Source organism: Wenzhouxiangella psychrophila (assembly GCF_042310375.1).
Taxonomy (GTDB): Bacteria; Pseudomonadota; Gammaproteobacteria; order Xanthomonadales; family Wenzhouxiangellaceae; genus Wenzhouxiangella.
In genome coordinates this window covers 1-112,486 of sequence record NZ_JBHJMQ010000009.1, presented here as the reverse complement: position 1 = coordinate 112,486, position 112,486 = coordinate 1, and the positions used below count along the sequence as shown (strand labels likewise).

Here is a 112,486-nt window from a genome sequence, read left to right as displayed (position 1 = left end):
ATACCGGCTCAATGCGCAGATCGACCAGGACGGCAGAGGTCGGCGGCAAGTGCGGCGATGGCGGCTGGCCATGCTTCTCGCGGCGCTGCTCCCGGTGCTGGTCGGCACCGGATACGGCATCTGGTTGGCGCGGAGTGGTTCGGACGTGGAGCAACCGCTTGTGTTCAGTCTCGCGATCCTTCCATTCGACGACTATGAGAAACCGGATGCTCTTCCGGAGCATGTCGGATTGCTGATTGCCGATACCCTGTTGGCCGAGTTGCTGACTCGGCCCGCCGAGGGCCTCCAGATGCTCGGGCGCACCAGCTTACGGCCCTACCTGGATCGGAATGATGTCGTCTCGGCCGTGGCCGACGACCTGGGCGTCGATCTGCTGATCGAGGGATCGGTAACCGGCCGGGAAGAGGGCGAATGGCGTGCAGAGCTGCGCTTGCTGGAGGTGCCTCCGGGGCGAGTGGTCTGGTCGACGACAGCCGGGGGCAGGGCGGACGAGCCGCCGGAAGTCCGTGCGGTGGCAGCCGCCATGGCCGACGAGCTTATGAAAGCCTGGCCGGGGATTCGCCGGCAATTGACCAGCAGCGACCCAGGTGGCTGATTTCAAGATGTTTTTCGGTTTTCAGGAAAATTTCAGGTTAATTGCAGGGTGGGTCCATGGCAGGCGGGCCGTGGCAGGACCATTGTATGGGTTCATTCAATGCTACGGCTCAAACAGGAGGTCGTCATGAAAACACGCAGATTCATTCTCATACTCACAGGGTGGCTGGTCACACTGGCGGCACTTCCCGCGCTGGCGGACTCGCCTTTCGCACAACCCGGCCCCGAGTCCGCAATGCTTGCCGGTACGCCGGGACGGCCGGCACAGGATATCTATCCGGTACGATTCGTCGAGATCGACGGACAGAACATCGTTTCTCGCGAGACGATGTGGCTCAAGCCGGGCAAATATACGTTCACCGTTTCGGCCCAGATCCGTAACCCGCCCGGTCTCAACGCCATGCGCGGCCGCGTTCGCACGCAGGAAGGCATGAACGAGATTGAAGTCGTGGTCGAGGCTGGCAAGGCCTACTACATCGGTGCCCATTACGAAGGCAGGAAACGCGACAAGCCCTATAACCTGGTGGTCTACCGCGTCGAGGATCAGGAGTGAGCGAAGACAACACGCTAAACCCCGGATTCGCCTGGGGCGGGCCGCCCGCCACCGGGCGAATCCGGATCGAGCCAGAGGATTTCGTGGTCAGCGAGGAGCTCGGGCACGAACCGGACGGTGAGGGTGAGCATCTCTGGTTGTGGGTCTGCAAGCGCGAACGCAATACGGTGGACGTGGCCGCCGACCTGGCCCGTGCTGCCGGCGTGAATGTTCGCCAGGTCGGATTCGCCGGCCTGAAGGACCGAAACGCGGTGACTCGACAGTACTTTTCTATCCATCTTCCGGGAACCGAGTCGCCTGACTGGACAAAATGGACGATCGACGGCGTGACCATCGAGTCTGCGTCGCGAAGCTCGCGCAAGATCAAGCGCGGCCGGCTTCGCGGCAACCGGTTCGAACTGGTTGTGCGCGAACTCATGGGCGACCTGTCGGCGCTGGAAGAGCGGCTGGCCGCCGCTCGCGATCACGGCGTACCCAACGGGTTCGGGGAACAGCGATTCGGCGGCAACAACATCGCCCGCGCCCACACGTTGTTCCGCGGCGAAATGCGGCGCAAGCCATCGAAGACCAAGCGCGGGTTCTATCTTTCAGCCGCGCGCAGCCTGGTGTTCAATCACGTGCTGGCCGAGCGCTTGCGCCGCGGCGACTGGAATCGACTGATCGACGGCGACCTGGCGATGCTCGACGGCAGCCGATCCTTCTTTGCAGCCGAAGCGGATGATTCCGAGCAGCTGCGCCGCTGCGCCGAGCTCGATATCCATCCCTCCGGCCCGTTGCCCGGCCAGGGCGATAGTCCGGCCGGGGGCGAGGCGGCCGAGATCGAGAATCGAATGTTCGAGTCTCACCGGGAGCTGGTCGAGGGCCTGGCAAAGTTCGGCATGAAGCAGGAGCGGCGGCCCCTGCGCATGCGCGTGGGTGAGCTCGAGTGGGACTTCCCGGACGATCGAACCCTGAAGCTTGCTTTCTCGCTGGGCACCGGCAGCTACGCCACGTCGGTGCTGCGCGAGCTCGTCGACTACGACTAACTCTGGGGGCTGTTCCAGACAAAACCTTTTCGCCACGGAACACACGGAATGTACGGAATAAAAGAGACAAGTTTCCGTGTCTTCCGTGCTTTCCGTGGTTACACGGTTTTCTTTTTTACTGCATCGGCCAGTAGAAGTAGGCAGCCGCCGCGAGGCTGCCGGCGGCGATCACGCCAAGTGAAATCCACAGCCATGCCCGGCTCTTGCGGAGTTCGGCGTCCTTGAGCACGCTGGGCGGCCGCAGGCCCGGCGCCTGCAGCACGAAGCGGTATTCGCCCAGGCGGATCTCGTCGCCCGACTTCAACGGCCGGCGCTGTGCCGGCTCGCCGTTGACCCAGGCTTTTCCGGCCGGTTCCAGCATCAGGGTTTCGCCGTCGTAGACAATCCGGGCGTGGCGCTCCATCAGGCCGTCCAGACGGATATCGGCTTCATCGGCCGAGCCGATGGCGGTGTCTTCGACGAGCGGAAAGTTCTGCCCGGTGATCGACCCGGAAGCGGCTTTCAGGCGAAATTGCATCGGTGCCTCGGTATTCAGATCTGGTGATTATTCTAGCGCTCTGGGAAGGGGCTCACGCAGAGCCGCTGAGGAGCGGAGTGCGCAGAATTTCTCTGCGTACTCTGCTCCTCCGCGGCTCTGCGTGAAACCCGACGACGTACCAGGTCGGCGGCACTCGCCCGACTAGACGTGGTCGAGCGCTGTCGAGAGGTCCTCGATCAGGTCGTCGACGTCCTCGATGCCCACCGACAGGCGGATCAGGGTGTCGGTGATGCCGAGCTTGTCGCGGTTCTCCTTGGGTACCGAGCCGTGGGTCATGATGGCCGGGTGATTCACCAGGGACTCGACGCCGCCCAGCGACTCGGCCAGGGCGAACAGGTGCGTGTTCTCCAGGAATCGCCGGGCGCGGTCGAGATCGCCGCCGATGTCGAAGCTGACCATGCCGCCGAAACCGCTCATCTGTTTTTCGGCCAGGGTCTTCTGCGGATGGCTGTCGAGGCCGGGATAGATGACCTTTTCGACCTTGGGATGGTCGCTCAGCCACTCAGCGATGCGGGCTGCATTCTCGCAATGGGCCTTCATGCGAAGCGCCAGTGTCTTGACCCCCCGCATCACCAGAAATGAATCGAACGGTCCCTGCACGGCGCCCGCGGAGTTCTGGATGAAGGCGATGTCCTCGGCCAGCCCGCCATCCTTGACCACCAGCGCGCCGCCGACCATGTCGGAGTGGCCGTTGAGGTACTTGGTCACCGAGTGCAGCACGATGTCGGCCCCGAGTGCGATGGGCTGCTGCAGCATGGGGGTGGCGAAGGTGTTGTCGACCACCAGCAGCGCCCCGGTCTCGCGAGCCAGCTCGGCCATTGCGGCGATGTCGACCAACTGCAGCATTGGGTTGGTGGGTGTTTCGACCCAGATCATCTTCGTCTTTTCGGTAATCGCAGCGCGCGCGGCATCGGCGTCAGCCAGATCGGCAAAACTGAATTCGAGGCCGGCGGAACGGCGGCGAACGCGCTCGAACAACCGCCACGTCCCGCCGTAAAGATCGTGCATGGCCAGCACGTGGTCACCCGGCTCGAGCAGGTGCATGAGCGTGTCGACCGCGGCCATGCCCGAGGCGAAGGCGAAACCGTGACTGCCGCCTTCCAGGTCGGCGATGCAGGTTTCCCAGGCCTTTCGCGTGGGATTGTGCGTGCGTGAGTACTCGAAGCCCTGATGGTCGCCGGGGCTCTTCTGCACGTAGGTGGACGTCTGGTAAATCGGGGTCATGATGGCCCCGTTCGACGGATCCGGCGACTGGCCGGCATGAATGACGCGTGTGGCGAGTTTGCTCATTTTCGTTGGCTCATTGGTTCGTTGGTTTTGTCTGTGGTCTGTGGTCCGTAGTCCGTGGTCCGCAAATCTGTCTGCCGCTGCGCAGACTACCGACCACAAATCACTGATCCTACCGATCCGCGCGGCGGCGCAGGTAATTCAGCAGGTCCACGCGGGTAATCAGGCCCTGAAAGGCTTCTCCGTCGAGCACGATGGCGACGAGGTCGCGGTTGAAGATCGGCAACAGGTCATCGATGCTGCCGTCGATCTGGACCGACTCGAGTTTACTGACCATCGCCGTGCGAATGGGGTCCGTGAAGCGCTCCTCGTTGTCGAAGACGGCCAGAAGCAGGTCGGACTCGTCGATGATGCCGACGATGCGCTCGCCCTCGATGACCGGAAGCTGAGAGACGTCGTAGAGTTTCATGCGCTTGTAGGCGTTCGACAGGGGCTCGTCGGGACCTACCGTGATGGCGTCGCGCGTTGCGGCCGGACGCGCGATCAGGTCGCGCAGGTCGCCGTATTCGCCGGTGTCCAGAAAGCCCTGCTCGCGCATCCAGGTGTCGTTGTACATCTTCGACAAATACTTGTTGCCGGTGTCGCAGACAAACGTCAGCACCTTCTTCGGCTCGGTTTGTTCGCGGCAGTACTTGAGGGCCGCGGCCAGCAGGGTGCCGGTCGATGAGCCGCCGAAAAGCCCTTCCTTCTCGAGCAACAGACGTGCCGTGAGGAAGCTCTCCTTGTCGGAAATGGAGTAGGCCTTGTGGACGCGTGAGAAATCGCTGATCGAGGGCAGGAAATCCTCGCCGATGCCCTCCACCAACCAGCCGCCGGCGTCGTCGCGCACATTGCCGGTGGCGATGTAGTCGGCCAGGATCGAGCCTTCAGGGTCGGCCAGCACCAGCTCGAGTTCGGGCGCTGCCGTTGCGAAATGGCGCGACAGGCCCGTGATGGTGCCGCTGGAGCCGACGCCGATGATCATTGCGTCGAGTTCGCCGCCCGTCTGCCGGAGGATTTCCGGGCCGGTGTCTTCCTCGTGCGCTTTCGGGTTGTCGGGGTTGCCGAACTGGTTGATGAAATAGCTGTTTTCCGTCTCCCGGGCCAGCTTTTCGGCCAGGTCCTGGTAGTACTCGGGATGGCCCTTGCCCACGTCGGAGCGGGTGATGACTACTTCCGCGCCCATCGCCTTGAGATTGGAAATCTTCTCGCGGCTCATTTTGTCGGGCAGGACCAGTATCAGCCGGTAGCCTTTCTGGGCAGCGACCAGCGCCAGGCCCAGCCCGGTATTGCCGGCGGTACCCTCGATGATGGTCGCGCCCGGCACGAGGTCGCCGCGGCGCTCGGCCTCCTCGATCATTTTCAGGGCGATGCGGTCCTTGATCGATCCGGCAGGATTCTGGTTTTCGAGCTTGAGGTAGAGCTCGCAGGGGCCGGTGTCGAGGTTGTTGACGCGTACGATCGGGGTGTTGCCGATCAATTCGAGGGTATTGCTGTAGACGTTCATCCCGGGGCTCTGGTCAGGTGGGTTGCCAGCCGGCCACGATAGCCCAAATCGTCATCCAAGGGCAAGGTGCTGGAACGCAAACGCCCGGCGCGGCGGCCGGGCGTCTGGCGGGAATCAGTCTGGCCGGATTCAGGCGGCCTGCGATTGTTCCATCATTCGGGTGAGCTGGTCCTTGGTGCGCAGTTTCTCGCGTTTGAGTTCGTTGAGAGAAAGGTCTCCCATCGGCGCCGTGCCGTTCTCGGCGGCCAGTACCCGTTTTTCGAGCTGCTGGTGATGGTTGTAGAGTCGACGGAACTCATCGTTGCTCTTGAGCATGACTTCCACCTGATCCTTCTGATTCTCGAACATGGGCAGACTCCTTTTGGCTTGGGTCCATGAGTGTGCGCGAAACACTTTTTCCGCGCATAAAACAACGGGCCGCACTTGGGCGGCCCGTGTGAATTCGGGGGGTTAGAAGCCGGGCTGCAGGGCGCCCCGGTCCGGGGACGTTCCTGCGGCGGCTGGATGTTGCGAGCGAATCGCTCGGGGAATCAACCATCACACCTAGCTTTATAATGCCTTCTCCGGGTCAGTTCAAGGGTCGATCAGTCATTCAGGAGAATGACGTCGACGCGGCGGTTCTTTCGGCGACCCTCGCCCGATTCATTGCTGGCGATGGGAAAGTCCTCACCCATGCCCACGGCCTGGATGCGATCGGTGTCGATGCCCTGTTCGACCAGTGCGTCACGCACCGCCTCGGCGCGCAGGCGAGAGATACGCATGTTGGCGCTCGAGGAGCCGGTCGAGTCCGTGTGACCTTCGATACGGATCTGCTTGTCGGGTTCGCCTTCGACCAGCCTGACGACGTCGTCGAGCTGATCGCGCGCCTCCGGCTGGAGCGTGGTTTCGCCGCTGGCGAACAGGACGTCGCCGAGCGTGACCACAACACCGCGGTCGGTTTCGCGCAGCTCCAGGTACTCCAGGCGTCGGCGCATGGAATCCGCGGCTTCGGTGGCCAGTTCGGCTTCCCGGCGGGCAAGCTCGATTTCGCTTGCCTGGGCCTCTGCCAGGCGGCGGGCGGCCTGGGCTTCTTCACGTGCCTCGCGTTCACGTTGTGCCGCCTCTTCGCGCAGTTCCTCGGCGGTCATGGCTTCGAGGCGAGTTCGCTGGGTTTCCTCGCGCGCGGCCTCGCTTTGCAGGATGGCACGCTCGGCCTCGCGACGCGCCTGTTCGACTTCGAGTCGGCTGGCGCGCAGCAGGAGTCGCGTTCGCTCGGCCTCGATCGTATCGATCTGCTCTCGTGCCTGCGCGTGGAAGGCCTCGGCGCGGGCGATCTCGATTCGCTTGGCGGCCAGACTGATCCGGTGTGACAGCTCGGCTTCGGACAGGCCTTCCGAGCTGGCGCCACGCACGGCACGTTCAGCATCCGAAAGGGCCAGCGGAACGCGATCGGATAATTCGGCATTGGCCCGGAATTCTTCAAGGTCGCTCTGCAAATTGCGCAACGCGGCATTCTCCCTGGGCTGTTGCGTGGCGCAGGCGGCCAGCGCTGCGATCAGCAACGTTGCAAGGGTCGTGCGGAAGGTTCGATGCAAGGTGATCATTCTCTTATGACCTCCTCGCCGAATACCTCGACCAGATCGGCCCGGACCTGCTCGAGATCGTCCTGTTTGCGCTGGAGTTCTGCGCGCGCGAGCGCGGCACGGGTGCGGGCGAGTGCCAGCTGCGCTTCAATTTCGGCCTGTTCGCCCAGGCGCCGCGCGTCGTCGGGGCGATCGTTTTCGAGCGCCTGTGTCGCAGCCTGCAGCCGCTCGCGCGCGTAGCGCAGTTCGATCGGTGCGTATTCCTCCGCGTCCGCCGCTTGGGCCTGTGCAATGGCCCCTCGAGCGGTGTCGAGGAAGGAAGAATCCGGCGGCGTAGTGGCGCAGGCGGTGATCAGCGCCAGCAGTGCCGTGATGGCAAACAGGCGAATCGTGTTCTTCGTCGCGTCAGTCATTGGTTTCCTGGTGTCAGGTGTGGACGCGGGTCAGTCCGCGTCCGGCTGGTTTTCCGGCATGGCGTTCGCCACGGCCGGAATTGCCTTGAGCTCGTCGCAGATCCGTTGTACCCGTTCCAGCGATCGGATATTGCACTCGAACCTCTCGGCATTATAGACCTGTGGCAACAGACAACAATCGGCGATTGTCGGTTCATCGCCGTGGCAGAAACGGCCGCTCTGCGGGCTGTCGAGCATGCGTTCGATGGCGGCCAGCCCGGCTTCGGTCCAGTGCCGGTACCAGGCCAGCTTGGCGTCTTCGTCCAGGCCGGCCGTGCCGGTCAGGTACTTGAGTACGCGCAGATTGTTGAGCGGGTGGATTTCAGAGGCAATGGCCTGGCCAATGGCGCGCACCCTGGCACGTTCGGCGGAACTGGTTGGCAACAAGGCAGGTCGGGGATGAAGCTCTTCAAGGTATTCGAGCATGGCCATCGACTGGGTGATGACGCGCTCGCCGTCGACCAGGGTCGGCACCAGTTGCTGCGGATTGAGCGCTGTGTAGTCCTCGGCGTACTGCTCACCGCCGTCGCGCACCAGGTGGACGGGACGGAGTTCGTAATCCAGGCCCTTGAGGTTGAGCGCCATGCGCACACGGTAGCTGGTCGAGGATCGCCAGTACGAATAAAGAATCATCTTTCGTACTTCACCACTTTCTGCTCGATGGCCCCGAAGATGGACTCGCCGTCCCGGTCCTTCATCTCGATGCGCACGAAGTCGCCGAACTGCATGAACGGTGTTTTTGCCTCACCATCGGCGATGATCTCGAGCATGCGCTTTTCCGCCAGGCAGGACGCGCCGCGGCTGGTGTCCTGGTTGGCGATGGTGCCCGAGCCGACCAGGGAGCCGGCGGCCAGTGGGCGGGACTTGGCCGCATGCGCCACCAGTTCGGAAAAGCTGAACTGCATGTCTTCGCCCGCTTCAGGCTCGCCGAACAACTCGCCGTTGAGGTGGGTCAGCAGCGGCAGGTCGAGCTTGCTGCCCTGCCACCTGTCACCCAGCTCGTCGGGTGTGACGACCACCGGCGCCAGGGCCGAGCGCGGCTTGGACTGCAGGAAGCCGAAGCCCTTGGCCAGCTCGCCCGGGATCAGGTTTCTCAGGGAGACGTCGTTGAGAATGGTGACCAGCTGGATGTGCCGCGCGGCCTCGTCGGCATCGACACCCATTGGAACGTCGTCGGTGATGACGCCGATCTCGGATTCGAAATCGATCCCCCACTCGGTCGAGGCCATGGCGATTGGATCATAGGGCCCCATGAAGCCGTCGGAGACCGCCTGGTACATGAGCGGGTCGGTGAAGAAGCTCTCGGGCACCTCGGCGCCACGCGCCTTGCGCACACGCTCGACGTGCGGCAGGTAGGCCGAGCCGTCCACAAACTGGAAGCAGCGCGGCAACGGCGCGGCCAGTGCCTGCACATCCAGGTCGAAGCTGCCCTCGGCCGCACCGTTCATCAGGTCCTCGAACAAGCTGGCAAGCCGCGGTGCTGCGCTGTCCCAGTCATCCAGGGCTGCCTGTAGCGTTGGCGCGATGTCCGTGGCCCTGACCGCACGGGTCAGGTCGCGATTGACGACGACAAGCGTGCCGTCGCGTCCGCCTTCTTTCAGTGTTGCCAGTTTCATAATCTTTCCGCTTCTAATGAGTTTGTTTTGAAGTATCGCGATCGAGCTGAGATCGATGGGGTTCGGTGTTCGGGGTTCAGTGTTCGGGAAGAGCCTTCGGAGGCGATTTCGATTCGGGCGGTCTCTTCGGTTGGAAGAAGCCCGCCCTTAATCCTGAACCCTGAAACCCAAGGGCGTCAGCTCTTCGGCTTCCAGCTATCCACGTACCCCGTCCACTCTATCTTCGCGGCCTCGTCGGTCACGTCGAGCGCATCGCGGGTGTCGAGCATGACGGCGACTTCCTCGGTCTTGTCCGTTTTGGGCGTGAACGCGTTGTTCATCGCCTTGGGGTGCGGGCCGTGCGTGAAGCCGCAGGGATGGTGCGTCATCATGCCGGGATGGATGTTATCGCGCGAGAAGAAGTTGCCGGCGTGATAGAACAGCACCTCGTCGTAGTCGTCGTTGTTGTGGAAGAAGGGCACCTTGAGCGCGTCCTCGGAAGACTCGAACGGGCGTGGCGTGAAGGTGCAGATGACGAATCGATGTGCCACGAAGGTGGTGTGCGCCGACGGCGGCAGGTGGTAACGATGGCTCATCAGGGGCCGGATATCGCGCCAGTTGATGCGCACCGGCATAAGGTCGCCCTTCCAGCCGACCGCGTCCAGCGGGTTGAAAGGATAGGTGATGGTCGAGACCTGCTGGCGCCGTTTGACGTGGACTTTCCACTCGTCCTCGCCCTGCTGGGCGCGGAAGTCATCGTCGATCTCCGGGGTGTCGAGCATGGCCGGGTCGAAGATGGCATGCGGGCCGACCATGCCCTTCTCCGGAAGCATGTAGCTGGAGTTGGTCGCCTCGATCAGAAGCATCTCCACCGGAGCCTCGGACTCGATGCGCCACATGGTCCCGCGCGGCAGCATGATGTAGTCGCCGTCGCGGAAACTCAGGTGACCGAAGTCGCAGAACAGCTCGCCGGCGCCGTCGTGGATGAACAGCAGTTCATCGCCGTCGCCATTGCGAACCAGGTGGCCCATCTTGCCGTCGGAGTGCCAGCATCGGAACTTGCAATGTGCATTGCTGAGTAGTTCCGCCGCCTGCCAGGGGGATCCGATATTGTCCCCGAGTTTCGTCGTGTCGAAAGCGCGGGGCTGGAGCGGTCCTTCAAAGTCGGTCCAGCCGGTGGGCATATGACTATGGTAGAAGTGCGTCGCCGGGCCGAAGAATCCTTCCTTGCCCATTTCGCGCTCGTAAGTACCCTCGGGCAGGTTGGTATGCGCCTGCCGACTGGCGCGACCCTCGACTTTTGAATGGCTGATCCATTTCTTCATGACTGCCTCCGATTGGCTGTCTTGATGCTTCCTCGTCGAAGACTCCGGGTCGGGGCCAGGCCCCGGGAGCCGGCGAGGCCCGCCCCTGAAACCTGAACCCTGAAACCTGAAACCTTTTCTTAAAGAACTCCGCGCTTTTCCTGGTCGCGTTCGATCGCTTCGAACAGGGCCGTGAAGTTGCCTTCGCCGAAGCCTTCGTTGCCCTTGCGCTGGATGATCTCGAAGAAGATCGGGCCGATGTTGGTCTTCGTGAAGATCTGCAGCAACTGCTTGTCGGCATCATTGGGATCGGCGTCGATCAGGATCTTGTTCTTGCGCATGCGTTCGACGTCTTCGCCGTGGTTGGGAATGCGTTCGTCAATCGCGTCATAGTAAGTGTCGGGCGTGTCGAGGAAGTCGACGCCTTTCTCGCGCAGTGCCTCGACCGTTTCGTAAATGTTGTCCGTGTAGAGCGCGATGTGCTGGACGCCTTCGCCTTTGTACTCGTCGAGATACTCGTTGATCTGACTCTTGGGGTCTTCCGACTCGTTGATCGGGATGGCGATCTTGCCATTGGGCGCGGTCATGGCTTTTGACTTCAAGCCGGTGGCCTTGCCCTTGATGTCGAAGTACTTGACCTGGAAGAAGCCGAACAGGTCTTCATAAAAATCCGACCACTGCTTCATGTTGCCGTTGTAGACGTTGTGCGTGAGGTGATCGATGAAGTTCATGCCCATGCCTTCGGGATGGCGCTCGACGGCCCGGTCGAACTCGAAGTGCTTGTCGAGATCCTGCTCGCCTTCGGTCAGGTACAGCACGGAACCGCCGATGCCTTCAATGCAGGGGGCGTCGATGGCGAGGGTTTCGGGCTTGTTCTCGACATCCTTGGCGCCCTGGCCGCGGACGGCATCGTAAGCCGCCTTCGAATCGGACACGCGCATGGCGAAGCCGGTGCAGCAGGGGCCGTGTGCGGCGCTGAAGTCACTCGCGAACGAATCCGTGCTCTCGTTGACCAGGAAGTTCATGCCGCCCTGGCGGTACAGGGTGACCGGCTGCGATTTGTGGCGTGCAACGGCTGTGAATCCGAGGTTCTGGAAGAGCTCGTGCAGCATCGCCGGTTCGGGGGCGGCGAACTCGATGAATTCGAACTGCTCGACGCCGAGCGGGTTGGGGTGGGACTGCGTCATGATTCGGTCTCCTTGCAAACTGATGCGTTTCGACGAAAGGCAATTGCTGGGCGAGTTCGGAATGAACTTGCCGGACAGGTATGATATTAGTTACATTTGTAACCGTTTTCAAGCCGGACGGACACTTATTCGACCATGCTCGACCTCGAGGAATTCCTTCCCTACCGCCTGTCCGTGCTTTCCAACAGGATCAGCAACGGTATTGCCCGGACCTACCAGGAGCGCTTCGATCTGAGCGTGACGGAATGGCGGGTGATTGCCATCGTCGGTCGCTATCCCGGAGTTACCGCCACTGAAGTGGCCGAGCGTGCGGCGATGGACAAGGTTGCCGTCAGCCGTGCGGTCAGTCGCCTGCTCGAGTCAGGTCGGCTCGAGCGCCATGACAACCACCCGGACCGGCGCGCCAAGCGACTGTATTTGAGCGGGGAGGGCGAGGATATCCATGAGGCGATCGTGCCGGCAGCCCTGGCCTATGAGCGTGACCTGCTCGAGGCGCTCGAACCCGAAGAGCGGCGCCGTTTTCTCGACAGTCTCGAGCGCCTGGCCAGAGTCGCAGAGCGTCACGGCTGAGTGCGCGGAAATTCCCGGGAATGGCATTCGACATCATCTACCACGACGACTGCCTGTGTGCCGTCGACAAACCGCCGGGTATCCTGGTACACCGCAGTAATATCGCAGCGTCGGACCGGGAATTCGTGATGCAGAACCTGCGCGACCAGCTGGGGCAGCGCGTCTGGCCGGTGCACCGGCTCGATCGAGCCACTTCGGGCGTGTTGCTGTTCGCACTCGACCCGGATACCGCGAAGAAACTCGGTCTGGCCTTCGTGGACCGGCATGTCGACAAGCGCTATCTGGCCGTCGTGCGCGGCTGGACCGAAGAGGCCGGCACGATCGATCACCCCGTTGCGCGGCACGAGCGTGCCGAGGCACGCGAGGCCAGAACGCACTATCGAAGCCTGGCCAGCTGCGAGCTGCCGATTCCGATCGGTGGCTTCGAGACGGCGCGGTACTCGCTGGTTGAGGCCCGGCCCGAAACGGGCCGCCGCCACCAGATTCGCAGGCATTTCAAGCACATATCGCATCATCTGGTCGGTGACACCACATACGGCGACGGCCGGCACAATCGTCTGTTCCGGGAACACCTGCATTGTCACCGAATGCTGCTACACGCGAGTCGGCTCGAACTCGAACACCCATACGACGACTCCCGACTCGAACTGACGGCGCCGCTGAGCGGCGAGTTTGCCCGCGTGGCCGAAGGGGTCTTCGGCTGGACGGGCCAGGGAGCGAGTACCAGCGGTCAAGCATCACGGAGCAAACCCGATTGACGCCTGCGATAAACTGCCTTGGCCAGGCTGTGGCCTGAACCCTGAACCCTGAACCCTGAACCCTGAACCCTGAACCCTGAAACCTGGAAAAAACGCCATGCACATTCATTCCAACTTCGACAGCGGCAACATCGAGGTTCTCGAATCCGAAAGTCCGGACAATATTCGTCTGAAGATCCGCCCCGATGCCGGTGGCGAACACATGCAGTGGTTCCATTTCCAGCTTTCCGGTGCGCGCGACACGCACTGTCGGATGATCATCGAGAATGCCGGGGACGTGTCCTACGTGGATGGTTTCGAAAACTACGAAGCGGTGGCCAGTACTGATCGTATCAACTGGTTCCGGGTGCCCACCGAGTTCGACGGCGAAAAGCTGGTCATCAAGCATACGCCCGACAGTGACACCATTTACTACGCCTATTTCGCCCCGTACACGCAGCACGAACACGAGCAGTTGATTGCCTCTGCTCTGGCCGATTCACGGGTGAGCGCGGAGGTGCTCTGCACCACGCCCGACGGCCGCCCCCATACCATGTTGCGTATCGGCGAGCCGGGCCAGAATCGCAAGACGATCTGGGTCATCGCGCGGCAACATCCCGGCGAGACAATGGCCGAGTGGTGGGTCGAGGGCTTCCTCGAGCGCCTGCTCGATCCGGAAGAACCGGTTGCAAGGCAACTGCTCGATCATGCGGTGTTTTATCTCGTGCCCAATATGTGCCTGGACGGTGCCGCTCGCGGGCACCTGCGCTGCAATGCGAAGGGTCGCAACCTCAATCGCGAATGGGCCGAACCGTCCGAGGAGGCATCGCCCGAGGTGTTCTTCACGCGCCAGAAGATGCACGCCACCGGCGTGGACATGGCCTTCGACGTGCACGGCGACGAGGCGCTACCCTACAACTTCATCGCCGGTGCCGAGGGAACGCCGTCCTGGAACGAGCGCAAGCAGGATCAGCTCGATACCTTCGAAAATCTGCTGGCCGAAATCAGCCCCGATTTCCAGACGAAACACGGCTACGAGGTTGCCCCCCCCAACAGTTCGGACCTGAAGAAGAACACCGACTACATGGCCGAGACCTTCGATTGCCTGGCCATGACGCTGGAGATGCCGTTCAAGGACAATGCCGACCTCCCCTTGCCGGAACTCGGCTGGTCGCCGGATCGCTGCAAGCACCTGGGGGCGGCCTGCGTCGACGCCTTCTGGCGGATTCTCCCGAAGTTGTAATCGGGCGGGGCTCCTGCGGCCGGTCAGGCAGCCTGGAACCAGAAATTCGACGCTACCGTGATGCGTTCGCTCCGGCCGTGGTAGGGGGCGACCTCGTGCATCAGGTGGGACGGAAAGATGATCAGCTGCCCGGGCTCGAGCCGGTAGTTGATCGAGCCGTGCCCATAGGGTCGGCGCAGGCGCATGTTGCCCGGATCGAGGTACATGCTCGACGACGGACGGGCGTCAAGAAAGCGCAGGACGCCGTTGTCGGGGTTGTGCGCGCCTTCGTCGTCTCCGGGAGACACGCAGTACACACTCGACCAGGACGCCATGGGATGGTTGTGAACCGATGCATAGCCGCCGTCGCGCGTGATGTGAAACCAGGTGTGATTCGACACGCTCAGGCGCTTCATCTGTTCGTCGGTGTAGTCGTTTAGGTTTTGCACAACCCGTATGACGCTGCCCACCACGAACCGTTTCAGTGACTGCACGGCCTCGTCCGGCCAGGTGAACAGATTGAATGCCGATTCGAACACGTTGTGCTTGAGCGTGGGCGTTCTGGGGCTGGGTTCGATGTCCGGGCCTTCGCGTTCGAGGAATAACTTCTCGAGCGCGCGGTTGAGCGGTTCCGGTTCGGGATGCCGCGTTTCGACCAGGGGTGCGGCGAAGGCGGGGGTGACGTTGAGTGATGAATCCTGGGGCATGGTTTTCGAAGGCTGTCATGAAAAGGCCCGCGAGCGTGTCGCCCGCGGGCCCGGTTTGTCAACGATCGACCCGGATCAGAAGTCCAGGTTGACCCGGGCGTAGTAGAACTGCCCGGGAATTCGATGCTGGCCGGCATCGAAACTGTTGGCGAATGCCGACATCGAAATCGGCGGATCGCGATCGAAGACGTTGTCAACACCGACCGTGAACTTGCTGGAGGCGAAGTCAAGCTCGTCGAAGTAGTACGACAGCTGGAAGTCGTTGTACACCGTGGATCCAAGCTCGTTGGTTGGATTGTCAGGATCCGGGTTGGAGCACAGTCCCAGCTCAACGAAGCTGGGCGACAGACCGTCGCTGCACGGTTCGGTGTAGCTGTGGACGTAGTGGACGTTCCAGATGGCTTCCCAGTTCCCCATCGACCAGATCAGGTCCAGGTTGCTTCGCCACTCGGGGAAGCTGCGGTCCGGCTGACCGGGCAACATGGTGCCCAGCAGGTCGCGGGTCGTCCCGGGTGCTTCCGGGTCGGAGAAGTCGGGCACCGTTTCCTCGAATTTCGAGGTGTGGGTGCCGCGCCAGATGGTGCGCAGCGCGCCCCAGGAACTTTCGCCAAAGTTGTAGTCGACTGCCCAGTCCACGCCGGCGGTTTCCGTGCTCCCGATGTTGACCTGGGTGTCGAGCAGGCTCGTCACTTCGCCGGAGGGGCCGCGACCGATCAGGCCGCACAACTGGGACGAGAAAGCGCAGGCGTCGAGAACGCTCTGGGCGCCGATTGAGCTGATGGAGTTTTCCAGCTCGACTTCGTAGTAGTCGACCGTCACACCCAGGCCGGGAATGGCCTCGGGGCTCCACACGGCGCCGACCGTGAAGGAATCCGAGGTCTCGGGTTCCAGGTCGGGATTGCCGCCGGTGGTGATGCGGATCTGGGTGTTGATCTGTTCGTAGCTGCCGTCGTCCGGCACGCCCTGAGCGATGCAGTTGTCGATGACCTCCTGCGAGACTCCGCTATCGAGGAAGTTGGAGCAGGGATCGGCCAGTTCCGGGTCGGCAACGCCCTGGCCGCCGAACAGTTCCTGCACGCCGGGTGCCCGGAAGCCTTCGGCGAAGCTGGTTCGCAACAGCAGGTCCTCGTAGGGACGCCAGCGAAGGCCAATGCGGCTGGTCGTCTCCGAACCGAACTGCTCGAAGTCCGAGCCGCGAACCGAGGCACTCAGTTCCAGCAAGTCCGCGGCCGGTGCGTCGGCTACCAGCGGCACGTTGACCTCGGCGTACCAGGCCTCGAGATTGAGGCGGCCGGAGGTCGGTGCACGCTGGCCGCCACTGACGCTCGAGGCCCCGGAGCCGGCCTGAGCCAGCGGATCTGGCGTATCGGCGGCAAATTCACGACGCTTCTCGATACCGGCTGCGAAGCCCAGGGGGCCGGCCGGCAGGTCGACGAGGTCGCCGCTGATGTTGGCCAGCCAGTTGACCATCTCCTGCTCGTTCTGCTCAAGCGCGGTGTAGGTGACGTAGTCGACCATTTCCGGGGTGATCGAGCCGCCGCTGCCCGGGACGTTGCCGGTGCCCTGCTGGCCGCCGAAGAGATTGAACGGCACGCAGTTGCCGGTGCACTGGTCGGCCGGGCCGAGCGCGCGGGCGAGGCGGTCGTGATTGAGCAGGTTCTCGATCGACGCGTTGCGTTCGGAACGCGTGTAGGTGTAGGAGACGTCCCAGTCGAATGGACGACCGGCTACCTGGAAGGAGCCTTCCAGGCCGCCCGTCCAGCTCCAGGTGTCGACCTTGCCGTTGTAATTTCGGGTACCCGCCTCGACGAAACGCCGCCCGGCAAGCACGAGATTGTCCCTCGGGTCGAGATCGAAACCGAAGGGGTTGAACGGGTTGTCGGCCGAGATCCCCACGTCCAGGGGCAGGATGCCCGCGGAGCCGGCGAAGATCGGGATCGGCGCCTGCAGCTGCGTCGACTCACGCCGGTTGTAGAAGGCCTCGGTGAAGAACTGCAGCTGGGGCGAGAACTCGTGGGTCGCCTGCACGAAGGCCGAAGTCTGCTCGAGCGGAATCTGCAGGTAGTTGTCGGGCGCAAAGTTGAAACGGTCGGCCGTGCCGTCGAAGGTTCGGAAATCCCCTTCGGTCGGCGTTCCCGTGCCGGGATCGCGGGTGAGATCCCGGACCTCGCCGGTATTGGGGTCGACGAAGACAAAGCGCCCTTCCGGCGTGGCCGAGGAGCCTCGGCTGATTGCCCCGCCGAAGGTGTCCGCGCCGAACTGCGGCACGCGCGAAATCTTGCGGTCGGCCGCCATGATTTCTTTCTGCTTGGTGTAGCTGATGTTGAACAGCAGGTTGCTGGTGTCGTCACCGCGACCGATGGTGAAGCTGTAGGCTTCTTCCTCGCCGTCGCCTTCGCTCGTTTCGCCGTACTGGGCGCTGGCCGAAGTGTCGGTGAAATCGCTGCGCGTGATGATGTTGATGACGCCGGCGATTGCGTCGGAGCCGTAAACCGAAGAGGCGCCGCCGGTAAGCACTTCGATGCGATCGACCGCGGCGGCCGGAATGGTGCTCAGGTCGGCCGCATTGGCCACACCAGCCTGGGTGGTGGCCTTGACCCAGCGTCGGCCGTTGACCAGCACCAGAGTGCGTTCCGGCCCGAGATTGCGCAGCGACACGCGTTCACCGCCGTCGCCACCCTGGTCGGGTGCGTTAAACGCCGTGTTGATTGCCGAGCCTGAAGAGGTGATCTCCTGGAGCAGGTCGCCCACCCGGATGTGGCCCGATCGCTCGATGGCTTCGCGGTCGATAACCTGGACCGGAGCCGGACCTTCGAAGTCGGTGCGCTTGATGCGTGTGCCGGTGACCTCGAAACGGTCGAGATCAGCGGATTGCTCGGTTTCCTGGGCGCTGGCAGTGCCGGCGACCATGGCGGGCAGCGCGGTGGCAAAGGCCGCCGCAAACACGCTCAACCTGGGTTGAGACTTCTTCATTGGTGTTCCTCCCATTCTTGTTTGAAATTGATCGATCAAGTTCCCCCTTTCATAACGAAAATGTCACAAATGTCGATGCAATTGCAACTATGTAAAACTACGGAGGCGTTTGAAGGCCGCGTGATCACCGGTTCAGGGAACGGTGTGGTCGCGGCAGACCGGCAGCCGGCGGTTAAGCGCTTGTGGGAGGTCAGTCAGTGATCCGACGGGCGGGGTCGACCAGTTCGAGGCGCCTGAGGGCGATGCCGGCCTGGGTGCGGTTGCGCACTTCCAGTTTCTGGAGGATCTCGCTCATGTGCGCCTTGACGGTGCGTTCCTGGATGCCCAGGTCATCGGCGATCTGCTTGTTGAGCCAACCGTCGGCGACCAGCGCCAGCACGCGGAACTGTTGCGGGGTGAGGGCGGCAATGCGCTCGGCCAGTACCAGGTCTTCGTCATCGGAATCGAGATCGGCCACGGCCCGCTCCAGGTGGGGCGGCACCCACTCGCGGCAATCAAGAACCGTGTTGAGTGCGCTCGTCATGTCGTCCAGCCCGGAGCTCTTGGGGATGAAACCGGCCGCGCCGTGGTCGAGCACGCGCCGGATGACGCGTGGGTCCTCGTTGGCCGACACCACCACGACGGCGACAGCCGGGTGATTGCAGCGAATCGAGGCGAGGCCGGCCAGGCCGTGGCTGCCGGGCATGTGCAAATCGAGCAGTACCAGGTCGACGGCTTCGTGTTCGTCGAGCAGGGCGGTCGTCTCGGGCAGGTCGCGCGCCTCGAGGATGTCGACATCGTCCATGCACGCGCCCAGCGCCTGCACCAGAGCGCCGCGGAAGAGCGGATGGTCATCGGCAATGAGAACGCGAGTGGCCATGTCCGCCAGATTACTGCACCGTCCAGCCACCGTCGACAACGATGCACTGGCCGGTGATGTTGCGGGCCGCTGGCCCCACCAGGAAGGCGCAGATGCCGGCCAGCTCCTCGAAAGAAATGAACACCCCCTTGGGCATGGGCTTGAGCATGATTTCGTCGACCACGCGGTCTTCGGAAATGCCGTGCGTTCTTGCCTGGTCGGCGATCTGCTTTTCCACCAGCGGCGTCTTGACGTAGGTCGGGCAGACGGTGTTGATGGTGATATCGGTGTCGGCCGTCTCCAGCGCCAGTACCTTCGAGAAACCGGTCAGGCCGTGCTTGGCGGCGACGTAGGCGCTCTTGAAGGGGCTCGCGACCAGTGAGTGGATGGAGCCGATATTGACGATCCGCCCGAAACCCTGTTCTCGCATGCCCGGCAGCAGGGCGCGGGTGAGGCGTGCGGTGCCGGTGAGCATGACTTGAACGAGTTGGTCCCACTTGTCCATGGGAAAATCCTCCAGGCGTGCGACGTGCTGCAGCCCGGCATTGTTGACGAGCACATCGACCGGGCCGTCCAGTTCCGCGACCAGGCGTTCGACGTCCTCCTCACTGGTGACGTCCAGAGCGTAGCCGCGCGCGCTGCCGCCGGCCTGGGTGATCCGCTCGGCGGTGGCCCGGGCAGCCCGGGCGTCGAGATCGGTGGCGAGTATGCTGTGGCCGGCCTTTGCCAGGTGGTTCGCGATGCCGGCACCGATGCCGCTGCCGGCTCCGGTGATCAGAATGCGCAGGGTGCGGTCGCTCATGGTCGGTAGGGACTCCCGGGGCGGTTTGATCGAGACAAACCGAAGCCTAGCAAAGCCGCGGGCGCTCGACTGCTGTACCAAAGTCCATTGCGAGCGCGTGCGCGCGCCCTGCTAGAGTATTGGTCCCGAATGGAAGCCTCGTGAAGCCGAGAAATCATATGCAACCGAAACTGAGTGCCGCCATTCTGGCGGGTCTGCTCCTGACAGCCTGTGGTTCCGATCAAGACGCCGTCAGCGAAAGACAGGTGGTGGAACTCGATATCCGGACCACCGAACACCGTGACGGCGATGACCTGCTCACCGCCGGCCTGGACCTCGAGGGCATGACGGCTGCACCGCCCCAGCCGACCGATCCGTCAGCGCCGACGCCGGAAGAGCTTCGCCGCATGGCCATCCACAAATCCTGGACCGGTATCCAGTCGTTCACGCCGGCCGGCGGCCTCGGGGGGCTGCTCGATGAGTTGCCTTCCGTCCCGGGTCGCGAGTTCCAGGCCTTCGTGACCGTGGCCGACGCCGTGCATCCGGTTCGCGTGCTGTTGCAGTTGCCCGATGATTTCGACAGCGACTCTCCCTGCCTGGTCGTGGCCCCGGCGTCGGGTTCGCGCGGCATCTACGGGGCCATCGCCCTTGCGGGTCCCTGGGCCTTGCCGGCCGGCTGTGCGGTGGTCTACACGGACAAGGGCGCGGGCACGGATTTCTACGATTACTCCACTGAAACCGGCGTTGCGCTTGACGGCACGCGCACCGCGCCTGGCGGAACAGCCGACCTGGGGTTCCGGGCCGATGAGCGCCCGGAGGATACTGATGAAGCGGCCGTCGCGATCAAGCATGCCCATTCCGGCGACAACCCCGAAGCCGATTGGGGCCGGCACGTGCTGCGCGCCGCCGAGTTCGGCCTTCGCACGCTGGCCGACGAACTCGATGGGGATCTGTCCGCCGACAACACGCGCGTCATCGCCGCTGGTCTGTCCAACGGCGGCGGCGCCGTGCTGCGCGCGGCTGAACTCGACAAAGATGGACTGCTCGATGCAGTGGTTGCCGTCTCGCCGAACGTGACCGCGCCGGGTGCACCGCCACTGTACGACTACGCCACCGCCGCCGCGCTTTACCAGCCCTGCCTGTTGGCGGATATCGAAGCGGTCGGCGAAATGCCCCTGGGCAACCCGGTGCTGGCCGCCAGTGGCGAGTTGCGTTGCGCCTCCCTGGTTCGTGCCGGCCTGCTCGACGAGGCCGAAGCTGCGGCCGCACGCGCAAAGCTGGAGGAACTCGGATTCGAGGACGCTGCCCTGAGTCAGTCGGCGGTCAATGTTGCACTGGACCTGTGGCGCAGCGTCGGGGCCAGTTACGCCTCGGCCTATCTAGGGCGCGGACCATTTGAAATGCCTTGCGGCTATGCCTACAGCGCGCCGGACGCCACGCCGGCCCAGCGCCAGGCCTGGTGGGCAATGCACTCGGGCGTCGGTCCGGGCGAAGGCATTGAATTGACCGGCTCGCTCGGCGACGGCCAGGATGCACATTTTGCGGGATTGCGCTGCCTGCGCCAGCTCTGGAGCGGCCGGGGTAGCGAGGCGCGGCAGTTGCACGAGGCGGTCGAAGCCACGCGTGCTTCCGCCCGGCTGGCCGGCACCCTGCCGGTGATGGTCATTCACGGCGCTGATGACGGCTTGATCCCGGCGGCATTCAGCAGTCGTCCATGGGTCGAACAGGCTCGCGATAACGGCGGCAATGTCGCTTACTGGGAGGTCGAGGATGCCCAGCACTTCGACGTGCTACTGGGTGCGCCGGGTGTGGCCGGGCGCTACGTGCCGCTTTTGCCCTACGGCTGGCGGGCCATGGATCGTGTGAACGATGCGCTCGATGGAAGCGTCCAACTCGGTGATGACCGGGTCATCGATTCCGATCCGGCCCCGGTCGGTGAGCCGCTCAGGTGGGAGGATCTGGGGCTGTGAGGCGGCGCCTGAAAATTTTCAAATCTCAAGCGTCAAGCACCAAACAAATCCGAATGATCAAAATCCCAATGATCTAAACAACTGTACTCCAGAACGCCGGTGTTCAAGACGTCTTTAGGACGCCGCGTTGGAGCATGGCTCGGTTGTAGAGGATCAGGAAAATGCCGATGGCGACGATCACGCCCGAGAAGATGAGGCCGGCGGCACCCATGATCTCGGCGCCGTTGGAGAGCACGAAGTTCTGGAATGATGTCATCAACATGGCGATAAACGAGATGATGAATAGGTGGTAGGCCCAGCGAAGCCGCATCAGCATGGCCAGTGAGCCGAGCAGGGCGCCCCATGTAGCGATGCCCCAGGTAATCACCGCCCAGGCGGGAATGCCGTAGAAGAAGGCCAGCTGTTCCTCGCTGAACGCCGACATGTAGGATTCCATTCGGATCTGGGTGGCGATAAAGTCGAATGCGCCGACTGCATTCCACAGAACGGCAATCACGGCGACGATCCAGAAGTGCACAGGTGGTCGGGAGGCGGGTGTATCGGTCATGGTGGATCCCTCTTCGCGCTGTTTTGGGTATTTTGCGCCTGCCTGCGTAGCGCGGCAAGTCAGTTGCGGGCATGTCACGGGGCGATCACCCGGCACGAATTCTCGTCGTTCAGGGCCCGTCCGGTATCATCGGGTGATGACGTCGAATCGATTTGCAACGGCAGCTGGCTTCCTGCGTCGCTGGGCCAGCATTCTCAAGGCTTCGGGCAAGAATTGGCTCGATAGCCAGGCTTTCATCTACGCCGCGGCCCTGGCGTTCTTTACGGTTTTCTCGATCGCGCCGGTCATGATCGTGATTGTTGCCCTGGTGGGGGTGGTTCTGGGCGAGGACACCGCCCGCGCCGAACTGATGAGCCAGGTCGAGGCTGTGCTGGGTGCCCAGGCCACGGGCGTGGTCGAGACAGCGATCCAGAACTCACAGATCGAGGGTAGTGGACTGTGGCCGACCCTGGCGGGCATTGCGGCTACGGCGGTGGGTGCGACGACGGTCTTCGCCCAGATGCAGAAGTCGCTGAACCAGATCTGGGATGTGGCGCCACGGCCGTCGCGCAATAGCATCTGGTTGTTTATCAAGACACGCGTGCTGTCCCTGACCATCGTGCTGGCAATCGGTTTCGTCCTGCTGGTCTCGTTGTTGCTCAGCGTGCTGGTTCGTGCCGTCATGGAGCATGCCGAGCAATGGCTGCCGATTCCCGCCTGGTCCATGATCGGCATCGAGATCATGCTTTCCCTGGCCGTGGTCACGATGCTGTTCGCGGCGATTTTCAGAATTCTACCGGACGTGTTGCTGCGCTGGTCCGATGTGCTGGCCGCTGCATTCATCACGGCATTACTGTTCACGCTCGGGCGATCCCTGATCGCGTGGTATCTCGCCAACACCGCGGCGGCTTCAGCCTATGGCGCGGCGGGGTCGCTCGTATTGCTGCTGCTGTGGGTCAACTACTCTTCGCTGATCCTGTTGTTTGGTGCGTCCATCTGCCGTTCGCGCCTGGAAGCCGACGACCGGCCGATCCGGCCTCGCAATACGGCCGTGCGGGTGCATCGCGAGTTGATTGAAGACCCAAGCCCCTAGAAAGGAGCGCTGACCGGTATGGCAAGAAATATCGAGATCAAGGCCCGCGTGGCCGACTCGGAGGCGATGGCAGCGAGAGCTGCGCGGATCGCCGAAGAAGGCCCCTGGACCATCCATCAGGACGACACCTTCTTCGGCTGCCGGGACGGTCGTCTCAAACTGCGCGATTTCGGCAACGGCAACGGGGAACTGATCTTCTACCGGCGACCTGATCAGGCCGGCCCGGGACAGTCCGAATATCGCATCACGCCGACCGAAGACCCCGACGGTCTGCGCACGGTGCTGGCCGACGCGCTCGGTGTTACCGGACGGGTCCGCAAGCGGCGCATCCTCTACCTGGCCGGGCGCACGCGCCTTCATCTGGACCATGTCGAGGGCCTCGGGGATTTTCTCGAGCTTGAAGTCGTGCTCTCGGACAAGGAATCTTCCGCGACCGGCGAGTCCGAGGCGCGCTTCCTGATGGAGCGTCTGCGAATCGTTGAAGAGGACCTGGTCGACGTGGCTTACGTGGATCTCTTAGAGGAAGACTGAGCAGCCTTTCTGAAAAAACTGTGTCCACGTGCTGCAAGGTTTGATAGATAGTGGCATCAACCCCATCATCCTGGCCACCGACGGCGACTGCGAGCTCAGCACCGTCGATTTCGACGTGCTCGAAGGAGCTGATCGAGCGCAAGCGCGATTCGGCCGTAAGCGATGCGGAGCGAACTGCCCGTGAACAGTATGAGGCCATCGGCGCATCGCTCTCTCGTTCAACCTTTTCTGGAATGGAATCGCGCTTTTGGCTGTCAACAGGCTCCCGGCATTAATCCGTGAGAATCGCTAGGTGGTGTCTGTAGAAAAGAGCCGGGCATCTGTGCATCCGTTACGAGTGTATCAGTTTGTTATTTTAAGTTCGCCTATCGTTTATTTCTACGGTTGAAACGTACAAACAGACTCGAACATCTCTCGAAAGACCACATCATCACTCTGCCAACTGAACAAGACCGAATTGTTTGAAGATCCTGCCAAGAAGATATCTTCTTTGAAGATGGCCAAATCGGTAAAGCTGCCGCTTAGGCTTCCGAGATCGATGAGGGTCCATGAGTCTCCGTCCGGAGAAGAATAAACGCCATTGTCGCCAGCGACTACGAATCTATCGCCTAACCATTTCACCCCAAAGGTTTCGGTAAACGTCTCCTGAGGTGGCGTGAAATCTTCAGCCGCCCGCCAATTGATGCCCCCGTCGTCCGAAACGAACATATCACCGGTGAAACTCGCCCGGTCTCGACCGGATGCAACATACCTGCCTGCTCCAAAGGCGACATCTTGAAGTTCGATTTGCCGAGGTGGTCCTGGCTGACGTATCCAGGAGTCGCCTCCGTCAGTTGATTGAAGTACTGCGCCCAAATCCCCGACGATCGTAAACGTTCCATTCCGGAAATATATGCCATTAAGCCAAGTTTCTCCTTGACCATTCAGATCAAGCACCTCCCAAGTACTTCCTTTGTCGGAAGATCTCATAACCAGATTTCCATCGACGTTTCCCTCGAACCCTGCTCCAACCATGATGAAGGAGCCATCGCCGAAGGCAACGCTCTGCGGTCGGTTTGTCGAGCCTACAATGCCCGGGTCTTCTCGAGTCCAGTTTCTATTGTCCTGGGATCGCACAACCGTACCTTCCCATCCGACTGCAACCGTCCAGCCATCACCATGTGCGAGATCAAGTAAGCCGGATGTTTCCGTAGGCATCGAGTTGCTGTGCCAGTCAAGTGCGTTCTTGGAGTAGGCGCTCCTTGCCTCTGTGTTATTAGTGCCATCAACTGCAATTAGTTCGCCCTGAATGCATATTACGGCATTTGGCCTGTAGCCTATTTCAGTCGTTGTTAGGGCTCCTGCGGGGGGGACGGGCAAAATTGCGATAGCCGCTGCTAACGCGCCGGAGTGAATTTTTGATAGCTGCATTTCCTCTGCGCTCCTGTCGCTCAATTCAAAATTGATTGTGTTGATCCGTGAGTATGCCGGTTGATATTGGCTCTCCAGTTTCATTGTTGGAGTGGCCGGTGTTGCTGAACGTGCTAGGCCCCGTAACCATAGATGCATTGGATATTTTCTTGCTTGTTGTTTCGACGGCTCTTCCTTTGATCTGGATGATCAATCTATAGATTTATGGGCTTCCCATGCTCTCGTCTTCCTATGTTCAATGCTCTCCAGTCAAGTCACTGACACGCAGGTGTCGCTCACATTTGGGAGAGAAAGTTAGTCTTGAAAGCGGTCCTTGAAGATCTCAATATCAAGGGGGTTTATGAAAAATACGGACGAATTGTTCGACAAGAACGCATCGGGAGTCGTGGCTGTTGCTTCCGTCTCAAGCACCAGGAACGGCTCGACATCATCGATAGAGACAGCAACTTCAAGCTCGAGAGTGCAGGCTTTCCACTGTTTTGCTGCGAGTGTGAAAGTCTCTGACATGTAAACTCCCGAGCTGACCGTTCCATTACAAGTATCATCAATGAGTGACAGTTGGCTTGGAATGGTGACCTCGGCGGCCACGTCAGCTGAGGTCTCGGAGTCGTCAGTGTTATACGTCAAGGTTGTCACCTTGAAGGTTTGGCCCAGGAAGGTGTTTTCATCAGAAATGATTTTGTCGTACGGCTCCAGCGTTCCGGCACCGATTGAGTGGTAAAGATCGGCTGATCCAGCGGGGTCGTTTGCTGTGCTAAGAGCGTCGGATATGTTGTCGATTTCAACTGAATCACCAGCTTCCGAATTGCTTGCCCGAACTCCGAGGAAATCAACCGGGCTGGCGCCTGAGCCGTTCTTGTCCGACATATCTTTGCCGGCAAAAATCAAACGACCATCGTAGTAGATTGAAAGCTTGCCATCGATTGTTGTCGTAAACGAAACGTCTACGGTTTGGTTCTCTACCCAGTCGACCCCAGTGGGAACCAGGTTGATAAATTCATCGGTCTCGTCGAAGTCCTGAAAGACCCAGACATTCTGCGACGGATAGAATCCGATGGAGGCGTTCAAAAAATCACTTTCTGAGCCGACTATGAGAGAAACATTTGATGTGTTTAGGTTGGGTCGAACTTCTACAGTAAGCGTTCCGAATTGACCGGTGCTGACTCTCCTTCCCAGCACCTGGCCGAAGGATTCGGAGCCATCCGAAATATGGGCGCCGGATTGTCCATCGATCCCTGACGAAACTACCGTATCGCCAGTATCGACTACGTTGAACCAGTCGCTCTGATCGACCAGGCTTTGACCCGGAGTGTAGGATTCGAAATCATCAAACAGACCGGCTGGCGTTCCGCGCGCATCATCGGCAGAACTTTGAATGGATGGCCCGGTTGCTTTGGCGAGCTGAGGAGGTGGAATCTGAGCTTCAGAATTCGCTGCGATCAATGCAAGCGTCAGAGTTAGCAAGCAAGAATGGATGAGCGTTTTCATCATTTATCTCCCGGTAGTGAATCTTTGGGTGCCGTTTGTTGAGTACGGCTTGCTTCGAGGTCCCCGTAACCTTATTGCTCGAATCTGTCGGAAAAAATGCCGATTGCAATCGTCGCGGTGTTGGTGTTGCTGGTCTCATCGATATCGACAACCCCCGAAGGAATAGTGGCGGTCGCGGTGTTCGAGATCTCGTCGCTGGTGATTTCCGGGATTGTTCCTGTCAGCTCGACCGTCACGCTGTCGCCTTCCGGAATGTCGGCCGTGAGGCTCACGGCACCCGATCCGCTCGTCTCGCTGCAGCTGGCCGACCCGGCAGCCATGCAGCTCCAGCTCACACCGTTGAGCACGGCGGGCGGATTGTCTTCGACCGCGATGCCGGAGACGTCGCTAGGCCCGGAGTTGCTGACGATGACCGTGTAGGTCAGCAACGCACCGGTCTGGAGGGTAGAGACCTCCACCGTCTTGTCGACCTGGATATCGGCACCCGCATTGACCGCGATGTCGAAGGTGGCCGGCGCTGATTCGTCGCTGCCGCCGTTGGCCGTGCCGCCGTCGTCGCTCAGCACGACGGTGGCCGTCGCCGTGCCGGTGACATCCGGGGCGGGCGTGAACGTGAGCAGGCCATTTGCATCGATGGCGGGTTGCTGATCGAACAGCGAGGCATTGTCCGTCGTGACCTCGAAAGCCAGGGTCTGGCTCGATTCCTCCGGACCGGCCGAAACATCGGTCGCCCAGGTTTGCGAGAACGCAGTGTCTTCCAGTGTCTCCACATCGGACCCGGCAACGAACGTCGGCGCATCATTGATGCATGCCACGCTCACGGCCACCGTGGCGCTGGACCCGCCCGGGGCCAGCGTGTAGCTGAAGTCATTGGGTGGCGCGCCGTCGTTGCAGGCATCGGCCGTCGGCTCGTAGGTCAGGCCGCCGCCGGTGACAACGACCGTGCCGGCAGCCGGCTGGGTGACCGCGTCGATCGCGATCGGACCGCCGTCGACGTCGGTGTCGTTGGCCAGGACATCGATGGCCGTGGGCGCGGCGTCTTCGTCGAGGCTTGCCGCATCATCGACGGCGACCGGTGGATCATCAACGGGCTCGACCGTGATCGTCACCGTCGCGGAACTGGTCGCCCCGTTGTCGTCCTCGAGGGTGTAGTCGAAGGTGTCGCTGCCGCTGGCATCGGCCGGCGGGGTGTAGATGAAATCACCGTTGGCCTGCAGGTCGACGCTGCCGCCGAGGCCGGTGGCGGTCAGCGTGCCGGGATTCATCACCGACAGCGGGTCGTCGGGGTCGCTATCGGGCCCGCTGCCGTTGTCAGCAAACACGTTGCCGGCAAGCTGGACGTCCTCGTCGCTGGTGAAGGCGTCGGCGGCCGCGGCGGGCGGATCGTTGACGCCGTCGATCGTGATGTCGACCTCGGCGGTGGCCGTCGCGTTGCCGTCGGTGGCGCGATAGGAAAACGCATCGCTGCCCTGTTCGCCGACGTCGAGCCCGACGAACTGGCCGTTGGGGTCGTAAACGAAAGTGCCGTCGGCGGCCGCCGTGACCGTCGCGCCGGAAGGCAGAGACACGGCTGTGCCCAAATTGCCGGCCGAGCCTTCCACCTGGTCGACCGTCAGCACATCGCCGTCGATATCGGTGTCGTTGACGAGTACGCCGTCGTCGGACGAATCGCCATCCGTGCCGGTGCCGTCGGCGTCCGAGGCAACCAGCACTGAAGCCTCTCCCGTCGTCCGTGCGTCAACGTTTGCTACCGGTGCGTCATTTGCGCCGTTGATCGTGATCGTCACCGTCGCCGAATCCGATGCGATGCCGTCGGAGATCGTGTAGTCGAAAGTGTCGGTGGCCGTGTCGCCGACAGCAAGGCTCTCGAACTGGCCGTTGGGGTCGTAGATGAAGGCGCCGCTGGTGTCGACGGTCAACAGCGCGCCGGAAGCGAGCGTGATTTGTGCCCCGACATTGCCTGGCACCCCGTTGACCTCGGTCACGCTCAGCGGGTCGCCGTCAGGGTCCTCGTCGATGCCGTTGCCATTGTCGGAAAGAGTATTGCCGTCGAAAGTGGCGTCTTCGTCAGTCGCTACGCTGTCTGATTGGGCGACGGGGAGGTGATTTGGGTTGGTGTTGTAGTGTGCGAGATATGCATTAACGTTGCCACCAGCTTGCGTGAATATCCCGCCAACATAGAGTTCACCGCCAATGAAGTTCAAAGCGTATACAAAGAGCCCCGCCCCATTTCCAAGCGCCGACCAGCCGGCGTTGCTCGTTTGGGAAGTGTCGTATACGGCGATGTTGTTCGCCGCCATGCTTCCGGCCTGACCGAACCGTCCGCCAACGTAAAGATTATCTCCGCTGGGGGCTAGGGCATAAACGCTGCTGTCCATCCCGTCTCCAAGCCCTGACCATCCGGCGTTTCCGGTTTGGGAAGTATCAAAGGCCGCGATATGATCCGCGGGTGCACCGCCAGCATGTTCGAAAAAGCCGCCAACATACAGGTTGTTGTCGATCGCAGCCAGAGCGCGCACGGTGCTATCTACTCCATCCCCGAGTGCCGACCAGCCGGCATTGCCGGTTTGGGTGGTGTCGTAGATCCCGATGCGGTTTGTGGGTGTGCCACCGGCTTGGGTAAAAGCGCCGCCGACATAAAGGTTATCTTCCATTGCGGCGAGAGCAAACACGGTGTTGTCCACTCCGTCACCGAGCACCGACCATCCAGCATTGCCAGTCTGGGCGGTATCGTAGACTGCAATAAGGCTAGCGGGCGCGTTGCCCGCCTGGGTGAAAAGTCCGCCAACGTACAAATCATCGCTTATCGCAGCCAAGGCGTAAACGCTGCTGTTCGTCCCGTCCCCTAGTGTCGACCACCCTGCGTTTCCCGTCTGGGTGGTGTCGTAGACTGCGATGTTGTCCGCGGGCGCGCCACCAGCTTGGGTGAAATCTCCTCCGACATAAAGGTCATCGCCAATAGCGGCCAGGGCCCAAACGGTGTCGTCCAACCCGGTCCCTAGCGCTGACCAACCGCCGCTACCGGGCTGGCTGGTGTCGTAGACCGCGATATAGTCTGCCGGCACTGCGCCGGTCCGGGTGAAGTCTCCGCCGGCGTAAAGGTCGTCACCAATTGCAACCAGAGCCCGCATGGGGGCGCTCACTCCATCCTCGATCGCCGACCAGCCTGCGTTTCCAGTTAGCGTCGTATCATAGACTGCGACATGACTTAGGCCGATGCCGCCAGCCGTCACGAAGCCGCCGCCGACATACAGATCATCGCCGATCGTAGCCAATGTGCTCACGTTAGCGAATGTGCTCACGTTGTTGTTCACCCCTTGGCCAAGAGTGGACCAGCCGGCATTTCCGGTTTGCGCAGTATCGTAGACGGCGAGGTGCTTGGTGGATGACCCTCCGGCCTGAGTGAACGATCCTCCGACGTACAAGTCATCGCCGATCGCGGTCAGTGCAAGTACATTGCGCACACTACCGTTCACTCCGTCCCCCAGCGTCGACCAGCCTGCGTTGCTCGCCTGAGCGGTATCGTAGACCGCGATACTATTGGCGGGCGCGCTGCCGGCTTGGTTAAACTCCCCCCCAATGTATAGGTCATCACCGATCGCGACCAAGGCGTTCACCTGGCCGTTGTTCACCCCGTCTCCAAGGGCTGACCAGCCGGCGTTTCCGGTCTGCGTGGTGTCGTAGGCGGCAAGCCGGCTGATGGAGGTGCCGCCGGCCTCGCTGAAAGCTCCCCCGACGTACAAGTCATCGCCAATCGCGGCCAATGCCAGTACACCACCGTTTACTCCGTCGCCGAGCGCGGACCAGCCGGCGTTCCCGGTCTGCGTGGTGTCGTAGACGGCAAGGCGGCTGGTGGACGTGCCGCCGGCTTGGTTGAAGCTGCCTCCCACGTACAAATCGTCACCGATCGCAGCCATGGCATGCACCCAGTTGTTCACCCCGTCCCCGAGCGTCGACCATCCGGCGTTCCCGCTCTGCGTGGTGTCGTAGACGGCAATGTGGTTGGCAGAAGCGCCCCCAGCTTGGTCAAAGGTGCCTCCCACGTACAGGGCCTCGCCGATTGCGGCCAGAGTGTTTACGGCACCGTTCACACCGTCGCCAAGCGCAGCGAACTCGCCGGTGGTTGGATTGAAGCGGGCCACACTGGAGGTGGCTGCGAACCCGCAGGCCCTGAAAATATTGCCGCCCAGGAACAGCTCTCCATTGATGACCGTGGCCGCGACCACACTGCCACTGCAACCCGGAACGCCGAATTCTCCCTCGGACCATTGATCGTTGGTGCTACCTGATCGAACAAACCTCGGCGCCTGTCCTTCCTGACTCACCATCTGGAATCCGGTCGGATCGATCGAACCTGAAAAGTCATCGGGGAGCACGACGTGGCCGTTTTCGTCGACCAGTTCGCCAAGCGAGGCATCGAAGTCTTGCGCTGCGTTCGGGGACTGTTTGGCGAATGGCGCTTCATTTGAAGTGGCCATCGATGCCACTGGCATCAGGAGGATCAGTGCGATCAGGATCTCTGGAAAGACGGGCAAGCGGTCATTGCGCATGGCTGTCGGTCCTGTTGTTGATAATCGGATGATTGTTGAATTGGCGCTCAGGGCTCGACGCACTCCATCGAAAGGTCACGCTCGAAGACTCGGGAAGGTCGACGTTCGCGCTGGTCGGCCCCGAGCCGCTGGCGCTTCCGCAGGTCGCACCGCTTTGTGCGGTGCAGGTCCAGGTCGGGTTGTTGAGCCTCCGCAGCGGCGGGTTGTCGCCAAGCAAGCCGGAGAGATCGCTGCCCCCTCATTAGTAACGGCTCGTCTGGGATAAAACATCCTCCCCCTTTGATTGCTCGACTAGCACTCCCTATGTTCAAAATACTGAAGATCGGTCGACGATTCCTCCCCCATTTGGGTGAAATGGGTCCCGGTTTCTCATTGACCCGTGTTGTATGGGTTTGATAGAAAAAACGCAGGGAGCATTTAGGGAAGGCCGGGATGCCAACAAGTCGGGGTCGGGATCGGACCATCGCTGCACTCTATGGAGCGGCGACGGGGCGGGTTGCCTGGGACGAGTCGCTTTCTGTTCTCTCCGACTACCTCGAGGTCTACGGCATCACGCTCGACACTTACGATTTCGAGCAGTCCGCCGGCACGGCGCTGGCGACGAACCTGCCGCCGGATCCGGCCATCCTGGAGTACAACGAAGAGTTCGGCCGCGCCAATCCGCTGATCGAGCGTTCGCGGCGATATCTGGAGGGCAACTACGTCTTTCCGGCTTCGCACTTCGTGCGGCCCGAGGACTTTGCCCGTACGGATCTCTACAACGAGGTGTATCGGCGCCTCGGTATCGAGTACGTGGCGGGCATGGCGCTCGATTCCGGTCCCGAGTACACCACGCATCTGACCGTCATCAAGCCCTCGGGCGATCCGGATTTCTCCGAGCGCGAGCTGGCGCGGATGCGCTCGATTCATGCCCACGTCCGCGAGGCGTATGCGGGTTTCAGACATGTTCAGAGCACACGTCGGGACCTGGCGCGCCTGACCAGTCTCTGGGATGCCATCGAGCATGCCGTCATCGTCGTCGGCGCCGGCATGCGCGTTCGCTTCGCCAACCGGGCGGCCGAAGCCATTGCCGGCCGGCCGCGGACGTTCTTTGCCGCAAGCGATGAACTTCATTTCTGGCTAGGCAACGCCTCGCTGGTCGAGGCGACACGTTCCGTGCTAACGGGCAAGGACGACTTGCGCCATCTTTCGGGCCTGGCCATCGGCGAGTTTGACGGGCTGAATGCGTCCATCTTCCGGCTGGACAACGGCGAGGTCGTCCTGGTGATCTCCGATCCCGTTCGCGTTCGAAGGCTGTCAGTCGAGGCCTTGATACAGCGGTTTTCGCTCACGCCCGCCGAAGCGGAGATCGTTCGGGAAGTCATCGGCGGTGAATCACTTCGCTCGCTCGCCGAAGACAAGGGCTTGTCCTATGAAACCGTTCGCTCGCAATTGAAAAGCGCGATGACCAAGAACGGATGGCATCGGCAGACCGAGATGGTCGCCGATGTGTTCAGCCGGCTACTTCCCTTCGGCGACCTGGACGGTCGTGGACTGTAGAGTCGGTCAGCGCATCGAACCAGCGGTTCTTGAGTCTTTCTCCATACCACCCTTTCACGTCCGGCGGCCGGAGGTGTTCCGTCAAGAGACATTCTTCGATCTTTCGGGCAAGCGCTTTCATCTCACCGGGCGGATACCGAAACACCCGCGGATACTGCTCCGGATAACACAGCGCGTCCGGCACGACCGGAATCGCGCCGGCGCTGACGGCCTCGAGCATGGCCAGGCCCTGGAATTCGTGGGCGGCGGTGCTGACCACGATGCCGGCGCGCCCGAGCAGCGCACGATAGTCCTCGCGCGGCAGCAGGCCGTCGGCAACGATGCGATCGCCCAGTTGCCTCCGTATCCGTGTCAGGGCCGCAGGTGTATTGCGGGGGCGTTTGCCCAGCAGGGCGAGCCGAAAATCGATGCCTTCTTCGGCCAGGCGGCAGACGGCTTCGGCGAACAGCTCCGGCTGTTTGTCGTATTCCCAGCGGTGGTTCCAGACGATCAGCCGTCGGTCACGATGCTCGGCCGCTGGCACGGGCTCGACCGGAACCGGCAGGATGCGACTTTTCGGCGCCAGTCTTTCGGCGAGGTCGCGGGGTGCACGGTCGGGCATCTTGGCGGCGAATCGTGCCGCGCCTTCGAGGAAGGACTGCCTGTTGTAGTCGGAATTGAACAGCAGTTCGTCGGCCGCCAGGGCGCCGTAGATCTGCACGATAGCGTGCTCGATGGTCTTGACCTGGTTGCGGCTGACCGGGTAGGCCAGCTGGTTTTCGTGGAAATAGTAGCTCGTTGGCGCGTCGGCCAGCTGCGGATGAATGCCGCGCAGGGTGGCTAGGTCGACCATCGAGGTGGCCAGCACCCGGTCGGGCGGTTCGGGCGGAATTGCGTCGAGCCAGCTCAGCGGATTGCCGCGGATGCGCCAGGCGAAGTGGCGACCGGGTAATTCACGCACCGTCCATTCGATGTCCTCGATGTTGTTCACCAACCAGTCCGCCCAGGCGGCGTGGCTGTCGGAACGGTAGGCGGACAGGAGCAGAATGCGGGTCACTTGTTTGACACCACTTTGGGGGCGGCGTGAGCCTGCTCAGTCCTCGAACTCGACCCGGTTGTCCGCCCGGGCGACCACATCGGTGTACTTCGCCTCGATCACATCGCGCTTGATCTTGAGCGTGGGCGTGAGCAGGCCGTTGTCGACTTCCCAGGTTTCGCTGACCACGATCAGGCTGGCGAGGCGTTCGTGCGATTCCAGATCCTGGTTCAGCCGGTCGAGATCGGATTCAAGCTGCCGGGATACATGCTCCTGATCGTCGGGCGCATGTTCGGCCAGTTGCACCAGCGCGACCGGTTGGGTCATGCCGCTGCCCAGCACGCAGGCGATCTCGATCCAGGAATTGCGCGCCAGCAGGCTCTCGACCGGCACCGGCGCGACGTACTTGCCCTTGGCCGTCTTGAACAGTTCCTTGACGCGGCCGGTAATGGTCACCCAGCCGTTTTCGATGAAGGCGCGGTCTCCGGTGCGGAAAAAGCCGTCTTCGGTCATGCTCTCGGCGCTGAGTTCGTCGGCCCTGTAGTAGCCGTCCATCAGGCAGGGGCAGCGGATCAGCAATTCCTGTTCGTCGCTGAGCTTCAGTTCGGCCTCCGGAAGCGCACGGCTGATCGTGCCGAAGCGCGGCTCGACGTCCAGCCCGATCTGCGTGCCGTAGGCAAAAGTCTCGGTCATGCCCCAGCCCTCGCGAATGGTCACGCCCAGCCGGTCCCACCATTCGAGCAGCGACACGGCCATCGGCGCGCTGCCGCTGGCGAACCAGCGCGCCTGATCGAAGCCGAGCTGCTTCTTGATCTTTCGCTTGATCAGTGTCGAGACCAGCGGGATCCGCAGCAGACGATCGAGTTTCTCCGGCGGCAGCTTTTCGAGCACGCCGAGTTGGAAGCGCTTCCACAATCGGGGTACCGAGCCGAACAGTGTGGGCCTGGCGTGCCGCAGGTCTTCGGCAAAGGTATCGATGGATTCGGCAAAATAAAGCGACGTCTCGGCGTAGAAACTGGCCGCCTCGACATAGGCGCGTTCGGTGCAGTGCGACAACGGCAGGTAGGAAAACACGCGGTCGTTCGGTTCCACGCCCAAAGCGGTCGGCAGCGTGTGCCCGACAAAGGCGAAATTGGCGTAACTGTGCATCGCGCCCTTGGGTGTGCCGGTGCTTCCCGAGGTATAGAGCAGGGTGGCCAGGTCTTCCTCGCGGCGCTGGCGCAGCTGGAAATCCCCGGCGGCTTGTTCCACCAGTTCCTCCCAATCCAGATTGCCGCTGGTGCCGGGGTAGGGCATGGCGATGCGGCTCACTCCCTCGGGAACGCCCGCGAGGCGCTCGTTTGCTTCGTCGATCTTGCCGACAAAGCAGGCACGGCAGTCGCTGTGCTCGAGAATCTGGCGAATGGTCTCGGCCTTGGCCGTGGGGTAGACCGGTACGCTGACCAGCCCGGCGAGAATGATCGCCATGTCGGCCAGGACCCAGTGCGCACAATTGCGCGATATCAGGCCGACGCGGTCTCCGGGTTCGAGCCCGAGCCGCTCCAGGGCGGCGGCCATGCGGCGCGCTTCGTCGAAAGCCTCGGCCCAGGTCCAGGTATGCCACTCCCGCTCGATGGGCTGGGAGAGGTAAAGCTGGTCGGGTGTGCTTTTCGACCGATGCACCAGTTGATCCTGAATGCCGCGCATGCTGGCTCCTCCCCTCGTTGTCGTGTGGTGGTCACGAGTATAGCAACGGCTGCGTTCGGGAGCCTTGCCGGCCCTGCCCGGGCGTAAAATGGCGGATCATGAGCGATCTGTTTGCATCCGAGGAAAGCGATCAGTCACCCGGCGGCCCGCTGGCAGACCGGCTGCGCCCGAAGCAGTTCGATGAAGTGGTCGGGCAGGATCACCTGTTGGGTGAGCAGGGGCCGTTGCGGCGCATGATCGACTCCGGCCGCCTTGCCTCCCTCGTCTTCTGGGGCCCGCCGGGGACAGGCAAGACCACCATGGCCCGCCTGCTTGCCCAGGTCGGGGATCTGGCTTTCGTCCAGATATCGGCCATTTTCTCGGGCGTCGGCGACCTCAAGAAGATCTTCGAGGCGGCAAGCCTGCGCCGCCGCAACGGCCAGGGCACCTTGCTGTTCGTCGACGAGATTCACCGCTTCAATCGCGCCCAGCAGGACAGCTTTCTGCCGCACGTGGAAAACGGCACTATCATCCTGGTCGGCGCGACCACCGAAAACCCGTCGTTCGAACTCAACGGGGCGCTGCTCTCGCGCATGCAGGTGCTGGTGCTGCAACGCCTCGACCGAGAGGCGCTCGACGGGCTATTGAAGCGGGCCGAGCAGTACCTCGGGGGTCCGTTGCCGGTCGACGACGGAGCACGCGACATGTTGCTCGCCATGGCCGATGGCGACGGGCGCTACCTGCTCAATATGGCCGAGGCGGTCCATGAACTGGCCGGCGCGGACGAAATGATCGACAGCGAGCGCCTCCCGGGCCTGGTACAGCGTCGTTCGCCGGCTTACGACAAGGATCGGGAAGCCCATTACAACCTGATCTCGGCCCTCCACAAATCGCTGCGCGGTTCAGACGCCGACGCCGCCCTCTACTGGCTGGCGCGCATGCTCGTCGGCGGCGAGGATCCGCTCTATGTCGCACGCCGCCTGATCCGCTTCGCCTCCGAGGATATAGGACTGGCCGAACCGCAGGCCCTCACGCAGGCCTTGGCCGCGCGGGAAGCCTACGAGGTGCTGGGTTCGCCCGAGGGCGAGTTGGCCATCGTCCAGGCCACGCTCTACCTGGCTACGGCGCCCAAGTCCAATGCCATCTACAAGGCGGCCGGAACGGCCTGGCGGTCGGCGAAGGAAACCGGATCGCTGATGCCGCCGGCGCATATCCTCAATGCGCCGACCGGCCTGATGAAGGATCTGGGCTACGGCAAGGAATATGTCTACGACCACGACACCGACAAGGGATTTTCCGGACAGAACTATTTCCCCGAGGAAATGGAACGGCAGCGCTTCTATCGCCCGGTCGAGCGCGGCTTCGAGCGTGAGGTGCTCAGGCGGCTTAAATGGTGGGAGCAGCAGCGTAATCCCTCCTGAACGCCGGCCCTTGCCCGACGAGTGGATCACATTTGTGAGGGAGCGGTTTCGGGCGACCCGCAATCTGGGTTATATTGCAGTCGGATGCAGCAGTTGTGACAGCCGTCACTGATCTGCAGGAGGCCGGAGAATGCGCCGAGAAGACGACGACAACATTTACGAATTCGTCACCGACGACACAATCAAGCGTGCCGAGGAGATGTGTTCCTCGCTGTCGAGCAATATCGGGCTCGAGCGGCGGGGCCAGACGACCTACTACCAGGGCGCCATTTCCGACATGAGTTCCATGTCCGGTCGCTTCAGCAAGGTGACCGTGGCCGATTCCGGCAGCAGCGCCGATCAGTTGACACTGATTTCCGATCGGCCCCTGCCTTCATCCGGAAATGCGTTGCTCGTTTTCCGGGCCGGCCCGGGCGAGGACATGAAATACCTGGGCAAGCATGGCGACACCTCTCCCGGCCAGCGCCAGGAAGACGAGGACGAAGAGAAGCATATCGTCCGCTATACGATCCTGCGCGACGTCCGCAAGCGCTAGGATTGCTCCGGGCTTCTCCTGGAGCCCATGAAGACGACTGCGCGAGCGTCCGGCAAGGCAGGCAGAAGTCCCTCAAGAGACTCCCGGGTGCGGTTTCGCGGTCATTTTCCGGAATGTCACGATAACGATCCCCAGCAGCCACATGGCACAGATGAAATCGATCGAGGTCGCGCCGTAGTAGACGCCCGAGACACCGATCAGCGTCGGTAGCGTCAGCATCACCGGCACGTAGAACAGCAGTTGCCGCGAGACCGAGACCAGGGTGGCCTTGCCGGGCTGCTCGATGGCCGGCAGGAGCGCCAGAGCGGTGAACACGATGGGCAATACCGGCAGCACCAGCATCAGCACGCGGAAGCGGTGCAGGTCGATCGCTCCCAGGACGGCATCGGGCAACATCAGCGCAAGCGTGGCTTCCGGAAAGAGGTTCATGAAGATCCATATCGGCACGATCATGACCGCGCCGGCGGCGACGAAAGTCCAGTAACTGTCGCGTATCCGCCCCCACTGGCCGGCGCCGTAATTGATGCCGGCCACCGGCTGGAAGGCGCGCATCAGGCCGAACAGCGGCGTGAGCATGAACAAAAGCACGCGCCAGGCCGCACCGAAGAAGGCGATGTCGGCCTCCGTGCCGATACGACTGAGCATGTTGAATACCACCACGGCCTGGACCAGGCCGGTGGAGCTTTGCACCATGGCGGGCGTACCGAGTCTGACAATTCGTCCGGCCAGGGCCCGAGGCAGGCCCAGGAAGCGGGCATCCACCGGATAGCTGGCGCGGCCCCGCGCGAAGCGCTGCCAGACCAGCAGGCCGCCGACCGCACCACCGATATTCGTCGCCCAGGCCGCACCGGCGACGCCCCAGTCGAAGACCGTGATGAAGATCGGTGTGAGGAGGACGTTGACCAGCAGCCCCGTGGCCATGTAGGCCGCCGCCAGCTTCATCTTGCCCTCGCCCCGGATCAGCATGTTGAGCGTCATGCCGCCGATGGCGCCGAAGCCGCCCAGGGCCGACGCTCGCAGGTAAGCTGCCGCGAGTGGAACCAGGTCGTCGCGTGCGCCCATCGCATAGACCAGCTTCTCGGCCAGGCTGCCGCCGATAAGCGCATAGCCCAAGGATAGAAGCAATGCGATGGTGACGGCCGTCCCGGGCAGTTGTCTGACCGTCTCGCGGTCGGCCCGCCCGATGGCGATCGACAGCGCCACACCGCCGCCGATGCCGGCCAGGGAGCCCAGTCCCAGGGTCAGCTGGGTCAGCGGATAGGCGAGCACCGCGCCGGCGAGCGCCTGCTCGCCGATGAGGTGCCCGATGTAGACGGCGTCCATCACGGCGTTGAGGCCGAAGGCCATCATTACGGCAATCGCCGGCCAGGCCATGTGCCACAGCACCCTGAGCCGTGAGCCGTAAAGGATCAAGTGGGCATGCGGGTCGGCGTGCTCCTTCGGCAGGGCGGTTTCGGGCGTGGAGGCCAAGGGGCGTCTATCCGCCCGCGCGCAGGATGCGGATGGGCGAGGTTTTGAGCACCGAACGGTTGCCCAGCCAGCCGCTGCCGACGACCAGCACGAACGATACGACAAAGCCGCTCGCCAGCAGCAGAGCCGAGGGCCGGTAGGCGAATTCGAACAGCTCGCGCGCCAGCAGCCAGCCGGTCAGCGCCGCGCCGCCGGTTGCCAGCACGGCGGCGATCAGCGCCATGGCGCCGTATTCGATCAGCAGCCCGCGCCGCACCAGGGCGTCGTCGGCGCCCAGTGCGCGGATCAGGGCCGCTTCCTGCCGGCGCTCGTCGCGGGTGGCTTCCAGCGCCGCCAGCAGCACCACCAGCCCCGCGATCAGGGTAAAGAAGAAAACCACCTGGGCCGCACTCGAGACCCGGTCGATGATCTCTCCGATGCGATCGAGCAGGGCGCCGATATCGATGATCGATACATTGGGCCAACCCTGCTGGATATCGCGCAGGGGGCCGGCGTCATCGGGCAGGCGGAAGCTGGCGATGAACTGGTGCGGGAGCGACTCGCCCGCCGACGGGGTGAGCAGGATGAAGAAGTTGACGTTGAACGACTCCCACTCGACCTCGCGCATGCTCGTTACCGTCGCTTTCAGGCGCTGGCCGCCGGCTTCGAACAGCATGGTGTCGCCCATGCCGATGCCGGTTCGCTCGGCCCAGCGCTGGGCCAGGGAAATCTCGCCGTCGGCGTCCGGTGCGAAGAAACTGCCTTCGATGACGCGATTGGCCGGCGGTAGTGTATCGATCCAGGAGACATTGGTCTGCCCGGCCCAACGGTGATCCGGTGGCGCCTCGCCGTTGACCTCGATGAGGTTGACGGTGGCCATCGGGCGGACCTGCAGGTTGAGCGCGCCGGCCTCGGCCAGTGCTTCGCGCACGGCCTCGCGCTGGTCGGGCTGGATGTTGACCACGAAGTGATCGGCGGTGTCTTCCGGCAGGCTGCCGCGCCACTGATCGAGCAGTTCGGCGCGCACGATCATGAGCAGTAGCAGCGCCATCAGCCCCAGACCCAGCGCGGTGATCTGGATGATGCCCTGGCCGCGGCGGCGGTGCAGCCCGGCCAGGCCGAAACGCCAGTCAGCCCGCGTGCGCTTCGACAATTGCCGGCTCAGCGCCATCGCGCCCCAGGCCGCCAGGGCCAGGACGGCGGCCAGCAGGGCCGACCCGCCGAGCACGATCATCGCCAGGCGCAGGTTGCCGAGCTGCAGCACCGGAATCGCCAGCGCACCGATAATCGGCGCCAGCCACAAGCCGCCGGCCAGTCCGGGCCGGGTATCGAGCGAGCGGTTGAGAATGCGCATGGGCGCGACCGTTCGGAGTGCCACCAGCGGCGGCAGGGCGAAACCGGCCGCCAGAAGCAGGGTGAAACTGCCGCTGCCGACAAGCGGCATCAGTCGCGCCGGCGGGAGTTCGCCGGCGGGGCCGTCGGCCAGGATCGAGGCGATGACGGCCTGCGCGCCGAAGGCCAGGACCCCGCCGGTGGCGATTGCCGCCAGCGCCAGCCACAGCAGCATCAGGCTCAGTGCGCCGAGAATCTGGCGACCTTCGGCGCCGAAGGCCTTAAGGAGCGCGACCAGGTCGCGCTGAGAGCGCGAATACCTGAGTGCGGCCAGCAGCACGGCGGCGGCGGCCAGGATCACGGCGGTCAGCGCGGCCACGCCCAGGAAGCGTTGGGCCTGCTCGAGCGCCTGGCCGGTGTCGGCCTCGGCCTCGGCGACGGTTTCGATGTCCTGGCGGTCTTCGAGTCTTGGTTCGACCCAGCGGCGGAATTCGGCCACGCCCGATTCGCTGCCGGCGACCAGAAGGCGCCAGCGCACGCGCGAGCCCGGGCCGAGCAGTTCGCTGTCGAGCAGGTCGTCCATGTGGATGATCAACCGCGGGGCGAGCATGAAGCGGCTGCCGCCACGGTCCGGTTCCCAGGTCAGCACACGTTCGACCGTCACCGGCCGGCGGCCGATATCGACTTCCACGTTGGTATCGGTTTCAAACAGGCGCAGGCCCCGGGCGGCCATCCAGCCCGCGCCCGGACGGGGCGCGGCCGCCAGGGTTTCTTCCTCGTCGCTATCGAGTCGGTCGGCCAGCTTGAGCTGCCCGCGCAGGGGGTAGCCGTCGGTGACGGCCTTGAGATCGACCAGGTGGCTTTCCTCGCCGATGAACAGCACCGTGCTCAAAAGCGCGATCTCGGCCGTATCCAGGCCGAGCTCGCCGGCCTTTTCCCGGTATTCGTCCGGCAGCCGCTCGCGCCCGGTTACCACCAGGTCCGCGGCCAGCACCTCCCCGGCCTGCCGCTCCAGCGCCCGCCCGACCCGGTCGGTAAACAGACTCACCGCCGCCAGTGCAGCCGTGGCCACGACCAGGCCTGCAAACAGCATGACCAGGGCGCTGGAGCGGGCCTGGCGGGTGAGGAGCTTTAGCGAGAGGGTGGTGGCGTTCATTGGCTTACGGTTGCCCGGTCAAGCGATTAACCACGGAAAACACGGAATACACGGAAAATGGAAAAACGACATTCATTCTCCGTGCGCTTCCGTGTATTCCGTGGTTCCATTAATAGGGTCGCCCGCCTGGCGAGACACGACTTCGTTGCCTTGCATTAGCCGGCCATCCTCGATCTCTTCAACCCGCCCACACCGCCGAGCGAGCTTCATGTCGTGTGTGACGAGCACCAGCGCCGTGCCGTGGTGTCTGTTGAGTTCGAACAGCAGGTCGGCCACGGCTTCGCCCGTGCGCTGGTCGAGGTTGCCGGTCGGTTCGTCGGCAAACAGGATCTCGGGCTCGCCGGCGAAGGCCCTGGCAATCGCCACACGCTGCTGCTCGCCGCCGGAGAGCTGGCGCGGGTAGTGCTCAAGGCGGTGGCTCAGGCCCACCTGGTCGAGCGCCTGAAGGGCGCGCTTGCGCGGGTGCTCGAAGCCGGCGATCTCCAGCGCTAGCATCACGTTTTCCAGCGCGGTCAGGCTGGGCAGCAGGTGAAAGCTCTGGAAGACGAAGCCGACGTGGCGTTTGCGCAACCGCGCGCGGGCGTTTTCGTCAAGCGACTTGAGTTCGGCGCCGGTCAGCCGGATATCGCCACTGGTTGGGCGGTCGAGGCCGGCCAGCAGACCGAGCAGGGTGGTCTTGCCCGAGCCGGAGGCCCCGACGATCGCCAGCGTTTCGCCGGCGTTCAGGTCCAGGCTGATATCTTTGAGAATCTCGAGTCGCCCGCCGGGGGCGTCGACCGAAAATCCCACCTGTCGGGCCGACAGGATGCTTTGTGTGGATTGATCCATGTTCAAACTGTTCTCGAAAGGACTGTTCATTGCGTTGCTGAGCGCATCATTGTGCCTGCCGGTGAGTGCGGCGACGGTGATGGTCGTCGGCGACAGTCTTTCCGACGCCTATTCCATCCCCCGTGAATCGGGCTGGGTGCATCTGCTGTCCGAACGCCTCGACGGCGAGCACGAAGTAGTCAACGCCAGCATCTCGGGCGAAACCACCGCCGGGGCGGTCACCCGGATCGACGGGCTACTGGAAACACACCGGCCGGATGTCGTGCTGATCATTCTTGGCGGCAATGACGGCCTGCGTGGGCTATCGCCGACGCAGACCGAAGACAATCTGGCGGCCGTGATCGAAAAAGGCAAGTCGGCCGATGCCACCGTGGCCCTGATGCAGATCCGCCTGCCGCCGAACCTTGGTCCGGTCTACATCGAGCGCTTCGAGGCGATCTATCCGCGCCTGGCCGAGCGCCATGACGTCGAGCTGCTTCCGTTCTTCATCGACGATATTTTCGACAAGCCGGGGATGCTCCAGGATGACGGAATCCATCCCACCGTCGAGGCCCAGCCGCTGATGCTGGAGGCCGTCTGGCCGAAGCTGCAGTCGCTGCTCGCCGATTAGGCCCGGCAGAGTTTCTCAGAGGCTCCCTTGCCTGTATCCTTTCAGATCTGGCCCGAATTCCCAGCGAATCCCATGTCCGAACGCGAAATCATGGAATACGACGTCGTGATCGTCGGTGCCGGCCCGGCCGGGCTGGCTTGCGCGATCCGGCTCAAGCAACTCTCCGACGATCTCAACGTCTGCGTGATCGAGAAGGCCGCCGAGATTGGCGGACACATTCTTTCCGGTGCGGTCATCGAGCCCGAGCCGCTGGATGCACTCATCGACGGCTGGCGCGATGATCCGCCACCGATCTGCGTGCCCGCGGGCAAGGACCGGTTCCTGCACCTGAGCAAGACCGGCAGCCGCAAACTCCCCACGCCGCCGCAGCAGAAGAATCACGGCAACTTCATCGTCTCGCTGGGCGCGATGTGCGGCTGGCTGGCGCCCAAGGCGGAAGCGCTGGGCGTGGACCTGTTCCCCGGCTTCGCCGCCGCCGACCTGAGCTACAACGACAAGGACGAAGTGCAGGGCGTGATCATCGGCGACATGGGCGTCGACGCCGAAGGCAACGAGAAGGACACCTACGTCCAGGGCATCGAGATCCACGCCCCGGTCACCGTGCTGGGCGAGGGCTGCCGCGGCCACCTGTCCAAGCGCGCGATCAAGAAGTACAAGCTGGATGCCGACAGTGACCCCCAGACCTACGGCATCGGCATGAAGGAACTCTGGCGCCTGCCGGAAGGACGCGTCGAGCCGGGCTACATCCAGCACACTGTGGGCTGGCCACTGCCCAGCGAGATCTACGGCGGCAGTTTCATCTACCACCTCGACAAGGACCGCATCGCCGTCGGCTTCGTTTGCGGCCTGGACTATCAGGATCCGGCGTTCTCGCCCTTCGAGGCCTTCCAGCAGTTCAAGCACCACCCGATGATGCACGAGCTGCTCGAGGGCGGTGAAATCCTGTCGGCCGGCGCCCGCGCCCTGGTCGAGGGCGGCTACCAGTCCCTGCCGAAGGTCGAGATGCCGGGCGCGATGCTCATCGGCGATTCGGCCGGCCTGCTCAATGTGCCCAAGATCAAGGGCACGCACCAGGCGATGAAGTCGGGCATGCTCGCCGCCGAGCATCTCTCGGAGAAGCTCAGCAGTGAAGGCTTCGACGCTTGCCTGCGCGAGTCCGACATCTTCGCCGAACTCAAGAAGGTGCGAAACATTCGTCCGGGCTTCAACAAGGGCCTGTGGCGCGGCATGTCAATTGCCGCCGTGGAGACGGCCACCGCCGGCAAGCTGCCGCGCACATTGTCGAACCACGCCGACCACGAGCAGTACCGCAAGCTCGACGAAGCGGGTTTGAAGTTCGACTACGTCGAGCGCGACCTGCCGCCGCGTGACCGTCTTGCCTCGGTCTACTTCGCCCAGACCGCGCATGACGAAGACCAGCCGGTGCACCTGAAGATCATCGACCCGGATGTGTGTTTCACCCGATGCGAGGAAGAGTACGGCAACCCCTGCACGAAGTTCTGCCCGGCCAACGTCTACGAGGTGGTCGAGGACGAAGGCGGCAAGCGCCTGCAGATCAACGCCGCCAACTGCGTCCACTGCAAGACCTGCGACATTGCCGATCCCTACCAGGTCATCGACTGGGTCACGCCGGAGGGTGGCTCCGGTCCCAATTACACGAATCTTTGATTATGAAAAGAAGGGTTCAGGTTTCAGGGTTCAGGGTTCAGGGGCGCGTGGCGGGTCCGAAGGTGCGTTGCCGACAAGCGTTAAGCTGTGCTCGCCGAGCGTCGGACTTGATCTGGAGTGATTCAGCGGGTCGGGGCGCGAACCCCGAACCCCGAACCCCGAACCCCGAACCCTGATGTCTTCAAACTCCTTCGGCCATGTTCTAACGATCACGACCTTCGGTGAAAGCCACGGGCCGGCGATCGGGTGTGTGATCGACGGGTTTCCGCCCGGCATGGAGATCACGGCCGAGGAGATCCGCGACGAGTTGATGCGGCGGGCAACCGGGCAGAGCCGTTGGACCTCACAGCGCAAGGAGGCCGAGGACGTCCAGATTCTCTCGGGCACCTTCGAGGGCAGGACGACGGGTTCGCCGATCGCGCTGTTGATCTACAACACCGACGCGCGCTCGAAGGATTACTCGAAGATCGCCGAGCAGTTCCGCCCCGGCCACGCCGATTACACCTACCACCACAAGTACGGAATCAGGGACTACCGTGGCGGGGGACGGTCCTCGGCGCGGGAGACGGCCGTGCGAGTGGCTGCCGGGGCGCTGGCGAAGAAATGGCTGAGCGAAAAGCTGGGTGTCGAGATCGTCGGCTGGCTGGGCCAGATCGGCGACGAGGTCTGCGACGAGCATTTCGACGCCGCCGTGATCGGTACGAATCCGTTTTTCTGTCCGGACGCCTCCAGGATCGAGGCGCTCGAGGACTATATGAAGAAGCTCTGGAAGTCGGGCGACTCGGTGGGTGCGCTGGTCAAGGCGCGTGCGACCGGCGTGCCGGTGGGCCTGGGCGCGCCGGTTTATGCCAAGCTCGACGGCGACCTGGCCGCGGCGATGATGAGCATCAATGCCACCAAGGGCGTGGAGATCGGCGCCGGGTTCGGTTCGGTTGCGCAGAAGGGCACCGAGCACCGCGACGAGATCACGCCGGAGGGCTTCGAGTCCAACCACGCCGGCGGTGTGCTGGGCGGTATTTCGACGGGGCAGCCGGTCGAGTGCGCTGTCGCCTTCAAACCGACTTCATCCCTTCGCTTGCCGGGAAAAACCGTGAATATCCACGGCGATCCGGTTGAAATCGTGACCACCGGCCGCCATGACCCTTGTGTCGGGATTCGCGCCGTGCCCATCGTCGAGGCCATGCTGGCCCTGGTGATCATGGACCATTACCTGCTCAACCGTGCCCAGTGTGGTGACGTAGGCGAGCAGACGCCGCGTATTCCCGGGTGACGCAACTTCAAAATCAAATTCAAAATCTAATTGCCCACAGATGAACACAGATGAACACGGATAAAGAAACCACCGACTCCCCTTGTCTGTGGCACCAAGGCATTGCAGCTCAGGCGCCTCTCCTCGGGTAAGAAACTGCTGGCAAGACCAATCTGTGTTTATCTGTGTTCATCTGTGGACATTTTTTCATTCAAACAGACCAAAAAGACATCATGAGCGAAGCGAAGCAAGGTTATCGAGTAGCCGTCGTCGGTGCGACCGGGGCGGTGGGGCATGTCATGCTGCAGTTGCTGGCTGAGCGCGAATTTCCGATCAGCGAGCTGGCGGTGCTGGCGTCGAGCCGGTCGGCCGGCAGCCAGGTCGATTTCAATGGCAAGTCGGTTACGGTCCAGGACCTGTCCGAGTTCGATTTCAGCGGCTGGGACTATGCACTGTTCTCCGCCGGCGGCAGCGTCTCGGCCGAGCATGCCCCCCGGGCGGCCAAGGCCGGCTGCACGGTGATCGACAACACCTCGCATTTCCGCCTCGACCCGGACGTGCCGCTGGTGGTGCCCGAGGTGAACGCCAGCGTCCTGGATGATTTCGGTACCGACGGCGGCATCATCGCCAACCCCAACTGCTCGACCATCCAGATGCTGCTGGCCGTCGCGCCGATCCATCGCGCCGCCGGCGTTGCCCGCATCAACGTGGCGACCTACCAGTCGGTCTCCGGTGCCGGTGCCAAAGCGATGGAAGAGCTGGCCCAGCAGAGCAAGGACCGCTTCAACTTCCGCGACCCGGAGGTCAAGGCCCTGAACGCGCCGATCGCCTTCAACGTGATCCCGATGATCGACGTGTTGCAGGAAAACGGCTATACCAAGGAAGAGATGAAGATGCACAACGAGACGCGTCGCATCCTCGATTCCGACGAAATCGCCGTCAACGCCACGGCGGTGCGTGTGCCGGTGTTCTTCGGTCACGGCGAGGCCGTGCATCTCGAAACCGTCAAGCCGCTCGAAGTCGAGGAGGCACGCGAGCTCCTGGGCAAGGCGCCGGGTGTGAAGGTGGTCGGCGATGACGAGATCGTCACACCCCAGACGCATGCCAGTGGTCACGACGAGACCTTCGTCAGCCGTATCCGCCGCGACCTCAGTCATCCGCAGGGACTGGATTTCTGGGTCGTCGCCGACAATGTACGAAAGGGTGCGGCGTTGAATGCCATCCAGATCGCCGAGTACCTGATTAGTCGCCGATGAGCGACTGCGCGGCTGTGTGACGGCGTCTGGCGGACACCGTCAGTCAGCCGCGCGCTACGTTCCTCGACGATTGATTCCAATCAGCGATCCCTTGAAAGCGCCGCGATGCCGCGGCGCTTTCGCATTATGTGAACACATTGGTATACTCGCTTGAATTGAAATAAATTTGTCAAGCATTAGAGGGACTCGGCGCTCATGGCCAACAACGCTGTTCGATTGATCGCACCCGTTCTCCTGGGTGTACTCATGCTGCTGTTTCCTGCCGACGGTCTTCGGGCGCTCGGGCTCGGGGAGGCCCGCGTCGATTCCTGGCTGGGCCAGCCGCTGGATATCTCCATTCGCCTGCTCGACGTGCGGTCCGATGCGGTCGAGTCCGTCAGCGTGGCGCCGGCTTCGCTCGAAGACCACGAACGTCTCGGTGTGCCGAGTGACTCGCTGGGACTGGGCCTCGAGGTGACGGTTGATCGCAGTACCGATCCGGCGACCGTTCGCGTGCGCTCGCAGCGGCCCGTCGACGATCCCGTCGTTCAGATTCTCATCGATGCACGCTGGTCCAGCGGCCGCGTGTTGCGTGAATACACCCTTTTCCTGGACCCGCCGGTCAGGGACTCCGCGGCACCGGTACGCGATGTCAGTCAGCCGGCTTCCCGGCCCGCTTCCGAGCCGGAGCCCGCCGAACGCCAGGAGCGTGAGACGGCCGAGCGCGCTGAAGAGCCGGCGAGCCAGCCGTCCTCCCGGCCCTCGCAGCCGGAAGAAGAATCAGCAACCACGCCTTCGCGCGCCGGCGACACGGTAAGAGTTTCCCGCGGCGATACCTTGTGGCGTATTGCCCAGGACTGGCGCCCTGACAACACGCTGAGCATGGACCAAGTCATGCTGGCCATCTTCAATCGCAATCGCGGCGCCTTCCTCGGCGAGAACATCAATCGGCTTCGTAGCGACGCGCTGCTGGACATGCCGGATGTCGATGAAGTCGGAGCCGTGGACCGTGCCGAGGCCGAACGTCGCGTTCGCGAGCACATGCGGTCCTGGCAGCCGCAAATGGCCGGGGATGCTCCCGTCCTGTCGGACGCGGCTACGCCGGAAACGCCTGAACCATCTGCCGGGGCCGACCAGGACGAAGCCGCAGAGGAAAGCGCTGCGCAGGAAGAGACTGCTCCGGAAGAAGGGGCAGCCGAGACGGCCGAAAGCGGCGAAGACTACCGCCTCGACGTCGTCCCGCCCGAGGAGGACCAGTATTCGGAAACGTCCGCTGTTTCCGAAAGCGAGGTTCAACGTGTCAGCCAGCAGCTGGCCGAGGTCGAAGAGGAGATCGCCGCCAGCGATGTCGAAAGCGAGCGCTTTGACGAACACGTCGCCGAAGTTCGTGATGCGCTCGAGCAGCGAGACATGGCCGGAGTGGCCGTAGCAGAAGAATCGCTGGCGGAGCTCGAGGATCGACTGCGCGAAGCCCGCGAGGCGCGAGCAGAGCAGGACCGGCTTGCCCAGACGGCCGACGGGGAAGAGGCCGCCGGCGGTGAAGAGGGCGACGAGGTCACCGACTACATGCGGGAGCTCGAAGAAGAGTTCGGAACACAGGACGAAGAAGCATCCGACGCTGAAAGCGGCGAAATGGCTGCGGCTGATGAAGACGATGCTGGAGCATCCGGTGAAGCCGAAGACGCCGACACCGCGACCGATGGCGACGACGAGGCGATGGCGGCGGCCGATGAGTCGAGTACGGATTCACAGGCAACCGATGAAGCCGGGCAAGCCGAACAAGCCGAACAAGCCGAGTCCTCCATGCCCGTCACGCGCAGTTCCGGCGGCATGTCCGGCTGGTTGTGGCCCGCCGTGGGGCTGCTGGCTCTGGTCATCGTTGCCGTGCTTGCCGTGTTGTGGCTGCGCCGTCGACGCCAGGCCTCGCAGTCGGTCGGAGGGGCTCCGGCCGACGACGACGCTGTCGACTCGGCCCGGGCGTCCGTGGCTCGCAGGCCGAATGACCTTGCCGCGCACCTGGCGTTGCTGGAGTTGCTTGGCGATCGCGGTCGGGAGCAGGAGTTCACCGATGCTTTCGATCAGATGTACCAAGAGGTTGACGATGAGTCGGCGCCGGAGTGGCAGGAGGCGCTGTCGCTGGCGTCTGCGTATGTTCCCGACCACCCGCTACTGACGCCGCACGAGGCGCAGGATGAGGACGATGATTTCGATCGGCGTGCGGATGAAATGATCGGCATGCTCGACATCGGCGAGGCCGATTCGCAAAGCGATATGGACACCGATACCGACACCGGAGAGCGCGAGCCCGGTGATGCCGCCGACGAGGAATTCGATCTCGGCATGGAGGAAGAAACGCGTGAACCGGCGACTTCCGAAACCGACGACGGCACGGACGGAAGCGAAGACAGTTTCGACGAAGACATGGATCTCGCCGTGCTGTCCGAGCGCCTCGACGATCCGGCCAGCGAAACCGGGCCAGTTACTTCTGTTCCGGCCGATACCGAGGTAACCGACTTTGGTGAATTCGAGGAAGACGACGAGTCCGCTGAGGCGACTGAAGCGCCCACAGACGAGCATTCCGAGGCGCCGGTGGAAGTCGAGGATGAAGGTGCGGGCGGACTCGACCTGGACTTCACGCCAGCGCGTGAGCAGGAAGCTGATGAAGTGCTTGGAGAGGCCGGCACGCGGGAAGATGAGGATCTCGATCTCGAACTGAGCTCGGATGTCGAGGATTTGGATTCTACGGTTTCCGACGACGGACTCGATTTCAATCTGGACGAGACTGCTGAGACTGATAGCGAGAACGCCGAGACCGCCGAGACCGCCGAGACCGAAGCATTTGAGTGGGACGGCGCGTCCGAATCTGCCGAGCCGTCGGATGGTGAAGTTGCTGAAGATGTCGAAGCATCCGAATCGTCGGGCGGCTCGCTCGGCGACGAAGATGCCGACGTCAAGCTCGATCTCGCACGCGCCTACATCTCGGTCGACCTGGCGGACTCGGCACGGCCGGTCCTCGAGGAAGTGATCAGCGACGGCAGCGAAGAGAAGCAGGCCGAGGCGCAGAAGCTGCTCGACCAGCTTGAATAGTGGCGTAGTCCGGAAATTCCAATGCGACTGGCCGCCGGCATCGAGTACGACGGCAGCGGTTTCTACGGCTGGCAGCGACAGCGTCAGTCGCCGACCGTGCAAGCCTGCCTCGAATCATCCCTGAGCCGGGTGGCCGACCACCCGGTCACCGTGCATTGCGCCGGGCGCACGGATACGAGTGTCCACGCGTACTGCCAGGTCGTTCATTTCGATACCCGGGCCGAACGGCGCGAGCGTTCCTGGGTGCTCGGCGCCAATACCCAGCTCCATCCCGGTATTTCGGTGTTGTGGACGCGCCCCGTGGACGATCGATTTCACGCCCGCTTTTCGGCCACGCGCCGCCGCTACCGCTATCGCATCCTCAATCGCTGGGTTCGGCCGGCCATCGAGCGCGGTCGGGTCGCCTGGATTCGGCAGCCATTGGATGCCGATCGAATGCACGAAGCGGCCCAGGCCCTGCTGGGCGAGCACGATTTTTCCAGCTTCCGGGCGGTGGGATGCCAGGCGAAATCGCCGGTGAGGCGCATCCATCACCTGTCGGTGACACGCCATGGCAGCGAGGTGGTCGTTGACATCGAGGCCAATGCCTTCGTCTACCATATGGTTCGAAACGTGGCCGGAACGCTGATTCCGGTCGGCAAGGGTGACAAAACCCTGTCGTGGCCGGGCGACGTTCTGGCGGCAGCGGACCGGACTGTCGCCGGCCCGACAGCGCCTTCCGAAGGGCTTTATTTCATGGCGCCCACGTATCCCGACTATCCGGGTTTGCCAGTTGATCGGGTAATCGATTTCCCTGAACGAGACGACCAGTAACCCACCAGGTAGAAGCAAGATGATTCGCGTCAAAATCTGCGGTATCACGCGCATCGAGGACGCCCTGGCGGCCGCTCAGGGCGGGGCGGACGCGATCGGGCTGGTGTTTGCCGAGGGTAGTTCCCGCCTGATCGACCACGAGCGGGCACGGGCCATTTGTAGGGCCCTGCCGCCCTTCGTCACGCGGGTCGGTCTGTTCATGGACGCCTCGGCGGATGCGGTGGGAGAGACGCTCGAGCAAGTGCCGCTGGACTGGCTGCAGTTCCACGGACGCGAGGATCAGGACTTCTGCCGCCAGTTCGACCGGCCGTGGATGAAAGCCCTGGCCATGGGCGGTGAGCGCCCCGAAGATCCGGCTGACTATGAGCTGGCCGATGCCCTGTTGCTCGACGCGCACGCGCCGGGACAGGCCGGCGGCAGCGGTGAAATTTTCGACTGGGCCCGGGTTCCGCGTCTCGACCGTCCCTGGGTACTGGCCGGCGGCCTGAACCCCGCTAACGTGGCCGATGCATGCAGGCGTCTGAAGCCCGACGCGGTCGATGTTTCCAGCGGGGTGGAGGTTCGCCCCGGGGTGAAGAGTGATAAGCTGATTCGTGACTTTATCAAGGCGGTGAGAAATGGCTGAAGCAGCCGAAAAGACAAGGATTGAAACCCAGTTGCCCGATGCCGGCGGCCATTTTGGTGTGTTCGGCGGGCGCTTCGTCTCCGAGACCCTGATGGCGGCGCTGGAAGAACTCGAGACAGCTTGGCGCAACAACCTTGCCGACGATGCTTTCATGGCGCAGCTCGATTCCGACCTGAAGCATTTCGTCGGCCGGCCCTCGCCGCTGTACCTGGCCGAAAACCTGACCCGCAAGATGGGCGGGGCGAAGATCGTGCTCAAGCGCGAGGACCTCAATCACACCGGCGCCCACAAGATCAACAACACCGTCGGCCAGGCCCTGCTGGCCCGTGCCATGGGCAAGCATCGCGTCATCGCCGAGACCGGGGCCGGTCAGCACGGCGTGGCCACGGCCACGGTGGCGGCCCGGCTGGGCATGAAATGCGTGGTCTACATGGGCTCCGAAGACGTCAAGCGCCAGTCGGTCAACGTTTTCCGGATGAAGCTGCTCGGTGCTGAAGTCATCAGCGTCGAGGCCGGCTCGAAGACGCTGAAGGACGCGCTCAACGAAGCCATGCGCGACTGGGTTACGAACGTCGACGACACCTTCTATGTCCTCGGAACGGTGGCCGGTCCGCATCCCTATCCGGCCATGGTGCGCGACTTCAATGCCGTCGTGGGGCGCGAGGCACGTCGACAGGTGCAGGAAGAATACGGTCGGCTCCCGGATGCCCTGGTGGCCTGCGTCGGCGGCGGTTCGAATGCCATCGGCCTGTTCCATCCCTTCATCGGCGATGACGAGGTGGCCATGTACGGCGTCGAGGCCGCCGGCCGCGGCTTGTCGGGCCACGAGCATGCGGCCAGCCTGTGCGCCGGACGCATCGGTGTGCTGCACGGTTCGCGTACCTACCTGCTCGACGACGACGCTGGGCAGATTATCGACACGCACTCGGTCTCGGCCGGGCTCGATTATCCGGGCGTCGGTCCCGAGCACGCCTGGCTGAAGGATTCCGGCCGGGCGGAGTATGTCGGTATCGACGATGAAGAGGCGCTGGCCGCTTTCCATGAGCTGACCCGTTCGGAGGGCATCATGCCTGCGCTGGAGAGCGCGCACGCCATTGCCTATGGCATGAAGCTCGCGGCCGAACGCAGCAAGGACGAAATCGTGCTGGTCAATCTCTCCGGCCGGGGCGACAAGGACATCAACACCGTGGCAGAACTGAAAGGAATGACGCTTTGAACCGTATCGACGCGAGATTCGAGGATCTCAGGCGGCGCGGCCGCCGCGCGCTGATCCCTTACGTGACCGCCGGCTACCCGGGCCCGGATGCGACGGTGCCGGTCATGCACGCCGCCGTCGAGGCGGGTGCGGACCTGCTCGAGGTCGGTATGCCGTTCTCCGATGTCATGGCCGACGGCCCGGTCATCCAGGAAGCCTGCGCCAGGGCGCTCGAGCAGGGCACCGGCCTGCAGGAAGTGCTGGCGATGGTGGCCGAGTTTCGCCGCACCGACGCCGCCACACCGGTCGTGCTGATGGGCTATGCCAACCCGATCGAGCGCCGCGGCGTCGCTCGATTCTGCGGGGAAGCCGCTGCCGCCGGCGTTGATGGCTTGTTGATTGTCGATGTTCCGGCCGACGAAGCCGACGAGATGCGCGCCGAACTGGCCCGCCACGACCTGCATCAGATTTTCCTGGTCGCACCGACGACCACCGATGCACGTCTCAAGCGTGCAGCGGAGCTGGCCGGCGGTTTTCTCTACTACGTCTCGATCAAGGGCGTGACCGGAGCGTCCACCCTCGACACGGCCTCTCTCGCGCCTGCCGTCGAGCGAGTACGAAAGGCCGCCGGTGTCCCGATTGCCGTCGGCTTCGGCATCCGGACGCCGGAGCACGCGGCGACGGCGGCCGAGAGCGCCGATGCGGTGGTCATCGGCTCGGCCCTGGTCGAGCGCTTGGGCAAGACGGACTCAGCCGCGGCCGCCGTGGACGCGGCACGCGAATACCTTGCCCCCGTCCGCGAGGCCATGGACAATAACGCCTCTTCCAAACGCGATGCGGTGAGCGCCTGACATGACCTGGTTCCAGAAATTGATGCCCGGCAGGATTCGAACCGAAGGCTCCAAGAGCCGCAAGGTGCCCGACGGGCTCTGGACAAAATGCAAGGCCTGCGAAGCAGTGCTTTATCGGCCTGAACTGGAACGCAACATCAACGTCTGTCCCAAGTGCGACCACCACATGACCCTTTCAGGTCGGGCGCGCCTGGATGCTTTCCTCGACGAAGGCGATCACGTCGAGATCGGCGCGGAGTTGGCGCCGGTGGACGTGCTCAAGTTCAAGGACACCAAGAAGTATCGCGACCGCCTGGTATCGAGTCAGAAGGCAACCGGCGAGAAGGACGCCCTGGTGGCATTGCGGGGCAAGCTGCTGGAAATGGAGCTTGTCGCCTGCGCCTTCGATTTTCGCTTCATGGGCGGCTCGATGGGCTCGGTAGTGGGCGAGCGTTTCGCCCGGGCCGCGCAGGATTGCCTGGAACGCGAATTGCCGTTGGTGTGCTTCGCCGCCTCCGGCGGTGCCCGCATGCAGGAAGGCCTGTTCTCACTCATGCAGATGGCCAAGACCTCGGCGGCACTGGCGCGCATGGCCGAAGAGGGCCTGCCCTATATCGTGGTGTTGACCCATCCGACCACCGGCGGCGTGTCCGCCAGCCTGGGCATGCTTGGCGATGTCAATCTGGCCGAACCCAATGCATTGATCGGCTTTGCCGGACCGCGCGTGATCGAGCAGACCGTCCGCGAGAAGCTGCCCGAGGGCTTCCAGCGCTCGGAATTCCTGCTCGACAAGGGGGCCATCGACCAGATCGTCGACCGTCGCGAACTGCGCCAGCGCATTCACGGCCTGCTGACCATGCTGATGGCCCCGCGCCGCGCTGCCGAGGCCCGCGAGGGCGAACTGGTCGACGAAGACCAGTAGACCAGGTCGACCGTCAAAGCCGTCTTGAGCGACTCCCCCAACTCGAATTCGACCCCGCTGGCCGACTGGCTCGACCGGCTGGAGCGTCGGGCGCCGGCTTCGCGCATCGAGCTGGGGCTCGAACGGGTGCGCGAGGTCTGGCGGGCGATGGATGCCGAGTTGTCGATGCCGGTGATCACCGTGGCCGGCACCAATGGCAAGGGCTCGGTGGTGGCCATGATCGAATCCATGCTGATCGCCGGCGGATATCGCCCGCTCGCCTACACCTCGCCGCATATCCTGCGATTTTCCGAGCGCATGCGGATTGCCGGCCAGGAGGCGCCGGAAGCGGACATCGTCGATGCGCTGGAGCACGTCGAACAGGCCCGGGGCGATGTCCCGCTGACGTATTTCGAGCACACGACCCTGGCCGCATTCCGGCTGGCCGCGCGGGCCGGCGTCGATGCCGCGATCCTGGAAGTCGGCCTCGGTGGACGGCTCGACGCGGTCAATGTCATCGATGCCGACGTGGCCGTCATTACTTCCATTGGCATCGACCATGCCGAGTTTCTAGGCGATACGCGCGAGCAGATTGCCCTCGAAAAAGCGGGGGTGGCGCGGGCCGGTCGGCCCGTGATCGTCGGCGAACCCGATCCGCCCGACGGGCTCTTCGAGGCGCTCGAATCGATCGGGGCACGCGTGATTCGCGCCTGTGACTGCATCGCTCCGGTGAATGCCACCGATGACCTGCGAATAGCCCATGGTGGCCTCCAGCTGCAGTTGCCCCGTCCGGCGCTGGCCGGCGACTGGCAGCGAGTCAACGCGGCCTGCGCGGTGATCGCGCTGGATGAACTGGCCGATTGCCTGCCGCTCAGTCAAGCGCAGATGGCGGCGGGCCTGCGTGACGTTCGGCTTCCGGGACGCTTTCAGATCGTTCAGCACCATCCCGAGCTGATACTCGATGTTGCCCATAATCCGGCGGCGGCCGCCTCGCTGGCGTCTGCCCTGGGTCCAGCGCAGGCCAGGAGCACGGCGGTGTTCAGTACACTCGGCGGCAAGGATGTCGCCGGCATTGCCCGTGAACTGGACGCCTGTTTCACGCACTGGCTGGTCACGCCGTTGCATGGCGACCGGGCACGGCCGGCCGCCGACATTGCGGCTGAACTCGCAGATACGCCTGTTTCCGGCACCGTGGAGACGGTAGAATCCGTACCTGCCGCGCTGCAACAGGCAATGGCCGACAGCGGACCCGCCGATCGCGTGGTGGTGTTCGGCTCGTTCCTGACCGTGGCCGAGGCCTGGATCGAACTCTCACCGAAGGCGTACTGAAGGTATGGACAAGGTACTCAAGCAGCGGCTGGTCGGCGCCAGCATCCTGATTGCCCTGGCGGTGATCTTCCTGCCCATGCTGTTCGACAACGGCGAGCGCGATTCCGTCGAAGAACGCGAGCTGGCCCTGGACGTGCCCGATCGTGACAGCGGCGACCGGCGCGTGCGTCGTCTTGCGCTGGATCCCGACCAGGCACGGCGGCCGCCGGCTGATAGCCAGGCGGAACCGTCACCTTCCGAGCCTGAGGCCGAGGTGCCACGGCCGGTCAAGGAAGAGTCCGGGCCGGTGCGCGATCAGGATAACCAAGGCACAACAGGCAACGAACAGACGTCGGAGTCGGGCCTGTCGGACTTGAGTGGATCGGAGGAGACCGAGTCGCAGACGGAGTCCGACCAGCAATCGACCGAACGCGCTGATGAGGCGCAATCGGAACCCGAAACCGAAACTGAACCCGAAACTGAACCCGAAGCGGAGACCGAATCCGCCGGAACCGCAGACGAGTCCGACTCGGTGCCCTCGGCGGCGGTTGACGGGGGGTGGGCCGTTCAGGTGGCGGTTTTCAGCAGCCGAGAAACGGCGAACTCGATTCGCCAGCGACTCGAGGATCTGGGTCACGAAGCATCGATGGAAGTGCTGGTCCGTGATCAGACGGAGCTGTTCAGGTTGCAAACCGGTCCCTACTCCGACGAGACCACGGCCGAGCGCGCACGTGCCCAGATTGCTTCGACCGTGGCCGGTGTCGAGCCGGCGACGCGCGAACTCTCCGGGGGCGGTGGTGCGGACAATCGTGAGGGCCTGGCTGTTCAGGTCGGTTCCTTCGCCAGCAACGGCAATGCAGAACGCCTGGTCGAGCAACTGACCGAGGCGGGTTTCGATGCCTTCATGTTCAGCGAGGAAACCGGAGGCCGCACGATCTGGCGGGTTCGCGTGGGCGCCTACGAGGAGCGCGCCGATGCCGAACGCCTGCTCGAAACCTTGCGTGATGAACAGGGCCTGGAAGGCATCGTGGTCTCCCATCCATGAACTGGGCGGATTTCGCCATTATCGGCATCTGCCTGGTGTCGATGGTGGTCAGCCTGTTTCGCGGTTTCATCCGCGAAGTGTTCTCATTGCTGGTCTGGATCGCGGCGGTCTACGCCGGCCTGCAGGCAGCCGGACCGCTTGCGATTCAGCTCGAGGGCGTCATCGAGGTGCCCTCGGTGCGTGTCATCATCGCATTCGTCGGCGTGTTCCTGGTCGTGCTCGCCGTTGGTGGCCTGATCAACTACCTGCTCGGAAAGCTCGTCGACAGCACCGGCCTGAGCGGTACGGACCGCATGTTCGGGGCCTTGTTCGGCGCTTTGCGGGGGCTGGCCATCGTGCTGGTGGCCGTGATCATCGCCGGCTTTACGCCGTTTGTCGCCGATCCATGGTGGCAGCAGTCCATGCTGTTGCCCGAGTTGGAACGCATGGCAACCTGGCTGGTGGAGTTCTTCCCGGAGTCGATCCAGGAATACCTGCCCGAGAAAGTCGTTACGGAACAAGACACTACGGAGGCTGAAGCCTGACATGTGCGGAATCATCGGAATCGTGGGTCGCTCGCCTGTGGCGGCCCGGCTGTACGACGCCATGACCATCTTGCAGCACCGCGGGCAGGATGCGGCCGGCATGACCACCCTCGATGGTGGGCGGATGCGCTCGGCGCGCGGACTCGGCCTGGTGCGGGATGTTTTTTCTGAGGGCGCCGTCGCCGGCCTGACCGGCGAGGTCGGAATCGGCCACGTCCGTTACCCCACCGCCGGCTGTGATCAGCCCGACGAAGCCCAGCCGATGTACGTCAATTCGCCCTGCGGTATCGCACTGGGTCACAACGGCAACCTGATCAACAGTGACCGGCTCAGCCATGAGCTGTTCGCCGAGGATCGCCGGCACATCAATACCGAGTCGGATTCGGAAGTGCTGCTCAACGTCTTCGCTCATGAGCTGGCCGACTACGCGCGCAACGGGGTCGAGCCCGCCGATATCTTTGCCGCCGTCGACGGCGTCTACCGGCGCTGCAAGGGTGGTTACGCGGCGGTGGCGCTGATTGCCGGCGTCGGGCTGGTGGCTTTTCGCGATCCCAACGGTATTCGCCCGGCCGTGGTAGGGCGGCGCGAGGCACCGGAGGGGCCCGAATACATCGTGGCCTCGGAGTCGGTGGTGCTCGATATTCTCGGCTTCGAGCTGGTTTCGGACATCGCGCCGGGCGAGTGCGTTTTCGTCACGCTAGATGGCGAGCTGCACCGCAGGGTCAGCGATCACGCCGAGTCCTATACGCCCTGCATGTTCGAGTACGTCTACTTCGCCCGGCCGGATTCGATGATCGATGACCTGTCGGTCTACAAGGCGCGGCTGCGCATGGGTGAGGCGCTGGCGGAGAGAATTCTCAGCGAGTGGTCCGATCACGACATCGACGTCGTCATTCCGGTCCCCGACACCAGCCGGACGGCCTGCCTGCCCCTGGCCCACCAACTGGGTGTGAAGTACCGCGAGGGGCTGATGAAGAACCGATACATCGGGCGGACCTTCATCATGCCGGGACAGGAGGAGCGCGTGCGTTCGGTGCGGCGCAAGCTCAATACCATCTCCCTGGAGTTTCGCAACAAGAACGTGTTGCTGGTCGATGACTCGATCGTGCGCGGCACCACCTCCAAGCAGATCATCCAGATGGCCCGGGAAGCCGGCGCAAAAAAGGTCTACCTGGCTTCCGCATCGCCGCCGGTGCGCTATCCCAACGTATACGGTATCGACATGCCCGCGGCCAGCGATCTGGTGGCCTCCGGCCGTACCGAAAGCGAGATCTGCGAGGTTGTCGGCGCCGACCGCCTGATCTACCAGGATCTCGAAGCCCTGGAGAAGGCGGTTCGAGGCAAGAATCAGCGGCTGACCGGCTTCGACAGTTCCTGCTTCAGCGGCGAGTACGTGACCGGGCTGGACGACGGCTATCTCGAGGAACTGGAGGCGCGCCGTTCGGATGCCGCGCGCATGCAGCGACGCTCTTCGGGCTGACTAAGCTCTGATGATGCCGTATTGATCCGGCCGGTGCGACAATCCGGCCATGACTGATACGGCTATCGTCTGGTTTCGCCGGGATCTCCGCCTGGCCGACAATCCCGCACTCGACCATGCCCGCCGGGAACATGCGCGGGTCGTTCCCCTGTTCGTGTTCGACCCCGAAACCGAGTCCCCCTGGTCGCCCGGCGCTGCGAGCCGTTGGTGGCTGTACCACTCGTTGGCCGAACTCGAGGCGCGGCTGCGCGATTGCGGTAGCCGTCTGATTCTGGCCGCTGGCGATCCGATGGAGGCCATCGATCGGGTTCGCCGGGTGACGGGTGCCGAGTCGGTTTACTGGAACCGCTGTTACGAACCCGGCCTGGTCGAGCGCGATCGGGGCATCAAACGGCGCCTCGGCCGTGAGGGTGTGACCGCCCGCAGTTTCAACGGGTCGTTGCTGGTCGAGCCCTGGGCCGGGGTCAAGGCCGACGGCGAGCCGTATCTGGTGTTCACGCCTTTCTGGAAGCAGATGCAGAAGAGCTGGCTGCCGCCCGCCTGCCACGCTGAGCCGTGTGAACTCGCCGCCCCGCGACGCTGGCCGGCCAGCCTGGCGCCGGGTGAACTCGGCCTGTTGCCCGGCCACGAATGGCCGGACAAGCTCGCCGCCTGCTGGTCGCCTGGAGAACTCGGTGCGCGGCGTCGCCTGGAGGCCTTCACCGAGCGAGCCCCCGATTACCACGACCTGCGCGACCGCCCCGACCGCGTCGGAACATCGCGGTTATCGCCTCACCTGCATTTCGGCGAGGTTTCCCCTGCCCAGGTTGTCCGTGCGCTCGAGCCATCGGGTGAATTGCCGGCCGGAAAGGGGCGCATGGTGTTCGCCAGCGAGCTGGCTTGGCGCGAGTATTCCCATCACTTGCTGTGGCATTTTCCGCGCACGCCGGCGGAGTCCCTCAAGCCGGCGTTCGGGGCTTTTCCCTGGCGAGACCGGTCCGACTATGCCGACGATCTGGCTGCATGGCAACGAGGGCTCACCGGCATTCCGATGGTCGACGCCGGCATGCGCGAGTTGTGGGAGACGGGGTGGATGCACAACCGGGTACGCATGATCGTGGCCTCCTTCCTGACCAAGAACCTGCTCATCCCCTGGCAGGAAGGCGCGCGCTGGTTCTGGGATACCCTGGTCGACGCCGATCTCGCCAACAATACCCAGGGATGGCAGTGGACCGCTGGCTCCGGTGCCGATGCCGCACCCTATTTCCGGGTATTCAATCCCGTTCTGCAGGGCGAGAAGTTCGACCCGGGCGGCGATTACGTCCGGCGCTGGTGCCCGGAACTCGGCAAGCGGGACGGCAAACAGATCCACCAGCCCCTGAACGCCGCGGAGGCGAAATCACTCGGCTACCCGGAACCCATCGCCGATCTGAAAGTCACCCGCCGCCGCGCTCTAGACGCTTGGCAGTCCATCCGCACCTAGAGTGGCCAGAAAATAATCTTCGAGAAAATTTTCCTACCTCGTGAAATACCAGTGCCAGGGCTCCCACGCCATGTTGTGCCGGTTGTGGCGCGGGTAGGACTCCCGGAAGCCAAATATTCGGGCGTTTTCCAGCAGCCATTCGTAAGCCTTGGTCTGGGCAAACGCCTGTTCGAGGGGTTTCACGCCGCGTGAAGTGATATCGACGGCGCGTCCGCTGTGGTGCTCACTGAAGCCTGGGGGCGCGGAGACCTCGAGGATCTCCTTCATCGTGTGTCCCTGATCGAGTTTGCGGCGAAACAGGTTGGCCTGGTAAGCGATGGCACGGTAGCCGGAGACGAGCCGAATTTCGACGCTGGCCGTCGTCATGGCCGCGTCGCGCATGCGCTTGAAGGCATCTGCAGCCTCCGGTATCAGTCGCTGTTCACGTTCGAAGATGTCGCTGGCGGCGAATGTCAGCTCATGGGCCTGGGGGACAAGCGGCATGCGGTGTGCCACGCCGTAGTCTTCGGGTACGCCGAGTTCATCGCACATCCGCAGGATCTCGCGGGTATCGTCGTCGGCCAGTTCCATCAGGTCGCGCGAGATGAGGATATTGTCCTCGTCATCCGGATCGGGCCGAGAATCGTAGCCGAGAGAACGCATGAAGCCGGCGACACGCCTGCGGGCCACGCCGTGAAGCTTGCGTATCCCGAATTGCAGCGCGCGCCGTTCAAGCTCGTTGAACAGGCGCCGAGGCGTGTCGGGCGTAGCCACTTCCGGGTCGAGGTAGCAGGCCAGGATGCGTTGGTGGTCGAGGTCGAGAGCGCCCAGGCCTGCCAGGCGCGTACCATGGGTGGCCACGATCAGGGCCTGGTCGGGAATGAGGTCGGCCAGGTGCGTTTCGACACTATCGCCGCGACGGACCTGCGACATCATGTCGGGCAGGCGTGATTTGACCAGCTTGGCGAGGGTGGCCACTTCCGAACTGCGGGCGGGTCGCACCCGTATTGCGTTCTCCATGCTTGCTCCGGCTAGTTTTCGGTACCCCGAAGCTCCTGACTTGAAGTCCCCCGCGGAGCCGGGTCAAGGCTTGTTCTGATTAATGTTCGATATAGTCTACATGCTATATTCTGGCATATGATGCCACGGCTGCCTTCAGTTGTGCTGCGCCGATTGGGGGGCGGCGCGGTTCTGCTGCTTCTGAGCGCCCTGTGCCTGGCACTGCCGGCGCGTCACGTGCTCATTCCATTGTGGCCGAATTCAGTCGAGGAGGTCCTGGTGGAGACTGGCTCCGGCAGCGTTGAGCGCCGGTTTATTGATGACAATTCAGCCAGTTCCGAGCGTTCACCCCTCATTGCACGCAGTCGACCGATGACATTGTGGCGCCTGGAAACCGAGGAGGGCCAGGTGCTGCACGCCTGGCTTGCGGGTGTTCGTGATACCGACGGTCAGCTCATGTCGACCTTGCCGGACTGGTCCAGGTCCAAACGGCTGGATGGTCCCCCGCCCGGCTCTGTTCGGCTGGTGCTGCGCACGGCGGCCAGGGAGACCCGGGAAGTCGACGGTGAAACAGTTCGGAGGATGTACCGCCCCAACAGCATGACACTCACCGATCGAACGGCGCTCTGGCGCGACCGCTTGGTCGAGCGCTGGCGAATCAGTCCCCCGAGTGCTGTGCGAATGACACCACCTGATCGATAGAAGACGCGCCGAGCGCCACCATCACAAGACGATCGAAGCCCAGCGCCACACCGGAGCAATCGGGCATATCCGATGCCAGTGCGCCCAGCAGTCGTTCGTCGATTGGCATCTCCGGCAGCCCCTTGTTCGCGCGGACTTGATTGTCGCGTTCGAATCGCGTTCGCTGCTCCCCGGCATCGATCAGTTCGTGATAGCCGTTGGCCAATTCGATGGATCCCGCAAAAACCTCGAAGCGTTCTGCCACGCGCGAATCCGCCGTGCTGATGCGGGCCAGGGCGGCCTGGCTGGCCGGATAGTCGAATACCACCGTGATGGATGTCTCGTCGAAGCCGTGCTGAATGCGGGTGGCGAACAGCCAGTCGAGCAGGGCGTCGCGATCGAGCCCTTTCGGAGCGTCGTGTGCTAGACGATCCAGCTCCTGGAACTCGGCCGACAAGGCGTCGATACCAAGCGCTTCAAGAAAACAGTCGTTCCAGCTACGCCACCGAACCGTTCGCTTGACGGTATCGGTTTCCAGCGCGTGGCGTATCAGCTGGACCACTTCTTCGGCGAGCTCCCGCCAGCTCCAGCCGACCCGGTACCACTCCAGCAGGGTGAACTCGGGCTGATGATGGCGTCCGGCCTCGCCGCGGCGGAATACCGGGCCGAGCTCGTACAGATCGCCGAAGCCGGCCGCCAGCAGGCGCTTGTGGTAATACTCGGGCGAGGTGCGTAGCCAGCCTGCCGGGGAATCGGTCGCCACGCTTTCAATGTGCACATCGGTCACGCCCGATTCGGTCAAGACCGGCGTCTGGACTTCGAAAATCTCGCGTTGCCCGAAGAACGCCCGGATAAGCTCGAGCAGTTCAGCACGACGCCGCAGCGCCCGAACGGAGGCCGTGGGAGACCACTGGCTCATCCTGGGAGAACCCCGATTCCGATCAGTTCCTTGATCTCGAGTTCCAGACCCAGTTTATGCAGCTGGCGCTGCTGGTACTTCAGTCCGCGTGCACTCAATGGATGCGTGTCGAGCCAGATCGGGGGCAAACCCAGGACCAGTGAATCGTTCCGGGGGTCCAACGAGAAGTCCGGCATCGCCTGGTCACTCCTGGGCCGTGCAAGCGTGACTGCCACCCTTAGCAGGGCGCTCAGGCGCATGAGGGGCAGTCGCATGCGCTGCGGCACCCAGTCCGCGGCTTCACGCTTGACCTTGCCGCGTTGCAGGGCGATCAGGGCGGCCATGAAGCGCTGTTCGGGGCGAGTGAAGCCGGGCATGTCCGCGTGGGTCAACAGGTAGGCGCCATGCTTTTGATGGTGATGATGATTGACCGAGCGGCCGACTTCATGCAGTTGAGCAGCCCATAAAAGGAGGTCTCGATGATCATCGGAAAGCTCCCAGCCGACGGCAACCTGGTCGAATGCGGCCTGTACCCAATCGTGAACCCGGGCCGCCTGGTCGGCATCGCAGCCGAGACGTTCTGCCATGCCGCTGACGCTGAGCCCCCGCGGATCGGCATGGTCGAGGCGGCCGATGAGGTCGTGAAGAAGCCCCTCGCGCAGTGCGGCGTCGGATGTCTCGAACGTTTCGATATCGAGAACGTTCGACAGTGCTTCCAGGATGGCGAGTCCGCCCACGATCACCGGCGCGCGTCGAGACGACAGCCCCGGCAGTTCGATACGGTCGACGTGGCCGGCAGCCAGTACAAGATCCCTCAGTCGTTCAAGGTCGGCGCGGGTGAAGTTGCGTGCGTCCTCTTTGCTCTCATTGGCCATCGAAGCAATCGCACGCATGGTTCCGGACGAGCCGATCACTCGTCGCCAACCCAGATTTCGACAGGGTTTGATGAGTTCCACCATCCGGTCCTCGACGGCCTCGACGGCGCGCCTGAAGCGCGAAGCACTGAGCTTGCCGCCGCGAAAATGCGACTCCGTGAGCGATACGCAGCCGGCCGGTACGGTCGCGGTCAGTTCGGGCTCATCGGTTTCGCCAATCGCCAGTTCCGTGGACCCCCCACCGATATCGATAATCAGGCTGCGGCCTTCTCCGACCGGTGTCCCCTGGTGCACGCCGAGATAAACCAGGCGCGCCTCCTCGCTGCCGCTGATGACATCGATGGGGCAGCCCAGCGCGGTTTCGGCCACGACGAGAAAAGCGGCCGGGTGGGCCAGCCGTCGAAAGCTCTGGGTACCTACGGCCCGGACCCGCCTTTGGGGGATATCGGAGATTCGCTGGCCGAAGCGGGCCAGCGATGACAGCGCACGCTCCTGGGTGGCCGGGTCGAGCCGACCGTGGTGGTCGATTCCGCCGGCCAGCCGGACCATGTCCTTGATCCGATCGACAATGCGCAACTGGTGACCGTCGTGGTGGGCGACCACCATGTGGAAGCTGTTACTTCCGAGGTCGATCGCCACATGCTGGCTGGGTGTGTCAGGCATCCGTAGCGTCCTGCATCAGCAGTTCCTGGACGTGAAGGTCGGCCCCGGGAGTTCGGACCAGGCGCCACTGCCCCTGGCCGTCGAGTTCCCAGGCTTGTATGTCGTCACGGAATACCAGGTCGAAGCTTTCATGCCGGACTCGTTCGGCTGCTTCGGGGTTGTCGATCGGGAAACAGGTCTCCACTCGCTGAAACAGGTTCCGCCCCATCCAGTCGGCACTCGAGGCCCAGGTTTCCGGTGCATCATCATTGCCGAAATGATAAACCCTGGAGTGTTCGAGGAACCGGCCGAGTACCGAGCGCACGCGGATGGTTTCCGACAGTCCGGGAATGCCGGGCCGAATGCAGCAGCTGCCCCGGACGACAAGCCGGATCTTCACGCCCGCCCTAGAGGCGCTATAGAGTGCGCGAATCACCGTCGCCTCGGTCAGGCCGTTCATTTTGGCCATGATCAGTCCCGGCTTGCCGTTTCGAGCTAGTTCCGCCTCGCGTTCGATGCGCCCGATCAGGAAATCGTGCAGGTCGAAGGGTGATTGAACCAGGCGTTTGAGCGCCTGGGCGCGACCGAAGCCGGACAGCAGCTGGAAGACCCGGTGAACGTCCTGCGCGATTTGAGGGTCGGCGCTGAGCATGCCCCAGTCCGTGTAGGCCTTGGCTGTGCCCTGGTGATAGTTGCCCGTGCCGAGGTGGACGTAGCGCCGCAGGCGTCGGCCTTCCCGCCGCACGATGAGCATCATCTTTGCGTGTGCCTTGTGACCGACGACGCCGTAGACGACCTGCACGCCGGCTTCCTGCATGCGCGTGGCGAGGTTGATGTTGGCCTGCTCGTCGAAGCGTGCACGGAGCTCGACCACGACCGTGACGTCCTTGCCGGCCCGCGCGGCCTCGATCAGTAAATCGGCCAGCATCGAGTCGACGCCCGTCCGATAAAGTGTCTGCTTGATCGCCAGCACCTGCGGGTCGCGGGCGGCCTGCCGGGCCAGATCGAGGATGGGCTGGAAGCTGTCGTAGGGATGATGCAGTACGTAGTCGCGCCGTTTCAGACTGGTAAACAGGTTCCTGCTGGCTGAAAGCGCCTCCGGTATATGCGGCGTGAAGGGCGGGAATTTCAGGTCGGCCCGATCGGCCAGGTCATAGACGGCGATCATGCGGTTCAAATTGACCGGCCCGTTGCAGTGATAAACGTCGTCGAGTGAGACGCCGAATTTGCTGGCCAGCAGATTGACGACATGCTCGGGACAGCCGACCGCCACTTCAAGCCGCACGGCCTCCGCGAATCCGCGCTCCATGAGCTCGCCTTCCAGGGCCCGGGCCAGATCCTCGACTTCCTCTTCGTCGACCAGCAGTTCGCTGTTGCGGGTGACGCGGAACTGGTAGCTGCCCAGCACCTCCATGCCGGGGAACAATTCATCGATGAATTCGTGGACGATCGAGGACAGGAACACGAAATCGTCCGGGCCGGCCGAGTAACTCTTCGGGATGCGGATGATGCGCGGGAGGGAACGCGGGGCCCTGACAAGCGCCATGGAGCCGTTTCGCCCGAACGCATCGCGCCCCGCTAGAGAAACGGCAAAGTTCAGGCTCTTGTTGAGTATGCGCGGAAATGGGTGGGCTGGGTCGAGGCCGAGCGGGCTGAGCACCGGCAGGATCTGGTTCTGGAAGTGGCGGTGAAGCCACCCTCGCTGTCGCTTGGTGAAGCGGTTTCGGGCGATGATGCGAATGCCCTGTTCGCCCAGTGCCGGCAGCAGTTCTTCCTCGAGAACCCGATACTGCTCTGCGACCATTTCCAGCACCTGCCTGCGTATGGCGGCCATCGTGGATTGCGGTGACAAGCCGTCAGCGCCGGGCTGAATGGCGCCAAGGCGGATTCGCTGGCGAATGGCGGCGACGCGCACCTCGAAGAATTCGTCGAGGTTGGTGCAGGAAATGCAGAGAAACCGCAGGCGCTCGAGCAGGGGTACGGTTTCGTCCCTGGACAGGGCCAGAACACGGCGATGGAATGCCAGCAGGCTGATTTCGTGATTGAACAGCAGTTCTGGAGACTCAAGCGTATCACTGGTCCATCGCTCCAGTGGTTCGGCCAGTTGTGTAACCTGCTGCTTGCCATCGGCCTCGGCTGGCATGGGCGTTTCTCGTCGGTTGGACAGCCCTCTACCATAACTGCCAGTTCATGACAGCTTGTTTACGCGGTAGCAGGCGGCTTATTGCGGAAGTTCGCTCTCGCGTGAAGACAGGCGCATTCGTTCGGCGTGCAGCTGGTTGAGGCGGGCAGTGATGCGCGAGCGCTGGTAGTAGTCCAGGTCTTCCCGGTCGTTGATGCGTTCGAGCTGTACGATGGCTTCCTGGATGCCGCCGCGCATGTAGTAACTCTCGGCCAGGGCTTCGGCGGCTCGTACCTCGTTGCCGGCGCGGTCCGATGCGCGCGCGTAGAGTTCGGTCATCTGGACGTCATCGGGGTATTCGCGCAGGTAGCTGCGCAGGATCTCGGCTGCTCGCGTGGCCCGCTGCGCGTCGCGTTCGTGCATGAGCATGCGGGCGTACTGGCTGGTAATCAGACGATTGCCCGGATACTGCAGGTAGAGTCCTTCGAGGATATCGAGGCCCTGGTCGAGATGGCCTTCCGCGACGAGCAGTTCCGCCTGGAGCAACTGAAAGAGTTGGCGGTCCGGATCGGATTCGAGGAGCCAATCGACCTGCTCGCGCGCCGCGGCCAGCCGGCGATCGCCCAGCAGCGTCATGGCCAGCCCATAGCGCATGGCTGCTTCGGGTCGTTCGGATTCCCGGTCGATTCGCGCGCGGAACCAGTTCTCGGCCTCGGCAGCGTCGGTGATCATTGCCCGCAAACGGGCCTGGACGAAGTGAAAATCGGTCTGATCCCGTGTGTCGCGCGCCTCGAACTGCTCCGCGCGGGTGCGCGCTTCGGCAATGCGGTTGACGGTCAGCGGGTGGGTACGCAGGTACTCCGGCGGACCTTCGCCCATGGCGCGTGAGACCCGGTTGAGCCGCTCGAAAAAGCGCGTCATGCCCTGCGGTTCAAAACCGCCGCGGGCGAGCAGGGCGATGCCGATACGATCGGCTTCGGCTTCGGCCTGGCGTGTGTGGCTGATCTGGAACTGCTGTGCCAGGCTCATTCCTCCCATCAGGATGGCCTGCGTGGCTTCATTGTCGGCCCCCGCCGCTCCGGCCGCGATGGCCAGGCCCAGGGTCGCAAGCATGGTCGGCAAGGAAACCTGCTTGCTGTTTTCCAGGCCGCGGGCCAGGTGATCCTGCGTCACATGGGCGATTTCATGCGCGACGACGCCGGCCACTTCGTTGGCGTCATGGGCGGTGAGGATGAGCCCGGAATGCAGCGCAATGACGCCAGCCGGGGCGGCAAAAGCGTTGATGTTGGGCTCGTTCAGTACGAAGAAGTGAAAGGATTCGCCGGCATTTTCCGAATACGAAACCAGCCGGTAGCCCATGTCGCTGAAGTAGTCGCGAATGAGCGGGTCTTCGACCAGCAGCTCGTTTGCCCGCATGTATTGCTCGAATTCACGTGGAAAACTCTCGGTCTCTTGCCGGGACAGTACTTCGGTGCTGGTTCCACCCAGATCGGGCAGGCGCACGGAATCGACGGCGCCCGCCGTCGTGGCGGCCGCTACAATGAGCAGAGTCAGAAGCGTCTTGAGCATGTATTGCGTCACGATCATTCAGACCGGCAAATGGCGCTGTTGTTTCACCGGGCGCCGCGCATTCACCAGGTAGTGACGGGGCAGCCCCTTGGACGAAACGCTACAGTATCACCGAATCCTCCTTGTTCGCGCCCGGCCGGGCAGCGAGGCAAGCCGTCTCGGACAGCTCCGTGCCGAAGCCTGGCGGAACGAAAATGCTCGCTTGCTGGTGTTCTTCCATGGAGATGGCGTCGAGCACGCCGACGGCGAGCCTTCCACGGCGTGGCGCCGGCTGGCTGGCTGGCACGGCGTGACCCTGGCGGTGTGCAGCGGTTCCTGGCAGCGTCGGCACGATGGGCCGCCGCCAGAGCCTTTTATGCTGTCCAGCCTGGTGGCATTCTGGAATTCTGCGATCGATGCACGCGAGGTTGCGTGTTTCGGGAATGCCGATGCCGTCTGAAGTTTGGGTGATCGTGGTCGGCGTCGAGCCCGGTGAGCCCGGCAGCCGGGAGATGCTCGAGCTGATCCTGGCGGGCGCGAGTCTCGAGCTTGAGCTGGCCGTGGTCTTCGAAGGCCCAGGCTGCGCTCATCTCGAGCCCGATGTGTTCGCGCCCTGGCGGCAGTTGATCGACTTCGAGCTGGCCGACCTCCGTGCCCGGCAGCCCAAGTCAGTCTTGATCCCTTCCGGCGTGACCGCCATTGAAGAGGATGAGTTCGGAAAATTGTGCCGGGACGCGGCCGGGGTGTTGAGGCTGTGAGCGTCGAATCCAGCCAGCTCTACGTGGCCGGAGAGCCGATCGGTCTCGACGCCGAAGGGTTTCTCGTCGACCGCGAATCCTGGTTTCCGGAAGTGGCCGAGGCCCTGGCCGACCGCGACGGCGTGCAGCTCGGCGAGGATCACTGGTGGCTGATCGAGTTCGTGCGCGACCACCACGCGCGCTACGGCAATCCGCCCCTGATGCGTGTCGTGGTCGCCGAATATCGCAAGCGCCACCCCGACAGCCGCGGCAGCCGCGACCTTTATCGCCTGTTTCCGGACGGCCCGGTGCGGGAAGCCTGCCGCTATGGCGGGCTGCCCAAGCCGGACTGGTGTATCTGACCTCGGGTACGATGAGCCGGGTATTGGTGGCAACAAGGAGCGCGACATGCGGATGATGCAACTTGCCGGCGTGGCCGGCGTTGCGGCGGCTTCGGCCATGGCCGGAGCGCTGACCGCCACCAGCCTGGTGCTGGGAGACGGAACCGAACCCGTGCTGCGCGTTCTCGGGCTCGAGCCGTTCGTCGACGATCCACCCTTACTGGTCAGCACGACCGCGGCTGAAGGCGTCGACAACTCCGCCTTTTACACGCTGATGCCTGAAGGGAAATCGCTCGATGCCGGGGCCCTCGGCGCCTCGACGCGAATGGAAGGCGGCGGTCGCGGCGTCGGAGCGACGCTGTATGCGGAAAACGATGGCGACAGCGGGACCGTGTGGGGTTTGAACAGCATGGGTGTGACCTGGACCGGTCAACCGGCGGTCGGTGCCGAGATCAACGGTTTCAACTACTCCGATGATTTCGCGCTGGTCCGGGGCATGGAGATCGTAAACGGCGGTTCAGCGCCGACCGAACTGGGTCTGAGCATCATGACCAGCAACGCTCAGCCCGCGGGAAAGCCGCAATACGGAATTGTGCTCGGCGGACCGGAATTCGGCTACAGTGAGCATGCGCCGGCGTCCCGGGCCGGTATCGTGGTCGATTCCATAGATTCCGGAGAGGCTCTCCGGATTGCCGCCGGAAACTTCATCAGCCTGGACGGCGCCGCCGGGCGCATCCGGTTGCGCTACAACCCGGAAGAAGACCGGATCGAGTTCTTCAACGGTGATCGGCTGGCCCACAGCATTCCCATGGATTGACGATCGGTCGCGAGACGACCATTTCATCGTCGGTCGGCAAAAGTTGTTTCGAACAAAGGAGCCTGAGCATTGAGCAAAGAAATCGTCATGTACACCAAGTCCACCTGCCCGTTCTGTCGGGCCGCAGCCGACCTGTTCCGGCAAAAGGGCGTGGAATGGTCGGAGATCGACATCGGGGCCGAGCCCGAACGGCGCGACGAGATGATCGAGCGAAGCGGTCGGCGGACCGTGCCCCAGATATTCATCGGCGATGAGCATGTCGGCGGTTTCGACGACCTCGACGCGCTGGAGCAAGAAGGAGCTCTGGATCGCATGCTCCGCTAGAGAGTCGATGAGCTTTATAATGGCGGGTTCGGATTCAACCGCTTGATTACCACAGGAACCATCGCGTGACGCAGCAGATTACCGTCATTCGGGGCGACGGCATCGGCCCCGAAATCATGGATGCGACCCTCCGCATGCTCGACACCATCGGCGCGGGTCTGAGCTACGATTTTCAGCTTGCCGGCATGGCCGCCCAGGAAGAGACGGGCGAGTTGCTGCCGCAGGCGACGCTCGATTCGATCGAGAAGAACCGTGTGGCCCTCAAGGCGCCGCTGACCACCCCGGTGGGCGGCGGGTTCAAGTCGCTCAACGTCGCGCTGCGCAAGCATTTCGATCTCTATGCCAATGTCCGGCCGGCGATCAGCTTCAAGGGCTCGAATTCGCGCTACGAGAACATCGACCTGATCACGGTGCGCGAGAATACCGAAGGCGCGTACCTGGGGGAAGGCGCCTGGACCGCGCCCGACGACAGCCGGGCGGAGTCGAAAATGGTGGTTACGCGCAAGGGCTGTGAGCGTATCGTGCGCTTTGCCTTCGAACTGGCCCGGCGAACGGGCCGAAAGAAGGTCACGGTCGTGCACAAGGCCAACATCCTCAAGGATGTCACCGGCATGTTCCTGCGTGTGGCGCACGAAGTGGCGGAAGATTACAAGGATATCGAAAGCAACGACCTGATCGTCGACAACGCCTGCATGCAGTTGGTCATGCGGCCCGAACAGTTCGACGTGATCGTCACGACCAACCTGTTCGGCGACATCATTTCCGACCTGTGTGCGGGACTCGTCGGCGGTCTCGGTCTGGCGCCGGGCGCCAATATCGGCGAGAAGGCCGCCATGTTCGAAGCCGTCCACGGTTCGGCGCCGGACATCGCCGGCCAGGGCATCGCCAATCCCTGCGCCCTGATGCTGGGGGCGGCCCAGATGCTCGAGCACCTCGATCAGAATGATCGCGCCGGCCGCCTCCGAAAGGCCATTGCCGACGTCATCGAGGCCGGCGACCGTACAACGCCCGACCTCGGCGGCAGCGGCACAACCGAGAGCTTCACCGACGCGATCTGCGAACGTCTGGGCTGATCGTTTACAGCGTCGGGGCCGGTCGACGGCCGGCATGCCGGCACCGCGCCAGGCCAGCTTTGTTGCTCATGCGCAACATCCGGGCGGCGGGCGCAGAGTCAGTCTTGGCAAGGGTTAGCGGGGATCTTGCCGCATCCGGTGAATTCAGGCGTTGTATTTTTGCCATGGGTGAATGTACACTTGCGCCGTAACCATGTCGCTGGCCCGGAATCCGATGCACCGACTACTGTCCATCCTCGTCCTGACCGTTGCCCTGGTGTTGGCTTCGCCGGCTTGGTCGATGTCGCGCATGTCCGGCTCGATGCAGCTATCTCCCTATGCCGGCCTGGCGTGGTACGTGGCGGGTTTCGAGCTGGGTCCGTGGGATCAGTATCTGGTCCACGAAATCACGCCCGAGCTGGAGCGACTTTCGGCACGCAAGTTGCCGCATGTCAGCTGGTTGCAGATCGACGAGACCATCATCCTGCCGGAGTTTGCGCTGCCGTTGCTGAAGTCCCGGGGGCGTTCGCCGCTCAGGCTGTCCTTCCGCCAGGGCCGCGCGGGACTTTTGCTCAGCGAACCGCTGGTGGACAGCATTCGCAGCGCCAATCGCTTCCAGCAGTCGGTGGTGATGCCCGGGGTTTCGCACCGCGTCGGTGCAAACAGCGACCTGACGGTCAGCGCTGTCCTGGCAAGCCAGCAGTTCGGAACGGCGGCCATGAACTTCCAATCTTCGAATGCGCGGCTCGGGCAGGCCGATCCAGCCGACCTGCTTGTATTCGACCCGTCCCGAACCGAAGTCTCGAATGGTACGGGCCTGCGGTTCGCGCTCAGCAGCCAGGTGGTCACCGGCGTGCGTCTCGAGGCGGCGTTCCAGTCGCGAATCAACATGGACGAGTTCGCGACGGTGCGGGGTGTTCACGGCGCCAGTGCGGAGCTCGATATCCCGCCGCGCTTGCAGTTGGGGCTGGAACTGCACACGACTTCGCGCTCGTGGTTCAATCTCGGCGTTTCGCAGATCTTCTACAGTGATGTCGGCGCGTTCCCGAGCCGGTCCCTGCCGGCGCGATTCACCGCGCTTCTGGGGGATCGCAATAGCCCCAGCTTCGCCTGGGATGACCTGACGGTCTACAGCCTGGGATGGCGCTGGCGTGCCGATGACGATGATGTCGAGTTGTTCGTCGACTACCGCACGCGCACCCAACCCCGTCCAACGGCACCGAAGCTTGCCGATGCACTCCAGTCCGAGCTGGCCAGCAATGCCGTCATGGCCGGTCTGTCGAAAGGGGTTGGCGAACGTACCCGGCTGCACCTGAATGCGGCTTACGCACCGCCCGAGTACGCCTTCGGCGGTAATTTCCTGGGCGTGGTCAGCGATGAGCTGGAGCAGGACTTCGAGGTTCAGGCCATGCTGAGTCTTGATTTCTGAGTCCCGGTTTGAACGAGTTTTCTTACCCGCAGCTACAACACTCCTGAACGGCACGTTGCCCGGTGGCCTTCTTGCGGGGAAGGCTCACCGGGCAGGGCTGGTGGTCCTTCAGCCTGATAATTGCGAATTCAGTTGGTCTGTCAGCGTTCATGCCAAGGGCGACGGCCATTGACTGCGCACGGCGCCTTGCAGCGAAACGCCACAGGAACGCTGAATTCGCAAGTATCAGGCTGAAGGACCACTAGCGCCCGTATAATTCACCCATGATTGCGCGCGTCAACGACTGGTTTCGCCGACATTTCTCCGACCCGCAGGTCGTCATCCTGGCGCTCTTCCTGGCGTTGGGCGTGCTGGCCATCGTGTTGTTCGGAAAAATGCTCGCACCGGTGCTGGCCAGCCTGGTTCTGGCGTACCTGCTCGAGGGCGGCGTACAGCGGCTAGAGCGTCTGGGCGCACCCCGGTTGCTCAGTGTCATCGGTGTGTTTACCGGTTTCATGGCTGCTTTGCTTTACCTGCTGTTCGGATTGGTGCCGATGCTCACCCGTCAGCTTGCGGCCATCGTTCGGGATCTGCCCAGTTACGTTGCCCTGGCGCAGGACTGGGTCGCCGAGCTGCCGGAGCGATACCCGCAGCTGGTGGCGCCGGACCAGCCCGAAACTGAAAACGAAGTCGAGACGACGGCCGGTACCGGTTCCGAACTGGTGGCCGACCAGGCCGAGCGCGAGCTGGCCTTGATCTCGCAGGAGCAGCTCTCCCGCTGGCTCGATAACATCGGAACCGAATTGGTCAATTACGGTGCCACGCTGGTTTCCTTCTCCGGTGTGATGAGCGCCGTCAACCTGTTGATCTTCCTGGTGCTGATGCCGGTGCTGGTCTTCTTTTTCCTCAAGGACAAGCACAAGCTGGTTGCTTGGGCCGCCCAGTACCTGCCGCGTGATCGGGACCTGGTCACCAGCGTCTGGCAGGAAGTGGACGCACAGATCGGCAATTACGTCCGCGGCAAGGTGCTCGAAATTCTGATCGTGTGGGTGGTGACCTACGCGGTTTTCGCGCTGTTTGAAATGCCCTTCGTCATGCTGCTGTCCATGCTGGTCGGCTTTTCGGTGATCATTCCCTACATCGGTGCAGCCGTGGTGACCGTACCGGTGGCGCTGGTCGCACTGGTCGCCTTCGGGCCGGGGGCGACCTTCTGGTACGTGTTGATTGCCTACGCCATCATCCAGGCGCTGGATGGCAACTTGCTGGTTCCCATTTTGTTCTCCGAGGTGGTCAGCCTCCATCCCGTCGCCATCATCACCGCCGTTCTCATCTTCGGTGGAATCTGGGGCTTCTGGGGCGTATTTTTTGCCATTCCCCTGGCGACCCTGGTCAACGCAGTATTGCGCGCCTGGCCGCGATTGCCGGATGACGACGACGGGAAGAGCGAACAGGAAGTATCGGCGGATGCCCGCGCCTGATCCCGTCCCGCCGGCTTCGAGCCTCGTCGGCTGGCAACGCGAGGACAGCCTTACTTTTCGCTTCGGCGAGCGTCGATTCGATCCGGCCACCGGTTGGATCGAACTGGCTTACGAGCTGGACGGCATCGAACTGATCGAGCGATTCTGGCTTCCGGTGAACAGCCCGGCTGCCGAATGCTCCCGGGCGCTCGATGCTGCGCTGGACCTGCTGCACTGGACGGCCGCCATCAGTTACTGGAAGGCGGGCTGTCCGCCGTCGATCGAGTTTTCCCGACGCTGCCCGGACGACTGGCAGGCTGCCTGGTTGGCGCGGCTGTACCGAGAGGGGCTGGCCGAGTTCGCCTGGCGAAACGGGCTGGAGCAGGGACGGTGGGCCCATTTTCCCGTGTCCGACGAAACCGCTGCAAAAGCACAGCATTGTTCGCTGCCACGTCGCTCACTCGTCCCCATGGGGGGCGGCAAGGATTCCCTGGTGGCGCTCGAGCGCTTGCGCTGTCGCGGGGAAGACCTTGCCACGGTCCAGGTCGGGCAGGCCGAGCTGATCCGTCAGGTGGCCGACGCGGCCGGCACTCACCACCTGCGTGTCGAACGGCGCGTCGACCCGAAGCTGGCCGAGCTCAACCGTCAGGGCGCCTGGAACGGGCATGTGCCGATTACCGCCATCAATGCTGCCGTTCTCGTCGTCCTGGCGCTGGTGCAGGGTTTCGACCGGATCGTCTTCGCCAACGAGCGCTCGGCCGACGAGCCCACCATGCACGACGCGCAGGGCCGGCCGGTCAATCACCAGTTTTCCAAGTCCCTGGAATTCGAATCGATGCTGGGCGAGTGGGTGGCGCGTTACATCACCCCCGACGTGGCGGTGTTTTCGATGCTGCGTCGCGACCGCGAGCTGGCGGTTTGCCGCGAGTTTGCCGGTCTGGTGCGCTATCACGGCGTTTTTTCGTCCTGCAACCGCAACTTTCACCTCGACGGGGCGCGGACAGATCGCTGGTGCGGCCAATGTCCGAAATGCCAGTTCGTGTTCCTGGCCCTGGCGCCTTTCATGGCGCCGGAAGCGCTCATCGAGATCTTTGGTGCCAACCTGCTCGACGACGAGTCCCGGCTGTCTGGCTTCCGCGAATTGCTCGCCATGGACGGCGCCAAGCCCTTCGAGTGCGTCGGCGAGGCCGGCGAAGCGCGTGCGGCGCTGGCGGCGCTGGCCCGCGATCCGCACTGGCGTGATTTTGCCGTCGTGGCCGGCCTGGCGCCGCTCCTGGAGGGGCTGGATGTGCCCGATATCGATGAACTCTGCCGGCCCGGCCGATCACACCGCATTCCCGATGACCTGCTCGCCGACGCTTGACTGGCTGCTGGCGCAGCGAATCGGACTGCTGGGCTACGGCCGTGACGGTCGGGCGACGGCCCGGGCGCTGCTGGCCCGCGATCCCGATGCTCGCCTGACGGTCCTGGTCGAAAGCGGTGGGGCCGATACCGATCTGCCGGTCATCAGCGGTCGCTTCGGCGCCGGTTTGAAGGACTTCGACGTGCTGGTACGTTCGCCCGGCGTACCGGTGGACCATCCCGCCCTGACAGCAGCGCGCGAAGCCGGTGTGGCCATCGTCAATCCGGCCTCGATCTGGCTGGCCGAGAAGGGCGGTGAGCTGACGGTTATTGGCGTGACGGGGTCGAAGGGCAAGAGCACGACATCCTCATTGCTGGCCCACCTGCTGCGGGCACAGCGGCATGAAGTCCTGCTGGGCGGCAATATCGGGGTGCCGCTGCTCGACCACCTCGACACCCCGGCCAGAATCGCCGTCGTCGAACTGTCGAGTTACCAGCTGTCGGACCTTCAGGGGCGCCTGGACCTCGGCATATTCACGCGTCTTTTTCCCGAGCACCTGGACTGGCACGGCGATGAGGCGGCCTACATAGCCGCAAAACTCAGGATGGCTGAACTGCTGGACGGTCGTCCACTGCTGGTCAATGGTAGCGACGAGCGCCTGGTGGCGGCTACCGAGTCGTTGCCCGGGCGCGTAATCGCCAATCGCCCGCCGGGCGTGTGGCGTGACGGCAATCGGCTGATGATGGACCGCACCCAGCTTTGTCCCGAGGGCGCCCTGCCGCTGATCGGGCAGCACAACCTCGACAACGCGGCTCTGGCGCTGCAGGCGGCGATACTGCTCGGGCACGAGGCCGATGAGCTCAGCGACGCCCTGGCGAGTTTCCAGCCGTTGCCGCATCGCCTGGAGCCGGTGGCGACGGTCGACGGCGTGCGCTACATCAACGATTCGATTTCGACCAGCCCCTGGGCCACGCTGGCGGCGCTGGACGCGCTTGGAGACTCCCCCGTGATCCTGATCGCCGGCGGCCAGCCCCGGCCGGCTGACTGGCAGCCGGTGTTCGATCGGGTTGGCCAGCACGGGCTCGAGGCCCTGCTCACGATTCCCGATAATGGGGCGGAGATTGCCCGATGTTTTCGAGAATCGGTCGGGGACAGGGTCGGTACCATTGAACAATTCGACGGGCTGGAGCCGGCCGTGACGCGGGCCCGGGAACTGGCGCGAGAGGGGGCCGTGGTGCTGCTCTCCCCCGGCGCCCCGAGCTTTACTCGTTTTCGTGATTTCGAACAGCGCGGCGAGTCTTTTCGCGCACTAGTGTAGCTGCCTTCAGTACGCGCGATTCACTGCGTAACCGGCAAGAAATTCCAAGGCGCTGCGTTCCTCGCTTTCGGGCAACACCGACAAGGCCTGTGTCGCTTTTCGCGACAGCCCTTCGGCCTGGGACATCGCGAGATCGAGGGCGCCGGTTCGCTCCATGGCTTGGCGTACATCGGTGATTCGGTCGCTGCCGCCCGCCTCGACGATCTCTCGGATCAGCTTCCGCTCTTCATCGTCCGCGGACTGCAGGGTGAGAATCAGCGGCAGGGTAACCTTGCCCTCGGCAAGGTCGTCGCCGGCGTTCTTGCCCAGGTTATCGCCGGTCCCGCGGTAGTCGAGCACGTCGTCGACGATCTGGAAGGCCTGGCCCAGGTAGAGGCCGTATTCGGCCAGGCGTTCGCAGGCCCCGTCGTCCATCTCGCCCAGGACGCCGCCCAGACGGGCGCTGGCCGCGAACAGGCAGGCCGTCTTGTCGGAGATGACCTGATAGTAATCTTCGACGCCGAGATCGGGGTTGCCCATCTGCATCAGCTGCAGGACCTCGCCTTCGGCAATCGTGTTGGTGGTGTCGGCCAGGATGTTCATGATACGCATCCGGTCGAGCTCCACCATCAGCTGGAAGCTGCGCGAGTACAGGAAATCGCCGACCAGGACGGAGGCGGCATTGCCCCAGAGACGATGGGCCGTGACCTGCCCGCGCCGGCGGGAGGACTCGTCGACCACGTCGTCGTGGAGCAGGGTCGAGGTGTGGATGAACTCGATGATGGCGGCCAGCTTGAGGTGATCGCGGCCTTCATAGCCTGCCGCCCGGGCGCAGAGCAGGTGTACCAGCGGCCGCATGCGCTTGCCGCCACCGCTGATGATGTGCCGGCTGATCTGATTGACCAGCACGACATCGGAGGCCAGCCGGTCGGCAATCAGGTGGTCGACCGCCCGGCGGTCGGCCCGCGTCAGCTCGAGAATGTCATCCAGGCCGGCCGGCGCCGTGGGCGAGGGGAAATCGTTCATGGCCGACAATTATACGGGTCGATGTCCTACGCCGGGGCACTCGGTTTTATCAGGCTGAACGGCCCCGCCCGTGCTAGACTTTTGCGCATTCTCAAACGCTTGAAAAGGAGAGGCCCGCGTCATGGCCCGTGGAATCAACAAGGCGATCCTGATCGGCAACCTCGGCGCCGATCCCGAAACCCGGCATACGGCCGGCGGCAACGCAGTGACCAACATCCGCATTGCCACTTCAGAGAGCTGGCGCGACAAGCAGACCGGCGAGCAGCAGGAGCGTACCGAGTGGCACCGGGTGGTGATGTTCGGCAAGCTCGGCGAGATTGCCGGTGAGTACCTGCGCAAGGGCTCCAAGGTCTACATCGAAGGCCGTATCCAGACGCGCAAGTGGCAGGGACAGGACGGCCAGGACCGCTGGACCACCGAAATCGTCGCCAACGAAATGCAGATGCTCGACAGCCGTGGCGGCAGCGCGCCGTTCGACGACAACAACCAGTCCCAGCAGAACTACGACGGCCCGCCCAGCGACAACAGCGGCGGCCTGGAAGACGATATTCCGTTCTGAACGATGCCGATTCCGGATTCCGGGGCCACGATTTGCGCGTGGCGGCCTCGGTTGGGTCCGGCAAAAATCTTGAAAACGCAAAGACGCGAAGGCGCAAAGAAAGTGAAATGGTTGCGGTTTCCTGATGTCACCACGAGTCTGCAGAGACTTGTGGCTTCAGAAAGGCAAAGCCGTTTGCATTGATTTGTTGTCTCTTTGCGTCTTTGCGTCTTAGCGTTTCAAAGGTTTTGATTTTCAAATGAAAACCATTCTAGTGACCGGCGGTGCCGGTTTTATCGGGTCCAACTTCGTCCACCATGTGCTCGCCTCGGGCGACGTGCGGGTGGTCAACCTGGACCTGCTCACCTATGCCGGAAACCGCGAATCGCTCGACGGCCTGCCGGATGAGCGGCACGTGTTCGTCGAGGGCGATATCTGCGACGGCCCGCTGGTACGCCGGCTGCTGGAAGAACACCGGCCCGACGCCATCGTCCACTTCGCTGCCGAGAGCCACGTGGATCGTTCCATTGACGACCCGGGTGCGTTCATCCATACCAACGTCACCGGCACCCAGACTTTGCTCGATGCCGCGCTTGAATACTGGCAGGGCGGGGCGAGTCACTTTCGCTTCGTGCATGTCTCGACCGACGAAGTCTATGGCACGCTCGGACCCGGCGAGCCGGGGTTCACCGAGACGCATCGCTACGCCCCCAACTCGCCGTATGCCGCTTCAAAGGCCGCGGCCGATCATCTCGCCCGAGCCTGGCATCGCACCTACGGCCTGCCGGTGATGATCACCAACTGCTCGAATAACTACGGCCCGTTGCAGTTTCCCGAGAAGCTGATTCCGCTGATGCTGATCAATGCTCTCGAGGGCGAGAAACTGCCTGTCTACGGTGATGGCCAGCAGCGCCGGGACTGGCTTTTCGTCACCGATCACTGTCGTGCGATCGAGCGCGTGCTCGAAGCCGGCGAGCCGGGCCGGGTCTACAACGTCGGCGGCAACGCCGAGATGGCCAACCTAGACGTGGTCCATCTCCTGTGCGACCTGCTCGACGAGCGCGTGCCGGGCGATCGCCCCCGGCGTGAATTGATCGAATACGTCACCGACCGCCCCGGCCACGACCGCCGCTACGCCATCGACGCGACCCGCATCCGCGAAGAACTCGGCTGGGAACCGTCGCTCGACTTCGCCGAAGGCCTGGCGAAGACCGTCGACTGGTACCTCGAAAACCGCGACTGGTGGCAACGCATCCGCGACGGTCGCTACCGCTCCGAACGGCTAGGCGTGTCGCGGCTGAAGGGCTGAAAAAAGAAAAGAAATATTGTCCACAGATGAACACAGATGGACACAGATAAAGAAAAACATCTTTTGTCAGATGTATCGGAGAAGGTCATTGGTTGTTGCTATGAGGTGGGCAACACTTTAGGAGCAGGATTTCTGGAAAGCGTCTACGAAAACGCCTTGTCGGTGGAACTGGTCAACCAGGGCATTGATCACCAACGACAAGTACAAGTCGACGTGCAGTACAAAGGTACCCTGGTGGGCAGATATCAACCCGATTTCCTCGTTGAGAAGCGATTGGTCGTAGAAATCAAGGCTCTCAGGGAATTGACCGGGCAACATCAGGCGCAGGTTTTGAATTATTTGAAAGCAACCGGACTCGATGTCGGTTTGCTCGTCAATTTCGGCAGTCCCAAAGTTCAGGTAAAACGCCTAGTAAATTGAGTTTTTATTTTTTTATCTGTGTTCATCTGTGTTCATCTGTGGACAATTAGGTTTTAGTGTTTTTAGATTTTTCGGGACAATGACTCCATGAACAGGAAAGGCATCATTCTGGCCGGCGGCTCCGGCACGCGGCTCTACCCGCTTACGCAGGTGATCAGCAAGCAACTGCTGCCGGTCTACGACAAGCCAATGGTCTATTACCCGCTCTCGACCATGATGCAGGCGGGTATTCGCGAAATCCTGATGATCACTACGCCGCACGAGCAGGCCCTGTTCAAGCGGCTGCTCGGCGACGGCAGCCAGTGGGGAATCGAGCTTTCCTACGCCGTGCAGGACGAGCCCCGCGGGCTGGCTGATGCCTTCATCATCGGACGCGACTTTGTCGATGGCCATCCTTCCTGCCTGATCCTGGGCGATAACATCTTCCACGGCGGCGGTTTGCGCGAGCTGCTCGAGCGCGCGAATTCCCGCGAGCACGGCGCCACCGTGTTCGGCTACTGGGTCAGCGATCCGGAACGCTACGGCGTGGCCGAGATGGATGCCGACGGCCGGGTGCTCTCGCTGGAGGAAAAGCCCGAGCAACCCAAGTCGAATTACGCGGTGACCGGTCTGTATTTCTACGACGAACGCGTCTGCGATTACGCCGCCGACCTGGCGCCGTCGGAGCGCGGTGAGCTGGAAATCACCGATCTCAACCGGCGCTACCTCGAGGCCGGTGATCTCACCGTCGAGCGCATGGGCCGCGGCTATGCCTGGCTCGATACCGGCACGCACGCTTCGCTGCAGCAGGCGGCAAGCTACATCGAAACCCTGGAGTCGCGACAGGGTCTGCGGGTGGCCTGTCCCGAGGAAATCGCCTTCCGCCACGGTTGGATCACCACCGAGCAGTTGCTGGCCCTGGCCGAGCCGCTGACCAAGAGCGGTTACGGCGATTACCTGCGCATGATCGCCCGAACAGTCGACTTCTCATGAAAGTCAGCGAAACCGACCTTCCCGGCGTGAAGCTCGTCGAACCGCGCGTATTCGGTGATGAGCGCGGCTGGTTTCTCGAGACCTGGCGTGAGGAGCGCTACCGTGAACACGGTATCGGCCCGGCTTTCGTCCAGGCCAACTGCTCGCAATCCGGTCGCGGCGTGTTGCGCGGCCTGCATTACCAGTGGCCCGAGCCGCAGGGCAAGCTGGTCTGGGTTTCGAGCGGGCGTGTATTCGACGTGGCCGTCGATATCCGCCCCGGCTCGAGCCACTTCGGACGCTGGACGGCCCTCGAACTCGACGCCGAGAGCCATCAGCAGCTGTGGATTCCCGAGGGCTTCGCGCACGGTTTCCAGGTTCTGAGCGATTCGGCCACGTTCAACTATCTCTGCACCCGTCCGTATCGGGGCGAATATGACGCGTCGATTGCCTGGGACGATCCGGACATCGCGGTCGAGTGGCCGCTGGATCCGGCGGGCCTGTCGGACAAGGACCAATCCGCGCCGCGCCTGGCGGAACTGTCCGCCGATCGCCTCCCGTCATGACCACGCTGCTGCTGGGCGCCAATGGTCAGCTCGGACGGCACCTGCGTGCCGAAATCGACGGCATGGTGACCTGTGCCCGCAGCGGGGCCGACCACACCCTGGATTTGTCGGATATCGAATCCGTCCCGGCGCTGCTGGACCGGGTGCGGCCGGACGTCATCGTCAACGCCGCCGCCTGGACCGCGGTGGACGACGCCGAAGCGCATGAATCGGAGGCCTTTCGCCTCAACCACGATCTACCCGCGGCGCTGGCCGGCTGGTGCCGCGGCCACGACGCCTTGCTTGTGCACTACTCGACTGACTACGTCTTCAGCGGCGAGCCCGGACGCCCGTGGCGCGAGGATGACCCCGTGGCGCCGGAATCGGCCTACGGCCGCACCAAGCTGGCCGGCGAACAGGCGATCGCGATCAGCGGCTGCCGGGCCCTGGTGCTGCGCACGGCCTGGGTCTACAGCGCGCTGCCGGGCAATTTCGTCTCCGCCATCCTCAAGCGCGCCGGTGACGGGCAGGATCTGAAAGTCGTGGCCGACCAGACCGGTTCGCCCACCTGGGCCGGCACGCTGGCACAGGCGACGCGCCAGTTGCTGTCGCTCGGCCAGCGTGTCGACCGGCCGGAGTTGCTGCACGTGAGCGGTCAGGGTGCCATGACCTGGCACGCCCTGGCCGAGCGGGCTGTGCAACTGGCTGCCGAGCGTGGCATCATTCCGGACATTGTCGGCGTTGAACCGATCGGCAGCGACCAGTGGCCGCAAAAAGCGCGTCGGCCGGCCTGGTCGGTACTCGATGGCTCGCGCTATGAACAACTCACCGGTCAGAGGCTGCCCTCCTGCGAGCAGGCACTGACCGAGTGCCTGGACCGATGGAGCAAGGCCCCATGCTGATACCCGTGATCATGTCCGGCGGCGCCGGCACCCGCCTGTGGCCGGTGTCGCGCAAGGCGCACCCAAAGCCGTTCATGCGCCTGGCCGATGGTCAGACCCTGGCCGCCAGCACCATTCGTCGGGCGTTGGCGGTTGGAGATGCGCCGGTCACACTGACCGTGACCGGGCGCGATTATTACTTCCTGACCCGCGACGAATACCTGTCCGTCGATGATTCATCCGATCATCGCTTCCTGCTCGAGCCCGAGGGCCGCAATACCGCGCCGGCTATCGCTGCAGCTGCGCTGTGGGCCGAGCATGCCTACGGTCCGGAAACCCGCCTGCTGGTGATGCCGGCCGATCATCTGATTCGCGACCTGGATGCCTTCTCCGAGGCCGTCGCTCATGCCGACGCCCTGGCCGAGGAAGGCTGGCTGACCTGTCTCGGAGTGACGCCCACGCACGCCGAAACCGGCTACGGCTACATCCGCTCCGGCGAGACCATCGGCGAACACGGTCGAAAGATTCGTGCCTTTGTCGAAAAGCCCGACCAGGACACCGCGCGTCGTTATTTCGAATCGGGCGAGTACCTGTGGAATGCCGGCATGTTCTGCTTTCGTGTCGATGCGATTCTGGCCGCGCTCGAAGAACATGCCGGCGATATCCTCGAGCAGGTACGGGCCACCTGGGCGGAGACTGATCCCGACGCCTCTCCGGTCGAACTCGATGCGGAGCGTTTTACGCAGGTGCGTGCCGACTCGATCGACTTCGCCGTGATGGAAAAAGCCGCGCACCGCGCGGTGGTACCCGTTAACTGCGGCTGGAGCGATATCGGTTCCTGGCAGGCCATCAGCGATCTCTACGAAACCGATGCGCTGGGCAATCGCGTGCAGGGCGAAGCCGTCCTGGTCGACGCCCGCAACACCTTCGTGCAGGGCGAAAAACGCCTGGTGGCCGCCGTCGGCGTGGACAACCTGCTCATCGTCGACACCGGCGATGCCGTGCTCGTCGCCAGCCGGGACCGCGCCCAGGAAGTCAAGGCCGTGGTGGAGGAACTGACCCGCAATGACGACCAGCTGGCCGTCTTTCACCGCACTGTGCATCGTCCCTGGGGCAGTTTCACGGTGCTCGAAGACGCCGAGGACTGCAAGGTCAAGCGCCTGGTGGTCAAGCCCGGCGGCATCCTGTCGCTTCAGCGCCACCAGCATCGCAGCGAGCACTGGACGGTCGTGTCCGGGCAGGCGAAGGTGCGGGTTGGTGACGAGGAGCGCATCTACGGCGCCAACGAGACGGTCGAGATTCCGGTCGGCAATCTTCATCGCCTTGAAAACCCCGGTACCGATGATGTGCATATCATCGAAGTCCAGACCGGAAGCTACTTTGGTGAAGATGATATTGAGCGGTTGGAAGATGTCTATGGACGAACTTGAAAAACCACTGGAAAACTACTGCGCGTGCGCCTGACGGCGTCCGGCGGTGCTCGGAATCCTCATGTATTCACACATACACGCGCAACGGCTCCAGTCCGGCGCTCCTTGCGCTACGCGCAAACCGCACCGGACTTCCACCTGCGCTGCGGTTCCTGCGCTCCGGCGGCCACCGTCAGCCACCCGCTCGCTACGTTTTCCAGAGGTTTTTGAAATCTCCGAATTCCAGGCACCAAATATCAAACAAATTCGAATGACCAAAGTTCGAATGTTCGAAATGTATGGGGTGGTTCTTTCAGGGCTCCTCAATCAAGCAGGGTGTGAAACCAATGAGCCAGTTTCGTCGAATGTATTCAGAAATTGCCGGGGTAATGGGCGTCTTCGCTGGCGCGCTTCTGCTCGCTGCTTGTGCCGTTAATGAACCCAAGCCGGAAGCGCCGGAAGAGGAATCCCGATCGGATGCTGAGGTGACGGAATGGCGGGCCGAAGCGATTGACTGGCGGCAGCGCCGTCGTGACCGGCTGACCGAACCTTACGGATGGCTGAGCCTGGTGGGTCTGGACTTCGTCGATGACGGTCGCTGGCGTATCGGCGCAGGCGAGGATGCCGACATCACCATGCCGGCGGGTCCGGGTTACTGGGGCGAGTTGATCGTCGAGGGCACGCGTGCGCGCTTCGAGCCGGCTTCCGATGAGGTGCTGGTCGACGGGCGCGCCGGCGTGGCCGGAATGCTCGTGCAGTCCGCGCGTGACGAGCCGGTGTGGGTGCAGGCCGAGGATGTTCGTTTCCAGATCATCCAGCGTAACGACCGCCTGGCCGTGCGCACGCGCTGGCCGCGCGCGGAAGCCCGCACCGGGTTCAAGGGCCTCGACTACTTTCCCTTCGATCCCGACTGGCGTGTCGAGGCGCATCTCGAGTATCACCCGCCGGGCACGACCATGCCGGTCGGCAGTGTGCTGGGTGACGTCACGCAGGAACCCAACCTGGGCACGGCGGTGTTCGAATACGAAGGCAAGACCTACCGCCTGGAAGCCCAGGCTGCGGCTGACGACGAAGAATTGTTCTTCGTGATCGCCGACCGCACCACCGGCCGCGAGACCTACGGCGCGGGACGCATGCTTTATGCGCCCATGCCTGACGAAAACGACCGCACGGTTCTGGACTTCAACCGCGCCTACAATCCGCCGTGTACCTTCACCGAGTTTTCCACCTGTCCGTTACCGGTACCGGAAAACCGCCTCGATGTGCGCATCACTGCGGGCGAGAAGGACTACGAGGGCGAAACTGGCTATCTGAAATAAAGAGAATTTCTCGCGAAGGCGCGAAGGCGCAAAGAACGCAAGGTATGAATTTTCTTTTATTCTTTCCTTTGCGACCTTAGCGCCGTTGCGACTTTGCGAGAAAACGAAATTGCCTACTTTCCCTGAAACTCCGGCGTGCGTTTTTCGAGGAAGGCGCTGGTCCCTTCTTTCATGTCCTCCGTGGCGCAGCAAAGGGCGAAGCGGGCGGTTTCCAGCGCCAGTCCGGTCTGAAGGTCGGTGTCGGCGCCCTGGTTGACGGCCTGAAGGATGCCGCTTACGGCTTCCGGGGCGGCCTGGGCCAGTTGGCCCGCCAGTTCGCTCACGGCTGAATCCAGCTCAGCCGGCTCGACCACGCGGTTGACGATACCTAGCTGCTCGGCTCGTTCGGCCGCAATCGGCTCGCCGGTGAGCGCCATTTCCAGCGCGCGGGTGGTTCCGACCAGGCGTAGCAGGCGTTGCGTGCCGCCGAAACCAGGCATGATCCCGAGCTTGATCTCCGGCAGGCCCAGACGGGCGTTGGTCGAGGCAATGCGCAGGTGGCACCCCAGTGCCAGTTCCATGCCGCCGCCCAGTGCGAAACCGTTGATGGCTGCAATTACCGGCTTGTCGAAGCTTTGCACCAGGCTCATGAGGTTCTGTCCCATGGCGGAGAAGGCGCGGGCTTGTACCGCGGTCTGCTCGCGGATCTCGCCGATGTCGGCGCCGGCCACGAAGGCTTTTTCGCCACTGCCGGTGATGACGATCACGCGCACGCCCTCGGCGCCGTGCGCTTCGATCATCGCCCGGTGAAGCTCCTCGAGCGTGTGTCGGTTGAGCGCATTGAGTTTGTCGGGGCGGTTGACGGTGATCGTGCGCACCGCGCCGCGGTCGTCGATCAATAGATTCTCGAAAGGCATGGGTGTGGGGCTCCCGGTTTGGTTCGGTTGGAGCCCGATAGTTTAAGGGCTTCGAGCGCCTTGCGAGGGTTCAGGTTTATCCGGGGCCTCGCGCACTGCAGGTGGCAGTGAGTCCTGCGCCGTGCCGAATCGACGCGTGCGAGGTCCCGGCTCGGAGGCCGGGACGACAATTCGCGTCGCTTTCAGGGTTCTGGGTTCGGCAAGGACGGTGCGGTTGGGGTAGCAACGGGCGACTCGGCTGTCCGCCCGTTTTTGTCATTCGAGCATTGATATTTCGAATTTGTTTGAGATTTGGTGCTTCGGATTTGGTGCTTTAGGCGCTCTCGACTACCCGCACGATCAACCAGGTCGCAACCGCCAATGTGGCCACCCCTGCTAGAAGGAGGGCTAACGCCGGAACGATTGGCGCCAATTCCGCCAGTAGGGCGCTGGCGTGGGGCAGGGCGCCGGAAAGACAATCCGAGTTTGCAATGGCGCCGACCAGTCCTTCGCCGATCCCGGCCAGGGCGGCCGGGATCATGAGCAGGAGGATGACGATGGTCAGCAGTAGGTGCATGAAGGCGGTTCCCTTTCAGCGCCCGCGGCAAGCAGGTCAGTCGCGCAGCTCGCGGTCGATGCGGTACTCGCTGGAGGTCAGCCAGGCTTCCATGCGCTGCAGTCTCTTGTCGAGTTCACGAAAGCGATGGTTGAGGCTGCTGACGCCGTCTTTCGGGCCTTTGCGCACCTCCTGCCAGAAAGCCTCGTCGCGTTCGTCGCGATAGAGATTGATCGGGCGCTTGGGCACCAGGATCCACAGCACGACATAGCCGATGACCATGACCGCGGTAAACGGAATGGCCAGCAGCACGGTGATGACGCGCAGTGCGGTCAGGTTGAAGCCGGCCCAGTCGGCGATGCCGGCGCACACGCCACCCAGGATGCTTCGCTCCTTGTTGCGGTACAGGCGATTGCGTCTGGGTCGTTCGTATTCGAGCTGTCCGTGTTTCATGTGCGGCTTCTCCAGTTCGGGCTATCGGCATCGAGGATGCGTTCGAGGGTATGGATGCGTTCCTCCATCTTCCGAGCGCTCTCGTGCAACTCCTCCATCAACGCTTCGTCCTTGCTGTTGAGGCGCCGGTTGGCCGAGTTGCGGGTGGCGTAGTGCAAGATCAGCCAGATCGGCGCCACGATAACCAGGAAGAGGACGATCGGCACGAAGATAAGCCCCATCAAGTCGAGCATTTCGGCTTACTCCTTGTTGCGGCGAGACTTGAGCTCATTGAGGGCTTCTTCGACGCGCTCGTCGCGCTCGAGCTCCTCGAATTCCGAGTTCAGCGTTCGACCCTTGCGGCCCATGTCCAGCGCCTCGGCTTCCGATTCGATGTGCTCAATGCGTTCCTCGGCAGCGTCGAAGCGGTAGAGCATCTCGTCGACCTTTTCGTTGTAGACATGCTTCTTCGTCTTGAGGTGGTGATTGGCCGAGCGGTGGCGCATGACCAGGCTGCGCTGGCGATTGCGAGCGTCGGTCAGCTTGGCCTGCAGCTTGCCGATGTCCTCGTCGTACTTGGCCAGTTGATCCTCGTAGTGCTCGAGCTCTTCCTTCAGGTAACTGATACGGTCGGCCAGGGCTGTTTTTTCGGCCAGTGCGGCACGGGCCAGGTCCTCGCGGTCTTTCTCGAGGGCCAGTTCGGCCTTGCGTTCCCATTCGATCTGCTGCTGTTCCAGGCGCTTGAGCAGGCGGGTGCGTTCCTTCTTCTCGGCGATGCATTTGGCCGTGGCCGACCTGATCTCGACCAGAGTGTCTTCCATTTCCTGGATCATCAGGCGGATCATCTTTTCGGGATCTTCCGCCTTTTCGAGGGCGGAGTTGAGATTGGCGTTGATGATGTCGCCCATGCGGGAAAAGATACCCATGTGCGTGACTCCTGTGCGGTGGTTGATTGTCTGCACGGTTATAAGCAAACGCCGTGCCAAAGCCACTCTGCATTAAAAATCAAGGATTTGCGCGCAGGCAATCTGGAGTGAATGGTGAAATTAGCACAGTAACTGGTGAAATTAACCAACTTTCCAGTCGGAACCATTGTCGGGTTTGAGCGGTCCATTCAGGCGCACAGTGGACTTCACGGTTGCCACTCCGGTTTATTCCGGTGGCCGTGGTCAGCAGTGAAGTGGTCGGGTACAATGCCGGCTTTCGTAATTCCCGCTTTCAAACGACTTCCCTTCAACGGAGGCAACATGCAGAAGTGTTTTCTAGCAGCGGCCCTGGCCCTGATTCTGGCCGCGCCGGCCGCAGCCCAGGACCTGGAAAGTGAACAGGGACAGCTCGGCTATTCCATCGGCTACGAGTTCGGTTCCGAGCTCAACAGCTACGAAATCGACGTGGATCTCGACGCCGTCCTGCAGGCGGTTCGCGACGCTTACAACCAGCAGGAACCGGCGGTAGAAATGGACATCATGCGTGATCGCATGACCGAGCTTCAGGAAAGGCTGCGCCAGGAGCGCATGGAGGCCTTCGAAGCCCTGGCCGAAGAGAACAAGGTCAAGGCCGAGGAGTTCCTGGCCGAGAATCGGGACAGGAGCGGTATCACGGCCCTGCCCAGCGGCGTCCAGTACCGCGTGATCGTCGAAGGCGACGGCGAGCGGCCCAGCCTGGATGACACCGTGACGGTGCACTATCGTGGATCCAAGATCAGCGGCCGCGAATTCGACAGCTCGTTCCGTCGCGGCGTACCCGCGGTCTTCCAGGTGAACTCGGTCATCGAGGGCTGGCAGGAAGTGCTGCCATTGATGCGCGAGGGTGCCGAATGGCAGGTGTTCCTGCCGCCCGAACTGGCCTTCGGTGTTCGCGGCGATCCGCCGATCATCGGTCCGAACGAAGCGCTCAAGTTCGACATCAAGCTCGAGCAGATCGGCGAACCGGAAGACTACGAAGGCCAGACGCAGGCCCCCGGCCAGTAAGCGGGTTCAATGAGCGACCCGGCACGACCGATTCCCGAAGTGGAGTCGCCCTGCATCGGGACCTGCACCCTGGGTCCCGGTGACTTGTGCGCGGGTTGTTTCCGTTCCGCCACGGAGATCGCCGGATGGCTGGGCTATACGCCCGAACAGCGCCGGGAGATCATGCAGGCCCTGCCTGCCCGGGCGGACCGGTTGTTCGATGAAGGCTGAAGCCGCGCTCCAGCTCGACGAGCTGGCGGCGCGGCTCCACTCTCCCGATACGCCCCACGAGCGTCTTCCCCTGGGCGGCTTCCGCCCCCTCCACGACCGCTGGAGCCCCAGGCCCGCGGCCGTTCTTCTCCCGATTGTGTACGAACCCGAGCCCGCGATTGTCCTGACGGTCCGCAGTCGCCGTATGGCGCTTCATGCCGGCCAGGTGGCGCTACCGGGCGGGCGGCGCGAATCAAGCGAGTCCTTTCCGCTGGGAACCGCGCTGCGCGAGACGAGCGAGGAGATTGGTATCGACGCCGGCATGGTGTCCGTCCACGGTCTGCTCGACCGCTTCGACACGATCACCGGCTACCGCATCGTGCCGGTGGTTGCCTCCATCGCCGGTTCGCCCGACATGCGGGCTTGCCCGCGAGAGGTCGACACCATTTTCACGCTGCCCATGACGACCGTGCTCGATCCCGAAAGCTACCGGCACCACCAGGTCACCCGCGGCGGCCACAGCCACGACCTGATTACCATCGCCCACCCAAAGTGGATGATCTGGGGTGCCACCGCCGCCATCCTTCACCAGTTCCACTTGAAGATGACCGCCCAGAATTGAAGCGGGTCTCGAATTTCTTGAAGGGGGAGGGGGCTCTGAAAACGTAGCGAGCGAGTGCCTGACGGTGGCCGCCGGAACGCAGGGACCGGAGCGCAGGCGAAATATCCGGTGCGCTTTGCGCGGAGCGCAAGTAGCGCCGGATTGGAGCCGTCGCGCGTGTATGTGTAAATACATGAGGATCCCGAGTACGCGTTTGACGGCACTCCGACTCGGCTTCTTTCCTGCGGAAAGCCGCCAAGGCTCCGCTGCCTACGCTGCCGGACGCCGCCAGGCGCACGCGCAGTAGTTTTCAGAGCCCCCTCAGTCGTCCTCGCGGAGCCCGAACATCAGCTCCACAGCGTGCTTGTCCTCCGGCCGCACCATGACGTGTACATGATCGCCGGCCTGCAGCACGGTGTCGGGCGTGACCGGCAGCGCCTGTTTTTCGCGCACCACCAGCAGGATGTCGGCGCCGGCCGGCAACGGCAGCATGCGGGCCGGTTGCCCGGTCACCAGGGCGGCCGGGTGCAGGTTGAACGAGATGATCTGAACCGGCAGGCTGTCAATGGCGTTGATTTCCAGCACCGGCGCAGGGCGCTGCACACCGCCGCGCTCGACGCCGAAGAGCGACACGGCCCAGCGCACCGTGGCGCCCGGAATCAAGGCGTTGACCACCACCACGAAGAACACCAGGTGGAAAAGCGTCATCGCGTTCTCGACGCCGGCCATGACCGGATAGGTGGCCAGCAGAATGGGCACTGCGCCGCGCAGCCCGACCCAGGAAATGAAGGCGGTCTCGCGCGCGCTGTAGCGAAACGGCAGCAGGCACAGCGTTACCGCCAGCGGGCGGGCGACAAGCGCCAGTGCCAGGGCCACCAGCAGGCCGCGCCAGCCGAACGACACGAGGATCTGCGGCACGGCAAGCAGCCCCAGCACCAGGAACATCGAAATCTGCGCCAGCCAGGCCAGGGCGTCGTGTACGCGCAGGATGCCCGAGCGGTAGGGCAGGCGCTGATTGCCCAACATCATGGCAGTGATGTAGACCGCCAGGAAGCCCGAGCCCATGAACAGCGTTGGAATACCGAAGGCGAGCATGGCCAGCGCCAGCGTCAGCGCCGGGTAGAGGCCGGCGGCCGGCACCCGGATGCGTGCGAGCATCTGCGAGCCCAGCCATCCCATTGCCAGCCCGGCACCCAGGCCGACGGCAAGCTGAATGGTCACGTGGCCGAGAAAGTCCGGCCAGCTGAATGGGCCGCCGCCGATCAGCTGAGCGGTCAGGGTCAGTGTCAGGATCACCGCCATGGGGTCGTTGAGACCGGACTCCAGCTCCAGGGTGGCACCGACCCGTCGGCGCAGCTGCACACCCGAGCCGCGCAAAGCGGAGAAAACTGCGGCCGCATCGGTCGAGGAAACGATGGCGCCCAGCAAAAGAGCCATCATCCAGTCCAGGCCCAGCAGCCAGGCCGTCAGGGCGACCAGGAAGGCTGTGCCGACCACGGCCAGGGTGGCCAGCAGGGATGCAGGTAGCAAGTGTTCCCGGACCTGGCGGAAGGGTGTGTTCAGGCCGCCGTCGAACAGGATGAGGACCAGGCCCATGGTGCCGATGCGGAAGGCCAGGTCGAAATCGATCAGGTCGTGGCCGAAGCGCGAGCCGACCACGAGACCGATTAGCAGGAAGACCAGCACCACCGGGATGCCGATGCGCTCCGAGGGCCGGCTGAACAGCACGCTCAGGACCAGCAGCAACCCGGCTGCGGTCAGTGCCAATGCCGTACTGGTCGGCTCCGATTCGAACACGCCTTGTCTCCCCGTGGACTCGAGGATTCATCATACCCAAAGGCGATCCCGGATCGGCCTTGAGGAAGCGCTGCCCGGTCGGTTGCCCATCGACTCCGGCGGGGCGGTAAACTCTTGGGCTGCCACCGATCCAAGGAAGCAAGAGCCATGCTGAAGCACATCGACCACGGCGATGACATCGTCGAACTCAAGCTCGACCGCCCGCCGGTCAACGCGCTCAACCCCGCGCTGGTTGCCGAGCTCGACGGCGCCATCCAGAAGGCCACCGAAGACGGCGCCCGTGCCCTGGTCATCTCGGGGCGCGAGGGCCTGTTCTCCGCCGGTCTGGACGTACCCGAACTGCTCACCCTTGACGAGCAAGGCATGCGCGAGTTCTGGCGGGCGCTTTTCGGGTTGCTCGAACGCATCGCTCGCAGCCCCGTGCCGATCGTGACCGCCCTGACCGGGCACAGCCCCGCCGGCGGCACCGTCATTGCCCTGTTCGCCGACTATCGGATTCAGGCCGAGGGCGATTTCCGTCTCGGTCTCAACGAGGTCCAGGTCGGCCTGGTCGTGCCGCCGGCCATCCATCGTGCCCTCGTGCGCCTGATCGGTCCGTATCCGGCCGAGCGCCACTTGGTCGCCGGCGAAATGATTCCCGCGGCCGACGCGCTGGAGCTGGGCATGGTTGACGACCTGGCGCCGGCAGCCGAGGTGGTCGAGCGCTCCGTCGCCTGGTGCCGTGGGCTGCTCAAGTTGCCACAGCACTCCATGTCGGCCACCCGCCAGCTGTGCCGGGCAGAACTGGGCGCACTGTTCGACGACCGCGACGCACTGGATATCGATGCCTTCGTGGCCGGCTGGTTCGACGAGCAGACGCAGGCGACGCTGAAGAAACTGGTCGAGCGCCTCAAGAAATGAATGGGCCGTGATTGCCTCCGCGGGCCGCGGGGGCTATGCTGATTTGTGACGGCTTTGGCATTTTGCCGAAGCTTTCACATCTGGAGGTGTGTCATGGCTCAGGCTCAAATCGATGACCGCAGGCGCTATCTGCGCTACCCGCCGGACGAGACCGAAGTCGTTCTTCTGCAGTTTTCGAACACCATCCCCAGTGAGGAAGTCTTCGAGCCCGAAACTGCCGGTCTGGTGTGCGAGGAATCGCGCGGCGGCTTGCGCGTCGTGGTGCTTACCCGAGGCCCGATTCGGTCTGTGCAAAAGGGCGCGCGCTGCGTGGTTCAAGTGGCCAATCTGGGGCTGCAGGCGGCTGAAATCCGATGGATGGACGATATCGATGACGAGGTCGTGAAACTCGGCCTCGAATTCAGTTGAGAGTAGTGTCCCCGTAGGGATTTGTCTAAAACCTCTGGAAAACGTAGCGAGCGGGCGGCTGACGGTGGCCGCCGGAGCGCAGGAACCGCAGTGTATGTGCGAATACATGAGGATTCCGAGCACCGCCGGACGCCGTCAGACGCTCGCGCAGTAGTTTTCCGGAGGTTTTAGTGGCCCAGCTCGCGGATGCAGGCCGGCAAAGGGACCGGTTCGCCCTTCTTCTTGTCGATCCACACCAGCGTGCAGGTTGCGTCGGCGTAGACGGTCGCCTCGCCGTCGCCTTCCGGAATCGATCGAATTACGTGCTCCAGCTTGATTGACGAGCGCCCCGGCGACTGGGGCTCGAGCGTGACTTCGACTTCCCCGGGCCAGTACATCGGTCGCCGGAAGTTGATGCTGATATTGGCCACCACCGGCCCGGTTTCGCCTTCCTGCCAGTGACTGGGCACCGATTCCATCCACTGCGCCCGGCAATCCTCGATATAGCGCAGGTAGACCACGTTGCTGACGTGGCCAAAGCTGTCCATGTCGCCCCAGCGGACGGGGAGGGTTATGGTGAATTTGGACATTCGGTGGCTTCCGGTGGAATGTTCGAGGGATTGTAGCGCCGGGGCTAGCGGTGTGTGTTTTGTTGGCTGGTTTGCTTGTTTGCTTGTTTGCTGGTTCGGTTCCCCCTGGATTTGCGGGGCGGCTACGCCGCGAAACCAATGGAGGAAACTGGCTTTCGGTGCGTGACCCCAGCTTTCGCGGCGCAGCCGCCCACCAATAGTTCCAGTTGCCGAACCAGCCAACCAGCAAACAAGCTAACCAGCCAACAAATCGGCCGTCAGGCCGTTTTCTTCCTCTTGATGCCCAGCATGTCGGCCAGATACTCCCCGGTCCACGAACCGTCGGTGCGGGCGATTTCCTCGGGGGTTCCCGTGGCGATGATCTGCCCGCCGCGCTCGCCGCCTTCGGGACCCAGGTCGATGATCCAGTCGGCGGTCTTGATGACGTCCAGGTTGTGTTCGATCACGACCACCGTGTTGCCTTCGTCTCGCAGGCGGTGCAGGACCTCGAGCAGGTGCTTGATGTCGTGGAAGTGCAGGCCCGTGGTCGGCTCATCGAGGATGTAGAGCGTGTTGCCGGTATCGCGCTTGGACAGTTCGCGCGCCAGCTTGATGCGCTGGGCCTCGCCGCCGGACAGCGTGGTCGCGCTCTGGCCGAGCGTGATGTAGCTCAGGCCCACGTCCATCAGCGTCCTGAGCTTGCGCGCGATGGCCGGAACCGGCTCGAAAAACTCGAGCGCATCCTCGACGGTCATCTCCAGCACCTCGCGAATGCTCTTGCCCTTGTAGGTCACCGACAGGGTCTCGCGGTTGTAGCGTTTGCCGCCGCAAACGTCGCAGGGCACGAAGATATCCGGCAGGAAGTGCATCTCCACGCGGATCACGCCGTCGCCCTGGCAGGCCTCGCAGCGACCGCCCTTGACGTTGAAGGAAAAACGCCCCGGTTTGTAGCCGCGCGCACGGGCTTCCTGCGTGCCGGCGAACAGTTCCCGGATGGGCGTGAACATGCCGGTATAGGTAGCCGGATTGGAGCGCGGCGTGCGTCCGATCGGGCTCTGGTCAATGTCGACTACCTTGTCGTAGAGTTCAAGCCCGGAATGGCCGGTATGCGGCGAAGGCGTCTCCGAGGCGCCGTTGAGTTCGCGCGCGAGCAGTTTGTAGAGCGTGTCGTTGATCAGCGTTGACTTGCCCGAGCCGGATACCCCGGTCACGCACACGAAACGCCCGACGGGCAATTCCAGGTCGACCGACTTGAGGTTGTTGCCGGTGGCACCCTCCAGCCTGAGCAGGCGCTCGCGGTCAGGTTTGTGACGCTTCTTCGGAATCGCGATTTCCCGGCGGCCGGACAGATAATCGCCGGTGAGCGATTCGGTGCAATCGACCAGGCCCTCGGGCGTGCCGTTGTAGACGATCCGGCCGCCATGCACGCCGGGGCCGGGCCCGATGTCGACCACCTGGTCGGCTGAGCGGATGGCCTCTTCGTCGTGCTCGACCACGATCACCGTGTTGCCCAGGTCGCGCAGGCGGAACAGGGTCTCGAGCAAGCGGGCGTTGTCGCGCTGGTGCAGGCCGATGGAGGGTTCGTCGAGCACGTACATCACGCCCACCAGGCCGGCGCCGATCTGGCTGGCGAGGCGGATGCGCTGGGCCTCGCCGCCCGAGAGCGTGTCGGCTTGCCGGTCCAGCGTCAGGTAGTCCAGGCCGACGTTGACCAGGAACAGCAGGCGCTCGCGGACCTCTTTCAGGATCCGCCCGGCGATCTCGCCACGCCAGCCGGCCAGTTCGACCTTGTTGAAGAAGTCCAGGCATCGTTCCACCGACCAGCTCGAGACGTCCGGCAGCGACTTGTCTGCGATGTAGACGTGGCGGGCCGCGCGCCCCAGGCGCTGGCCGTGGCACTCCGGGCAGGCGCGCGTCGAAATGTAGCGCGACAGCTCTTCGCGCACGATGCGCGAGTCGGTTTCGCGGTAGCGCTTTTCCAGGTTGGGGATGATGCCCACGAAGGGATGCTTGCGCGTCTGCGTGCCGCGCTCGGACAGGTAGCGGAAGGCGATCTTCTCGTCGCCGCTACCGAAAAGGATGATCTGCTGCAGTTTCTCCGACAGCTCGCCAAAGGGCGTTTCGATGTCGAAGCCGTAGTGTTTGGCCAACGATTGGATCAGCTGGAAGTAGTAGGCATTGCGCCGGTCCCAGCCGCGGATGGCGCCACCGGCCAGCGACAGTTCGCGGTTGGCCACCACCCGATCGGGGTCGAAGTACTGTTTCACCCCCAGGCCGTCGCAGGTCTCGCAGGCCCCGTTGGGGTTGTTGAAGGAGAACATGCGCGGCTCGAGCTCGGGCAGGCTGTAGTCGCACACCGGGCAGGCGTAGCGGGCCGAGAACAGCATCTCCTCGATGCCGCCGTCGCTATCCTCCTGGTCGGAGCCAGGAGCAGGCATCGGAGCCACCATGGCCAGATTGTCGGCCAGCGCCAGCGCGGTCTCGAAGCTCTCGGCCAGGCGCTGGGTCAGGTCGTCGCGTACGCGGAAGCGGTCGACCACCGCCTCGATGGTGTGCTTCTTCCTGAGTTCGAGTTTCGGCAGCTCGTCGTCGAGATCGATCACCTCGCCGTTGACGCGGGCACGCACGAAGCCCTGGGCGCGCAATTCCTGCAATACCTGCACGTGTTCGCCCTTGCGATTGCGCACGATGGGCGCGAGCAGCATCAGCTTGCTGCCCTCGGGCAGGTTGAGCACGGTGTCGACCATTTCCGAGACGGTCTGGGCGTCGAGCTCCTCGCCATGGTCCGGGCAGCGCGGGGTGCCGACGCGCGCGTACATCAGGCGCAGGTAGTCGTGGATCTCGGTGACCGTGCCGACGGTCGAGCGCGGGTTGTGGCTGGCCGCCTTCTGCTCGATCGAGATCGCCGGCGAGAGCCCTTCGATACTGTCGACGTCGGGCTTTTCCATCATCGACAGGAACTGCCGGGCATAGGCCGACAGCGACTCGACGTAGCGCCGCTGGCCCTCGGCATAGATCGTGTCGAAGGCGAGCGAGGACTTGCCCGAACCCGACAGGCCGGTGAACACGATCAGCCGGTCGCGGGGGAGCTCGACATCGATATTGGCCAGGTTGTGGGTGCGCGCGCCGCGGACGCTGATCGACTTCATTGCTCAATGCCGTAAATGCAAGACAAGCCTGCTAATATATCGCGCTGCGCGTGATCAGCGCAAAGCAAACCCCCAAATTTTCGGGAATCACCGGTGGGCTTCTACTGCGTTGACGGAACGGGGGCGTTCCGGTAGAATTCCCGCTCTTTACTGGCGAGTTCTTGCGGAGATTCATCCATGTACGCGGTATTTTCAACCGGCGGCAAGCAGTATCGGGCCTCTGAAGGCGACGTTCTGCGCGTTGAGAAGCTGGAGGCCGAGAAGGGCTCCAAGGTCGAGATCGATCAGGTTCTGATGGTTGGCGAAGGCGACGACGTGCGCGTCGGTGCCCCGACTGTCGAGGGCGGCAAGGTGACCGCCGAGGTGGTCGACCACGGCCGCGGCGAGAAGATCCGGATCATCAAGTTCCGTCGTCGCAAGCACAGCATGAAGCAGATGGGGCACCGTCAGTACTACACCGAAATCAAGATCACCGGAATCGAGGGCTAAGCAATGGCTCATAAAAAGGCAGGCGGCTCAACTCGCAACGGCCGCGACTCCAATCCGAAATACCTGGGCGTCAAGCGTTACGGCGGTGAAGCCGTGGCGGCCGGCAACATCCTGGTCCGCCAGCGCGGCACCCGTTTCCATGCCGGCGCCAACGTCGGTGTGGGCCGTGACCACACCCTGTTTGCCCTGTCCGACGGCAAGGTCAAGTTCGAACAGCGCGGCAAGCCCGTACGCAAGTTCGTGACGGTCGAGCCGGCCGAGTAAGTCACGAGGCAGCGAAAAGACTCGCATTCCGCCCCAAACCGGATGCCGAGACGGCCCCGCCTTCGAGCGGGGCTTTTTCGTTTCTGGCGGGCCCGTCCTTAAAACCTTTAAAACGCAAAGACGCTAAGCAGCGAAGAGCGCAAAGGGGAAAGACCAAAATAATCAAAAACGCTATTGGAAAAGAGCATGGGCTCGCTGACCATGTTTTCCAATCCGCTTTTTCTGGTTTTCTTAGCGTTCTTTGCTGCTTTGCGTCTTTGCGTTTCAAAGATTTTCCTGCTTTCAGCGCCCGCCAACCCTGCTACGACCGAGTAAACTGCCAGCATGAAGTTTGTTGATGAAGCCTCCATTCGCGTCACTGCCGGTAACGGCGGGCACGGCTGTGTCAGTTTCCGGCGCGAGAAGTACATTCCCAAGGGCGGCCCCGATGGTGGTGACGGCGGCGACGGCGGGGATGTCTGGCTCGAGGGCGATTCCGGGCTGAACACGCTGGCCGACTTCCGGCATGCCCGGCACTTCAAGGCAAAGAACGGCCAGCCGGGTGCCGGGCAGCAGCGTACCGGCAAGTCCGCCCAGGACGTGACGGTACGCGTACCCCTGGGCACCATTGTTCGCGCCGCCGAAACCGACGAGCTCATTGGCGAGGTGCTCGAGCAGGGCCAGCGCCTGCTGGTCGCCCGTGGCGGCCATGGCGGCCGGGGCAATACCCGCTTCAAGTCATCCACCAATCGCACGCCGCGCCAGTCAACGCCGGGCACGCCCGGCGAGGAACGCGGGCTGTACCTGGAGCTGAAGGTGCTCGCCGACGTCGGCCTGCTGGGCTTTCCCAATGCCGGCAAGTCGACGTTGATCAGTGCCGTTTCAGCGGCGCGGCCCAAGGTGGCCGATTACCCGTTCACCACGCTTCATCCGAATCTGGGCGTGGTCAGTCTCGAACCCGGGCGTTCGTTCGTCATTGCCGATATTCCCGGCCTGATCGAGGGCGCGGCCGAAGGGGCCGGGCTGGGCATCCAGTTTCTCAAGCACCTGCAGCGCACGGGGCTCCTTCTGCATCTGGTCGAGATCGCGCCGGTCGACGGCAGCCAACCGGTCGACCAGGTGCGCGCGCTGGAACGCGAACTGGCCCGCTTCGACGAGGCCCTGGCCGGGCGCGAGCGCTGGCTGGTGCTGACCAAGATCGACCAGCTCGACGAGGAGCTGGCGAGTAAGGTCGCCGCAGAGATTGTCGAGAAGCTGGACTGGAAGGCCCCCTGGTACGCGGTATCGTCGGTGGCCCGCAAGGGACTGGACAGGCTCACGGGCGACGTGATGAACTACCTGGAAGAAAAAAGGCAGGTCGAGGCGGGTTCGCAAGAAGGTCATACCGGGGATTGAACCCTCGCCGATCGGGTCCGTCGAATTCACCACATGCCCCGCACACGGAGAGCGTCCATGTCGAGAATACTGTTGTTGCTTGGTTCCATCGTCTGGCTGCTTCCGGCTCATGCCGCGATCGAGTCGGTTACCGTTTTCCCCGATCGCGCCACCGTCACGCGCATCGTCGAGATGAACATCGAGGCCGGTTCCGGTGAGCTGGTCCAGTCCGATCTGCCGGCCGGCTTGTCGCGCGACAGCCTGCGCATTTCCGCAACCGGTCCGGACGGTCTGCGACTGGGTGCCTACCAGCTGGAAAACGTGCGCGGCAGTGAGCGCGTCAGCGAGCGGGCGCGTCAACTCGAATCCCGATTGCAGGCCCTGCGCGACGAACGCAATGTCATTGACGACGCCATCGTGGCGCGCGATCTTCAGATGGATCTTCTGCGCTCGCTGAGCGGCGGTGCAGGGCAGGGTGATGGAAAGCTGGCCATCGACGGATGGGACGATGCCCTGCAGACGGTGGGCAGCGGCGCCGAGGAGGTGCTCACGGCGCGTCGGCAGCTCAGTCTGGAGCGGCGCGAACTGGAGACCGAGATTCAGCGGCTCGAGCAGGAACTGGCCGATCTGGGTCAGCAACAGCAGGACACACTGGCGCTCAGCCTGTCCTACGAGAGCTCGTCGGCCGGCGCCGCCGAGTTCACCATCGAATACACCGTCGGCGGCGCATATTGGCGGCCGGTGTACGAATGGCGCCTGGATACCGAGGCCGACCAGCTGCAGGTCGTCCAGTTCGCCGAAGTGCGCCAGCGTACCGGCGAAGACTGGTCGGAGGCCGAACTCAATCTCTCGCTCTCGCGGCCCTCGGCGGGCGGCAGATTGCCCGAAGTCTCATCCTGGTGGGTGGATGTCCAGCCTCCCGAAAAGGAGGCGTCGCGCGACCGGGCCAGCGTGGCCGGCGACCAGCTTCAGCGCAGCGAGATGGAATTTGCGGCCGCGTCCGCGGCCGAAGCCGAGTGGGACGGTGCCGAACTGGTCGGCAACGAATACACCCAGGCCTACCGTGTGCCCGGCCGCGCCAGCGTGGCCGCCGACAATCAGCCGCATCGCTTCCGGCTCGACGAGTACACCATGGACGTCGCCCTCAGCGCCCGAGCGGTTCCGCGCTATCAGCAGACCGCCTGGCTGTATGCCGAAGGCGAGTGGGATGGCGACCTGGCGCTGCCTCCCGGCTCGGTCACGCTGTACCAGGACAGCACCCTGGTCGGACAGGCCCGTTTCGGCGGCGTGGCGCCCGGCGGGGAACTGGCCTCGAGCTTCGGTGTGGATGATCGCATCACCGTGGAGTACGAGATGGTGCGCGACGACCGCGCGACCGAAGGCATGTTGAGCAAGTCGACCGTGCTGACCCGGGCTCATCGCATCACGGTCAGCAACGGTCACTCACGATCGATCGATCTGACCGTATTCGACGCCATGCCCGTCTCCCGCGATGAGCGCATCGAAGTGGCCCTGACCGAGTCGACCACGGACCCGGACCGCCGCGACGTCGACGATCGACCCGGCGTGCTGGCCTGGGATCGCCAGGTAGCGGCCGGAGAGGGCCTGGACCTGACGGTCGGCTATCGCCTGCGCTTCCCGAAGGATCTGCCGGGCGTCCAGGGCTGGTAGGGTGTCAAACGGGCAAAGAAAAAGCCGCGCTCAGTGGCGCGGCTTTTTCGTGTTCTGCGTGTTGCCGGACGCCGTCAGCCGCCCGCGCAGTAGTCTTGCAGAGCCTTCTCAGCCCAGTTCGCGGACGTGCTGGTTCAGCCGCGACTTGTGGCGGGCGGCCTTGTTGGCGTGCATGACGCCCTTCGACACGGCACGGTCGATGGCCGGCACGGCCGACTTGTAGGCCTCTTCGGCAGCGGCCTTGTCGCCCGACTCGATGGCGCGCAGCACCTGCTTGATCTTGGTGCGCACGTGCGAGCGCTGCGAGGCATTGTGCTGACGATGCTTCTCGGTCTGGCGGGCGCGCTTGCGGGCGGATACGCTATTGGCCACGTTGGAATCTCCTGAAAAAATCGATCACTAAGAAATCAAGCAGGGAATTATCGGATGATTCGACAGACGAGTCAAGGGCCAGCGGGGTGGGCGGGATGAGCCTGATGCGCTCGGTATTCAGTTTCGGTTCGATGACGCTCATCTCGCGCATCCTCGGCTTCGTGCGCGACGTGGTCTTCGCGCGCTGGTTCGGGGCCGGGCCGGCGATGGATGCCTTCGTCTTCGCCTTCAAGATCCCGAATTTCCTGCGCCGCCTGTTCGCCGAAGGTTCGTTCTCGCTCGCCTTCGTGCCGGTGCTCAACGAATACCGCGAAAAGCACGACCACGCGCAGCTCAAGTCCCTGATCGACGCCACCGCCGGCAGCTTGATGGCGGTGCTGCTGGTGATCACCGCCCTGGGCGTGTTCGCCGCCCCCTGGATGGTCACCGTGTTCGCGCCGGGCTTTCTCGATGATCCGGAAAAGTTCCGGCTGGCCAGCGACATGCTGCGGGTGACCTTTCCCTACCTGCTGTTCATCGCCCTGACGGCACTGGCCGGCGGCATTCTAAACACGCTTGGACGCTTCGCGCTGCCGGCGCTCACCCCGGCGCTGCTCAATATCTCGCTGATTGCCGCGGCGGTCGCGTTCAGCCCGATGTTCGCCGAGCCGATCGAAGCCCTGGCCTGGGGCGTCCTGATCGCCGGCGTCCTCCAGTTGCTGGTACAACTGCCGGTGCTCGCCCGCCACGAGGTCCTGCCCCTGCCGAAGCCGAATTTCCGGCATCCCGGGGTCAAGCGCATCATGACCCTGATGGTGCCGACCCTGTTCGGCTCGTCGGTGGCGCAGGTCAGCCTGCTGTTCGACGTGTTCTTCGCCTCGCTGCTGGCTTCGGGGTCGCTGGCCTGGCTCTACTACGGCGACCGCCTGATGGAATTTCCGCTGGGCATGTTCGGGGTGGCGCTGTCGGTGGTGATCCTGCCGACCCTGTCGTCGCTGCACGCGCGCGATAACCGCCAGGAGTTCCGGGCGACGATCGACTGGGCCGTCACCCTGGGCGTGGTGATCGCCGTACCCGCCGCCGTGGGACTGGCGCTGGTGGCCGAACCGCTGGTGATCACGCTATTCCACTACGGCGCATTTACCGATCGTGATGCCGCCATGGCGGCCGTGGCGTTGCTGGCTTATACCGTGGGTCTGCCGGCGTTTATCGGCGTCAAGATCCTGGCGCCGGCGTACTTCTCGCGCCAGGACACCAAGACCCCGGTCAAGGTCGCGATCGTGGCACTCGTCGCCAACATGATCCTCAACGTGGTGTTTGTATTCATCATCGCCTGGCACCTGGCCGGCGGCGATTTCGGCGACGGCCTGTTCGCCACCCTGGCCGCGCATCCGGGTGCACATGCCGGCCTGGCCCTGGCCTCGAGCACTTCGGGCTGGGTCAACGCCTCCCTGCTGTGGCGCGGCCTGCGCCAGCGCGATCTTGCGCCCCGGCTGCCCTGGCGCCACGTCGGCCAGGTGGCGGCCGGGGTCGTGGTCATGGCACTCGCGCTCACCGTGCTGGTGCCGGCCACGGCCGACTGGCTGGCCGCCGGCATCGCCTGGCGGGCCGGGCAAATGACCCTGACCGTCCTCGTCGGCTCGATCGTCTATGCCGCCGTGCTGTTCGCCGCCGGCCTGCGCTTGCACCACCTTGCCCGTCCACGCGACGTCAAATCCGGCCCGTAGGTCGGGGTCGCATCCCCCACGGACGAGATTTCAATCTTGATCACGCGTAGCTATGAGTGTTCAGATCTGCTTACGTCGTCTTCCTCACGCAGAGCCGCAGGAAAGCGATCAGTTCGGCCAGTTCGTCGGGTCCGGCCGGCGCTTCCGCGCGCAGCTCGAGTGCTTGCAGCGACAGGTCCGGATCCCGCCGCGCGAGTTCGTCGATCCAGCGTTGCTGCTGACCGCGGCGGCGGGCGATGAAATCGTGGTCGTCGTCCGGAAACACGCCGTTGACGATGCAGCCGGCCACTTCGATGCCGGTTTGTCGCAGCTGCCCGGCCAGGCGCACGCTCTCGAGCACCGGCAGGCGTTCGGGCGAACACACCAGCAAGGCGCCGCAGCGCTCGGCGTCGGTCAGGATACGACCCACCGTTTCCAGGCGCGTTTGACGGCGCTGCAGGCGTTCTGCGATCCGTCGGCTGCGCTCCGACAGGCTTTCGTCGTGGCCGCGTTCGACCCGCAGCCGGTCGTGGCGATGCTGCTGATCGAGCAGGTCGTCGGTCCAGCGCCCCAGCGATTCGGGCAGCCGGAGAAGGCGCAGGGTATGGCCCCCTGGCGCGGTGTCGAGCACGATCCGCGCGTAGTCGCGACCGACGCCGTCGAGCAGTTCGGCCAGCCAGTCGATCAGGGCGGCCTCGACAGTGCCGGGCGCGTTGTGCGCCAGTGCCATGTGCCGGTCGATATCGGGCCAGGTATCGGGATGGGCATAGTCGCGCAGGGCGCGGGTGACCTGATCGACGTGCGCGGCGGCCAGCCGTTCGGCGTCGACTTCGATCGCATCCAGATTTGCTTCGACGGCGGATGGATCGTGGTCCAGCCGGACTCCGAGCACGTCACCGAGCGAATGCGCCGGATCGGTGGAGACCACCAGCGTGCGCTCTCCGGATCGTGCGGCGCGGACCGCCAGGGCCGCCGAGACCGTGGTCTTGCCCACGCCGCCCTTGCCGGCGACCAGGGTCAGGGGCCGCTCGCTCTTCATGGGTTCCTTAGCAGCAACGAGGACAGTCCAGCGGCGAGTGGGCCAGGCCCATGCGGCGGTGCCAGTCGTGAAAATCGTCGGCCAGCAGCGGACGCAGCTCCAATAGCAATCCGGCGGCTGGGTGATCGATGCCCAGCGCATCGGCGTGGACCAGCAGCATCAGCAGATCGTGGCGGTCGCGGCGGATGCGGGCCAGCTCGCGCCGATGGCGGGCGTGATAGAGCGCCTCGAGAAAAGCGTCGAGTCGGCGCATCAGCCGCCTCATGCCGCCTCCCGCCCGTCACCGCGGCGCGCGCGCACCAGGGCGCCGGCCGTTTCCAGGGCCACGAACACCGCCGCGACCAGGATCAACGCGTCCATGCCCAGCAGGAACCATTCGCCGGCCCGGTAGAAGTCGACCAGTTGGTAGAGCAGGGCGGCGATCGTCATTGCCATCAGGCCGAGCATGGGTACCAGCAGCGGCCAGGACGGCCTGCCCTGGCGCGCCACCAGCAGCCCGACGACCAGCAGCGTCAGCGCCGCCAGTAGCTGGTTGGTGGTGCCGAACAGCGGCCAGATGACCAGGCCGCCGGTGCCCTCCGTGCCGCCGGCGCCGAAGGCCAGGCCGACGCAGCAGCCGACCGCCAGCGCGGTCGACGGGCCCTTTCGAAGCAGCACCTGGATACCGTAGATCTGGCCCCATTCCTGGACGATGTAGCGCTGCAGACGAATGCCGGTGTCCATCGTGGTGGCCGCGAACAGCACCGCCATGACGGCCAGCAGGGTGGTGCCGACGGCCAGGGGCAGGCCGTAGCCGGTGTTCATCAGGTTGGCCCCGCCCTGGACGAAGGCCGCCAGGCCGCCGGAGGCGAAGCTCGAGTAGAGTTCGTTCCACTCGCCCAGGGTGGCGAAGCCGGCCGTGCAGGCGAGGATGGCCGCCAGCGCCAGGCAGCCCTCGCCGACGGCGCCGAAGTAGCCGACGAAGCGTGCGTCGGATTCGCGGTCGAGCTGCTTGGAGGTGGTGCCCGAGGCCACCAGGCCGTGAAAGCCCGAGATCGCCCCGCAGGCGATGGTGACGAACAGCAACGGAATCATCGGCGGGATGTTGTCGGGCAGGCCGGTGTTGATCATCGGCGCGACCACTTCCGGGTTGGCCAGCAGCACGGCGGCGAACAGCAGGCCCAGCCCGATGAACAGCTGCAGGCCGTTGATGTAGTCGCGCGGCTGCAGCAGCACCCAGACCGGCAGCAGCGAGGCGACGGCCGCGTAGGCGAAAAGCACGATGATCCACTGCGCGTTCGGGCCCAGCCCCAGCGCCGTCTCGGGCAGCGCCACGGGCATGAACTGGCCCAGCCAGATGGCGAAGTACAGCACGGTAACGCCGGCGATCGAGAGCCAGGCCAGGCCGATGCGCCCGCGGCGGATGAGCTGGCCCAGCACCAGGGCCACGGCGATGGCGCTCCAGGCCGGCACGACGCTTTGCGGGTAGTCGACGAACAACCGGGCGATGACCACCGCGAATACCGCGTTGACCATCAGCAACAGCAGGAAGATGACGATCATGAACAGTGCCCGCGTGCGGCCGCTGACCAGCGCGCCGGTGAGCGCCCCGACCGACTGGCCGCGGTTGCGAATGCTGGCCCAGATCGCGCCGAAGTCGTGCACACCGGCGATCAGGACGGTGCCCAGCACCACCCAGACAAACGCCGGCCCCCAGCCCCAGATCACCGCGATGGCGGGCCCGACGATGGGCGCGGCCCCGGCCACCGAGGTGAAGTGATGGCCCCACAGCACAAAGCGGTTGGTGGGCACGTAGTCGATGTCGTCGCGCAGGGTGTGCGCCGGGGTCGGGCGGCTGTCGTCGAGGCGGTAGATGCGCTCGGCGATCCAGCGCGAATAGACCAGGTAGCCGAGGGCGAAAATTCCCAGTCCGATGAGCAGCAGGGCAATGGCGTTCATGATGCGCAGCGGTGATCGATTCGCCCCAAGGATTGGTCAACGGGCCGGGACTGTCAATGCGAAGCCAACCGCGACGCTCGAAACCCGGTAGAATTCGTCGCCTGCCATGCGACTCATTCGATACCTCAATTCCGATCGCGATAACTGGCCCGCCACCTCGGTTGCGGTGGGCAACTTCGACGGTCTTCATCGCGGTCACCAGGCGCTGATCGAAGCGGCCCGTGACGGTGCGGGCAAGCTCGCGCCCGCGTTGATGTGTTTCGAGCCGTTGCCGGCCACGTTCTTCCAGCCGGATTCCCCGCAGCCACGCCTGCTCAAGGTGCGCGACAGGATCCGCCTGGCGCGCGATTACGGGGTGGAGCTGATGTTCATGCTGCGCTTCGACGCGGGTTTTGCCCGCCAGAGCCCGGAGCGTTTCGTGCGCGACGTGCTGGTTGCCGGTGCGCGCGCCGGGCGTGTCGTCGTCGGGTCGGACTTTCGGTTCGGCTCGCGGGCGGCCGGTGATGTCGCGATGCTCAAGAAGCTGGGCCGGCGCTACGGGTTCACGGTCGAGCGGGTCGAAGCGGTTGACGACGGCGAGGAGCGCATTTCATCGACCCGCATTCGCACGGCCATGTTCGAAGGCGACCTGGGCGAGGCCGAACGCCTGCTGGGCCGACCCTATCGGATTTCCGGGCGGGTGCTGCGCGGTCGCGCACTCGGTCGGGATCTCGGTTTTCCGACGATCAACATCCGGCCGCCGATGCCGCCTGCGCTGACCGGCATTCTGGCTGTAACCGTCTCAGGCGACGGCCTGGACGCGCACCCGGGCGTTGCCAGCCTCGGCCGCCGCCCGGTTCTGGGCGGCACAGACTGGCTGCTGGAAGTGCACCTGTTCGATTACGATGGCGACTTGTACGGCGCACACCTCGAAGTCGAGTTCGTCGAGTTCATTCGCAGCGAGGAACACTTCGACGATCTCGAGATGTTGACCGAGCAAATGAAGAAGGATGCCGAGAAGGCGAAGGACATGCTCTTGCATGCCGAATGACCAAGTACTAAGTTTCCCTGAACCCTGAACCCTGAACCCTGAAAACTGTGGATTACAAAGACACCATCAACCTGCCCAAGACGAGCTTTCCGATGAAGGCTTCCCTTGCCCAGCGCGAGCCGAACATGCTCGAGCAGTGGTATGCCGACGGGCTCTACGAACGCATCCAGCAGGCCACTGAAGGGCGCGAGACTTTCGTGCTGCACGACGGCCCCCCGTACGCCAACGGCGATATCCACATCGGGCACGCGGTCAACAAGATTCTCAAGGACTTCGTGGTGCGCTCGGCCCTGCTGGCCGGCTACCGCGCGCCCTACGTGCCGGGCTGGGACTGCCATGGCCTGCCGATCGAGCTGCAGGTTGAAAAGAAGGTGGGCAAGGTCGGGCAGAAGGTCGATGCCGCCACCTTTCGGCAGAAATGCCGCGAGTACGCCGAAAAACAGATCGACAACCAGCGCCAGGACTTCAAGCGCCTGGGCGGGCTGGGCGACTGGGACAACCCCTACGCCACCAAGGATTTCCGCTACGAAGCCGACATGCTGCGGGCGCTGTCGAAGATCGTCGAGCGCGGCCATCTCAAGCGAGGCGTCAAGCCGGTGCACTGGTGCTTCGATTGCTCCTCGGCCCTGGCCGAGGCCGAGATCGAGTACCAGGACAAGACATCCACGGCGGTCGACGTGCTGTTCCCGGCCGTCGATGTGGACGAACTCGGCAAGCGCTTCGGTGCGTCCGGCCTGGCCTCCGACGCCGGCATCGTCATCTGGACGACCACGCCCTGGACCATCCCGGCCAACCAGGCGGTGTGTCTCAACGCCGAACTGGACTATGACCTGGTTCGGGGCCAGCGCGAGGGTGTTCAGCGCGACCTCGTGATCGCCAGCGAATTGCGCGAGGCCGTCGCCGAGCGCATCGGCCTCGAGAAAGTCGAGGTGCTGGGTACCGTCAAGGGCGAGGCGCTGGAGCATCTCAGGCTCCGTCATCCCTTCCGCGACTACGACGTACCGACGATTCTCGGTGAGCACGTCACCACCGAGACCGGTACCGGTGCCGTTCACACTGCGCCCGGCCACGGCCAGGAAGACTTCGACGTCGGTCTCGTCTACGATCTGCCGGTGGTCAACCCGATCGACGGGCGCGGCGTGTTCGTCGAGGAAACGCCCGTCGTCGGCGGCGAGCACGTATGGAAGGCCAATGCCATGCTGGTCGAGCACATGCAAACCAACGGTACGCTGCTCGCCGCCGAGGACTTCGGACACAGCTATCCGCACTGCTGGCGCCACAAGACGCCCACGGCCTTCCGAACCACGCCGCAGTGGTTCATCGCCATGGACCAGGCCGGCCTGCGCGAGGACGCTTTGCGCGCCATCGACCAGGTGCGCTGGGTCCCCGACTGGGGACAGGCGCGCATCCGCGGCATGATCGAATCCCGCCCGGACTGGTGCATCTCGCGGCAGCGGACGTGGGGCGTGCCGCTGGGCTTCTTCATCGACCGCGACAGCCAGGAGCCGCATCCGGATACCGCCGGGCTGCTGCAAAAGTTTGCCGATGTTGTCGAAAAGGATGGCGTGGATGCCTGGTACGCCGACGACATCGCCGAGCGCCTGGGCGTGGACGCGGAAAAATACGAGCCCGTGCCCGATATTCTGGACGTGTGGTTCGACTCGGGCGTGACGCACCATTGCGTGCTCGACCAGCGTCCCGAGCTCAAGCGCCCGGCCGATATCTACCTGGAAGGCTCCGACCAGCATCGCGGCTGGTTCCAGTCCTCGCTGCTGACTTCGGTGGCCATGCACGGCATCGCGCCTTACGAGCAGGTGCTCACCCACGGCTTTACCGTCGATGCCGAAGGCAAGAAGATGTCGAAGTCGCAGGGCAACGTCGTTGCACCGCAGCAGGTCATGAAGACCCTCGGCGCCGACATCCTGCGCCTGTGGGTGGCCGCGGCCGACTACCGCCAGGAAATGAGCGTTTCCGACGAGATTCTCAAGCGCGTCGCCGACGCTTACCGGCGCATTCGCAACACCGCGCGCTTTTTGCTGGGCAACCTGCACGATTTCGACCCGGGCCAGCACGCGCGGCCGATGGACGAATTGCTGCCGCTCGACCGCTACGCCGTCGACATGGCCGCCCGATTGCAGGACGAAGTTACCGACGCCTATCGCAACTACCGCTATCTCAACATCTACCAGGGCGTGCACCATTTCTGCAGCGTCGACATGGGTGCGTTCTACCTCGACATCGTCAAGGACCGCTTGTATACCCTGCCGGCCGACCATCCGGCCCGCCGCTCGGCGCAGACCGCCATGCACCACATCCTCGAGGCCCTGGTGCGCTGGCTCGCGCCGGTGTGCTGTTTCACCGCCGAGGAAATCTGGAAGGAGATGCCGGGCGATCGCAACGACTTGATCATGCTCGCGACCTGGTACGAGGGGCTCGAGACCGGCGACGAGGCCACGCGGGAAAGCATGCAGCGCCTGCGCAAGGTGCGCGAAGTGGTCGGCCCCTGGCTCGAGCAGCTGCGGCGCGACAAGACCATCGGCGCCTCGCTGGCGGCCGAAATCACGCTGGAAGCTTCGGGCCGCCTGGCCGAGGAGCTCGAATCCATCGGCGACGAGTTGCGCTTTTTCTTCATCTCCTCGGATGTTCACCTGGCGCCGGTTTCCGAGCCGATGGAAACGGCCGATATCGACGGCGATACGCTCAAGCTGGGCGTGAAGCCCACAGAGCACGCCAAGTGCGTGCGCTGCTGGCATCACCGCGACAGCGTCGGCAGCAACCCGGACCATCCGGAAATCTGCGCTCGCTGCGTGGAAAACATCGAAGGCCCGGGCGAGACCCGGCGCTGGGGCTGACAGAATGAGCGGCGGGGTACATTAGCAATGCTACCGATGCGGCCGACAAGGTACGGACTGTGGCTACTGCTGGCCGGGTTGATCGTGCTGTTCGATCTCTATACCAAGCAGTTGGCCATGCACTACCTGGAGCTCTACCGGCCCAACGTCGTGTTTTCCTGGCTGAACTTCACCCTGGCGCACAACACCGGCGCGGCCTTCAGCTTCCTGGCCGGCGGTGGGGGCTGGCAGCGCTGGTTCCTTTCGGCCGTGGCGGCGATCATCGTCGTTGTGCTGCTGGTCTGGCTGTGGCGCCTGCCGCACCGCGCCCGCCTGCTGCCGTCGGCCCTGGCACTGGTCATCGGCGGCGCGATCGGCAACCTGATCGACCGCATCCGCTTCGGCTACGTCGTCGACTTCATCGACGTCCACTACGCCGGCTGGCACTGGCCCGCCTTCAACCTGGCCGACTCGGCCATCGTGGTGGGCGTCATCCTCCTGCTACTCGACAGCCTCATCCCCGGCCGCCGTATTCACCATCACGCGTGAGCCCGGCTTGCGCCGGGTAAAAGCCGCACAGTTTTTCTAACTGTCGTCCCGGAATCGCCGCAGGCGATATCCGGGACCCCGCACCGGTCTGCGGGCAGGGCATGTCTGATCAGATGTCGGAACGGCGTCCTCGCCGCGATCGCGCGATCGATCCAAACGCGGCGATCTGGCATAATATGACCAATTGGTCATCTGGAGGTTGCCATGCGTACCGTACCCGCCGCTGAAGCCAAGGCCCATTTTTCAGAGTTGCTCAAGGCCGTGGAGGCGGGCGAGGAAATCGTTATTACGCGACGCGGCCGGGCAGTCGCTCGCCTTTCCTCGCAGAAACCCCTCAAGGCATCCGATGTGTTCGCGCCGCTGTGGAAGGATCCGATCGATATCGAGGCGCCCGAGGATCGAGCTCCGGAGAAAGAGCCGGACTGGGATGACTGAGCGTGGCGCAGTACCTACTAGATACCAACATCCTGATTGCTGCCGTCAAGGGCTGGCGCCCCGTCCGAGATCGGCTCAAGACGGTCGATGCCTCGAGCATCCTGATCTCTCCCATCGTGCTGGGCGAACTGCTCACGGGCGTTGAGAAGAGCCAGCACAGGGCGTCAAACCGGGAGCGATTGCTGGGTGTCCTGGAGGGGCTGCGTCCGGTGACAATGAGCGCTGACGTCGCGATTCACTACGGCGAGGTGAGGGCGGCCCTGGAGTCTCGCGGCGCGCCAATCGGCGCCAATGACCTCTGGATTGCCGCCCATGCTTTGGCGCTCAGTGCTGTGCTCGTCACCGACAACGAACGCGAGTTTCGCCGCGTACCCGGTCTGGACGTCGAAAACTGGCTGGCTGCTTGAGGTTGCGAGCTGTCGGAAGAGGCGGCACTCGCGCGTTGTACAATCGGTCCATGCGATTGACGCCGGAACAAGTTGAAGCCATAAAAGCCACAGCGGCGGAAGTGTTCGGTCCGGATGCTGAAGTGTGGCTGTTCGGCTCGCGCGCCGATGACTCGCGTCGGGGTGGTGATATCGACCTTTATGTCGAACTCGGCCGAATCAGTAGTGAGGAACGCACCCGGCTCGAGGCCAGGTTCTGGGCGAAACTCCAGCGTTTGCTGGGCGAGCGCAAGATCGACATCGTCACACATCCGCACGGGGCACCTGTTCGACCCATCGATCGCCAGGCTCGCAGTTCGGGCGTGCGCCTATGAAAAGCAGCGAAATCGTTGAACTCAAATTGGAACCGGCTTTGCGTGAATGCCGGCTGCACGAACGGCGATTGGCCTACGCCCAAGCGCAACTCGCCAACCAACTGCCGCTGTCGGCCGCCGGCTGGGAGTCTCTGGACGATGAGACCGTGGCGGACATTGACCAGCTCCTGTTCCGATATAACAAACTGCAGGACGCCATGGGGCAGCGGCTCTTTCCGGCCATACTGATGCTCGGTGGCGATTGGCGGGAAGATCAGACGTTCATAGATCGGCTCGATCTGTTGGAAAAGCTAGGCGCCATTCCGTCGGCACAGCAATGGAGCGAACTGCGTGCCATCCGCAACAAGATGACTCACGAATACCCTGACGCGCCCGAAGTGAATGCCGCCAATCTGAACCGGGTGGTCGAGTCAATCGGGCCGTTGAGGGAAGCGCTGGATCAGTCCGATACCTTCGCGAAACGACTGGTCGAGCGGGTCGTTTCTCGGTAGAAGTCGATCGGAGTGTCATCCCGGCCGGAGCGCAGCGAAGAGCCGGGATCTCGCACGCCCCGATTCGGCGCTGGGCAAGGCGTGCCCGCCGCGACGTGCGGGGTCCCGGATATTCGCTAGTGCGAATTCCGGGACGACAAGGGATGGTGTTCCGGGACGGCATGCACAAAAAACCCCGGCATGGTGGCCGGGGTTTCGATGAGGCTCGATGCTTGCCTGCGGGCTTATTCCTCGCCGAAGAAGAAGCCGAACAGGTGCAGCAGGCTCAGGAACATGTTGTAGATGGACACGAACAGGGTGACCGTGGCCATGATGTAGTTGGTTTCGCCGCCACGGACGATCTGCTGGGTCTGATACAGGATCAGGCCGCACATCAGCAGGGCGAACATCCCGCTCACCGCCAGGCTCAGCGCCGGCATGCTGAAGAAGTAGGCCGCCAGGCCGGCGACGAAGGCCACCAGGATCCCGGCGAACAGCATTGGACCCATGAAGCTGAAGTCCTTCTTCGTGACCATGGCGAAGCCCGACAGGCCGATGAAAGCCACGCCGGTGGTGCCCATGGCGGCGATGACCAGCTGGTCGCCGTTGCTGAACATTGTGGTGTAGGCGTTGATGATCGGGCCGATCGTCAGCCCCATGAAGCCGGTCAGGGCAAACGTGGTGACGATACCCCAGCCGGAGTTGCGCAGGGCCTGGGTGGCGAACAGCAGCCCGAAATAGCCGACCAGGGTGATGATCAGGCCGGGATGCGGCCAGTTGTTGACCATCGACAGGGCGGCCGTTCCGGCGCTGAACAACAGCGTCAGGGCCAGCAGGTTCCAGGTATTGCGCAGCACGCGGCGCGCATTGTCGTCCATCTCGACGGACTGGCCACGGCTGATTGTCTGTGCACGAAGGTTCTCGCTCATTGGCGCGTTGATCCTCGGTTGTGGTTGGTGAAACTGCCTAATCAGACCGTGATTCTAGCAGGAAGGTTTCAACGGGAAGGGTTGGCTGGTTTGCTGGTTCGCTTGTTGGCTGGTTCGGCAGCCGAACGGATTGGCGGTCGCCCGCAGAATGTTGCTAGAATTTCCAGAAGCGTTGGCTGTAAGCTCTTGGTATGGGGACGATTTCTCGGTTTGAGGATATCGAGGCCTGGAAGGAGGCTCGGGTGTTGGTACAGCACGTCTATCGGTGCTGCCGGAATACCGAGCCTGTCCCGATTTCTGTGTAACCGCCCGCCTTCATAGTTGATCGGTGACCCGATCTTCGAATTGGATAATAAATTGGTTCAGCGCGGCCTTCCA

At 63.5% G+C, this 112,486-nt stretch carries 106 protein-coding genes (1 of these 106 cut by a window edge); 63 read left to right on the top strand and 43 right to left on the bottom strand.

The window, feature by feature from the left end; translation table 11 throughout:
* The 3 genes from ACDC66_RS12010 to truD all read left to right on the top strand — a co-directional run.
* Positions 1–595, top strand: partial view of a winged helix-turn-helix domain-containing protein gene (locus ACDC66_RS12010; protein WP_376696970.1) — the 3' portion only. The gene continues 293 nt to the left of window position 1, outside the view; the window shows 595 of its 888 coding nt (coding positions 294–888); its start codon lies beyond the left edge, outside the window; its stop codon occupies positions 593–595.
* Between the two features lie 126 nt (positions 596–721).
* Complete coding sequence (locus tag ACDC66_RS12005; RefSeq protein ID WP_376696969.1) at positions 722–1,147, top strand: hypothetical protein; 426 nt, start codon at positions 722–724, stop codon at positions 1,145–1,147.
* Positions 1,144–2,172 (top strand): tRNA pseudouridine(13) synthase TruD, encoded by a 1,029-nt coding sequence (truD, locus tag ACDC66_RS12000; RefSeq protein WP_376696968.1) that lies wholly within the window; start codon positions 1,144–1,146, stop codon positions 2,170–2,172. Before ACDC66_RS12005 ends, truD begins: the two co-directional genes overlap by 4 nt.
* A 115-nt stretch (positions 2,173–2,287) precedes the next feature.
* On the opposite strand, the gene ACDC66_RS11995 is transcribed toward truD, so the two are convergent.
* From ACDC66_RS11995 to hppD, 10 genes are all read right to left on the bottom strand, one after another.
* Positions 2,288–2,689 carry an FHA domain-containing protein gene (locus tag ACDC66_RS11995; protein WP_376696967.1) on the bottom strand — a complete coding sequence of 134 codons (402 nt, stop codon included), beginning with the start codon at positions 2,687–2,689 and terminating at the stop codon, positions 2,288–2,290.
* A gap of 162 nt (positions 2,690–2,851) precedes the next feature.
* Positions 2,852–4,099, bottom strand: a complete 1,248-nt coding sequence (locus tag ACDC66_RS11990) for a cystathionine gamma-synthase (RefSeq protein WP_376696966.1) — start codon at positions 4,097–4,099, stop codon at positions 2,852–2,854.
* A gap of 10 nt (positions 4,100–4,109) precedes the next feature.
* A complete protein-coding gene (locus ACDC66_RS11985) occupies positions 4,110–5,483 on the bottom strand; it encodes a pyridoxal-phosphate dependent enzyme (RefSeq protein ID WP_376696965.1) in 1,374 nt (457 codons plus the stop codon).
* 129 nt (positions 5,484–5,612) lie between these two features.
* Entirely contained in the window at positions 5,613–5,831 is a 219-nt protein-coding gene (locus ACDC66_RS11980; protein ID WP_376696964.1) for a YdcH family protein, read from the bottom strand.
* Between the two features lie 236 nt (positions 5,832–6,067).
* The gene (locus ACDC66_RS11975; RefSeq protein ID WP_376696963.1) at positions 6,068–7,066 is read right to left on the bottom strand and encodes an OmpA family protein; all 999 of its coding nucleotides are present in this window, start codon (positions 7,064–7,066) and stop codon (positions 6,068–6,070) included.
* Positions 7,063–7,458 carry a DUF4398 domain-containing protein gene (locus tag ACDC66_RS11970; RefSeq protein ID WP_376696962.1) on the bottom strand — a complete coding sequence of 132 codons (396 nt, stop codon included), beginning with the start codon at positions 7,456–7,458 and terminating at the stop codon, positions 7,063–7,065. The genes ACDC66_RS11975 and ACDC66_RS11970 overlap by 4 nt, the downstream gene beginning before the upstream one ends.
* Positions 7,459–7,488: 30 nt before the next feature.
* Positions 7,489–8,130, bottom strand: coding sequence for a maleylacetoacetate isomerase (gene maiA / locus ACDC66_RS11965; RefSeq protein ID WP_376696961.1), 642 nt, complete (start codon positions 8,128–8,130; stop codon positions 7,489–7,491).
* Entirely contained in the window at positions 8,127–9,113 is a 987-nt protein-coding gene (locus ACDC66_RS11960; protein WP_376696960.1) for a fumarylacetoacetate hydrolase family protein, read from the bottom strand. Before ACDC66_RS11960 ends, maiA begins: the two co-directional genes overlap by 4 nt.
* Before the next feature lie 176 nt (positions 9,114–9,289).
* Positions 9,290–10,417, bottom strand: a complete 1,128-nt coding sequence (locus tag ACDC66_RS11955) for a homogentisate 1,2-dioxygenase (RefSeq protein WP_376696959.1) — start codon at positions 10,415–10,417, stop codon at positions 9,290–9,292.
* Between the two features lie 119 nt (positions 10,418–10,536).
* The gene (gene hppD / locus ACDC66_RS11950) at positions 10,537–11,583 is read right to left on the bottom strand and encodes a 4-hydroxyphenylpyruvate dioxygenase (protein WP_376696958.1); all 1,047 of its coding nucleotides are present in this window, start codon (positions 11,581–11,583) and stop codon (positions 10,537–10,539) included.
* A gap of 135 nt (positions 11,584–11,718) precedes the next feature.
* Here hppD and ACDC66_RS11945 point away from each other — a divergent pair, with 135 nt between their 5' ends.
* The 3 genes from ACDC66_RS11945 to ACDC66_RS11935 all read left to right on the top strand — a co-directional run bounded on the left by ACDC66_RS11945 (position 11,719) and on the right by ACDC66_RS11935 (position 14,133).
* Entirely contained in the window at positions 11,719–12,153 is a 435-nt protein-coding gene (locus ACDC66_RS11945) for a MarR family winged helix-turn-helix transcriptional regulator (protein ID WP_376696957.1), read from the top strand.
* Positions 12,154–12,173: 20 nt separating this feature from the next.
* A complete protein-coding gene (locus tag ACDC66_RS11940) occupies positions 12,174–12,911 on the top strand; it encodes a pseudouridine synthase (protein ID WP_376696956.1) in 738 nt (245 codons plus the stop codon).
* A 97-nt stretch (positions 12,912–13,008) separates the two neighbouring features.
* Positions 13,009–14,133, top strand: a complete 1,125-nt coding sequence (locus ACDC66_RS11935) for a M14 family metallopeptidase (protein WP_376696955.1) — start codon at positions 13,009–13,011, stop codon at positions 14,131–14,133.
* Between the two features lie 23 nt (positions 14,134–14,156).
* Here ACDC66_RS11935 and ACDC66_RS11930 read toward each other — a convergent pair whose 3' ends face one another.
* The 4 genes from ACDC66_RS11930 to ACDC66_RS11915 form a co-directional block, all read right to left on the bottom strand.
* On the bottom strand, positions 14,157–14,819 hold the full coding sequence (locus ACDC66_RS11930; RefSeq protein WP_376696954.1) for a putative 2OG-Fe(II) oxygenase: 663 nt from the start codon (positions 14,817–14,819) through the stop codon (positions 14,157–14,159).
* Positions 14,820–14,894: 75 nt separating this feature from the next.
* Positions 14,895–17,792 (bottom strand): TonB-dependent receptor plug domain-containing protein, encoded by a 2,898-nt coding sequence (locus ACDC66_RS11925; RefSeq protein ID WP_376696953.1) that lies wholly within the window; start codon positions 17,790–17,792, stop codon positions 14,895–14,897.
* Positions 17,793–17,982: 190 nt separating this feature from the next.
* Positions 17,983–18,651 carry a response regulator transcription factor gene (locus tag ACDC66_RS11920; protein WP_376696952.1) on the bottom strand — a complete coding sequence of 223 codons (669 nt, stop codon included), beginning with the start codon at positions 18,649–18,651 and terminating at the stop codon, positions 17,983–17,985.
* Positions 18,652–18,661: 10 nt separating this feature from the next.
* Positions 18,662–19,432, bottom strand: coding sequence for a 3-hydroxybutyrate dehydrogenase (locus ACDC66_RS11915; RefSeq protein WP_376696951.1), 771 nt, complete (start codon positions 19,430–19,432; stop codon positions 18,662–18,664).
* Positions 19,433–19,590: 158 nt separating this feature from the next.
* Between ACDC66_RS11915 and ACDC66_RS11910 the strand changes: the two genes are divergently transcribed.
* Positions 19,591–21,381, top strand: a complete 1,791-nt coding sequence (locus tag ACDC66_RS11910) for a 3-hydroxybutyrate oligomer hydrolase family protein (protein WP_376696950.1) — start codon at positions 19,591–19,593, stop codon at positions 21,379–21,381.
* Between the two features lie 103 nt (positions 21,382–21,484).
* On the opposite strand, the gene ACDC66_RS11905 is transcribed toward ACDC66_RS11910, so the two are convergent.
* Positions 21,485–21,928 carry a hypothetical protein gene (locus tag ACDC66_RS11905; RefSeq protein WP_376696949.1) on the bottom strand — a complete coding sequence of 148 codons (444 nt, stop codon included), beginning with the start codon at positions 21,926–21,928 and terminating at the stop codon, positions 21,485–21,487.
* Between the two features lie 136 nt (positions 21,929–22,064).
* On the opposite strand from ACDC66_RS11905, the gene ACDC66_RS11900 reads away from it, so the two are divergent.
* Together ACDC66_RS11900 and ACDC66_RS11895 are read left to right on the top strand one after the other, a co-directional pair.
* A complete protein-coding gene (locus tag ACDC66_RS11900; RefSeq protein WP_376696948.1) occupies positions 22,065–23,000 on the top strand; it encodes a YihY/virulence factor BrkB family protein in 936 nt (311 codons plus the stop codon).
* 18 nt (positions 23,001–23,018) lie between these two features.
* Positions 23,019–23,531 (top strand): class IV adenylate cyclase, encoded by a 513-nt coding sequence (locus ACDC66_RS11895; RefSeq protein ID WP_376696947.1) that lies wholly within the window; start codon positions 23,019–23,021, stop codon positions 23,529–23,531.
* A 378-nt stretch (positions 23,532–23,909) separates the two neighbouring features.
* Here ACDC66_RS11895 and ACDC66_RS11890 read toward each other — a convergent pair whose 3' ends face one another.
* From ACDC66_RS11890 to ACDC66_RS11880, 3 genes are all read right to left on the bottom strand, one after another.
* Positions 23,910–25,025 (bottom strand): WD40/YVTN/BNR-like repeat-containing protein, encoded by a 1,116-nt coding sequence (locus tag ACDC66_RS11890; RefSeq protein WP_376696946.1) that lies wholly within the window; start codon positions 25,023–25,025, stop codon positions 23,910–23,912.
* 210 nt (positions 25,026–25,235) lie between these two features.
* A complete protein-coding gene (locus ACDC66_RS11885) occupies positions 25,236–26,432 on the bottom strand; it encodes a hypothetical protein (RefSeq protein ID WP_376696945.1) in 1,197 nt (398 codons plus the stop codon).
* Positions 26,433–26,500: 68 nt separating this feature from the next.
* Entirely contained in the window at positions 26,501–30,979 is a 4,479-nt protein-coding gene (locus ACDC66_RS11880) for a beta strand repeat-containing protein (RefSeq protein WP_376696944.1), read from the bottom strand.
* Between the two features lie 432 nt (positions 30,980–31,411).
* Here ACDC66_RS11880 and ACDC66_RS11875 point away from each other — a divergent pair, with 432 nt between their 5' ends.
* Positions 31,412–32,518, top strand: a complete 1,107-nt coding sequence (locus ACDC66_RS11875) for a helix-turn-helix transcriptional regulator (protein ID WP_376696943.1) — start codon at positions 31,412–31,414, stop codon at positions 32,516–32,518.
* On the opposite strand, the gene ACDC66_RS11870 is transcribed toward ACDC66_RS11875, so the two are convergent.
* Complete coding sequence (locus ACDC66_RS11870) at positions 32,472–33,545, bottom strand: tRNA-queuosine alpha-mannosyltransferase domain-containing protein (protein WP_376697007.1); 1,074 nt, start codon at positions 33,543–33,545, stop codon at positions 32,472–32,474. The two genes, ACDC66_RS11875 and ACDC66_RS11870, sit on opposite strands and share 47 nt — an antisense overlap.
* A gap of 45 nt (positions 33,546–33,590) precedes the next feature.
* Positions 33,591–35,219, bottom strand: a complete 1,629-nt coding sequence (locus ACDC66_RS11865) for an AMP-binding protein (RefSeq protein WP_376696942.1) — start codon at positions 35,217–35,219, stop codon at positions 33,591–33,593.
* A gap of 98 nt (positions 35,220–35,317) precedes the next feature.
* On the opposite strand from ACDC66_RS11865, the gene ACDC66_RS11860 reads away from it, so the two are divergent.
* Both ACDC66_RS11860 and ACDC66_RS11855 read left to right on the top strand, forming a co-directional pair.
* The gene (locus ACDC66_RS11860; RefSeq protein ID WP_376696941.1) at positions 35,318–36,619 is read left to right on the top strand and encodes a replication-associated recombination protein A; all 1,302 of its coding nucleotides are present in this window, start codon (positions 35,318–35,320) and stop codon (positions 36,617–36,619) included.
* A gap of 130 nt (positions 36,620–36,749) precedes the next feature.
* Positions 36,750–37,154: a hypothetical protein gene (locus ACDC66_RS11855; protein WP_376696940.1), complete on the top strand. Its 405-nt coding sequence runs from the start codon at positions 36,750–36,752 to the stop codon at positions 37,152–37,154.
* 72 nt (positions 37,155–37,226) lie between these two features.
* Here the strand turns inward: ACDC66_RS11855 and ACDC66_RS11850 are convergent, their stop codons facing one another.
* The 3 genes from ACDC66_RS11850 to ACDC66_RS11840 form a co-directional block, all read right to left on the bottom strand.
* Complete coding sequence (locus ACDC66_RS11850) at positions 37,227–38,624, bottom strand: MATE family efflux transporter (RefSeq protein WP_376696939.1); 1,398 nt, start codon at positions 38,622–38,624, stop codon at positions 37,227–37,229.
* A 7-nt stretch (positions 38,625–38,631) separates the two neighbouring features.
* Positions 38,632–41,091 carry an ABC transporter permease gene (locus ACDC66_RS11845; protein ID WP_376696938.1) on the bottom strand — a complete coding sequence of 820 codons (2,460 nt, stop codon included), beginning with the start codon at positions 41,089–41,091 and terminating at the stop codon, positions 38,632–38,634.
* Positions 41,092–41,163: 72 nt separating this feature from the next.
* Entirely contained in the window at positions 41,164–41,919 is a 756-nt protein-coding gene (locus ACDC66_RS11840; RefSeq protein WP_376696937.1) for an ABC transporter ATP-binding protein, read from the bottom strand.
* Between ACDC66_RS11840 and ACDC66_RS11835 the strand changes: the two genes are divergently transcribed.
* The 15 genes from ACDC66_RS11835 (at position 41,918) to ACDC66_RS11765 (ending at position 59,951) form a co-directional block, all read left to right on the top strand.
* Positions 41,918–42,529, top strand: coding sequence for an arylesterase (locus ACDC66_RS11835; RefSeq protein WP_376696936.1), 612 nt, complete (start codon positions 41,918–41,920; stop codon positions 42,527–42,529). The genes ACDC66_RS11840 and ACDC66_RS11835 overlap by 2 nt on opposite strands.
* Positions 42,530–42,601: 72 nt before the next feature.
* The gene (locus ACDC66_RS11830) at positions 42,602–44,197 is read left to right on the top strand and encodes an electron transfer flavoprotein-ubiquinone oxidoreductase (protein WP_376696935.1); all 1,596 of its coding nucleotides are present in this window, start codon (positions 42,602–42,604) and stop codon (positions 44,195–44,197) included.
* A 175-nt stretch (positions 44,198–44,372) separates the two neighbouring features.
* Positions 44,373–45,467, top strand: a complete 1,095-nt coding sequence (aroC, locus tag ACDC66_RS11825; RefSeq protein WP_376696934.1) for a chorismate synthase — start codon at positions 44,373–44,375, stop codon at positions 45,465–45,467.
* Between the two features lie 212 nt (positions 45,468–45,679).
* On the top strand, positions 45,680–46,702 hold the full coding sequence (locus ACDC66_RS11820; RefSeq protein WP_376696933.1) for an aspartate-semialdehyde dehydrogenase: 1,023 nt from the start codon (positions 45,680–45,682) through the stop codon (positions 46,700–46,702).
* 195 nt (positions 46,703–46,897) lie between these two features.
* The gene (locus tag ACDC66_RS11815; protein ID WP_376696932.1) at positions 46,898–49,768 is read left to right on the top strand and encodes a FimV/HubP family polar landmark protein; all 2,871 of its coding nucleotides are present in this window, start codon (positions 46,898–46,900) and stop codon (positions 49,766–49,768) included.
* 21 nt (positions 49,769–49,789) lie between these two features.
* Positions 49,790–50,581, top strand: coding sequence for a tRNA pseudouridine(38-40) synthase TruA (gene truA / locus ACDC66_RS11810; protein ID WP_376696931.1), 792 nt, complete (start codon positions 49,790–49,792; stop codon positions 50,579–50,581).
* 19 nt (positions 50,582–50,600) lie between these two features.
* The gene (locus ACDC66_RS11805; protein WP_376696930.1) at positions 50,601–51,206 is read left to right on the top strand and encodes a phosphoribosylanthranilate isomerase; all 606 of its coding nucleotides are present in this window, start codon (positions 50,601–50,603) and stop codon (positions 51,204–51,206) included.
* Positions 51,199–52,422 (top strand): tryptophan synthase subunit beta, encoded by a 1,224-nt coding sequence (gene trpB / locus ACDC66_RS11800; protein WP_376696929.1) that lies wholly within the window; start codon positions 51,199–51,201, stop codon positions 52,420–52,422. Before ACDC66_RS11805 ends, trpB begins: the two co-directional genes overlap by 8 nt.
* Positions 52,419–53,252 carry a tryptophan synthase subunit alpha gene (gene trpA, locus ACDC66_RS11795; RefSeq protein ID WP_376696928.1) on the top strand — a complete coding sequence of 278 codons (834 nt, stop codon included), beginning with the start codon at positions 52,419–52,421 and terminating at the stop codon, positions 53,250–53,252. The genes trpB and trpA overlap by 4 nt, the downstream gene beginning before the upstream one ends.
* Position 53,253: 1 nt before the next feature.
* Complete coding sequence (gene accD / locus ACDC66_RS11790; protein WP_376696927.1) at positions 53,254–54,153, top strand: acetyl-CoA carboxylase, carboxyltransferase subunit beta; 900 nt, start codon at positions 53,254–53,256, stop codon at positions 54,151–54,153.
* A 24-nt stretch (positions 54,154–54,177) separates the two neighbouring features.
* Positions 54,178–55,461, top strand: coding sequence for a bifunctional folylpolyglutamate synthase/dihydrofolate synthase (locus ACDC66_RS11785; protein ID WP_376696926.1), 1,284 nt, complete (start codon positions 54,178–54,180; stop codon positions 55,459–55,461).
* Between the two features lie 4 nt (positions 55,462–55,465).
* Positions 55,466–56,485: an SPOR domain-containing protein gene (locus tag ACDC66_RS11780; protein WP_376696925.1), complete on the top strand. Its 1,020-nt coding sequence runs from the start codon at positions 55,466–55,468 to the stop codon at positions 56,483–56,485.
* A complete protein-coding gene (locus ACDC66_RS11775) occupies positions 56,482–57,009 on the top strand; it encodes a CvpA family protein (protein ID WP_376696924.1) in 528 nt (175 codons plus the stop codon). The genes ACDC66_RS11780 and ACDC66_RS11775 overlap by 4 nt, the downstream gene beginning before the upstream one ends.
* 1 nt (position 57,010) lies before the next feature.
* Positions 57,011–58,489, top strand: coding sequence for an amidophosphoribosyltransferase (purF, locus tag ACDC66_RS11770; RefSeq protein ID WP_376696923.1), 1,479 nt, complete (start codon positions 57,011–57,013; stop codon positions 58,487–58,489).
* A 49-nt stretch (positions 58,490–58,538) separates the two neighbouring features.
* Complete coding sequence (locus ACDC66_RS11765; RefSeq protein ID WP_376696922.1) at positions 58,539–59,951, top strand: cryptochrome/photolyase family protein; 1,413 nt, start codon at positions 58,539–58,541, stop codon at positions 59,949–59,951.
* Between the two features lie 33 nt (positions 59,952–59,984).
* Here the strand turns inward: ACDC66_RS11765 and ACDC66_RS11760 are convergent, their stop codons facing one another.
* Positions 59,985–60,950, bottom strand: coding sequence for a D-alanyl-D-alanine carboxypeptidase family protein (locus tag ACDC66_RS11760; protein WP_376696921.1), 966 nt, complete (start codon positions 60,948–60,950; stop codon positions 59,985–59,987).
* A gap of 141 nt (positions 60,951–61,091) precedes the next feature.
* Between ACDC66_RS11760 and ACDC66_RS11755 the strand changes: the two genes are divergently transcribed.
* Positions 61,092–61,631, top strand: coding sequence for a hypothetical protein (locus ACDC66_RS11755; RefSeq protein ID WP_376696920.1), 540 nt, complete (start codon positions 61,092–61,094; stop codon positions 61,629–61,631).
* Here the strand turns inward: ACDC66_RS11755 and epmA are convergent.
* The 4 genes from epmA to ACDC66_RS11735 all read right to left on the bottom strand — a co-directional run bounded on the left by epmA (position 61,588) and on the right by ACDC66_RS11735 (position 67,734).
* The gene (gene epmA, locus ACDC66_RS11750; protein WP_376696919.1) at positions 61,588–62,529 is read right to left on the bottom strand and encodes an EF-P lysine aminoacylase EpmA; all 942 of its coding nucleotides are present in this window, start codon (positions 62,527–62,529) and stop codon (positions 61,588–61,590) included. The two genes, ACDC66_RS11755 and epmA, sit on opposite strands and share 44 nt — an antisense overlap.
* Positions 62,526–64,046, bottom strand: coding sequence for a Ppx/GppA phosphatase family protein (locus ACDC66_RS11745; protein WP_376696918.1), 1,521 nt, complete (start codon positions 64,044–64,046; stop codon positions 62,526–62,528). The genes epmA and ACDC66_RS11745 overlap by 4 nt, the downstream gene beginning before the upstream one ends.
* The gene (gene ppk1, locus ACDC66_RS11740) at positions 64,039–66,168 is read right to left on the bottom strand and encodes a polyphosphate kinase 1 (protein ID WP_376696917.1); all 2,130 of its coding nucleotides are present in this window, start codon (positions 66,166–66,168) and stop codon (positions 64,039–64,041) included. Before ppk1 ends, ACDC66_RS11745 begins: the two co-directional genes overlap by 8 nt.
* Before the next feature lie 78 nt (positions 66,169–66,246).
* Positions 66,247–67,734, bottom strand: a complete 1,488-nt coding sequence (locus tag ACDC66_RS11735; RefSeq protein ID WP_376696916.1) for a M48 family metalloprotease — start codon at positions 67,732–67,734, stop codon at positions 66,247–66,249.
* A gap of 70 nt (positions 67,735–67,804) precedes the next feature.
* Between ACDC66_RS11735 and ACDC66_RS11730 the strand changes: the two genes are divergently transcribed.
* From ACDC66_RS11730 to murD, 10 genes are all read left to right on the top strand, one after another.
* On the top strand, positions 67,805–68,155 hold the full coding sequence (locus ACDC66_RS11730) for a DsrE family protein (protein ID WP_376696915.1): 351 nt from the start codon (positions 67,805–67,807) through the stop codon (positions 68,153–68,155).
* The gene (locus ACDC66_RS11725; RefSeq protein ID WP_376696914.1) at positions 68,145–68,453 is read left to right on the top strand and encodes a hypothetical protein; all 309 of its coding nucleotides are present in this window, start codon (positions 68,145–68,147) and stop codon (positions 68,451–68,453) included. The genes ACDC66_RS11730 and ACDC66_RS11725 overlap by 11 nt, the downstream gene beginning before the upstream one ends.
* Positions 68,450–68,794: a TusE/DsrC/DsvC family sulfur relay protein gene (locus ACDC66_RS11720; protein ID WP_376696913.1), complete on the top strand. Its 345-nt coding sequence runs from the start codon at positions 68,450–68,452 to the stop codon at positions 68,792–68,794. Before ACDC66_RS11725 ends, ACDC66_RS11720 begins: the two co-directional genes overlap by 4 nt.
* Positions 68,795–68,840: 46 nt before the next feature.
* The gene (locus ACDC66_RS11715; protein ID WP_376696912.1) at positions 68,841–69,590 is read left to right on the top strand and encodes a hypothetical protein; all 750 of its coding nucleotides are present in this window, start codon (positions 68,841–68,843) and stop codon (positions 69,588–69,590) included.
* Between the two features lie 69 nt (positions 69,591–69,659).
* Complete coding sequence (grxC, locus tag ACDC66_RS11710; protein WP_376696911.1) at positions 69,660–69,914, top strand: glutaredoxin 3; 255 nt, start codon at positions 69,660–69,662, stop codon at positions 69,912–69,914.
* Between the two features lie 65 nt (positions 69,915–69,979).
* On the top strand, positions 69,980–70,987 hold the full coding sequence (locus ACDC66_RS11705) for an isocitrate dehydrogenase (protein ID WP_376696910.1): 1,008 nt from the start codon (positions 69,980–69,982) through the stop codon (positions 70,985–70,987).
* A gap of 214 nt (positions 70,988–71,201) precedes the next feature.
* Positions 71,202–72,395, top strand: a complete 1,194-nt coding sequence (locus tag ACDC66_RS11700) for a hypothetical protein (RefSeq protein WP_376696909.1) — start codon at positions 71,202–71,204, stop codon at positions 72,393–72,395.
* A gap of 263 nt (positions 72,396–72,658) precedes the next feature.
* Positions 72,659–73,852 carry an AI-2E family transporter gene (locus tag ACDC66_RS11695; RefSeq protein WP_376696908.1) on the top strand — a complete coding sequence of 398 codons (1,194 nt, stop codon included), beginning with the start codon at positions 72,659–72,661 and terminating at the stop codon, positions 73,850–73,852.
* Positions 73,839–75,194, top strand: coding sequence for a hypothetical protein (locus tag ACDC66_RS11690; protein WP_376696907.1), 1,356 nt, complete (start codon positions 73,839–73,841; stop codon positions 75,192–75,194). The genes ACDC66_RS11695 and ACDC66_RS11690 overlap by 14 nt, the downstream gene beginning before the upstream one ends.
* Entirely contained in the window at positions 75,133–76,491 is a 1,359-nt protein-coding gene (gene murD / locus ACDC66_RS11685; protein WP_376696906.1) for a UDP-N-acetylmuramoyl-L-alanine--D-glutamate ligase, read from the top strand. Before ACDC66_RS11690 ends, murD begins: the two co-directional genes overlap by 62 nt.
* A 6-nt stretch (positions 76,492–76,497) precedes the next feature.
* On the opposite strand, the gene ACDC66_RS11680 is transcribed toward murD, so the two are convergent.
* Positions 76,498–77,496: a polyprenyl synthetase family protein gene (locus ACDC66_RS11680; RefSeq protein ID WP_376696905.1), complete on the bottom strand. Its 999-nt coding sequence runs from the start codon at positions 77,494–77,496 to the stop codon at positions 76,498–76,500.
* A gap of 121 nt (positions 77,497–77,617) precedes the next feature.
* Here ACDC66_RS11680 and ssb point away from each other — a divergent pair, with 121 nt between their 5' ends.
* From ssb to ACDC66_RS11640, 8 genes are all read left to right on the top strand, one after another.
* Positions 77,618–78,055 carry a single-stranded DNA-binding protein gene (gene ssb, locus ACDC66_RS11675; RefSeq protein ID WP_376696904.1) on the top strand — a complete coding sequence of 146 codons (438 nt, stop codon included), beginning with the start codon at positions 77,618–77,620 and terminating at the stop codon, positions 78,053–78,055.
* A gap of 238 nt (positions 78,056–78,293) precedes the next feature.
* Positions 78,294–79,343 carry a dTDP-glucose 4,6-dehydratase gene (gene rfbB, locus ACDC66_RS11670; RefSeq protein ID WP_376696903.1) on the top strand — a complete coding sequence of 350 codons (1,050 nt, stop codon included), beginning with the start codon at positions 78,294–78,296 and terminating at the stop codon, positions 79,341–79,343.
* A gap of 36 nt (positions 79,344–79,379) precedes the next feature.
* Complete coding sequence (locus ACDC66_RS11665) at positions 79,380–79,763, top strand: GxxExxY protein (RefSeq protein WP_376696902.1); 384 nt, start codon at positions 79,380–79,382, stop codon at positions 79,761–79,763.
* 87 nt (positions 79,764–79,850) lie between these two features.
* The gene (rfbA, locus tag ACDC66_RS11660; RefSeq protein WP_376696901.1) at positions 79,851–80,735 is read left to right on the top strand and encodes a glucose-1-phosphate thymidylyltransferase RfbA; all 885 of its coding nucleotides are present in this window, start codon (positions 79,851–79,853) and stop codon (positions 80,733–80,735) included.
* On the top strand, positions 80,732–81,280 hold the full coding sequence (rfbC, locus tag ACDC66_RS11655; protein WP_376696900.1) for a dTDP-4-dehydrorhamnose 3,5-epimerase: 549 nt from the start codon (positions 80,732–80,734) through the stop codon (positions 81,278–81,280). The genes rfbA and rfbC overlap by 4 nt, the downstream gene beginning before the upstream one ends.
* On the top strand, positions 81,277–82,161 hold the full coding sequence (rfbD, locus tag ACDC66_RS11650) for a dTDP-4-dehydrorhamnose reductase (protein ID WP_376696899.1): 885 nt from the start codon (positions 81,277–81,279) through the stop codon (positions 82,159–82,161). Before rfbC ends, rfbD begins: the two co-directional genes overlap by 4 nt.
* Positions 82,155–83,570 (top strand): mannose-1-phosphate guanylyltransferase/mannose-6-phosphate isomerase, encoded by a 1,416-nt coding sequence (locus ACDC66_RS11645; protein ID WP_376696898.1) that lies wholly within the window; start codon positions 82,155–82,157, stop codon positions 83,568–83,570. The genes rfbD and ACDC66_RS11645 overlap by 7 nt, the downstream gene beginning before the upstream one ends.
* A 326-nt stretch (positions 83,571–83,896) precedes the next feature.
* A complete protein-coding gene (locus ACDC66_RS11640) occupies positions 83,897–84,868 on the top strand; it encodes a DUF1684 domain-containing protein (RefSeq protein ID WP_376696897.1) in 972 nt (323 codons plus the stop codon).
* Positions 84,869–84,981: 113 nt separating this feature from the next.
* On the opposite strand, the gene ACDC66_RS11635 is transcribed toward ACDC66_RS11640, so the two are convergent.
* The 5 genes from ACDC66_RS11635 to pspA form a co-directional block, all read right to left on the bottom strand.
* A complete protein-coding gene (locus ACDC66_RS11635; RefSeq protein ID WP_376696896.1) occupies positions 84,982–85,764 on the bottom strand; it encodes an enoyl-CoA hydratase/isomerase family protein in 783 nt (260 codons plus the stop codon).
* 313 nt (positions 85,765–86,077) lie between these two features.
* Positions 86,078–86,320, bottom strand: coding sequence for a hypothetical protein (locus ACDC66_RS11630; protein WP_376696895.1), 243 nt, complete (start codon positions 86,318–86,320; stop codon positions 86,078–86,080).
* Positions 86,321–86,356: 36 nt separating this feature from the next.
* Positions 86,357–86,752 carry an envelope stress response membrane protein PspC gene (pspC, locus tag ACDC66_RS11625; RefSeq protein ID WP_376696894.1) on the bottom strand — a complete coding sequence of 132 codons (396 nt, stop codon included), beginning with the start codon at positions 86,750–86,752 and terminating at the stop codon, positions 86,357–86,359.
* Entirely contained in the window at positions 86,749–86,985 is a 237-nt protein-coding gene (gene pspB / locus ACDC66_RS11620) for an envelope stress response membrane protein PspB (protein ID WP_376696893.1), read from the bottom strand. The genes pspC and pspB overlap by 4 nt, the downstream gene beginning before the upstream one ends.
* Before the next feature lie 6 nt (positions 86,986–86,991).
* Positions 86,992–87,657: a phage shock protein PspA gene (pspA, locus tag ACDC66_RS11615; protein WP_376696892.1), complete on the bottom strand. Its 666-nt coding sequence runs from the start codon at positions 87,655–87,657 to the stop codon at positions 86,992–86,994.
* A gap of 321 nt (positions 87,658–87,978) precedes the next feature.
* Between pspA and ACDC66_RS11610 the strand changes: the two genes are divergently transcribed.
* Genes ACDC66_RS11610 through ACDC66_RS11600 form a run of 3 tightly spaced genes read left to right on the top strand, consistent with a single transcriptional unit; the run spans position 87,979 to position 89,512 of the window.
* The gene (locus tag ACDC66_RS11610; protein ID WP_376696891.1) at positions 87,979–88,701 is read left to right on the top strand and encodes an FKBP-type peptidyl-prolyl cis-trans isomerase; all 723 of its coding nucleotides are present in this window, start codon (positions 87,979–87,981) and stop codon (positions 88,699–88,701) included.
* Positions 88,702–88,710: 9 nt separating this feature from the next.
* On the top strand, positions 88,711–88,911 hold the full coding sequence (locus ACDC66_RS11605) for a DUF1289 domain-containing protein (RefSeq protein ID WP_376696890.1): 201 nt from the start codon (positions 88,711–88,713) through the stop codon (positions 88,909–88,911).
* Positions 88,901–89,512 carry a CoA pyrophosphatase gene (locus ACDC66_RS11600; RefSeq protein ID WP_376696889.1) on the top strand — a complete coding sequence of 204 codons (612 nt, stop codon included), beginning with the start codon at positions 88,901–88,903 and terminating at the stop codon, positions 89,510–89,512. Before ACDC66_RS11605 ends, ACDC66_RS11600 begins: the two co-directional genes overlap by 11 nt.
* A 300-nt stretch (positions 89,513–89,812) precedes the next feature.
* On the opposite strand, the gene ACDC66_RS11595 is transcribed toward ACDC66_RS11600, so the two are convergent.
* A complete protein-coding gene (locus tag ACDC66_RS11595; protein WP_376696888.1) occupies positions 89,813–91,288 on the bottom strand; it encodes a potassium/proton antiporter in 1,476 nt (491 codons plus the stop codon).
* Positions 91,289–91,435: 147 nt separating this feature from the next.
* Between ACDC66_RS11595 and ACDC66_RS11590 the strand changes: the two genes are divergently transcribed.
* Positions 91,436–92,188, top strand: a complete 753-nt coding sequence (locus ACDC66_RS11590; protein ID WP_376696887.1) for an enoyl-CoA hydratase/isomerase family protein — start codon at positions 91,436–91,438, stop codon at positions 92,186–92,188.
* A gap of 93 nt (positions 92,189–92,281) precedes the next feature.
* On the top strand, positions 92,282–92,596 hold the full coding sequence (locus tag ACDC66_RS11585; RefSeq protein WP_376696886.1) for a hypothetical protein: 315 nt from the start codon (positions 92,282–92,284) through the stop codon (positions 92,594–92,596).
* 167 nt (positions 92,597–92,763) lie between these two features.
* Here ACDC66_RS11585 and ACDC66_RS11580 read toward each other — a convergent pair whose 3' ends face one another.
* Positions 92,764–93,165 carry an acyl-CoA thioesterase gene (locus ACDC66_RS11580; RefSeq protein WP_376696885.1) on the bottom strand — a complete coding sequence of 134 codons (402 nt, stop codon included), beginning with the start codon at positions 93,163–93,165 and terminating at the stop codon, positions 92,764–92,766.
* 257 nt (positions 93,166–93,422) lie between these two features.
* Positions 93,423–96,293 (bottom strand): excinuclease ABC subunit UvrA, encoded by a 2,871-nt coding sequence (uvrA, locus tag ACDC66_RS11575; RefSeq protein WP_376696884.1) that lies wholly within the window; start codon positions 96,291–96,293, stop codon positions 93,423–93,425.
* A gap of 177 nt (positions 96,294–96,470) precedes the next feature.
* Between uvrA and rplU the strand changes: the two genes are divergently transcribed.
* Together rplU and rpmA are read left to right on the top strand one after the other, a co-directional pair.
* A complete protein-coding gene (gene rplU / locus ACDC66_RS11570) occupies positions 96,471–96,782 on the top strand; it encodes a 50S ribosomal protein L21 (protein WP_376696883.1) in 312 nt (103 codons plus the stop codon).
* 3 nt (positions 96,783–96,785) lie between these two features.
* Positions 96,786–97,046, top strand: a complete 261-nt coding sequence (gene rpmA, locus ACDC66_RS11565; RefSeq protein ID WP_376696882.1) for a 50S ribosomal protein L27 — start codon at positions 96,786–96,788, stop codon at positions 97,044–97,046.
* 107 nt (positions 97,047–97,153) lie between these two features.
* On the opposite strand, the gene ACDC66_RS11560 is transcribed toward rpmA, so the two are convergent.
* The gene (locus ACDC66_RS11560; protein ID WP_376696881.1) at positions 97,154–97,396 is read right to left on the bottom strand and encodes a hypothetical protein; all 243 of its coding nucleotides are present in this window, start codon (positions 97,394–97,396) and stop codon (positions 97,154–97,156) included.
* Between ACDC66_RS11560 and cgtA the strand changes: the two genes are divergently transcribed.
* Positions 97,371–98,420, top strand: a complete 1,050-nt coding sequence (gene cgtA / locus ACDC66_RS11555; RefSeq protein ID WP_376696880.1) for an Obg family GTPase CgtA — start codon at positions 97,371–97,373, stop codon at positions 98,418–98,420. The two genes, ACDC66_RS11560 and cgtA, sit on opposite strands and share 26 nt — an antisense overlap.
* A 57-nt stretch (positions 98,421–98,477) precedes the next feature.
* Complete coding sequence (locus ACDC66_RS11550; protein WP_376696879.1) at positions 98,478–100,070, top strand: mucoidy inhibitor MuiA family protein; 1,593 nt, start codon at positions 98,478–98,480, stop codon at positions 100,068–100,070.
* 108 nt (positions 100,071–100,178) lie between these two features.
* On the opposite strand, the gene rpsT is transcribed toward ACDC66_RS11550, so the two are convergent.
* Positions 100,179–100,442: a 30S ribosomal protein S20 gene (rpsT, locus tag ACDC66_RS11545; RefSeq protein WP_376696878.1), complete on the bottom strand. Its 264-nt coding sequence runs from the start codon at positions 100,440–100,442 to the stop codon at positions 100,179–100,181.
* 95 nt (positions 100,443–100,537) lie between these two features.
* Between rpsT and murJ the strand changes: the two genes are divergently transcribed.
* Positions 100,538–102,148, top strand: coding sequence for a murein biosynthesis integral membrane protein MurJ (gene murJ, locus ACDC66_RS11540; RefSeq protein ID WP_376696877.1), 1,611 nt, complete (start codon positions 100,538–100,540; stop codon positions 102,146–102,148).
* Between the two features lie 70 nt (positions 102,149–102,218).
* Here the strand turns inward: murJ and ACDC66_RS11535 are convergent, their stop codons facing one another.
* The 3 genes from ACDC66_RS11535 to ACDC66_RS11525 are packed head-to-tail and all read right to left on the bottom strand — an operon-like array spanning position 102,219 to position 105,104.
* A complete protein-coding gene (locus ACDC66_RS11535; RefSeq protein WP_376696876.1) occupies positions 102,219–103,166 on the bottom strand; it encodes an ArsA family ATPase in 948 nt (315 codons plus the stop codon).
* A 7-nt stretch (positions 103,167–103,173) separates the two neighbouring features.
* Positions 103,174–103,431: a cory-CC-star protein gene (locus ACDC66_RS11530; protein ID WP_376696875.1), complete on the bottom strand. Its 258-nt coding sequence runs from the start codon at positions 103,429–103,431 to the stop codon at positions 103,174–103,176.
* Positions 103,428–105,104: a carbon starvation CstA family protein gene (locus ACDC66_RS11525; protein WP_376696874.1), complete on the bottom strand. Its 1,677-nt coding sequence runs from the start codon at positions 105,102–105,104 to the stop codon at positions 103,428–103,430. Before ACDC66_RS11525 ends, ACDC66_RS11530 begins: the two co-directional genes overlap by 4 nt.
* Before the next feature lie 106 nt (positions 105,105–105,210).
* On the opposite strand from ACDC66_RS11525, the gene ACDC66_RS11520 reads away from it, so the two are divergent.
* From ACDC66_RS11520 to ACDC66_RS11490, 7 genes are all read left to right on the top strand, one after another.
* Positions 105,211–106,134, top strand: coding sequence for a bifunctional riboflavin kinase/FAD synthetase (locus tag ACDC66_RS11520; protein WP_376696873.1), 924 nt, complete (start codon positions 105,211–105,213; stop codon positions 106,132–106,134).
* A 92-nt stretch (positions 106,135–106,226) separates the two neighbouring features.
* Positions 106,227–108,986 (top strand): isoleucine--tRNA ligase, encoded by a 2,760-nt coding sequence (ileS, locus tag ACDC66_RS11515; protein WP_376696872.1) that lies wholly within the window; start codon positions 106,227–106,229, stop codon positions 108,984–108,986.
* A 36-nt stretch (positions 108,987–109,022) separates the two neighbouring features.
* Positions 109,023–109,514 (top strand): signal peptidase II, encoded by a 492-nt coding sequence (gene lspA / locus ACDC66_RS11510; RefSeq protein WP_376696871.1) that lies wholly within the window; start codon positions 109,023–109,025, stop codon positions 109,512–109,514.
* 204 nt (positions 109,515–109,718) lie between these two features.
* Entirely contained in the window at positions 109,719–109,949 is a 231-nt protein-coding gene (locus tag ACDC66_RS11505) for a type II toxin-antitoxin system Phd/YefM family antitoxin (RefSeq protein ID WP_376696870.1), read from the top strand.
* 2 nt (positions 109,950–109,951) lie between these two features.
* The gene (locus ACDC66_RS11500; RefSeq protein ID WP_376696869.1) at positions 109,952–110,356 is read left to right on the top strand and encodes a PIN domain-containing protein; all 405 of its coding nucleotides are present in this window, start codon (positions 109,952–109,954) and stop codon (positions 110,354–110,356) included.
* 50 nt (positions 110,357–110,406) lie between these two features.
* Positions 110,407–110,709 carry a nucleotidyltransferase domain-containing protein gene (locus ACDC66_RS11495; protein WP_376696868.1) on the top strand — a complete coding sequence of 101 codons (303 nt, stop codon included), beginning with the start codon at positions 110,407–110,409 and terminating at the stop codon, positions 110,707–110,709.
* The gene (locus ACDC66_RS11490) at positions 110,706–111,200 is read left to right on the top strand and encodes a hypothetical protein (protein ID WP_376696867.1); all 495 of its coding nucleotides are present in this window, start codon (positions 110,706–110,708) and stop codon (positions 111,198–111,200) included. Before ACDC66_RS11495 ends, ACDC66_RS11490 begins: the two co-directional genes overlap by 4 nt.
* 224 nt (positions 111,201–111,424) lie before the next feature.
* Here ACDC66_RS11490 and ACDC66_RS11485 read toward each other — a convergent pair whose 3' ends face one another.
* Entirely contained in the window at positions 111,425–112,108 is a 684-nt protein-coding gene (locus ACDC66_RS11485) for a Bax inhibitor-1/YccA family protein (protein WP_376696866.1), read from the bottom strand.
* Positions 112,109–112,486 lie beyond the last annotated feature (378 nt).

Bases quoted from the DNA above. Each gene is read 5' to 3' on its own strand.
- ACDC66_RS12005 (WP_376696969.1), top strand. From the start codon at position 722: ATGAAAACACGCAGATTCATTCTCATACTCACAGGGTGGCTGGTCACA.
- ACDC66_RS11995 (WP_376696967.1), bottom strand. From the start codon at position 2,689: ATGCAATTTCGCCTGAAAGCCGCTTCCGGGTCGATCACCGGGCAGAAC.
- ACDC66_RS11985 (WP_376696965.1), bottom strand. From the start codon at position 5,483: ATGAACGTCTACAGCAATACCCTCGAATTGATCGGCAACACCCCGATC.
- ACDC66_RS11980 (WP_376696964.1), bottom strand. From the start codon at position 5,831: ATGTTCGAGAATCAGAAGGATCAGGTGGAAGTCATGCTCAAGAGCAAC.
- ACDC66_RS11975 (WP_376696963.1), bottom strand. From the start codon at position 7,066: ATGATCACCTTGCATCGAACCTTCCGCACGACCCTTGCAACGTTGCTG.
- ACDC66_RS11970 (WP_376696962.1), bottom strand. From the start codon at position 7,458: ATGACTGACGCGACGAAGAACACGATTCGCCTGTTTGCCATCACGGCA.
- maiA (WP_376696961.1), bottom strand. From the start codon at position 8,130: ATGATTCTTTATTCGTACTGGCGATCCTCGACCAGCTACCGTGTGCGC.
- ACDC66_RS11960 (WP_376696960.1), bottom strand. From the start codon at position 9,113: ATGAAACTGGCAACACTGAAAGAAGGCGGACGCGACGGCACGCTTGTC.
- ACDC66_RS11955 (WP_376696959.1), bottom strand. From the start codon at position 10,417: ATGAAGAAATGGATCAGCCATTCAAAAGTCGAGGGTCGCGCCAGTCGG.
- hppD (WP_376696958.1), bottom strand. From the start codon at position 11,583: ATGACGCAGTCCCACCCCAACCCGCTCGGCGTCGAGCAGTTCGAATTC.
- ACDC66_RS11945 (WP_376696957.1), top strand. From the start codon at position 11,719: ATGCTCGACCTCGAGGAATTCCTTCCCTACCGCCTGTCCGTGCTTTCC.
- ACDC66_RS11940 (WP_376696956.1), top strand. From the start codon at position 12,174: ATGGCATTCGACATCATCTACCACGACGACTGCCTGTGTGCCGTCGAC.
- ACDC66_RS11935 (WP_376696955.1), top strand. From the start codon at position 13,009: ATGCACATTCATTCCAACTTCGACAGCGGCAACATCGAGGTTCTCGAA.
- ACDC66_RS11930 (WP_376696954.1), bottom strand. From the start codon at position 14,819: ATGCCCCAGGATTCATCACTCAACGTCACCCCCGCCTTCGCCGCACCC.
- ACDC66_RS11925 (WP_376696953.1), bottom strand. From the start codon at position 17,792: ATGAAGAAGTCTCAACCCAGGTTGAGCGTGTTTGCGGCGGCCTTTGCC.
- ACDC66_RS11920 (WP_376696952.1), bottom strand. From the start codon at position 18,651: ATGGCCACTCGCGTTCTCATTGCCGATGACCATCCGCTCTTCCGCGGC.
- ACDC66_RS11915 (WP_376696951.1), bottom strand. From the start codon at position 19,432: ATGAGCGACCGCACCCTGCGCATTCTGATCACCGGAGCCGGCAGCGGC.
- ACDC66_RS11910 (WP_376696950.1), top strand. From the start codon at position 19,591: ATGCAACCGAAACTGAGTGCCGCCATTCTGGCGGGTCTGCTCCTGACA.
- ACDC66_RS11905 (WP_376696949.1), bottom strand. From the start codon at position 21,928: ATGACCGATACACCCGCCTCCCGACCACCTGTGCACTTCTGGATCGTC.
- ACDC66_RS11900 (WP_376696948.1), top strand. From the start codon at position 22,065: ATGACGTCGAATCGATTTGCAACGGCAGCTGGCTTCCTGCGTCGCTGG.
- ACDC66_RS11895 (WP_376696947.1), top strand. From the start codon at position 23,019: ATGGCAAGAAATATCGAGATCAAGGCCCGCGTGGCCGACTCGGAGGCG.
- ACDC66_RS11890 (WP_376696946.1), bottom strand. From the start codon at position 25,025: ATGAAACTGGAGAGCCAATATCAACCGGCATACTCACGGATCAACACA.
- ACDC66_RS11885 (WP_376696945.1), bottom strand. From the start codon at position 26,432: ATGATGAAAACGCTCATCCATTCTTGCTTGCTAACTCTGACGCTTGCA.
- ACDC66_RS11880 (WP_376696944.1), bottom strand. From the start codon at position 30,979: ATGCGCAATGACCGCTTGCCCGTCTTTCCAGAGATCCTGATCGCACTG.
- ACDC66_RS11875 (WP_376696943.1), top strand. From the start codon at position 31,412: ATGCCAACAAGTCGGGGTCGGGATCGGACCATCGCTGCACTCTATGGA.
- ACDC66_RS11865 (WP_376696942.1), bottom strand. From the start codon at position 35,219: ATGCGCGGCATTCAGGATCAACTGGTGCATCGGTCGAAAAGCACACCC.
- ACDC66_RS11860 (WP_376696941.1), top strand. From the start codon at position 35,318: ATGAGCGATCTGTTTGCATCCGAGGAAAGCGATCAGTCACCCGGCGGC.
- ACDC66_RS11855 (WP_376696940.1), top strand. From the start codon at position 36,750: ATGCGCCGAGAAGACGACGACAACATTTACGAATTCGTCACCGACGAC.
- ACDC66_RS11845 (WP_376696938.1), bottom strand. From the start codon at position 41,091: ATGAACGCCACCACCCTCTCGCTAAAGCTCCTCACCCGCCAGGCCCGC.
- ACDC66_RS11835 (WP_376696936.1), top strand. From the start codon at position 41,918: ATGTTCAAACTGTTCTCGAAAGGACTGTTCATTGCGTTGCTGAGCGCA.
- ACDC66_RS11840 (WP_376696937.1), bottom strand. From the start codon at position 41,919: ATGGATCAATCCACACAAAGCATCCTGTCGGCCCGACAGGTGGGATTT.
- ACDC66_RS11830 (WP_376696935.1), top strand. From the start codon at position 42,602: ATGTCCGAACGCGAAATCATGGAATACGACGTCGTGATCGTCGGTGCC.
- aroC (WP_376696934.1), top strand. From the start codon at position 44,373: ATGTCTTCAAACTCCTTCGGCCATGTTCTAACGATCACGACCTTCGGT.
- ACDC66_RS11820 (WP_376696933.1), top strand. From the start codon at position 45,680: ATGAGCGAAGCGAAGCAAGGTTATCGAGTAGCCGTCGTCGGTGCGACC.
- ACDC66_RS11815 (WP_376696932.1), top strand. From the start codon at position 46,898: ATGGCCAACAACGCTGTTCGATTGATCGCACCCGTTCTCCTGGGTGTA.
- truA (WP_376696931.1), top strand. From the start codon at position 49,790: ATGCGACTGGCCGCCGGCATCGAGTACGACGGCAGCGGTTTCTACGGC.
- ACDC66_RS11805 (WP_376696930.1), top strand. From the start codon at position 50,601: ATGATTCGCGTCAAAATCTGCGGTATCACGCGCATCGAGGACGCCCTG.
- trpB (WP_376696929.1), top strand. From the start codon at position 51,199: ATGGCTGAAGCAGCCGAAAAGACAAGGATTGAAACCCAGTTGCCCGAT.
- accD (WP_376696927.1), top strand. From the start codon at position 53,254: ATGACCTGGTTCCAGAAATTGATGCCCGGCAGGATTCGAACCGAAGGC.
- ACDC66_RS11780 (WP_376696925.1), top strand. From the start codon at position 55,466: ATGGACAAGGTACTCAAGCAGCGGCTGGTCGGCGCCAGCATCCTGATT.
- ACDC66_RS11775 (WP_376696924.1), top strand. From the start codon at position 56,482: ATGAACTGGGCGGATTTCGCCATTATCGGCATCTGCCTGGTGTCGATG.
- purF (WP_376696923.1), top strand. From the start codon at position 57,011: ATGTGCGGAATCATCGGAATCGTGGGTCGCTCGCCTGTGGCGGCCCGG.
- ACDC66_RS11765 (WP_376696922.1), top strand. From the start codon at position 58,539: ATGACTGATACGGCTATCGTCTGGTTTCGCCGGGATCTCCGCCTGGCC.
- ACDC66_RS11760 (WP_376696921.1), bottom strand. From the start codon at position 60,950: ATGGAGAACGCAATACGGGTGCGACCCGCCCGCAGTTCGGAAGTGGCC.
- epmA (WP_376696919.1), bottom strand. From the start codon at position 62,529: ATGAGCCAGTGGTCTCCCACGGCCTCCGTTCGGGCGCTGCGGCGTCGT.
- ACDC66_RS11745 (WP_376696918.1), bottom strand. From the start codon at position 64,046: ATGCCTGACACACCCAGCCAGCATGTGGCGATCGACCTCGGAAGTAAC.
- ppk1 (WP_376696917.1), bottom strand. From the start codon at position 66,168: ATGCCAGCCGAGGCCGATGGCAAGCAGCAGGTTACACAACTGGCCGAA.
- ACDC66_RS11735 (WP_376696916.1), bottom strand. From the start codon at position 67,734: ATGATCGTGACGCAATACATGCTCAAGACGCTTCTGACTCTGCTCATT.
- ACDC66_RS11725 (WP_376696914.1), top strand. From the start codon at position 68,145: ATGCCGTCTGAAGTTTGGGTGATCGTGGTCGGCGTCGAGCCCGGTGAG.
- ACDC66_RS11715 (WP_376696912.1), top strand. From the start codon at position 68,841: ATGCGGATGATGCAACTTGCCGGCGTGGCCGGCGTTGCGGCGGCTTCG.
- ACDC66_RS11700 (WP_376696909.1), top strand. From the start codon at position 71,202: ATGCACCGACTACTGTCCATCCTCGTCCTGACCGTTGCCCTGGTGTTG.
- ACDC66_RS11695 (WP_376696908.1), top strand. From the start codon at position 72,659: ATGATTGCGCGCGTCAACGACTGGTTTCGCCGACATTTCTCCGACCCG.
- ACDC66_RS11690 (WP_376696907.1), top strand. From the start codon at position 73,839: ATGCCCGCGCCTGATCCCGTCCCGCCGGCTTCGAGCCTCGTCGGCTGG.
- murD (WP_376696906.1), top strand. From the start codon at position 75,133: ATGAACTCTGCCGGCCCGGCCGATCACACCGCATTCCCGATGACCTGC.
- ACDC66_RS11680 (WP_376696905.1), bottom strand. From the start codon at position 77,496: ATGAACGATTTCCCCTCGCCCACGGCGCCGGCCGGCCTGGATGACATT.
- ssb (WP_376696904.1), top strand. From the start codon at position 77,618: ATGGCCCGTGGAATCAACAAGGCGATCCTGATCGGCAACCTCGGCGCC.
- rfbB (WP_376696903.1), top strand. From the start codon at position 78,294: ATGAAAACCATTCTAGTGACCGGCGGTGCCGGTTTTATCGGGTCCAAC.
- ACDC66_RS11665 (WP_376696902.1), top strand. From the start codon at position 79,380: ATGGACACAGATAAAGAAAAACATCTTTTGTCAGATGTATCGGAGAAG.
- rfbA (WP_376696901.1), top strand. From the start codon at position 79,851: ATGAACAGGAAAGGCATCATTCTGGCCGGCGGCTCCGGCACGCGGCTC.
- rfbC (WP_376696900.1), top strand. From the start codon at position 80,732: ATGAAAGTCAGCGAAACCGACCTTCCCGGCGTGAAGCTCGTCGAACCG.
- rfbD (WP_376696899.1), top strand. From the start codon at position 81,277: ATGACCACGCTGCTGCTGGGCGCCAATGGTCAGCTCGGACGGCACCTG.
- ACDC66_RS11645 (WP_376696898.1), top strand. From the start codon at position 82,155: ATGCTGATACCCGTGATCATGTCCGGCGGCGCCGGCACCCGCCTGTGG.
- ACDC66_RS11640 (WP_376696897.1), top strand. From the start codon at position 83,897: ATGAGCCAGTTTCGTCGAATGTATTCAGAAATTGCCGGGGTAATGGGC.
- ACDC66_RS11635 (WP_376696896.1), bottom strand. From the start codon at position 85,764: ATGCCTTTCGAGAATCTATTGATCGACGACCGCGGCGCGGTGCGCACG.
- ACDC66_RS11630 (WP_376696895.1), bottom strand. From the start codon at position 86,320: ATGCACCTACTGCTGACCATCGTCATCCTCCTGCTCATGATCCCGGCC.
- pspC (WP_376696894.1), bottom strand. From the start codon at position 86,752: ATGAAACACGGACAGCTCGAATACGAACGACCCAGACGCAATCGCCTG.
- pspB (WP_376696893.1), bottom strand. From the start codon at position 86,985: ATGCTCGACTTGATGGGGCTTATCTTCGTGCCGATCGTCCTCTTCCTG.
- pspA (WP_376696892.1), bottom strand. From the start codon at position 87,657: ATGGGTATCTTTTCCCGCATGGGCGACATCATCAACGCCAATCTCAAC.
- ACDC66_RS11610 (WP_376696891.1), top strand. From the start codon at position 87,979: ATGCAGAAGTGTTTTCTAGCAGCGGCCCTGGCCCTGATTCTGGCCGCG.
- ACDC66_RS11605 (WP_376696890.1), top strand. From the start codon at position 88,711: ATGAGCGACCCGGCACGACCGATTCCCGAAGTGGAGTCGCCCTGCATC.
- ACDC66_RS11600 (WP_376696889.1), top strand. From the start codon at position 88,901: ATGAAGGCTGAAGCCGCGCTCCAGCTCGACGAGCTGGCGGCGCGGCTC.
- ACDC66_RS11590 (WP_376696887.1), top strand. From the start codon at position 91,436: ATGCTGAAGCACATCGACCACGGCGATGACATCGTCGAACTCAAGCTC.
- ACDC66_RS11585 (WP_376696886.1), top strand. From the start codon at position 92,282: ATGGCTCAGGCTCAAATCGATGACCGCAGGCGCTATCTGCGCTACCCG.
- ACDC66_RS11580 (WP_376696885.1), bottom strand. From the start codon at position 93,165: ATGTCCAAATTCACCATAACCCTCCCCGTCCGCTGGGGCGACATGGAC.
- uvrA (WP_376696884.1), bottom strand. From the start codon at position 96,293: ATGAAGTCGATCAGCGTCCGCGGCGCGCGCACCCACAACCTGGCCAAT.
- rplU (WP_376696883.1), top strand. From the start codon at position 96,471: ATGTACGCGGTATTTTCAACCGGCGGCAAGCAGTATCGGGCCTCTGAA.
- rpmA (WP_376696882.1), top strand. From the start codon at position 96,786: ATGGCTCATAAAAAGGCAGGCGGCTCAACTCGCAACGGCCGCGACTCC.
- cgtA (WP_376696880.1), top strand. From the start codon at position 97,371: ATGAAGTTTGTTGATGAAGCCTCCATTCGCGTCACTGCCGGTAACGGC.
- ACDC66_RS11560 (WP_376696881.1), bottom strand. From the start codon at position 97,396: ATGGAGGCTTCATCAACAAACTTCATGCTGGCAGTTTACTCGGTCGTA.
- ACDC66_RS11550 (WP_376696879.1), top strand. From the start codon at position 98,478: ATGTCGAGAATACTGTTGTTGCTTGGTTCCATCGTCTGGCTGCTTCCG.
- murJ (WP_376696877.1), top strand. From the start codon at position 100,538: ATGAGCCTGATGCGCTCGGTATTCAGTTTCGGTTCGATGACGCTCATC.
- ACDC66_RS11535 (WP_376696876.1), bottom strand. From the start codon at position 103,166: ATGAAGAGCGAGCGGCCCCTGACCCTGGTCGCCGGCAAGGGCGGCGTG.
- ACDC66_RS11530 (WP_376696875.1), bottom strand. From the start codon at position 103,431: ATGAGGCGGCTGATGCGCCGACTCGACGCTTTTCTCGAGGCGCTCTAT.
- ACDC66_RS11525 (WP_376696874.1), bottom strand. From the start codon at position 105,104: ATGAACGCCATTGCCCTGCTGCTCATCGGACTGGGAATTTTCGCCCTC.
- ACDC66_RS11520 (WP_376696873.1), top strand. From the start codon at position 105,211: ATGCGACTCATTCGATACCTCAATTCCGATCGCGATAACTGGCCCGCC.
- ileS (WP_376696872.1), top strand. From the start codon at position 106,227: ATGAAGGCTTCCCTTGCCCAGCGCGAGCCGAACATGCTCGAGCAGTGG.
- lspA (WP_376696871.1), top strand. From the start codon at position 109,023: ATGCGGCCGACAAGGTACGGACTGTGGCTACTGCTGGCCGGGTTGATC.
- ACDC66_RS11505 (WP_376696870.1), top strand. From the start codon at position 109,719: ATGCGTACCGTACCCGCCGCTGAAGCCAAGGCCCATTTTTCAGAGTTG.
- ACDC66_RS11495 (WP_376696868.1), top strand. From the start codon at position 110,407: ATGCGATTGACGCCGGAACAAGTTGAAGCCATAAAAGCCACAGCGGCG.
- ACDC66_RS11490 (WP_376696867.1), top strand. From the start codon at position 110,706: ATGAAAAGCAGCGAAATCGTTGAACTCAAATTGGAACCGGCTTTGCGT.
- ACDC66_RS11485 (WP_376696866.1), bottom strand. From the start codon at position 112,108: ATGAGCGAGAACCTTCGTGCACAGACAATCAGCCGTGGCCAGTCCGTC.